99 protein-coding genes (1 of these 99 running past the window's edge) are annotated in these 115,343 nt (G+C 63.7%); 42 read left to right on the top strand and 57 right to left on the bottom strand.

All coding sequences use genetic code 11. From position 1 onward, the window contains the following. Window positions 1–71, bottom strand: partial view of a DNA helicase II gene (gene uvrD, locus ISO4_RS04625; protein WP_142947702.1) — the 5' end (the start) only. The gene continues 2,089 nt to the left of window position 1, outside the view; the window shows 71 of its 2,160 coding nt (coding positions 1–71); its start codon is at window positions 69–71; its stop codon lies beyond the left edge, outside the window. Between the two features lie 290 nt (window positions 72–361). Here uvrD and ISO4_RS04620 point away from each other — a divergent pair, with 290 nt between their 5' ends. Beyond that, window positions 362–3,142: a GGDEF domain-containing phosphodiesterase gene (locus ISO4_RS04620; protein WP_142947703.1), complete on the top strand. Its 2,781-nt coding sequence runs from the start codon at window positions 362–364 to the stop codon at window positions 3,140–3,142. A 15-nt stretch (window positions 3,143–3,157) separates the two neighbouring features. Here ISO4_RS04620 and ISO4_RS04615 read toward each other — a convergent pair whose 3' ends face one another. Beyond that, entirely contained in the window at window positions 3,158–4,144 is a 987-nt protein-coding gene (locus tag ISO4_RS04615) for a hypothetical protein (protein ID WP_194855314.1), read from the bottom strand. A gap of 89 nt (window positions 4,145–4,233) precedes the next feature. Here ISO4_RS04615 and ISO4_RS04610 point away from each other — a divergent pair, with 89 nt between their 5' ends. Then, window positions 4,234–5,076: a metal-dependent hydrolase gene (locus ISO4_RS04610; protein WP_194855313.1), complete on the top strand. Its 843-nt coding sequence runs from the start codon at window positions 4,234–4,236 to the stop codon at window positions 5,074–5,076. Between the two features lie 405 nt (window positions 5,077–5,481). Here the strand turns inward: ISO4_RS04610 and ISO4_RS04605 are convergent, their stop codons facing one another. Beyond that, window positions 5,482–7,788: a mechanosensitive ion channel domain-containing protein gene (locus ISO4_RS04605; protein WP_323745335.1), complete on the bottom strand. Its 2,307-nt coding sequence runs from the start codon at window positions 7,786–7,788 to the stop codon at window positions 5,482–5,484. Between the two features lie 244 nt (window positions 7,789–8,032). Between ISO4_RS04605 and ISO4_RS04600 the strand changes: the two genes are divergently transcribed. Then, complete coding sequence (locus ISO4_RS04600) at window positions 8,033–9,769, top strand: SDR family oxidoreductase (protein ID WP_194855312.1); 1,737 nt, start codon at window positions 8,033–8,035, stop codon at window positions 9,767–9,769. 55 nt (window positions 9,770–9,824) lie between these two features. After that, window positions 9,825–10,667: a MerR family transcriptional regulator gene (locus ISO4_RS04595; RefSeq protein ID WP_194855311.1), complete on the top strand. Its 843-nt coding sequence runs from the start codon at window positions 9,825–9,827 to the stop codon at window positions 10,665–10,667. A gap of 160 nt (window positions 10,668–10,827) precedes the next feature. Here the strand turns inward: ISO4_RS04595 and ISO4_RS04590 are convergent, their stop codons facing one another. Further along, a complete protein-coding gene (locus ISO4_RS04590; protein ID WP_194855310.1) occupies window positions 10,828–11,970 on the bottom strand; it encodes an alkane 1-monooxygenase in 1,143 nt (380 codons plus the stop codon). Window positions 11,971–12,169: 199 nt separating this feature from the next. Here ISO4_RS04590 and ISO4_RS04585 point away from each other — a divergent pair, with 199 nt between their 5' ends. From ISO4_RS04585 to ISO4_RS04575, 3 genes are all read left to right on the top strand, one after another. Further along, entirely contained in the window at window positions 12,170–15,304 is a 3,135-nt protein-coding gene (locus ISO4_RS04585; protein WP_194855309.1) for a penicillin acylase family protein, read from the top strand. A 248-nt stretch (window positions 15,305–15,552) separates the two neighbouring features. Then, window positions 15,553–16,608 (top strand): saccharopine dehydrogenase family protein, encoded by a 1,056-nt coding sequence (locus tag ISO4_RS04580; protein ID WP_142948000.1) that lies wholly within the window; start codon window positions 15,553–15,555, stop codon window positions 16,606–16,608. Window positions 16,609–16,740: 132 nt separating this feature from the next. Beyond that, window positions 16,741–17,718 carry an NADPH:quinone oxidoreductase family protein gene (locus ISO4_RS04575; protein ID WP_194855308.1) on the top strand — a complete coding sequence of 326 codons (978 nt, stop codon included), beginning with the start codon at window positions 16,741–16,743 and terminating at the stop codon, window positions 17,716–17,718. Here ISO4_RS04575 and ISO4_RS04570 read toward each other — a convergent pair. Further along, window positions 17,715–18,170, bottom strand: coding sequence for an acyl-CoA thioesterase (locus ISO4_RS04570; RefSeq protein WP_194855307.1), 456 nt, complete (start codon window positions 18,168–18,170; stop codon window positions 17,715–17,717). The two genes, ISO4_RS04575 and ISO4_RS04570, sit on opposite strands and share 4 nt — an antisense overlap. 8 nt (window positions 18,171–18,178) lie before the next feature. After that, a complete protein-coding gene (locus tag ISO4_RS04565) occupies window positions 18,179–19,429 on the bottom strand; it encodes an ABC transporter substrate-binding protein (protein WP_194855306.1) in 1,251 nt (416 codons plus the stop codon). A gap of 238 nt (window positions 19,430–19,667) precedes the next feature. Here ISO4_RS04565 and ISO4_RS04560 point away from each other — a divergent pair, with 238 nt between their 5' ends. Further along, the gene (locus tag ISO4_RS04560) at window positions 19,668–21,278 is read left to right on the top strand and encodes a class I adenylate-forming enzyme family protein (protein ID WP_194855305.1); all 1,611 of its coding nucleotides are present in this window, start codon (window positions 19,668–19,670) and stop codon (window positions 21,276–21,278) included. Between the two features lie 21 nt (window positions 21,279–21,299). Here ISO4_RS04560 and ISO4_RS04555 read toward each other — a convergent pair whose 3' ends face one another. Both ISO4_RS04555 and mscL read right to left on the bottom strand, forming a co-directional pair. Beyond that, window positions 21,300–22,724 carry a phospholipase D family protein gene (locus tag ISO4_RS04555; protein ID WP_142947995.1) on the bottom strand — a complete coding sequence of 475 codons (1,425 nt, stop codon included), beginning with the start codon at window positions 22,722–22,724 and terminating at the stop codon, window positions 21,300–21,302. Continuing rightward, the gene (gene mscL / locus ISO4_RS04550; RefSeq protein ID WP_142947994.1) at window positions 22,724–23,158 is read right to left on the bottom strand and encodes a large conductance mechanosensitive channel protein MscL; all 435 of its coding nucleotides are present in this window, start codon (window positions 23,156–23,158) and stop codon (window positions 22,724–22,726) included. Before mscL ends, ISO4_RS04555 begins: the two co-directional genes overlap by 1 nt. A gap of 204 nt (window positions 23,159–23,362) precedes the next feature. On the opposite strand from mscL, the gene msrA reads away from it, so the two are divergent. Further along, the gene (msrA, locus tag ISO4_RS04545; RefSeq protein WP_194855304.1) at window positions 23,363–24,469 is read left to right on the top strand and encodes a peptide-methionine (S)-S-oxide reductase MsrA; all 1,107 of its coding nucleotides are present in this window, start codon (window positions 23,363–23,365) and stop codon (window positions 24,467–24,469) included. A 6-nt stretch (window positions 24,470–24,475) separates the two neighbouring features. On the opposite strand, the gene glmS is transcribed toward msrA, so the two are convergent. The 15 genes from glmS to mnmG all read right to left on the bottom strand — a co-directional run bounded on the left by glmS (window position 24,476) and on the right by mnmG (window position 39,463). Then, entirely contained in the window at window positions 24,476–26,305 is a 1,830-nt protein-coding gene (gene glmS, locus ISO4_RS04540) for a glutamine--fructose-6-phosphate transaminase (isomerizing) (RefSeq protein WP_142947993.1), read from the bottom strand. A gap of 28 nt (window positions 26,306–26,333) precedes the next feature. Beyond that, entirely contained in the window at window positions 26,334–27,692 is a 1,359-nt protein-coding gene (gene glmU / locus ISO4_RS04535; protein WP_142947992.1) for a bifunctional UDP-N-acetylglucosamine diphosphorylase/glucosamine-1-phosphate N-acetyltransferase GlmU, read from the bottom strand. 184 nt (window positions 27,693–27,876) lie between these two features. Beyond that, a complete protein-coding gene (locus ISO4_RS04530; protein WP_142947991.1) occupies window positions 27,877–28,302 on the bottom strand; it encodes a F0F1 ATP synthase subunit epsilon in 426 nt (141 codons plus the stop codon). 20 nt (window positions 28,303–28,322) lie between these two features. Further along, window positions 28,323–29,708, bottom strand: coding sequence for a F0F1 ATP synthase subunit beta (gene atpD, locus ISO4_RS04525; protein WP_142947990.1), 1,386 nt, complete (start codon window positions 29,706–29,708; stop codon window positions 28,323–28,325). A 51-nt stretch (window positions 29,709–29,759) separates the two neighbouring features. Next, a complete protein-coding gene (atpG, locus tag ISO4_RS04520) occupies window positions 29,760–30,620 on the bottom strand; it encodes a F0F1 ATP synthase subunit gamma (RefSeq protein WP_194855303.1) in 861 nt (286 codons plus the stop codon). 23 nt (window positions 30,621–30,643) lie between these two features. Then, complete coding sequence (atpA, locus tag ISO4_RS04515) at window positions 30,644–32,188, bottom strand: F0F1 ATP synthase subunit alpha (protein ID WP_142947988.1); 1,545 nt, start codon at window positions 32,186–32,188, stop codon at window positions 30,644–30,646. Window positions 32,189–32,204: 16 nt separating this feature from the next. Continuing rightward, complete coding sequence (locus ISO4_RS04510) at window positions 32,205–32,741, bottom strand: F0F1 ATP synthase subunit delta (RefSeq protein WP_142947987.1); 537 nt, start codon at window positions 32,739–32,741, stop codon at window positions 32,205–32,207. A gap of 19 nt (window positions 32,742–32,760) precedes the next feature. Beyond that, entirely contained in the window at window positions 32,761–33,231 is a 471-nt protein-coding gene (locus ISO4_RS04505) for a F0F1 ATP synthase subunit B (RefSeq protein ID WP_142947986.1), read from the bottom strand. Window positions 33,232–33,295: 64 nt separating this feature from the next. After that, window positions 33,296–33,517: a F0F1 ATP synthase subunit C gene (gene atpE, locus ISO4_RS04500; protein ID WP_007151035.1), complete on the bottom strand. Its 222-nt coding sequence runs from the start codon at window positions 33,515–33,517 to the stop codon at window positions 33,296–33,298. A gap of 43 nt (window positions 33,518–33,560) precedes the next feature. Then, entirely contained in the window at window positions 33,561–34,475 is a 915-nt protein-coding gene (gene atpB / locus ISO4_RS04495) for a F0F1 ATP synthase subunit A (RefSeq protein ID WP_142947985.1), read from the bottom strand. A 15-nt stretch (window positions 34,476–34,490) separates the two neighbouring features. Beyond that, window positions 34,491–34,919 carry an ATP synthase subunit I gene (locus ISO4_RS04490; protein ID WP_255442257.1) on the bottom strand — a complete coding sequence of 143 codons (429 nt, stop codon included), beginning with the start codon at window positions 34,917–34,919 and terminating at the stop codon, window positions 34,491–34,493. A gap of 273 nt (window positions 34,920–35,192) precedes the next feature. Continuing rightward, the gene (locus ISO4_RS04485) at window positions 35,193–36,110 is read right to left on the bottom strand and encodes a ParB/RepB/Spo0J family partition protein (protein WP_194855302.1); all 918 of its coding nucleotides are present in this window, start codon (window positions 36,108–36,110) and stop codon (window positions 35,193–35,195) included. A gap of 11 nt (window positions 36,111–36,121) precedes the next feature. Beyond that, window positions 36,122–36,937, bottom strand: coding sequence for a ParA family protein (locus ISO4_RS04480; RefSeq protein ID WP_194855301.1), 816 nt, complete (start codon window positions 36,935–36,937; stop codon window positions 36,122–36,124). A 10-nt stretch (window positions 36,938–36,947) separates the two neighbouring features. Beyond that, window positions 36,948–37,580 (bottom strand): 16S rRNA (guanine(527)-N(7))-methyltransferase RsmG, encoded by a 633-nt coding sequence (rsmG, locus tag ISO4_RS04475; protein ID WP_194855300.1) that lies wholly within the window; start codon window positions 37,578–37,580, stop codon window positions 36,948–36,950. Continuing rightward, the gene (mnmG, locus tag ISO4_RS04470; RefSeq protein WP_142947981.1) at window positions 37,577–39,463 is read right to left on the bottom strand and encodes a tRNA uridine-5-carboxymethylaminomethyl(34) synthesis enzyme MnmG; all 1,887 of its coding nucleotides are present in this window, start codon (window positions 39,461–39,463) and stop codon (window positions 37,577–37,579) included. Before mnmG ends, rsmG begins: the two co-directional genes overlap by 4 nt. A 204-nt stretch (window positions 39,464–39,667) precedes the next feature. Between mnmG and ISO4_RS04465 the strand changes: the two genes are divergently transcribed. The 3 genes from ISO4_RS04465 (at window position 39,668) to ISO4_RS04455 (ending at window position 44,215) form a co-directional block, all read left to right on the top strand. Next, window positions 39,668–41,371: a potassium/proton antiporter gene (locus tag ISO4_RS04465; protein ID WP_142947980.1), complete on the top strand. Its 1,704-nt coding sequence runs from the start codon at window positions 39,668–39,670 to the stop codon at window positions 41,369–41,371. Between the two features lie 26 nt (window positions 41,372–41,397). Further along, window positions 41,398–42,213: an SDR family NAD(P)-dependent oxidoreductase gene (locus ISO4_RS04460; RefSeq protein ID WP_142947979.1), complete on the top strand. Its 816-nt coding sequence runs from the start codon at window positions 41,398–41,400 to the stop codon at window positions 42,211–42,213. Window positions 42,214–42,400: 187 nt separating this feature from the next. After that, window positions 42,401–44,215, top strand: coding sequence for an acyl-CoA dehydrogenase C-terminal domain-containing protein (locus ISO4_RS04455; RefSeq protein WP_142947978.1), 1,815 nt, complete (start codon window positions 42,401–42,403; stop codon window positions 44,213–44,215). On the opposite strand, the gene ISO4_RS04450 is transcribed toward ISO4_RS04455, so the two are convergent. The 3 genes from ISO4_RS04450 to ISO4_RS04440 all read right to left on the bottom strand — a co-directional run bounded on the left by ISO4_RS04450 (window position 44,206) and on the right by ISO4_RS04440 (window position 47,702). Then, the gene (locus ISO4_RS04450) at window positions 44,206–44,811 is read right to left on the bottom strand and encodes an HAD family hydrolase (RefSeq protein WP_194855299.1); all 606 of its coding nucleotides are present in this window, start codon (window positions 44,809–44,811) and stop codon (window positions 44,206–44,208) included. The two genes, ISO4_RS04455 and ISO4_RS04450, sit on opposite strands and share 10 nt — an antisense overlap. Before the next feature lie 35 nt (window positions 44,812–44,846). Then, entirely contained in the window at window positions 44,847–45,224 is a 378-nt protein-coding gene (locus tag ISO4_RS04445; RefSeq protein ID WP_228547914.1) for a MarR family transcriptional regulator, read from the bottom strand. A gap of 66 nt (window positions 45,225–45,290) precedes the next feature. After that, entirely contained in the window at window positions 45,291–47,702 is a 2,412-nt protein-coding gene (locus ISO4_RS04440) for an ExeM/NucH family extracellular endonuclease (protein WP_194855298.1), read from the bottom strand. A 216-nt stretch (window positions 47,703–47,918) separates the two neighbouring features. Here ISO4_RS04440 and ISO4_RS04435 point away from each other — a divergent pair, with 216 nt between their 5' ends. From ISO4_RS04435 to ISO4_RS04425, 3 genes are all read left to right on the top strand, one after another. Beyond that, window positions 47,919–49,292, top strand: a complete 1,374-nt coding sequence (locus tag ISO4_RS04435; RefSeq protein WP_142947975.1) for a WS/DGAT/MGAT family O-acyltransferase — start codon at window positions 47,919–47,921, stop codon at window positions 49,290–49,292. A 202-nt stretch (window positions 49,293–49,494) separates the two neighbouring features. Beyond that, on the top strand, window positions 49,495–49,698 hold the full coding sequence (cspE, locus tag ISO4_RS04430; protein ID WP_142947974.1) for a transcription antiterminator/RNA stability regulator CspE: 204 nt from the start codon (window positions 49,495–49,497) through the stop codon (window positions 49,696–49,698). Window positions 49,699–49,779: 81 nt separating this feature from the next. Further along, complete coding sequence (locus tag ISO4_RS04425; protein WP_194855297.1) at window positions 49,780–50,871, top strand: glutathione S-transferase; 1,092 nt, start codon at window positions 49,780–49,782, stop codon at window positions 50,869–50,871. 7 nt (window positions 50,872–50,878) lie between these two features. Here the strand turns inward: ISO4_RS04425 and ISO4_RS04420 are convergent, their stop codons facing one another. The 11 genes from ISO4_RS04420 to rpmH form a co-directional block, all read right to left on the bottom strand. Then, window positions 50,879–51,697: a dehydrogenase family protein gene (locus tag ISO4_RS04420; protein ID WP_323745333.1), complete on the bottom strand. Its 819-nt coding sequence runs from the start codon at window positions 51,695–51,697 to the stop codon at window positions 50,879–50,881. 12 nt (window positions 51,698–51,709) lie between these two features. Next, entirely contained in the window at window positions 51,710–52,384 is a 675-nt protein-coding gene (locus ISO4_RS04415) for a M48 family metallopeptidase (RefSeq protein ID WP_142947971.1), read from the bottom strand. Further along, window positions 52,356–55,460 (bottom strand): efflux RND transporter permease subunit, encoded by a 3,105-nt coding sequence (locus tag ISO4_RS04410; RefSeq protein ID WP_194855296.1) that lies wholly within the window; start codon window positions 55,458–55,460, stop codon window positions 52,356–52,358. The genes ISO4_RS04415 and ISO4_RS04410 overlap by 29 nt, the downstream gene beginning before the upstream one ends. After that, window positions 55,460–56,548, bottom strand: a complete 1,089-nt coding sequence (locus ISO4_RS04405; RefSeq protein ID WP_194855295.1) for an efflux RND transporter periplasmic adaptor subunit — start codon at window positions 56,546–56,548, stop codon at window positions 55,460–55,462. Before ISO4_RS04405 ends, ISO4_RS04410 begins: the two co-directional genes overlap by 1 nt. Window positions 56,549–56,804: 256 nt before the next feature. Then, window positions 56,805–58,439, bottom strand: coding sequence for a fatty acid--CoA ligase (locus ISO4_RS04400; protein ID WP_067606278.1), 1,635 nt, complete (start codon window positions 58,437–58,439; stop codon window positions 56,805–56,807). A gap of 57 nt (window positions 58,440–58,496) precedes the next feature. After that, a complete protein-coding gene (locus ISO4_RS04395) occupies window positions 58,497–59,861 on the bottom strand; it encodes a class II fumarate hydratase (RefSeq protein WP_194855294.1) in 1,365 nt (454 codons plus the stop codon). A gap of 95 nt (window positions 59,862–59,956) precedes the next feature. Continuing rightward, on the bottom strand, window positions 59,957–60,997 hold the full coding sequence (locus ISO4_RS04390; protein ID WP_194855293.1) for a GGDEF domain-containing protein: 1,041 nt from the start codon (window positions 60,995–60,997) through the stop codon (window positions 59,957–59,959). 110 nt (window positions 60,998–61,107) lie between these two features. After that, complete coding sequence (gene mnmE / locus ISO4_RS04385; protein ID WP_194855292.1) at window positions 61,108–62,484, bottom strand: tRNA uridine-5-carboxymethylaminomethyl(34) synthesis GTPase MnmE; 1,377 nt, start codon at window positions 62,482–62,484, stop codon at window positions 61,108–61,110. A 105-nt stretch (window positions 62,485–62,589) separates the two neighbouring features. Continuing rightward, window positions 62,590–64,326 carry a membrane protein insertase YidC gene (yidC, locus tag ISO4_RS04380; RefSeq protein WP_194855291.1) on the bottom strand — a complete coding sequence of 579 codons (1,737 nt, stop codon included), beginning with the start codon at window positions 64,324–64,326 and terminating at the stop codon, window positions 62,590–62,592. Between the two features lie 42 nt (window positions 64,327–64,368). Next, the gene (gene rnpA / locus ISO4_RS04375) at window positions 64,369–64,755 is read right to left on the bottom strand and encodes a ribonuclease P protein component (protein WP_194855290.1); all 387 of its coding nucleotides are present in this window, start codon (window positions 64,753–64,755) and stop codon (window positions 64,369–64,371) included. Between the two features lie 39 nt (window positions 64,756–64,794). Further along, entirely contained in the window at window positions 64,795–64,929 is a 135-nt protein-coding gene (gene rpmH, locus ISO4_RS04370; RefSeq protein WP_083209650.1) for a 50S ribosomal protein L34, read from the bottom strand. Between the two features lie 457 nt (window positions 64,930–65,386). Between rpmH and dnaA the strand changes: the two genes are divergently transcribed. The 4 genes from dnaA (at window position 65,387) to gyrB (ending at window position 71,514) form a co-directional block, all read left to right on the top strand. Continuing rightward, window positions 65,387–66,790 (top strand): chromosomal replication initiator protein DnaA, encoded by a 1,404-nt coding sequence (gene dnaA, locus ISO4_RS04365; protein WP_142947962.1) that lies wholly within the window; start codon window positions 65,387–65,389, stop codon window positions 66,788–66,790. Window positions 66,791–66,816: 26 nt separating this feature from the next. Continuing rightward, a complete protein-coding gene (gene dnaN, locus ISO4_RS04360; protein WP_142947961.1) occupies window positions 66,817–67,917 on the top strand; it encodes a DNA polymerase III subunit beta in 1,101 nt (366 codons plus the stop codon). A 72-nt stretch (window positions 67,918–67,989) separates the two neighbouring features. Beyond that, a complete protein-coding gene (gene recF / locus ISO4_RS04355; protein ID WP_194855289.1) occupies window positions 67,990–69,090 on the top strand; it encodes a DNA replication/repair protein RecF in 1,101 nt (366 codons plus the stop codon). A 9-nt stretch (window positions 69,091–69,099) separates the two neighbouring features. Further along, the gene (gene gyrB, locus ISO4_RS04350) at window positions 69,100–71,514 is read left to right on the top strand and encodes a DNA topoisomerase (ATP-hydrolyzing) subunit B (RefSeq protein WP_142947959.1); all 2,415 of its coding nucleotides are present in this window, start codon (window positions 69,100–69,102) and stop codon (window positions 71,512–71,514) included. A gap of 60 nt (window positions 71,515–71,574) precedes the next feature. Here gyrB and ISO4_RS04345 read toward each other — a convergent pair whose 3' ends face one another. The 6 genes from ISO4_RS04345 to glyQ all read right to left on the bottom strand — a co-directional run bounded on the left by ISO4_RS04345 (window position 71,575) and on the right by glyQ (window position 77,481). Further along, window positions 71,575–71,937: an H-NS histone family protein gene (locus ISO4_RS04345; protein WP_142947958.1), complete on the bottom strand. Its 363-nt coding sequence runs from the start codon at window positions 71,935–71,937 to the stop codon at window positions 71,575–71,577. A 71-nt stretch (window positions 71,938–72,008) separates the two neighbouring features. After that, window positions 72,009–72,767 (bottom strand): lysophospholipid acyltransferase family protein, encoded by a 759-nt coding sequence (locus tag ISO4_RS04340; protein WP_142947957.1) that lies wholly within the window; start codon window positions 72,765–72,767, stop codon window positions 72,009–72,011. After that, a complete protein-coding gene (gene gmhB, locus ISO4_RS04335) occupies window positions 72,764–73,318 on the bottom strand; it encodes a D-glycero-beta-D-manno-heptose 1,7-bisphosphate 7-phosphatase (RefSeq protein ID WP_142947956.1) in 555 nt (184 codons plus the stop codon). The genes ISO4_RS04340 and gmhB overlap by 4 nt, the downstream gene beginning before the upstream one ends. A 31-nt stretch (window positions 73,319–73,349) precedes the next feature. After that, window positions 73,350–74,144: an SDR family NAD(P)-dependent oxidoreductase gene (locus ISO4_RS04330; RefSeq protein ID WP_194855288.1), complete on the bottom strand. Its 795-nt coding sequence runs from the start codon at window positions 74,142–74,144 to the stop codon at window positions 73,350–73,352. 263 nt (window positions 74,145–74,407) lie between these two features. After that, a complete protein-coding gene (gene glyS / locus ISO4_RS04325; protein ID WP_228547912.1) occupies window positions 74,408–76,495 on the bottom strand; it encodes a glycine--tRNA ligase subunit beta in 2,088 nt (695 codons plus the stop codon). 2 nt (window positions 76,496–76,497) lie between these two features. Continuing rightward, window positions 76,498–77,481, bottom strand: coding sequence for a glycine--tRNA ligase subunit alpha (gene glyQ, locus ISO4_RS04320; RefSeq protein ID WP_142947954.1), 984 nt, complete (start codon window positions 77,479–77,481; stop codon window positions 76,498–76,500). A 114-nt stretch (window positions 77,482–77,595) separates the two neighbouring features. On the opposite strand from glyQ, the gene ISO4_RS04315 reads away from it, so the two are divergent. After that, a complete protein-coding gene (locus tag ISO4_RS04315; protein ID WP_194855287.1) occupies window positions 77,596–78,156 on the top strand; it encodes a DNA-3-methyladenine glycosylase I in 561 nt (186 codons plus the stop codon). Between the two features lie 95 nt (window positions 78,157–78,251). Further along, window positions 78,252–78,974, top strand: coding sequence for a glutamine amidotransferase (locus ISO4_RS04310; RefSeq protein WP_194855286.1), 723 nt, complete (start codon window positions 78,252–78,254; stop codon window positions 78,972–78,974). A gap of 15 nt (window positions 78,975–78,989) precedes the next feature. Here ISO4_RS04310 and ISO4_RS04305 read toward each other — a convergent pair whose 3' ends face one another. After that, window positions 78,990–79,697, bottom strand: coding sequence for a DUF4197 domain-containing protein (locus ISO4_RS04305; protein ID WP_194855285.1), 708 nt, complete (start codon window positions 79,695–79,697; stop codon window positions 78,990–78,992). A 72-nt stretch (window positions 79,698–79,769) separates the two neighbouring features. Between ISO4_RS04305 and ISO4_RS04300 the strand changes: the two genes are divergently transcribed. From ISO4_RS04300 to ISO4_RS16950, 4 genes are all read left to right on the top strand, one after another. Continuing rightward, complete coding sequence (locus ISO4_RS04300; RefSeq protein ID WP_194855284.1) at window positions 79,770–80,420, top strand: acyltransferase; 651 nt, start codon at window positions 79,770–79,772, stop codon at window positions 80,418–80,420. Continuing rightward, a complete protein-coding gene (locus ISO4_RS04295) occupies window positions 80,417–82,288 on the top strand; it encodes an MFS transporter (RefSeq protein WP_194855283.1) in 1,872 nt (623 codons plus the stop codon). The genes ISO4_RS04300 and ISO4_RS04295 overlap by 4 nt, the downstream gene beginning before the upstream one ends. Window positions 82,289–82,338: 50 nt before the next feature. Next, window positions 82,339–82,896 carry a retropepsin-like aspartic peptidase RloA3 gene (gene rloA3, locus ISO4_RS04290; protein WP_067606964.1) on the top strand — a complete coding sequence of 186 codons (558 nt, stop codon included), beginning with the start codon at window positions 82,339–82,341 and terminating at the stop codon, window positions 82,894–82,896. Between the two features lie 425 nt (window positions 82,897–83,321). Then, a complete protein-coding gene (locus ISO4_RS16950; RefSeq protein WP_255442263.1) occupies window positions 83,322–84,539 on the top strand; it encodes a tyrosine-type recombinase/integrase in 1,218 nt (405 codons plus the stop codon). Window positions 84,540–84,701: 162 nt separating this feature from the next. Here ISO4_RS16950 and ISO4_RS04280 read toward each other — a convergent pair whose 3' ends face one another. Both ISO4_RS04280 and ISO4_RS04275 read right to left on the bottom strand, forming a co-directional pair. After that, entirely contained in the window at window positions 84,702–86,036 is a 1,335-nt protein-coding gene (locus ISO4_RS04280) for an ATP-binding protein (protein ID WP_194855282.1), read from the bottom strand. Then, the gene (locus ISO4_RS04275; RefSeq protein ID WP_022990681.1) at window positions 86,023–86,688 is read right to left on the bottom strand and encodes a response regulator transcription factor; all 666 of its coding nucleotides are present in this window, start codon (window positions 86,686–86,688) and stop codon (window positions 86,023–86,025) included. The genes ISO4_RS04280 and ISO4_RS04275 overlap by 14 nt, the downstream gene beginning before the upstream one ends. Before the next feature lie 199 nt (window positions 86,689–86,887). On the opposite strand from ISO4_RS04275, the gene ISO4_RS04270 reads away from it, so the two are divergent. The 9 genes from ISO4_RS04270 to ISO4_RS04230 all read left to right on the top strand — a co-directional run bounded on the left by ISO4_RS04270 (window position 86,888) and on the right by ISO4_RS04230 (window position 95,496). Beyond that, the gene (locus tag ISO4_RS04270) at window positions 86,888–87,421 is read left to right on the top strand and encodes a cupredoxin domain-containing protein (protein ID WP_194855281.1); all 534 of its coding nucleotides are present in this window, start codon (window positions 86,888–86,890) and stop codon (window positions 87,419–87,421) included. Between the two features lie 84 nt (window positions 87,422–87,505). After that, window positions 87,506–89,215, top strand: coding sequence for a copper resistance system multicopper oxidase (locus tag ISO4_RS04265; RefSeq protein WP_194855280.1), 1,710 nt, complete (start codon window positions 87,506–87,508; stop codon window positions 89,213–89,215). After that, window positions 89,212–89,961 carry a copper resistance protein B gene (locus ISO4_RS04260; RefSeq protein WP_058340741.1) on the top strand — a complete coding sequence of 250 codons (750 nt, stop codon included), beginning with the start codon at window positions 89,212–89,214 and terminating at the stop codon, window positions 89,959–89,961. Before ISO4_RS04265 ends, ISO4_RS04260 begins: the two co-directional genes overlap by 4 nt. Before the next feature lie 152 nt (window positions 89,962–90,113). Then, window positions 90,114–90,467 (top strand): hypothetical protein, encoded by a 354-nt coding sequence (locus ISO4_RS04255; RefSeq protein WP_094625993.1) that lies wholly within the window; start codon window positions 90,114–90,116, stop codon window positions 90,465–90,467. Window positions 90,468–90,478: 11 nt separating this feature from the next. Further along, window positions 90,479–91,834 carry an APC family permease gene (locus ISO4_RS04250; protein WP_142947945.1) on the top strand — a complete coding sequence of 452 codons (1,356 nt, stop codon included), beginning with the start codon at window positions 90,479–90,481 and terminating at the stop codon, window positions 91,832–91,834. 81 nt (window positions 91,835–91,915) lie between these two features. Further along, window positions 91,916–92,089: a hypothetical protein gene (locus ISO4_RS04245; RefSeq protein WP_228547911.1), complete on the top strand. Its 174-nt coding sequence runs from the start codon at window positions 91,916–91,918 to the stop codon at window positions 92,087–92,089. Further along, window positions 92,082–94,442 (top strand): heavy metal translocating P-type ATPase, encoded by a 2,361-nt coding sequence (locus tag ISO4_RS04240; protein WP_022990674.1) that lies wholly within the window; start codon window positions 92,082–92,084, stop codon window positions 94,440–94,442. Before ISO4_RS04245 ends, ISO4_RS04240 begins: the two co-directional genes overlap by 8 nt. A 24-nt stretch (window positions 94,443–94,466) precedes the next feature. Continuing rightward, the gene (locus tag ISO4_RS04235; RefSeq protein ID WP_194855279.1) at window positions 94,467–94,853 is read left to right on the top strand and encodes a DUF302 domain-containing protein; all 387 of its coding nucleotides are present in this window, start codon (window positions 94,467–94,469) and stop codon (window positions 94,851–94,853) included. A gap of 184 nt (window positions 94,854–95,037) precedes the next feature. After that, window positions 95,038–95,496, top strand: coding sequence for a hypothetical protein (locus tag ISO4_RS04230; protein WP_022990672.1), 459 nt, complete (start codon window positions 95,038–95,040; stop codon window positions 95,494–95,496). 60 nt (window positions 95,497–95,556) lie between these two features. Here the strand turns inward: ISO4_RS04230 and ISO4_RS04225 are convergent, their stop codons facing one another. Further along, entirely contained in the window at window positions 95,557–96,849 is a 1,293-nt protein-coding gene (locus ISO4_RS04225; RefSeq protein ID WP_142947944.1) for an ATP-grasp domain-containing protein, read from the bottom strand. A gap of 188 nt (window positions 96,850–97,037) precedes the next feature. Between ISO4_RS04225 and ISO4_RS04220 the strand changes: the two genes are divergently transcribed. Continuing rightward, a complete protein-coding gene (locus ISO4_RS04220) occupies window positions 97,038–97,634 on the top strand; it encodes a YncE family protein (protein ID WP_214012821.1) in 597 nt (198 codons plus the stop codon). Window positions 97,635–97,661: 27 nt separating this feature from the next. On the opposite strand, the gene ISO4_RS04215 is transcribed toward ISO4_RS04220, so the two are convergent. Next, a complete protein-coding gene (locus tag ISO4_RS04215) occupies window positions 97,662–98,363 on the bottom strand; it encodes a fumarylacetoacetate hydrolase family protein (protein ID WP_194855278.1) in 702 nt (233 codons plus the stop codon). Further along, a complete protein-coding gene (locus tag ISO4_RS04210) occupies window positions 98,356–99,750 on the bottom strand; it encodes an FAD-binding oxidoreductase (protein ID WP_194855277.1) in 1,395 nt (464 codons plus the stop codon). The genes ISO4_RS04215 and ISO4_RS04210 overlap by 8 nt, the downstream gene beginning before the upstream one ends. 127 nt (window positions 99,751–99,877) lie before the next feature. Between ISO4_RS04210 and serA the strand changes: the two genes are divergently transcribed. From serA to ISO4_RS04180, 6 genes are all read left to right on the top strand, one after another. After that, window positions 99,878–101,107, top strand: a complete 1,230-nt coding sequence (gene serA / locus ISO4_RS04205; protein WP_194855276.1) for a phosphoglycerate dehydrogenase — start codon at window positions 99,878–99,880, stop codon at window positions 101,105–101,107. Window positions 101,108–101,197: 90 nt separating this feature from the next. Continuing rightward, window positions 101,198–102,547 (top strand): COG3014 family protein, encoded by a 1,350-nt coding sequence (locus ISO4_RS04200; RefSeq protein ID WP_323745332.1) that lies wholly within the window; start codon window positions 101,198–101,200, stop codon window positions 102,545–102,547. After that, on the top strand, window positions 102,544–102,933 hold the full coding sequence (locus ISO4_RS04195) for a YcfL family protein (RefSeq protein ID WP_142947940.1): 390 nt from the start codon (window positions 102,544–102,546) through the stop codon (window positions 102,931–102,933). The genes ISO4_RS04200 and ISO4_RS04195 overlap by 4 nt, the downstream gene beginning before the upstream one ends. 38 nt (window positions 102,934–102,971) lie before the next feature. Further along, on the top strand, window positions 102,972–103,565 hold the full coding sequence (lpoB, locus tag ISO4_RS04190) for a penicillin-binding protein activator LpoB (RefSeq protein WP_194855275.1): 594 nt from the start codon (window positions 102,972–102,974) through the stop codon (window positions 103,563–103,565). A gap of 26 nt (window positions 103,566–103,591) precedes the next feature. Further along, complete coding sequence (locus ISO4_RS04185) at window positions 103,592–104,890, top strand: CsgG/HfaB family protein (RefSeq protein WP_194855274.1); 1,299 nt, start codon at window positions 103,592–103,594, stop codon at window positions 104,888–104,890. A gap of 42 nt (window positions 104,891–104,932) precedes the next feature. Then, window positions 104,933–106,714 carry a monovalent cation:proton antiporter-2 (CPA2) family protein gene (locus tag ISO4_RS04180; RefSeq protein ID WP_194855273.1) on the top strand — a complete coding sequence of 594 codons (1,782 nt, stop codon included), beginning with the start codon at window positions 104,933–104,935 and terminating at the stop codon, window positions 106,712–106,714. Here ISO4_RS04180 and ISO4_RS04175 read toward each other — a convergent pair. From ISO4_RS04175 to ISO4_RS04140, 8 genes are all read right to left on the bottom strand, one after another. Beyond that, complete coding sequence (locus ISO4_RS04175) at window positions 106,711–107,133, bottom strand: SRPBCC family protein (protein WP_142947936.1); 423 nt, start codon at window positions 107,131–107,133, stop codon at window positions 106,711–106,713. The genes ISO4_RS04180 and ISO4_RS04175 overlap by 4 nt on opposite strands. Before the next feature lie 98 nt (window positions 107,134–107,231). Beyond that, a complete protein-coding gene (locus tag ISO4_RS04170) occupies window positions 107,232–107,597 on the bottom strand; it encodes a VOC family protein (protein WP_142947935.1) in 366 nt (121 codons plus the stop codon). A gap of 35 nt (window positions 107,598–107,632) precedes the next feature. Continuing rightward, window positions 107,633–108,430: a helix-turn-helix domain-containing protein gene (locus ISO4_RS04165; RefSeq protein ID WP_194855272.1), complete on the bottom strand. Its 798-nt coding sequence runs from the start codon at window positions 108,428–108,430 to the stop codon at window positions 107,633–107,635. A gap of 34 nt (window positions 108,431–108,464) precedes the next feature. Beyond that, complete coding sequence (gene ggt, locus ISO4_RS04160) at window positions 108,465–110,132, bottom strand: gamma-glutamyltransferase (RefSeq protein ID WP_194855271.1); 1,668 nt, start codon at window positions 110,130–110,132, stop codon at window positions 108,465–108,467. A 44-nt stretch (window positions 110,133–110,176) separates the two neighbouring features. Continuing rightward, window positions 110,177–110,668, bottom strand: coding sequence for a pantetheine-phosphate adenylyltransferase (gene coaD / locus ISO4_RS04155; RefSeq protein WP_067610341.1), 492 nt, complete (start codon window positions 110,666–110,668; stop codon window positions 110,177–110,179). A 58-nt stretch (window positions 110,669–110,726) separates the two neighbouring features. Continuing rightward, the gene (locus ISO4_RS04150) at window positions 110,727–112,337 is read right to left on the bottom strand and encodes a GMC family oxidoreductase (RefSeq protein ID WP_142947932.1); all 1,611 of its coding nucleotides are present in this window, start codon (window positions 112,335–112,337) and stop codon (window positions 110,727–110,729) included. 37 nt (window positions 112,338–112,374) lie between these two features. Further along, a complete protein-coding gene (locus ISO4_RS04145) occupies window positions 112,375–112,938 on the bottom strand; it encodes a twin-arginine translocation signal domain-containing protein (RefSeq protein ID WP_142947931.1) in 564 nt (187 codons plus the stop codon). A gap of 86 nt (window positions 112,939–113,024) precedes the next feature. Continuing rightward, window positions 113,025–114,467 carry a coniferyl aldehyde dehydrogenase gene (locus ISO4_RS04140; RefSeq protein ID WP_194855270.1) on the bottom strand — a complete coding sequence of 481 codons (1,443 nt, stop codon included), beginning with the start codon at window positions 114,465–114,467 and terminating at the stop codon, window positions 113,025–113,027. Window positions 114,468–114,581: 114 nt separating this feature from the next. Between ISO4_RS04140 and ISO4_RS04135 the strand changes: the two genes are divergently transcribed. Beyond that, window positions 114,582–115,280 carry a TetR/AcrR family transcriptional regulator gene (locus ISO4_RS04135; protein ID WP_142947929.1) on the top strand — a complete coding sequence of 233 codons (699 nt, stop codon included), beginning with the start codon at window positions 114,582–114,584 and terminating at the stop codon, window positions 115,278–115,280. Window positions 115,281–115,343 lie beyond the last annotated feature (63 nt).

Here is a 115,343-nt window from a genome sequence, read left to right as displayed (position 1 = left end):
CGGTCTTCGGCGGTCACCGCGTCGCGCTGAGCCGGGTTAAGGCCTTCAATAAGGGAAGTCACATCATCCATGGCGGCGGAGTTTACCAGAACCGCCGCTTTGGCGCGGCAGGTTGTGACGCAGCCCCGGTGATCCGGTTTCCCTTCGCGGTGGGGCTGGGTAAACTGCCAAAGAAAAAGCCGGGCGTCACTTATGCCTACGGGTTCCCGAGCCATACGCGGGAGCGACTTACTCACCGGCGCCCAAGGCTCCGAGCCTGGAATCTTTATCCGTGTCGACAGCATTCGAGTCACAACCAAGCAAGCAGCAGCAGGCCGTGACCCGCGCTCAATGCCAGCATCTCCTTTCCGGGATCAAAGGCATGAACGTGCTGGAAGGCCTGGCGGTGATCGCGGCGACCTGGGCTTACTGGGACTCGCCGGTGCCGCGCGCCACCTTGCTGGTGTGGGCACTGGCGGTCACCACGCTGATTCTTGCCCGGGTGAGCTGGCTGCTGTTGAGCCGGCCGCTGCGCAACGGCGACCGCGCCGATCTGCGCAAGGTGTCGGTGAGCGTGCTGGCCACCGCGGTGGCGATGGGCATCGGCGGCTTTCTGTTCAACCCCACGGACACCCTGCTCTCCGAGTCGATGCTCTACGCGCAGCTGACCATGAGCAGCCTGGGCACCGGCCTGAGCATCCTGGCGCTGTCGGCGTACAGCAGCCATTTGCCCACCGTGCTCATGTATCAGATTTGCCTGCTGGCGCCGTCGTGCGTGCAGCTGCTGCTGGCCAACGACAACGAGCCGGCCCTGGCGGCCATGCTGGTGGCCACCGGCGCCTTTCTGTTCGTCGCCGCCCGCCGCATCAATATGACCACGCACCAGGCCCTGGATCTGCAGATCAGCAACACCGCGCTGATTGACTACCTGGACCGGGCGCGGGCCAACGCCGAAGCGCTCAATGAAAAACTGGCCGACGAAATCATGGAACGCAAGGAGGCGCGCCGGCGCCTGCAGGAAGCCAACGACCGGCTGGAGTCCATGGTCAGCGACCGCACACGTGCCCTGGAGCAGGCCAACCGGGAATTAAGCGCCACCGGCGAGCGCCTGCAACTGGCGCTGGACGCCAGCAACATCGGGCTGTGGGACTGGAATCTGGTCACCGGCACCAATTACCACACCAACTTCGACCGGCTGCTGGGCTACGAAAGCGAGTATTTCAGAAACTTCTTCGGCGACCTGCAGCAACTGGTCCACCCGGACGATTTCCCCGCCATCCGCCGCGCCATGATCGCCCACTTCAAGGGCGAGACCGACCGTTACCACGCCATCTACCGGCTGCGCCACGCCGAGGGCCCCTGGTGCTGGATCGAGGACGAAGGCCGGGTGGTGGACTGGAACGACAAGGGCCGCGCCCTGCGCATGATCGGCACCCGCCGGGACATCACCGCCACCCGCGAAGCCCAGGAACAGCAGCGGCTGGCGGCGACGGTGTTCGAGAACGCCCCGGAAGGCATCTTCATTCTGAACCGCAACTTCCAGTTCCTGGCGGTGAACGCCCGCTTCGAGCAGATCACCGGCTACCCGGAGCAGGACGTGCTCGGCCGCACCATCGCCGACACCGACCACATCGACCGCAACCGCAGCACTTACCGCGCGATCACCCTGGCGCTGCGCCGCACCGGGTTCTGGGAAGGCGAGATCAACGAACGGCGGCGCAACGGCGAGCCCTTCCCGGAATGGCTGCAGATCAGCAGCGTGCTGGACGAGAAACAACGGGTGATCCGCTATGTGGGGATGCTGTCCGATCTTACCTCTCGCAAGGAAGCCGAGGAGCGGGTGCAGTTTCTCTCCAACTACGACCGCCTCACCGGCCTGCCCAACCGGGCGCTGTTCCGCGAACGCCTGCAGCGGGCGCTGACCCTGGCGCGGCTGAACCGGGAAAAAGCCGCGCTGCTGATGATCGACCTGGACCGCTTCAAGCCGATCAACGAAAGCCTCGGCCATGAGATCGGCGACCGCCTGCTGAAGCTGGCCGCGGAGCGCATCTGCCGGTGCGGCGTCAACGACGAAAACCTGGCCCGGGTGGGCGGCGACGAATTCACCCTGGTGCTGGAAAACTGCGGCGCCGAGGCGCAGATCGGCGTGCTCTGCCAGAAACTGATCAACATGATGAAAAAGCCGTTCCTGATCGACGGCCATGAACTGCTGCTGGGCGCCAGCATCGGCATCAGCGTGTTCCCCAACCCGGGCCAGGAAGCCCAGTCGATGATCAACCAGGCGGAAATGGCGGTGCACCAGGCGAAACGCAGCGGCGGCAATAATTTCCAGTTCTACCGTACCGGCATGCAGATGGCGTCGGTGGAACAGCTGGCGCTGGAGACCAGCCTGCGCAAGGCGATCTTCAAGAACGAATTCGTGGTCCACTACCAGCCCAAGATGGACCTGGCGGACAGCCGCATCTCATCGGTGGAAGCGCTGGTGCGCTGGCAGCACCCGACCATGGGCCTGCTGGCGCCGTCCGAGTTCATTCCCCTGGCGGAAGAATCCGGCCTGATTTCCGCGATCGGCGAGCTGGTGCTGGAGCGCGCCTGCCGTCAGGCGCGGCAGTGGCTGGATCGGGGGCTGGGCGATATCCGCGTGTCGGTGAACCTGTCCGCCCATCAGTTCCGCAAAGGCAACCTGGCGGACGTGGTGGACCGCATCCTGGCGCTCACCGGCCTGCCGGCGGAACTGCTGGAACTGGAGCTCACAGAGAGCCTGATCATGGAAGACATGGACCAGAACATCGCCCTGCTGGAGCGGCTGCGCGCCCGCGGCGTGGGCCTGTCCCTGGACGACTTCGGCACCGGCTATTCATCGCTTAACTACCTGAAGCGGTTCCCGGTGGATACGCTCAAGATCGACCGCACCTTCATCACCGACCTGGCGGACAACCCGGACGACGCGGCCATCACCCGGGCCATCATCGAGATGGCGCACAGCCTGACCATGAGCGTGGTGGCGGAAGGGGTGGAAACCGATCAGCACCTGAACATCCTGCGCGAAATGGGCTGCGACAGCATTCAGGGTTACCTGATCAGCCGGCCGGTGCCGGAGGATCAACTGCACGACATCCTGGCGCTGCAGCAACAGGGCCAGGCCGGGGACGGCCCCGCCTGACCCTCCGCTTGCCGGCTATTGGTCGAGAATCGCCAGGGTCTCCGGCTTCTCGAAAAACGGCGCCAGATGACGGCGCAGCCAGGCGTCCAGCAGGCCACGCTCGCGCAGCAGCCGCAGCACCGGCGGCGCGAAACGGCGGGCGTCATCGAGCAGGTCGTCGCGGGCGATGCCCACTTCGTCGATCAGGTCGCGCAGGGTGGTGTCGCCGTACTTTTCGAAGAAGGCATTGATGCCGGTGTCCAGCATGGTGGCGAAGTAATCGCTGTGCCGGAACTCCCGCCAGAAGTCATAGCCGATCACGAACAGTTCCTGGATGTCCTCGCTGCTGAGCAGCTCGCGCAACTCGGTCACCGGGCGCTCGGCGAAGTCCTGCCAGGCCACCAGCACCAGTTCGCGCAGCTCGCCCAGGTTATCGTCGCTGTACAGCCAGGGGTCGGACAGCAGCGCCTCGGTGCGCTCCAGCAGCCACTCCTGCAGACGCATTTCCAGGCTGGCCCGCCAGCGCGGCGGCAACCGCCGCCCCACCAGGCCCCGCAGGCTTTCCGGGATGCCCTGGTGCAGCCAGGTCTTGAGGCCCAGATGGGCGCCGCCGGCCAGCAGCGCCAGCAACACCGGGTTGCTGCTCAGCCAGCCCACGCCCCGCCGGGACAGCGGGATCTCCAGCACCTTGTCGACCAGCGCCGCCACGGTGCTCTCGTCCACCAGCTCGCCGACCCGGCGCTCTCCCTGGATACCGTGGTTATAGAGACGGTCCACCATCTCGCCCACCAGCTCCGGAATGCCGCCGCCCAGCTCCATCTGCACCGCGTATTTGCGCACCGTGACGCCGATCTGCTCGGCGGTCACCGCTTCATTCAGGCGCACCGTGTCGGCCTGAGCCAGCAGAGCGTCCAGCTCCTGTTCCAGCCAGTCGTCCAGGCGGTCCGGGTCGAGGGACTCGCTGAGATGGGCGATCAGCGCCTCAAGTAAACGATTTGCCTTTTCTTGTTTATTTGCCGTCACGACATGCCTTCCTTAACCAAGGGCCACTTGCCCACTGCGCGGGCGAATGTATCATCGTTCAATGTAACAATCATCAGAGGTACTTAACCATGGCGATCAACATACTGCCCACCCGCCGGAACCTGCGCTTCAAGCTGAACCCCAGCAAAGCGCTGACCTGGCACCAGGACGGGCGCAACGTGAGCCAGTTTCTCAATACCCTGAGCCTGTTTTTCCCGGTTGGCGAACGCTTCTTTATCGACAGCGTGCGCCACTATCGCGATGTCGTCCAGGACCCGGAACTGAAGAAGGCGGTGACCGCCTTTATTGGCCAGGAAGCCATGCACGGCCGCGAGCACGAAGAGTACAACGGCTTCGTCAATGAGGCCGGCGTGCCCATCGAAGCCCAGGAGCAGCTGGTCGACAATCTGCTCAAGGCGGTGCAGAAATACACCCCGGCGTCCTTCCAGCTGGCCGGCACCGTGGCCCTGGAGCACCTCACCGCGATCCTCGCCGACGGCCTGCTCAGCCTGCCGGAGATCATGGAAGGTTCCGACGAGGGCTACCGCGCCCTGTGGAACTGGCACGCCCTGGAAGAGACCGAGCATAAAGCGGTGGCGTTCGATGTCTACCGGCTGGCGGTGGGCGGTGACGACCAGGTCGGCGCCTACGCCATGCGCAGCTTCGCGCTGGTGTTCTCCACCAGTGTGTTCTTCGCCCTGTTCCTGCCGTTCTACCTGCACAACGTGCGCGTCAGCGGCGGCCTGTTCGACGGCAAGGGCTGGCGCGCGGTCGCGCGGCACACCCTGGGCAAGAAAGGCATCTTCCGCTACACCGCCAGGGCCTGGCTGGACTGGTTCAAGCCCGGCTTCCATCCGTGGGACCACGACAACCGTGAGTTCCTGGAGCAGTTCGACGAGCTGGTGGCCCACGCTCTGGAAGAGGCGGCCTGACCGCCTCACCCCCCTCTGACTTCCCGGATCGCGACGCGATCATTCCTCAAGCCGGCTCCCCGCCGGCTTTTTTTTGCGCCGTTCTCCAGGGGTGGGCTCTTTGGATGTTCGGTGCTCCGAATCCGGGACGCGGTGCAATGGTGGTGCCTTCCGGGACCGCTCAAGCCATCCATGGCCGCTGTTAGTTTGGCCCTCCCTGGCCAAACAGCTCCCTCCAGGCACCACCATTGCCCCGCTCACTTGGCAGCGTCACCGCCACGGGTCAGATCCACCCTCTCAGAGAAAGAGCCAGGCCTTTGAATTTTCCAAGGAGCGCCGGGATCTCTGGAGAAAAAGGTCTCTGGTATCCCGCCGGGTGGCTAGCGCCACCCTTTCGCGGGCAGGGCCCGCTCGCACAAGAGCGGGTTACTCGGAGCGGTCGGAGGACGTGCCGTCCTTTTGGGTGTCCACCACACGCTCGTCGCCGAGCATGCGCACGTTGGCCGGCGGCGCGTTGCCGTCCCGGTCCTCGCCGAAGTACAGCGTGGTGTGCGGGAACGGAATCTCGATGCCGGCCTTGTCGAAGTAGATCTTCACCAGACGGTTGTAGGCGCGGCCCACCGCCCACTGGTTGCCCGGGGTGGTCTTGATCACCACGCGGATGTTCACCGAGCTGTCGGCCAGCGCGGTGACGCCGGCCACCGTCATCGGCGCCAGGATGTTGTCCTTGTGCGGCCCCTCCTTGAGCTCCTCGAAGGCGGCCTCCAGCTGGACGATGGCATCGTCGATGCTCTCGCGGTAGCCGATGCCGTATTCGCCCACGTGGTTGCCGTATTCGCGGGTGAAGTTGGACACCGCGTCCACCGAGGAGAACGGCACGATGTGGTAGGTGCCGTACAGATCGCGCAGCGCCACGGAACGAATGCCGACGCGCTCCACGGTGCCGGAGTTGCTGCCGGCGGTGACGAAGTCGCCGGTGTTCATGGCGTTTTCGAGCTGAATGAAGACCCCGGTGATGACATCCTGGACCAGCTTCTGGGCACCGAAACCGATGGCCAGGCCGAGCACACCGGCGCCGGCGATCAGCGGGCCGATATTGATGCCGATTTCCGCCAGCACGATCATCAGCGTCATGATGATGATGGCGATGGCCAGCGTGGTGTGGAACAGGCCCATCAGGGTGTTGGCGCGGGCCACGGTGGCCGGGTCGGCGCCCTCGGCCGGGGTCAGCTTGTGCTCCAGCAGGCTGGCGATGCCGATCCAGATCGCCGCGGCGACGGCCAGGATCACCAGGATATGGATCACCACGCCGACGGTCTGGGCGCCCGCCGCGGTGGCGTACCAGGCGGCCAGATCGTACACCTCCCAGGCGTCCAGGGAGAGAATCACCACCAGCGCCAGAATCAGAGCGCGGATCACCTTGAGGCCGGTGGGCACATAGGTGTTCACCCGCGCCTGCAGACGCGGCAGCTTTTCGTTAACGCGGTCGGAAAGCTGGATTTCCTTACCGATCAGCTGCGTCAGCACCACCGACACCAGCAGGCCGACGCCGACGTAGATCAGCGTTTCCAGGGTCGCCATGGCGACGTAGGGCAGCGCCGTTTCCGGGTTGATCACGGTGACCGCGAACACCATCAGCGCGTAGGCCAGCGCGGCCAGGTGCCAGAGGCGGGCGCTGACGCCCAGGGCGAGCCGGCCGGGGCCGGTGGTCGCCTCGGCTTTGTCGAGCAGCCGGTCACGGATCACGGTGCGCTTCTTGAGGATCACCGCCACCGCATAGAGCAGAGCCAGCAGCATCACCAGGGTGCCCACGGCGGTGCCCAGTACCGGGGACATGTGGAAATTCAGAATCGGCACCAGCACCAGCATGCCGTAGCCGATAAAGCCGGTCAGATTGGCCAGGAAACGGTTGGCGTAGCGGGCCTGGCCGGCGCCCACCGGGATCAGCCGCAGGCCTTCATAGCCGGAGGAGAACATCATCCGCAGGGCGGCCTTGACCAGTTCCACCACCAGGAAGGCGTTCAGGAACAGGGCCAGGCGGGTGGCGTCGGCATTGACTTCGTTCACCAGCAGGGAGGACACAAAGCCGCCGGCCACGTAGGCCAGCGCCACCACGATCACGTCCACCAGGGCGGCCACCGCCACGGCGACGATAGTGCGCAGCATGGCGAACTTTTCCGAGCCGCGCTGGGCCCAGGCGCTGAACGACCGGAAAGCCGGCGAGGCGATGGCGCGCAATACGAAGAACACCACGAAGGTGGCGATCACCAGAATCGCCAGATTGACCGCCGCGGCGCCCACTTCCTGCAGGTTCACCTCAGCGGCCACCGCCTCGTCGGCCTGCGCCTGACCGGCGCCCACCAGACCACCCAGGGCGGCCCCGAGAGCGGCGAACTGGTCACCCATATTGGCGGCCAGATTCCCGGTGGTGGCGGCCATGCGGCGGGCGAACGACACCTCTTCGGGCTGTTGGTCGCTGGGCGACTCCGCGGCAATCCGTTCCGCGGGGACCGCGCTGTCCTCCTCGACGTTGGCGCGGGCGGCCTGCAGGGCCCGCAGCTCCTCGATCAGAGCGTTGCGCGAGGATTCGTCCTCGATCAGATCCGCCAGGGTACCGTAGGCGGGATCGCTCTCCGCGCCCGCCTCCTGGGCGAAAGACGGTGCCGCCACCAGCAGCATCACCAGGGACAACAGGCCGGCAAGGGCCGTGGACGTGAGACGGTGTAAAGGCACGCTCTCCTCCTTTTCAATCAGTGCGCAGGGCCACCGTACGCTAAAGGGTCGCACGGCATTAATGCGTGAAGACTACGACAAGACGGCGCTCGATTCGACGGCGCCGGCGGGGTTATAACAAGAAATCAACGAGATTGACCCAAACTACGCGGCAAACCGGTCAGGCGGCCAACGGCGTGGTTTGACTGTTACATCAAACGGTGTAAACGTTCTTCCCAAAGCGGATTCGACGAGAGACAGACGCATGGAACAGTGGCATCACCGTACCGTGATTCGGGACGGCATCAACCTGGCGACCCGGCGGCGGGGCAACCCGGACGGCCCGGCGGTGCTGTTCGTCCACGGCTACCCGGATAACGGCGACGTCTGGGACGCGGTGGCGGAAGCCCTCGGCGACGACTACCACCTGATCACCTATGACGTACGCGGCGCCGGCGCCTCGTCCTCGCCGCGCGGCCGCCAGGCCTACCGCCTGGAAGAACTGCGCGACGATCTGTTCGCGGTGATCGATGCCCTGAGCCCGGGCCGGCCGGTGCACCTGGTGGGCCACGACTGGGGCTCGATCCAGGCCTGGGAAGCGGTCACCGAGCCGGGGGCGGAAAAGCGCATCGCCTCCTACACCAGCCTGTCCGGGCCCTGCCTGGATCATATCGGCCACAACCTGCGCGCCACCGGCGCCGGTGATCTGGCGGCAAGCCTGCGGCAGCTGGCGAAAAGCTGGTATATCGGTGCCTTCCATATTCCCGCCCTGGCGCCAATGGCCTGGAAACTGGGTCTCGGTGACGCCTGGCCCGACCTGTTGCGGCGCACCGAAGGCCTGAGCGCGCCGGTCAGCGCCACCCAGACCCGTGACGGCGCCCAGGGCGTGGCGCTCTACCGCGCCAACATGCTGCCGCGCCTGCTGAATCCCCGGGAGCGACGCACCACGGTGCCGGTGCAGCTGCTGGTGGCGCGCCGCGACCGCTATGTGGGGCCGGCGCTGCTGGACAGCGTGCCGCCCTGGACCGGCCAGTTGTGGCGCCGGGAACTGAACACCGGCCACTGGGGCCCGTTGCTGGGCCACGCACCGCTGACCGCCCGCTATCTGAAAGCCTTTATCGAGCATATTGAAGGGGCGCCGGCGGACGCGGCCCTGCAGCGGGCCCGGGTGACCGCCGCCGACGGACCGGACAGCGGCAAGCTGGTGGTGATCACCGGCGCCGGTTCCGGCATCGGCGAGCAAACGGCGCTGGCGTTCGGCGCCCGGGGCGCCACCGTGCTGTGCACCGACATTGATCCGGATTCCGCCGCGCGCACCGCGCGCAAAATCCAGGACGCCGGCGGCCAGGCCCTGAGCCGCAAGACCGACGTCGGCAACAGCCGCTCCATGGAGGCGCTGGCGCGCTACGTGGACAAGGAGCTGGGCGCCCCGGACGTGGTCGTCAATAACGCCGGCATCGGCCTGGCCGGCCCGCTGCTGGACACCACCGTGCAGGACTGGAAGCAGGTGCTGGACGTGAACCTGTGGGGCGTGATCCACGGCTGCCGGCTGTTCGCCCGGCAGATGGTGGACCAGGCCAAGAGCGGCCATATCGTCAACGTCTCTTCGGCGTCCGCCTATCTGCCGTCCCGGGCGCTGCCGGCCTACGCCACCAGCAAATCCGCAGTGCTGATGCTCACCGAGTGCCTGCGCGCGGAACTGGCGGACCAGGGCATCGGTGTGTCGGCGATCTGCCCCGGCATCATTGATACACCGATCACCGGCCGGGCCCGCTTCGTCGGTGTCGACGACGACGAGCAGAGCCGCCGCCGCGACGCCGCCCAACGGCTTTATCATAAGCGCGGCTTCACCGCCGACCGGGTGGCCCGTGCCATCGTCGACGCGGTGCAGGGCAACCGCGCCGAGGTGCCGGTGAGCGTGGAGGCCAGCGGCATGCGTCTGATCGGTCGCTGGGCGCCGGGCCTGGCGCGCCGGCTGGCCCGTCTGGACGTGGCGCCGTGATCCGCTTCGCCGCCATCCGTGGCACCGGGGCACCAACCGGTCTATCATCGCGCTCATGAGTTCTTCACGGAAATCCCCGGCGGCGATTCTGCGCCGCCTCAAGCAAAGCGCGCCCGACGGTAAAGGCGAACTCCCGGAGCTGGAAAAGCGCCAGGAGTTCACCATCGACCAGCTGGCCCGCGAAGCCGGCTCCACGGTGCGCAACGTGCGCGCCTACCAGGACCGGGGTTTGCTGCCTCCGCCGGAAAAGCGCGGCCGTACCGGCATCTATACCGATGTGCATCTGGCCCGCCTGAAGATCATCGGCGCGCTGCTGGAGCGCGGCTACACGCTCAACAATATCCGCGATCTGCTCAACGCCTGGGAACAGGGCCGCGACCTGAACGATATTCTCGGGCTGGAAGTGGCGGTGACCTCCTGGCAGAACCCGGAGGTGCCCTCCTACAAGGACTATCAGGACCTGATCGATGATTTCGGCGAGGACATCACCCCCGAGGTGATGACCAAGGCGGTATCACTGGGCTACATGATCCCCGAGGGCATGCGCCTGCGCGTGCCCTACCCGCGCATCTACAACGCCGGCAAGGAGCTGGTGGAAAACGGCGTGCCCCTGGACGCGGTGCTCACCCATGTGCGGCTGGTGCGCCAGGAAGTGGACAAGCTCGCCGAGCGCTTTATCGACATGATCGTCGAGCACCTGGTGGACGAGAAGTACGGCCCCAACAGCCTGCCCGAAGGCGAGGACGTGGCGCGCCTGGCGGAGTTCATCACCCGGATCCGCCCGCTCGCCGAGGCGGTGGTCAACGACGAGCTGGGCCGGGTGCTGGAGAAAAGCATCAACAAGGTGCTGGTGGACCGGCTGGAGAATGTGCTGGCCCACCTGGAAAAGCACCACTGAGATTGGTTCGAGCGGGCCTTGTGGGAGCGGGCCACGCCCGCGAAAGGGCGCTTCGCGCCCGGCAGGATTCCAGAGAGGTTTGGGATTCCGTTTAGAGAGACCTCTGGTATCCCGCCGGCAAGCTTTGCTTGCCTTTCGCGGGCGTGGCCCGCTCCCACCATTATTGAGCGATCACTTGATCACGGATCGAGGGCTTGATGTTGGCCCGGCTCATGTCGCCGTCGTAGTGCGCCACCACGCGGTGGTCCATCACCCGGAACCACAGTGGCGGTATCCAGGCCAGCACAATCATCGAGGCGTAGCCGCCGGGCAGCTGCGGTGATTCGTCGAAGTGCCGCAGGGCCTGGTAGCTGCGCGTCGGGTAGGCGTGGTGGTCGGAGTGGCGCTGCAGCTGATACAGAAAGATGTTGGTGACCCGGCGGTTGGAGTTCCAGGAGTGCTCCGGCCGGCACCGTTCGTAGCGTCCGTTTTCCTTCTTCTGCCGCAGCAGGCCGTAGTGCTCCAGGTAGTTCACCACCTCCAGCAACTGGAAACCGAACAGGCTCTGGATAATCAGGAACGGCAGCACCGCCCAGCCCAGCCAGACGATCAGCGCGCCCCATAACAGCACCGACAGGCCCCAGGCCTGCAGGTTGTCGTTGCGCCAGTGCCACACCGATTTGCCCTGGCGCTCCAGGCGCTGCTTTTCCAGGTGCCAGGCGGATTTCAGGCTGCCCAGCACGGTGCGCGGCAGAAACTCCCAGAAGGTTTCCCCGAAGCGGGACGAGGCCGGGTCCTCCGGCGTGGACACCCGCACATGATGGCCGCGGTTGTGCTCGACGAAGAAGTGCCCGTAGAACACCGGCGCCAGCGCCAGTTTGGCCAGCCACTTCTCCAGGCGGTCGTTCTTGTGGCCGAGCTCGTGGCCGGTATTGATGGCGATGCCGGTGGCGCAGCCGGTGGAGATCGCCAGCCCCAGGTAGCTGTACCAGGGCAGGGCCCAGGTGCCGGCCACCCAGGCGGCGTAGACGAAAGCGCCGTACAGCATCGGCACCGAGATATAGACCGCATAGCGGTAATAGCGGTCGTTCTCCAGCTCGCTGACCCGGTCTTCCGGCGGGTTGGCGGTTTCCTCGCCAAGGATCACGTCGAACAGGGGAATCACCCCGAACACGAACAGAAACCCGAACCACCACATCACCGGCCAACCGGTGAGCTGGACCATCTGCACCGCGCCCACCGGCAACAGCATGGTGAGGGTGCTCAGTAACCACCAATAACGGCGGGTGTCCCGCCATTCCGTATTCATCGCCGCCGTATTCATGTTGTTATCCTCCTGGCCGGCCTCTGGTTATTTCATCATCAAACCCGCCATTGAACACTGTCAATATGAAAGCCGTTGCTTTTTAACCGGCGGGTAGCATTTCGCTGGCTTTTTGTAGCTTCGCCTCCCGCGACTTGAACCATCGTGCCAATCTGGCGATGAACCCCTACACCCCATAAAACAATAACCGGGAGGCGGTATGATTCATCGACTGATGCTCAGCGTGTTGCTGGCCCTTTTTCTCAGTGCCTGCGGAGGCGGCGGCGGCAGCAACGGCGGCGGCGCCCCCAGCCCCAATAACCCGGCGCCACCGCCGGAGCCGGAACCCGAAGAACCCGCCGAGCCCACCCTGCCCGAGCAGCGCCCTTCCCAGGTCAGCGCGCCGTTCGCCGACTACGGCCGGGTGCTCAATGTGCTGCCGCCCGGCCAGGACGACAACGGCGGCCTGAGCAACCTGACCGCCGACATTCCCGGCCTCTCCGACCTGATCAGCACGCTGCTCGATGACCTGGTGGCGGAAACCGGCCTGGTGCCGGCGCTCAGTAAAGAGCCGCACTTCGACGACCAGCTGGACCTGTACGACGCGCTGGTGCGCAGCCCCGAAAACCTCACCGACGGCGAGCTCGGCGACTACTTCAAGGACGCGCCGCTGCTGGCACCGGACGCCGGCGACTGGGAAAGCGAGATCACGGTGGCGGCGGGCAACCGCAGCGTGGCGATCAAGCGCGATCGCTTCGGCGTGCCGCATATCTTCGGCGACAGCCGCCCCGACGCCCTGTTCGGCACCGGCTACGTGACCGCCGCCGACCGCCTGTTCCTGCTCGACGTGCTGCGCCGCGCCGGACGCGGCGAACTGTCGAAGTTCCTCGGCCCGGCGGACTTCTCCTTCGACCGGGACATCGCCGTGGACGCGCCCTACCGGGAGGAAGACCGCACCGAACAGATCGCCAACGCCATCGCCCGCTTCGGCGACGACGGCGCGCAGATCTACCAGGACGCCGTCCACTATGTGGCCGGCCTCAACAAGTACGTGGAAGACGTGCAAAGCGGCCTGCTCAAGGCACCCATCGAATACGTGGGCCTGGGCGTGCAACTGGAGCCCTTCGTGATCGAGGACGTGGTGGCCATCGCCACCCTGATCCAGGGCATCTTCGCCGGCGGCGGCGGCGGCGAGCACGACAACGTGCTGCTGCTTCAGGCGCTGCGCGAGCAGACCGGCTCCGACCAGGCCGCCTGTGAACTGTGGCGCGACCTGCGCCACGCCACCGAAGGTGAATCCTCGGTGACCACCGAGCGGCGCTTCGCCACCCAGTCGCCGCCGGAGATCGACGAGACGCTGTGTCCGCTGTCCGGCGAACTGGCCGGCCGCTTCCCGGGCGCGGTGCTGTTCGACGCCGGCTCCTTCCAGAGCTACCAGCCGCTGACCACCGAGCCCTGCGGCCGCCCGGGCCAGCCCACCTGCCCCACGGCGGTGGGTAATGTGCCGGCCCTGCCGGGCACCGGCGCCGTGGGCGGCTTGCTGGACGCGGTCGGTGAGTTGCTCGGCGGCCTGCTGTCACTGGCGTCGTCCGACCTGCCGGACGGCGAACCGACCCTGGCGGCCCGCTGGGCGCGGGTCACCATCGAGTTCGATGAACTGTGGCGCGACACCCCCGAGCCCACCGCCCTGCCCGGCACGCTGAGCGACGCCCAGCGGCTCGCGGTGCGCGAGCGGGTGGGCCAGCTGGCCAAAGGCGTGGCGGGCCTGCGCGACGGCTTCCCCAACGCCATCTCCAACGCCCTGCTGCTCAACGGCGAACACAGCGCCAGCGGCCGGCCGCTGGCGGTATTCGGCCCGCAAACCAGCTACTTCGTGCCCCAGTTGCTGCTGGAAATGTCGGTGCACGGCGGCGACATCAACAGCCGCGGCATGACCTTCACCGGCCTGCCCTATGTGGTGATCGGGCGCGGCCCGGATTTCGCCTGGAGCGCCACCTCCGGCAGCTCGGACCTCACCGACGTGCGCGTGGTGCGCCTGTGCCAGCCCGCCGAGGCGCCGGCCCACGGCGAAGGCGGCTACCAGGTGGGCGGCCAGTGCCGGCCCTTCGATGTGATCGACGAGACCTGGGCGGCGCGCTGGAACCTGGCGGTGCCCACCGACGACCCGGCCACCATCGGCCAGAACGTGGCGGTGCAGCGCCGCGTGATCCGCACCGCCGAGTACGGCCCGGTGATCGGCTTCGCCGCCGTGGGCGGCCAGCCGGTGGCGCTGACCCGCCAGCGCAGCACCTATTTCGCCGAGCTGGATACCGCGCTGCCGTTCCTGCAGGCGACCCGCAACGACGTCCACGACGTGCGCAGCTTCCAGGAGGTGTTCAACAACACCACCGGCAGTTTCAACTGGTTCTACATCGACGACCGCGACATCGCCTTTTTCCATTCCGGCCTCTATCCGCGCCGTGCCGCCGGGGTACACCCGGAGCTGCCCAGCTGGGGCAACGGCCAGTTCGACTGGCAGGGCTTCATCGACCTGGAGGCGCACCCCAACGACGCCAACCCGGAGCGCGGCTACCTGGCCAGCTGGAACAACCGCCCGGCCCGCGACTGGTGGGCCGCCGACGCCAACGCCACCTACAGCTCCGCCCACCGCAACGACATGCTAGACGTGCGCCTGCGGGATCTGGTGCAACAGGGCAACGTGACCCGCGCCAACATGGTCGAGGCCATGGGCGACGCGGCGGTGGTCGATCTGCGCGGCCAGGAGGTGCTGCCCAAGGCCCTGGCGCTGCTGCAAAGCACGCCGGTCACCGGCGACGAGGCCTCGGTGGTGGAGATGATGCAGGCCTGGGTGGACGGCGGCGCCTACCGGCGCGACCGGGACGGCGACGGCGAATACGACGCCCAGGCGGAAGTGGCGCTGATGGACGCCTGGTACACCCGCATGATCGAGACGCTGCTGCCGCAGGTCACCGCTCTGGAAGACACGACGGCCGGCAATGTGTCGCTGGTGGGCCGCGACAATGCGCCCGGCGCCGGCGGCTCGGCCTACCAGAACGGCTACTACGGCTACCTGGAGCGGGTGCTGGAACAGGCCCTGGGCGACAGCGCACGGCCCTACCAGCGGCTGCGCTGCGCGGACAGCGACCGCGCCGAGGTCTGCCGCGCCGCCCTGGCGGAAAGCCTGACGCTGGCCCTGGACGATCTCGGCGGCCTGGCGAACAGGGACAACTGGGACGTGGACGAAAGCCTGGACGCCATCCAGCACCGCGCCATCGGGCTCTCCTCGGTGCCGGCGATCCACTGGCAGAACCGCCCCACCTTCCAGCAGGTAGTGGAGTTCACCAACCACCGCTAAGCCCCGAGAAACAAAGGATGGTGGGAGCGGGCCTTGCCCGCGAAAGGGAGCGAAGCTCCCGGCAGGATTCCAGAGACGCTGTTGGTACGCGTTAGAAAAGTCTCTGGGATCCTACCGGCCGGCTTCGCCGGCCTTTCGCGGGCTAGGCCCGCTCCTACAAAGACCGCTTCGTAGAAAGGTTGGGACGGTGTTATGTCTCGTGGCGGGAGAGTACTCTTTCACCATTAATAACCCGTGGAGCGATGGCTATGCGTTGGATGATCTACGGTGCCAATGGCTACACCGGCGAGCTGATCGCCCGCAATGCCCGTGGCCAGGGACTGAAGCCGATCCTGGCCGGCCGCCGGGAGGCCAAGGTGGCGCCGCTCGCCGAGCAGGAGGGGCTGGAGTACCGGGTGTTTTCCCTGGACGACCCGGACACCCTGGCGGACGAGCTGGCCGACGTGGATCTGGTGCTGCACTGCGCCGGCCCGTTTTCGCGCACCAGCCGGGCGATGCTGGAAGGTTGTCTCAAGGCGCGCACCCACTATCTGGATATCACCGGCGAAGTGGCGGTGTTCGAGCATGTGTTCGCCCAGGCGGCGCGCGTCGAGCAGGCCGGCATCATCGCCTGCCCGGGGGTCGGTTTCGATGTGATTCCCACCGATTGCGTGGCCGCCCGCCTCAAGGAAGCCCTGCCCGATGCCCGCGAGCTGTCGCTGGGCTTCTCCACTCGCTCGGGCCTGTCCCCCGGCACCGCCAAAACCCTGGTGGAAGGCCTCGCCGACGGCGGCCGCGCCCGTATCAAGGGGCAACTCGCCGAGGTGCCGCTGGGCTGGAAGGTACGGCGCATTGATTTCGGCGCCGGCCCGCAGTGGGCCATGACCATCCCCTGGGGCGACGTGACCACCGCCTGGCAGAGCACCGGGATTGAAAACATTCAGGTGTTCGTGCCGGCGCCGCGCTGGCTGATCTGGGCCGCCAAGGCCGGCAACGTGACCCGACCGCTGATGTCGCTGCCGGTGATTCAGGGCTATTTGAAGTCGCTGGTGGACCGTCGCGTGAAAGGGCCGGACGAGCAAACCCGCGCCCGCCTGACCACCCACGTCTGGGGCGAGGCGCGTAACGGCGCCGGCGAACAGCGGGTGATCCGGCTGCGCACCGCCAACGGCTACGCGCTGACCGTGGACGGCGCCCTGGCGGTGCGGCGCTTTATCGAGGAACAGGCACCCGCCCCCGGCTGCTATACGCCCTCGAAACTCTGCGGCGCTCAACTGGTGGAGGAGCTGCCGGGATCCGGGCACTTCGAAGTAAGTGAGTGCTGACACTCGCCGGCCATGATGCACACCGCTTATGCCGTTCGATGATTCTTATGCATTTGTTTAATTGACGGGCCGGCGTTAGCGTGTCCGTTTCACTGAGCTATTTTTATAACAGGCACTATTCGGGAGATAAGCATGCGCGCCATTCTCTGCAAGGAACTGGGGCCGGCGGACAAGCTGGTGATCGAGGACGTACCGTCACCCCAGGTGAGCGGTGACGGGGTCAAAGTGAAAGTGAAGGCGGCCGGCCTGAACTTTCCCGACACCCTGATTATTGAAGGCAAGTACCAGATCAAACCGGAGCTGCCGTTCTCACCGGGCGGCGAAATGGCCGGCGAGATCATCGAGGTGGGTCCGGACGTGAAAAACCTGAAGCCCGGCATGCGGGTGATGGGCCTGACCGGCTACGGCTCCTTCGCCGAGGAGATGGTGATCGGCGAAAGCCGCGTGATCCCGGTGCCCGACGGCATGAAGGACGAAACCGCCGCCGCCTTCAGCATGGTCTACGGCACCAGCTATCACGCCCTCAAGCAGCGCGCCAACATTCAGCCCGGCGAGACCCTGCTGGTGCTGGGCGCCAGCGGCGGCGTGGGCCTGGCCGCGGTGGAGCTGGGCAAGGCCATGGGCGCCAAGGTGATCGCCGCCGCCAGCAGCGACGACAAGCTGCAGGTGGCCAAGGAAGCCGGCGCCGACGACCTGATCAACTACACCGACGAAGACCTCAAGGAAGCGCTCAAGAGCCGCTACCCGCAGGGCATCGACGTGATCTACGACCCGGTGGGCGACCGCTTCACCGAGCCGGCGTTGCGCAACATGGCCTGGAACGGCCGCTTCCTGATCGTCGGCTTCGCCGCCGGCGAGATTCCCAAGATCCCCGCCAACCTGACCCTGCTCAAGGGCTGCAGCGTGGTGGGCGTGTTCTGGGGCGCCTTCACCGCCAAGGAGCCGAAAGCGCACATCCAGAACGTGAAGGAACTGATGCAGCTGTTCGCCGAAGGCAAGATCAACCCGCGCGTCAGCGAGGTGTTCCCCTTCGAGCAGTACGAAGACGCCCTGGCGGCGCTGAGCTCGCGCCGCGCCAAGGGCAAGGTGGTTCTCAAGGTCAGCGACTAAGTCGCTGCCGGAGCCCCGCCACTCTGGTCGCTGATCTTGCCGGGCGCGCCCTCCAGCAGGGCCGCCCGCAGATCATCGGGCACCGTGGTTTTCTGGAACGGTTCGGTGGTCATCAGCACATAGACCACTTCCGCCCGGCACAGTGTGGTGCCGTCTTCCGCCTTCACCAGTTCGTGTTCCAGCGTGAACGAGCTGTTGCCTACCTTGAGCGTGCGCACGTGCACGTCGATGACGTCGTCGAAGCGCGCCGGCGCCTGCCATTCCAGGGTCATTTTCACCACCTGGTTGTCCAGCCCCCGGGCCAGCAACGCCTTGTAGTCCCGCCCCAGGGAGCGCATGAACTCGGTCATCGCCAGGTCCACGTAGTCCGCGTAGCGGGCATTGAACACCACCAGTTGGGCATCGCATTCGTTGTAGCGGACCCGGAAACGGAAGCGGAAGCGCTCGCTCATGAAAACTCCTATTCAAGTTGTTCGGGCATGCCCGCGCGGCGCCGTTCCGCGAGCCACTGGCTGCGCGTGATGGCGGCGTCCTCGCCGGACATGCGGCTGATGATCTCAAAGAAATTCTGCCGGTACTCGTCTTTCATGACCTGGTCACGGGCCTTGATGCGCACGGCGTAGACACTTTGCACGTTCTGGTGATCAAAGGCACGCCACTGCTGTTGGTCCTTGAGCAGCGTGTAGCTGTGGCCCTCCAGGGCACGCCGCACGTTGTCGGAGGCGAAGCTGCCGGCCCGTTCCACCGCCTCTTTCCACTGGTAGACGATGCTGTAGGCCGATGCCGCCGAAGTGGAGGGACGGGTACGGTAGCGCTGGGAGAATTCTTCCACGAATTGCTGGCCGCGCTCAAAGCCGTATTCGTAGGGTACGTTCCAGGTCCAGGGCGCGGCGCCGATCACGCCGGCCATGATGAAGGGCCCGGTCTGCTCGACCATGCTGAGGGTGAGATTGGGCACCACGATCTGCATCCGTTCGGGCAGCTTTTTCTGCTGGGCGATGGTCATGCCGCGCACCATCTGCTCGCCGAACAACACCATCACCAGGACGTCCGCGTCGCTGTCCGCCGCCGCCTGCATGGCTTCTTCGATTTCGTGGTAGCGGCCGCCGGGGAACGGCACCAGCACCGAGCCGTGGCGCTCGCCGTCCTTGGTGTCGGTGAATTCGCGCATGGAGGCTTCGGTGGTGTGGCCCCAGGTGTAGTCGGCGGTGACGTAGAAGTACTTCTTGTCCTGGTACTCGCGCTTGAGGTAGTCGCCCAGCACCCGCGCCGCCATCCAGGCGTTGTAGCACTCGCGGAACATGCCCAGGTGGCCGTCCTTGCCGGTGGTATCGTTGGAATAGGTGAGCGTGCCGAAGTAGAGCAGGTCGTGCTTGCGCGCCTGCTTGCTGGCGGCGATGGCGACGCCGCTGGACGAGCCGCCGAACAGCATGGCCGCGCCTTCGGCGGCGAGCTCGTCCACGTTGCGCCGGGAGCGCTCCGCCTGGGAGGCGGAATCGCGCTCGATCAGTTCCAGCGGCCGGCCGCGCACGCCGCCGGCGGCGTTGATTTCATCAGTGGCCATCAGGGCGCCGCGCTTTTGCATCAGCCCCTCTTCACTGTATTCACCGGTGTGCGGGTAGTTAAGGCCCAGCTTCACCGGCGTGGCCGCGTGCGCGGCGCTCGCCAGCAAGCAGGCGGCAACGATACCCAAGCTTTTTTTGAGTCCCATGGCGGTTCCCCAGAATTGTTGTTATGTGCTTGTGGCCGCGGTGACAGCGGACCCGCAGGCCTCTTACGAGACAACTAGCACGCCCCCTGAAAACGGTGTTATTAGCCTTTGGTCGAGCGGACGCCGGCGGAGCGTGACCGGTCAGTATTGAGCCCGGGCATACCGGAGAGTATGCTTCCTGGCCAAATTTAAAACAAAATTCCACTTTAACGGAATTCCAGCTAATCGGGAGAGACCCATGACCGCGGTAAGTGAAGCGATGCCCGTCTACGCACCAGAAATGGACGCGGAGGCCTTTGTATCCGTGCCCGAACGCCTGCAGCAGCTGGCGGCGGCCCAGCCGGACAAACCGGCGGTGTACGACGAAACCGGCATGCTCACCTGGCGTCAGTTCGTGGATAACGTGAACCGGGTCGCCAACCGCCTGCGCGCCGCCGGTCTGCAGCGCGGCGAGACCGTGGCCGGCCTGTCCGAGAACAGCGCCCGCTACCTGACCCTGTTCATGGGCACCCTCACCGCCGGCGGCTGCATGGTGCCGCTGTCCGGCATGGCCGCCGGCGAGACCCTGGCGCTGATGGTCAACGACTGCGACGCGCGTTTTCTGTTCGTGTCCGCCAAGCACCGCGACCTGATCGAGCCGCTGCTCGACGGGCTCGACAATATCGATGAGAGCACCCGTATCAGCCTGGATTTCCAGGCCGACGGCTGGCTGGCCTTCGAGGACTGGCTGGGCGACCCGGCCACGGACGCGCCGGACCACACGCCGTCGCTGGACGACCCGTTCAACATCATCTACAGCTCCGGCACCACCGGGGTGCCCAAGGGCATTCTCCACGATCACCGCCTGCGCGCCCGTCAGCTGGAGCGCGTGGCGGCCCTGGGCTACGACGACACGGCGGTGAACCTGGTGTCCACGCCGTTGTACTCCAACACCACCCTGGTGTCGGTGCTGCCCACCCTGTTTGGTGGCGGTACCATCGTCAGCATGGCCAAGTTCGACGCCCACCGGTTCCTGGAGCTGGCCGAGCAGCACCGCGTCACCCACGCCATGCTGGTGCCGGTGCAGTACCAGCGCATTCTCGCCGAACCGGATTTCGACCGCTTCGACCTGAGCAGCTTCAAGGTGAAGTTCTCCACCAGCGCGCCGCTGCGCGCCCACGTGATCGCCGACGCCATGGCGCGCTGGCCGGGCAACATTCTGGAGTTCTACGGCCTCACCGAGGGCGGCGTGACCACCACCCTGAACTGCGCCGAGAACCCCACCAAATGGGCCACCGTGGGCAAGGCCAGCCCGGGCTGCGAGCTGCGCATTATCGGCGAGGACCTGAAAGAGCTGCCCGCCGGCGAGATCGGCGAGATCGTGGGCCGCAGCGGCGCCATGATGCGCGGCTACTACAAGCGTGAAGACAAGACCAGCGAGCTGCTGTGGACCAGCCCCGAGGGCGAGGTGTTCTACCGCACCGGCGACATGGGACGCCTGGACGAGGACGGCTTCCTGTCGGTGCTCGACCGCCGCAAGGACATGATCATTTCCGGCGGCTTCAACGTCTACGCGGAGGACCTGGAGAAGGTGCTGCTCAAGGACGATGACGTGGTGGACGCGGCGGTGATCGCGGTGCCCAGCGAGCAGTGGGGGGAAACGCCCCTGGGCCTGGTGGTGCTGCGCGAGGGCGCCGAGGGCGACCTGGAGGCGATCCGCGAGCGGGCCAACCAGCAACTGGGCAAGGGGCAGCGTTTGTCCGGCCTGGAGCGCCGCGACGAGCTGCCGCGCAGTACCATCGGCAAGATCCTCAAGCGCGAGCTGCGCGACCCGTACTGGAAGGATTTGGAGCAGAGCAAGCGGGACTGAGCGCGCCCGCGCTCACCCGCGCTACAGCAGGTTCTCGATCGGCAGCAGCGCGCACAGTTGCGACGCCAGCCGCCGCAACGGACTGACCCGGGGTTCGCTTCGGTACTGAACCGGGCCCCGCTCGTCGCCGGCGCCCCATAGCAGCCCCTGGTCGTCACTCGTGACCCGGTAGCTGTTCTGGGGCGCCATCCCTTCCTCCACGAACGCCGCCACCTCGCCGGCCAGCGCTTCGCTGTCCACGTAGTAGCCCATCTCCGTGTTCACGTTCACCGAGCGCGGGTCCAGGTTGAACGAGCCCACGAACAGCTCCTTGCGGTCGAGCACCATGGCTTTGGTGTGCAGGCTGGACTTGGAGCGGCCCCGGCCGCGCAACAGCCGGGCGTGGTGGCGGCGGGCGCGGGCGTTGGCCTGCAGCTCGTGGACCTCGACGCCGCCGCGCAGCAGCGCCGGGCGGTAGCGGGCGTAGGCGGCGTGGGCGGCGATCACGTCGTTGGTGGCCAGGCTGTTGGTGAGCAGCGCCACCCGGCAGCCGTTGCGGTGCATGTCGGCCAGGGCGGCGGTGAATTCGTCCCCGGGGATAAAGTAGCTGGCCTCGATCAGGATCTCGTTCAGGGAGCGCTGCCCGAGCAGCCGGCCGAGCTGGTCGCCCATCAGGCGCTGGGTGGCGCCCTTGGCCTTGTCCGGCGGATCGAACAGCAGCGCGGCCGGCGCCTGAATCTGTCGTCGGTCGGCGGCGCCGAGAACGTCTTCGAAATGGGCGACATCCTGTTCGTAACGGTAGGGAAAACCGTCCAGGCTTTTACGCCACGCCACCAGCCGCTGCCACAACCGGTCGGCGTGGACCCGCGAGCGGCGGCGCAGGGAGCGCAGGCGCACGCAGACGTCGCTGTCCCAGTAGGCGTCGAAGGCGGCGCGGGTTTCCGCCACGATCGGCCCCCGGGCGTAGATGTCCAGGTCGCGGAAGTTGGCCTCCGGGTGGACACCGAAGTAGTGCTCGGACAGGTTGCGGCCGCCGACGATGGCCCGCTCGCCGTCCACGATCCAGGCCTTGTTGTGCATCCGGTGGTTCAGCCTGGGGGCGTGATAGAGCCACTGAATAAAGTGCTTGTAGCGGCCCCGGAACGGGTTGAACAGCCGGATTTCCACGTTCGGGTGCGCGTTCAGCGCCGCCCATTTCACATCCCGGCCGAGCTGGTTGGCGTGGTCGAGCAGCAGCCGCACCTTGACGCCCCGGCGGGCCGCTTCCAGGGCCCGGTAGACCAGCAGCTTGCCGATCCGGTCGTCCTCCCAGACGTAGTACTGCAGGTCCAGGGTGCGCTGGGCCAGCCGCGCGGTGGCGGCGCGCAGCACGAAGGCTTCCTCGCTGTCCGCGACCAGACAAAAGTGAGAGTTCTCGACATTCTGGCGGGGGGCACCGTGCCCGTGCCCCTGGGCTTGCTCACTCATCAACGCTTGAGGTTATCGCGGATTTCGCGCAGCAGCAGAATGTCTTCCGGCACCTCGGGGGTGGGCGGCGGCTCCACCGGGGCGGCCTGTTCTTCCTTGCGCTTGACCCGGTTGAGCCCGCGCACCAGGAAGAACACCGCCCAGGCGACGATCAGGAAGCTGATCACGTTGTTGATAAATACGCCGTAGTTGAGCGTCACCGCGCCCGCCGCCTGGGCGTCGGCCAGGGTGGCGAAGGGCCCGTCGCCCTTGAGCACCAGGAACAAATCGACGAAATCCACGTCCGCCAGGAGCAGCCCCACCGGCGGCATGATCACGTCGGACACCAGGCTCTTGGCGATGGTGCCGAAGGCGCCGCCGATAATGATCCCCACGGCCATATCGACCACATTGCCGCGCACGGCGAATTCACGGAATTCCTTGATCATGCTCATCGTCATCGCTCCCTTTATGACCGGACCGGTCCCGGCTGGAAGTATGGTAGCCCGGATGCGCGCCGCGGCGAAACGGTTAGCGGCGTTGTCGCCATCCACACGGTGGGCGGCGCACAATCACGGGAGTGGCGGGCCGTGCCGACCGGGAGGCTGATGTAACATTCTCTCTCCGGATGCATCCAAGGTTCGCTAAAGGAGGCAACTATGATGCGCGTATTGGTTTTCCTAATGGTGTTGGTGGCCGGGCCGGCCGTGGCCGCCCAGGCCAGCGCCGTGTTCGCCGGCGGCTGCTTCTGGTGTACCGAAGCGGATTTCGAAAAGCTGGACGGGGTGTCCGAAGCGATCAGCGGCTACGCCGGCGGCGAAGAGGTGGACCCCACCTACCAGCAGGTGGCCGGTGGGCAAACCGGCCACACCGAGGTCGTGAAAGTGCTCTACGACCCGGAGGTGGTGAGCTACGAGAACCTGCTCGCCTGGTTCTGGAAGCACATCGACCCGACCGACCCGGACGGCCAGTTTATTGACCAGGGCTCGCAGTACCGCAGCGCGATCTTCTACCAGAACGACGAGGAGCGTGCGCTGGCGGAAGCGTCCAAAAAGGCCCTCAATGAGAGCGGCCGTTTCGATAAGGACGTGGTCACCGAGATCGTGCCGTTGAAAGCGTTTTACGAAGCCGAGGACTACCACCAGGACTATTACAAGAAGAGTGCCCTGCGCTATAAGTTCTATCGCTACAACTCAGGCCGTGATCAGTTTCTGGAGAAACACTGGGAAGACCCGGACGCACGCCCCTGGCTTAACGCCTCGGTGGAGGAAGAAGAGGAACAGGAAGAGCTGGATCTGGGTGCGCCCTGGGAAGGCCCGGAGAAGTTCAAGCGCCCCTCCGATGAGGTGCTCAAGAAGGCGCTGCCGGAGATCGCCTTTCAGGTGACGCGTGACGACGCCACCGAGCGGGCGTTCAAGAACCCGTATCACGACCTGAAGAAAGAAGGCATCTATGTGGACGTGATCAGCGGCGAGCCGTTGTTCTCCTCCACGGACAAGTACGATTCCGGCACCGGCTGGCCGAGCTTCACCCGGCCCATCGACGACCGCTTCGTGACCACCCGCGAAGACAACAGTCTGTGGTGGGCCACCCGCACCGAGGTGCGCAGCCGCTACGCGGATTCGCACCTGGGCCATGTGTTCGACGACGGGCCGGCGCCCACCGGCCAGCGCTGGTGCATGAACTCCGCCGCCATGGAGTTCATCCCCCGCGAGAAGATGGAAGAGCTCGGCTACGGGGAGTATCTGTCCCTGTTCGAAGACTAGGGCCGGTTACTCCACGGTGACCGATTTGGCGAGGTTGCGCGGCTGATCCACATCGGTGCCGCGCAGCACCGCCACATGGTAGCTGAGCAGTTGCAGCGGCACAGTGTAGACGATCGGCGCGATGCTTTCCGGCACCGCGGGCATGTTCAGCACATGGATGCCCTCGCCCTCTTTAACGTGGGCGTTCTTGTCGGCGAACACATAGAGTTCGCCGCCCCGGGCGCGCACTTCCTGCAGGTTCGACTTCAGCTTTTCCAGCAGCTGGTCGTTGGGCGCCACCGCCACCACCGGCATTTCCTTATCCACCAGGGCCAGCGGGCCGTGTTTGAGCTCCCCGGCCGGGTAGGCCTCGGCGTGGATATAGGAGATTTCCTTGAGCTTGAGCGCCCCTTCCATGGCCACCGGGAAGTGCACGCCGCGGCCCAGGAACAGGGTGTGGTGCTTTTCCACGAAGGCGCGGGACAGGGTTTCGATGGGCTTGTCCAGGGCCGCCGCCTGCTCCAGGAGATTGGGCAGCTGGCGCAGTTCGGACAGGATCGTTTCGATCTGATCGTCGCCCAGGCCCTTACGGCGGCCCAGGGCCAGCACCAGCATCATCAGCCCGGTGAGCTGGGTGGTGAACGCCTTGGTGGACGCCACGCCGATTTCCGGCCCGGCCTTGGTGAGAAACACCAGCTCGGACTCGCGCACCAGCGAGGAACCGTCCACGTTGCAGATCGCCAGGCGACCGACGTAATCCTTGCCGCCGGTGTCGCGCAGCGCGGCCAGGGTATCGGCGGTTTCACCACTCTGTGAAATGGTGACGAACAGGGTGCCTTCCGGCACCACGTGCCGGCGGTAGCGGAATTCACTGGCCACTTCCACCTGGCAGGGAATGCCCGCCATGGCTTCCAGCCAGTAACGGGCCACCATGCCGGCGTGGTAGCTGGTGCCGCAGGCGACAATTTGCACCGTGCGTACCCGGTCGAAGATGGCAGCGGCGCTGTCGCCGAAGGCGGCGCTCACCGCGTCGGGCGAATCGATACGTCCTTCCAGGGTGCGCTGGATGGCGGCGGGCTGCTCGAAGATTTCCTTCTGCATGTAGTGCCGGTACGGCCCTTTGTCGGCGTCCTCGTGGGTGCCGTCCAGTTCGTGGACGGTACGCTCCGCCGGCTCACCGTCGGCGTCGGTGATGGTGACGGCGTCCACGGTGACGTCCACCAGATCGCCCTCTTCAAGAAAGATGAAGCGGTTGGTCACCGGCAACAGGGCCAGCTGATCGGAGGCCACGTAGTTTTCGTCGATGCCCAGGCCCACCACCAGCGGCGAACCGGAGCGCACCGCCACCAGCCGGTCGGGTTCATTCTGGTCGATCACGCCCAACGCATAGGCGCCGTGCAGACGCGCGACGCTGGCGCGTACCGCGGCCACCAGATTGCCGGTGTCCTTGAGGGCGCGGTGGATCAGGTGGGCGATCACCTCGGTGTCGGTCTGCGAGGTGAAGGCGTAACCGTCGGCTTCCAGTTCGTCCTTGAGTTCCTGGAAGTTCTCGATGATGCCGTTATGCACCACCGCCAGCCCGTTACCGGACATATGCGGGTGGGCGTTGTCCTCGGACGGACGGCCATGGGTGGCCCAGCGCGTGTGTGCGATACCCAGGAAGCCGGCGCTGTTCTGCTCGCGCACCGCCGCTTCCAGCGCCGCCACCTTGCCCTGGCGGCGCACGCGGAGCAGGCCCTGGTCGTTGAGCAGGGCCACGCCCGCGCTGTCGTAGCCCCGATATTCCAGGCGCTTCAGGCCGGTGATCAGGATGTTGCTGACATTACGATGGGCAATGGCGCCGACGATTCCACACATGTGCTTTTCCTTTTTGTCCGTTCCGTGCCTATTTCTTTTCCGGCCGCGACCAGTTCTGAATGTTGCGCTGCTGGCCACGGGCCACCGCCAGGCCCTGGTCGGGCACGTCCTTGGTCACCACGCTGCCGGCGCCCACGGTGGCATTCTCGCCGATGGTGACCGGCGCCACCAGCGACGAATTGGAACCGATAAAGGCACCGTCCTTCATCACCGTCTGGAACTTGTTCACGCCATCGTAGTTGCAGGTAATGGTGCCGGCGCCCACGTTGACGCCCTTGCCGATACGGCTGTCGCCAATGTAGGTGAGGTGGTTCACTTTCGAGCCCTCGCCCACATAGGCTTTCTTGGTCTCCACGAAGTTGCCGACCTTGGCCCGGGCGGCGAGCTCGGTGCCTGGACGCAGACGGGCGAACGGGCCCACCTGACACTCTTCACCGACCACCGCGCCGTCCACCACCGAGTTCGCCTCGATGTGGGTGCCGCTGCCGATGCGGGCGTTGCGGATCAAACAGTTCGGGCCCACGGTGACGCGGTCGCCGATCACCACGTCGCCCACCAGCACGGTGTTGATGTCGAGGGTGACGTCCTGGCCGCACTGCAGATTTCCACGGATATCCAGGCGGGCGGGATCGAGCAGGGTGACGCCGGCGCGCATCAGCGATTCCGCGCGGACCCGCTGATAGACCCGTTCCAGGCGCGCCAGCTGCACCCGGTCGTTGACGCCGTCCACTTCCCAGGCGTGGCCGGGCTGCTCGGTGACCACCTCCATGCCCGCGTCCACGGCCATGGCGATCAGGTCGGTGAGGTAGTATTCGCCCTGGGCGTTGCTGTTGGAGAGTCGCGGCAGGCTGTCGTTCAGGAAGCGGCGGGTGCAGGCGAGAATGCCGGTATTGATTTCGCGGACCGCTTTTTCGTCGTCGCTGGCGTCTTTCTGCTCCACCACCCGCCGTACCTTGCCGTCGCCGTCGCGAATCACACGGCCGTAGCCGGAGGGGTCATCCAGAGTCAGGGTCATCAGCGCCAGGCTCTGGTCGTCCACGCGGGCGACGAAGTCACGCAGGGTCTGCGGCTGGATCAGAGGCACGTCGCCGTACAGCACCAGCACCACGTCTTCTTCCAGGTGCGGCAGGGCCTGCGCCACGGCGTGGCCGGTGCCGAGCTGTTCGGCCTGCTCCGCCCATTGCAGCCGCGACCCGGTCACCGCCTGGCGGACGGCGTCGCCGCCGTGTCCGTAAATCAGCACGGTGTTGTCCGGGTCGAGGGCGCCGGCGGCGTCCACCACGTGCTGCACCATGGGACGCCCGGCAATCGGGTGGAGTACCTTGGGGAGATCCGATTTCATGCGGGTTCCCTTGCCCGCCGCGAGAATCACTACCGCCAGATTCATGCTCCGCTTCCTTGAGTCCTGTGATGATCGTTACATCGTTCGTCGCCATATAAAAAATCGCCGGGAGCGATTTTTGACGTCGCGCCAGCGACGGCCCGAAGGGTGATCGCCATGGACGGCGATCACAAAAAAGGGCAGCTCAGAGCCACCCTTTTTTAATTCAGCTTGTACCGAAAGCCGGGCGTTACCGCTTGGCCATCTTCTTGATTTGCTCGATGGTACGCAAGCGCGCGGACGCTTCGGCCAGGGTGATGGCGGCGCGCGAGTAGTCCATGTCGGCGTTCTTGCCTTCCAGGGCTTCCTTGGCACGCTGCTTGGCTTCTTCCGCCTGGGCGCCGTCCATATCCTGGGCGCGCTCGGCGGTGTCCGCCAGCACGGTGACCAGTTTCGGCTGGACTTCCAGGAAGCCGCCGGAGACGTAGAACACTTCTTCGTCCCCGTTCTGCTTCTTCACGCGAACCGGGCCGGGCTTGAGCCGGGTGAGCAAGGGCGCGTGACCGGGCATGACACCCAGGTCCCCTTCCACACCGGCGGCCACTACCAGCTCGACCAGTCCGGAGAACAGCTGCTTTTCGGCACTAACGATATCGCAATGCACGGTCATCGCCATCTGTGTTCCTCCCCGGGCGGTTACTTGTCACCGCGTTTGTTGTAGGCCTCTACAACCTCGTCGATGGAGCCCTTCATGTAGAAGTCCTGCTCGGGGATGTGGTCATAATCACCGTTCAGGATACCCTGGAAGGAACGGATGGTGTCCTTCAGGGAGACGTATTTGCCCGGTGCGCCGGTGAATACTTCCGCCACGAAGAACGGCTGTGACAGGAAGCGTTCGATCTTACGCGCGCGGGATACGGTCAGCTTATCCTCTTCGGACAGCTCGTCCATACCCAGAATCGCGATGATGTCCTTGAGTTCCTTGTAGCCCTGCAGAACGGTCTGCACGCCACGGGCCGCCTCGTAGTGCTCCTGGCCGATCACCAGCGGATCCAGCTGGCGGGAGGTGGAGTCGAGCGGGTCGATCGCCGGGTAGATACCCTTGGAGGCGATGTCACGGCTCAGTACCACGGTGGCGTCCAGGTGGGCGAAGGTGGTCGCCGGGGACGGGTCGGTCAAGTCATCCGCGGGCACGTATACCGCCTGCACGGAGGTAATGGAACCGGTCTTGGTGGAGGTGATCCGTTCCTGCAGAACGCCCATCTCTTCCGCCAGGGTCGGCTGGTAACCCACCGCGGAGGGCATCCGGCCCAGCAGTGCCGATACCTCGGTACCCGCCAGGGTGTAACGGTAGATGTTATCCACGAAGAACAGAACGTCACGGCCTTCGTCACGGAACTTCTCGGCCATGGTCAGACCGGTCAGCGCCACGCGCAGACGGTTGCCCGGCGGCTCGTTCATCTGGCCGTAGACCAGCGACACCTTGTCGAGAACGTTGGAGTCCTTCATCTCGTGGTAGAAGTCGTTACCCTCACGAGTACGCTCACCCACACCGGCGAACACGGAGAAACCGGAGTGCTCGATCGCGATGTTCCGGATCAGCTCCATCATGTTCACGGTTTTACCCACGCCGGCGCCGCCGAACAGGCCAACCTTACCGCCCTTGGCGAACGGGCAGACCAGGTCGATCACCTTGATGCCGGTTTCAAGCAGTTCGTTGGTGGCTGCCTGATCCGCGTAAGAGGGTGCCTCACGGTGAATGGACATGCGCTCTTCTTCACCGATCGGACCCGCTTCGTCGATCGGGCGACCGAGCACGTCCATGATCCGGCCCAGGGTCTTGGTGCCCACCGGCACCTGAATCGGTTCGCCGGTGTCGGTGACACCCAGGCCACGCTTCAGACCTTCAGTGGAGCCCATCGCGATGGTGCGCACCACGCCGTCACCCAACTGCTGCTGAACTTCCAGCGTGGTTTCGGTACCGTCCACGGTGAGAGCGTCATACACCTTTGGCACGTTTTCGCGCGGGAATTCGACGTCGATCACAGCACCGATGATCTGAACAATACGACCGCTACTCATGCTTGCATCCTCTTAACTTGCGTTTTCGCCGCGTGCTGTCTGAAACAGACACTAGACCGCGGCGGCACCACCAACGATTTCAGAAATTTCCTGGGTAATGGCCGCCTGGCGCGCCTTGTTGTACACCAGCTGGAGGTCATTAATGATCTCGCCGGCGTTATCACTGGCCGCCTTCATGGCGACCATGCGCGCTGCCTGTTCACAGGCATTGTTCTCGACCACGCCCTGGTACACCTGGGATTCAATGAACCGGACCAGCAGTTCATCCAGGATTTCCTTGGGCTCAGGCTCGTAGATATAGTCCCAATGACGCTGAAACTCTTCGTCTTGCGAGGCTTCAAGCGGCAGCAACTGAATGCTTTTGGGTGACTGCGTCATGGTGTTCACGAACTCGTTGTACACCAGGTACAGACGGTCGATCTCACCATTTTCAAAGGCGTCGAGCATCACCTTGATGGAGCCGATCAGATCGCTCAGGTGCGGGGTGTCGCCCAGACCGTTGACGGTGGCCTGAACGTCACCGCCGACGCTCTTGAAGAAGGCGATGCCCTTGCTGCCCACCACGCAGTACTGCGCCTTGGCGCCTTCCTGCTCCCACTGACGGGCGCTTTTCACGACCTTCTTCAGCAGGTTGGCGTTCAAGCCGCCACTCAGGCCCCGGTCGGAGGTCACCACGATGTAACCGACGTTCTTCACTTCCCGCTCGTGCAGGTAAATGTGCCGGTACTCCAGATCAGCGTTGGCAAGATGGGCAACCACCTGACGCATACGGCTCGCGTAGGGCTTGCTGGCAGCCATACGGTCCTGCGCTTTGCGCATTTTGCTGGCTGCCACCATCTCCATCGCACGAGTGATCTTCTTCGTGCTCTGGACACTAGAGATCTTGCCTTTGATCTCTTTACCGCTAGCCATAGGACTAATCCTTTCTTAGCGAATTACCAGGTTTGGGTGGACTTGAATTGATCGATGGCGTCTTTGATACCGGCCTCGATCTCATCGTTGTAGTCACCCTTTTCGTTGATCTTGTCCATCAACGCTTTCTGTTCGCTGTTCATATAATCCAGCAGCGCGGCTTCGAAGGCGCCGATCTTGCTGATCTCGATGCCTTTCAGGTAGCCGTTGTTCGCCGCGTACAGCACCACGCCCATTTCGGCAACGGACATCGGGCTGTATTGCTTCTGCTTCATCAGCTCGGTGACGGCCTGGCCGTGCTCGAGCTGCTCACGGGTGGCCTCGTCCAGGTCGGAAGCGAACTGAGCGAACGCCGCCAGTTCCCGGTACTGGGCCAGTGCCAGACGGATACCACCGCCGAGCTTCTTGACGATCTTGGTCTGCGCGGAACCGCCCACACGGGAAACCGAGATGCCGGCGTTCATGGCCGGGCGGATGCCGGCGTTGAACAGGCTGGTTTCCAGGAAGATCTGACCATCGGTAATGGAGATCACGTTGGTGGGTACGAACGCGGACACGTCACCGCCCTGGGTCTCAATGATCGGCAGCGCGGTCAGGGAACCGGTCTTGCCTTTCACTTTACCGTCGGTGAACTTCTCGACGAATTCCTCGTTTACCTTGGCGGCGCGTTCCAGCAGACGGGAGTGCAGGTAGAACACGTCACCCGGGTAGGCTTCACGGCCCGGCGGGCGGCGCAGCAGCAGGGAAATCTGACGGTAGGCCCAGGCTTGCTTGGTGAGATCGTCATAAACGATCAGGGCGTCTTCGCCGCGGTCACGGAAGTACTCGCCCATGGCGCAGCCGGCGAACGGGGCCAGGAACTGCATGGAAGCCGGATCGGAAGCGGAGGCCGCCACGATCACGGTGTTTTCCATGGCGCCGTGCTCTTCCAGCTTGCTCACCACGTTGGCGATGGTGGACTGCTTCTGACCGATGGCCACGTAGACACACTTAATGCCGGAGTCTTTCTGGTTAATGATGGTGTCCACCGCCACGGCGGTCTTACCGATCTGGCGGTCGCCGATGATCAGCTCACGCTGGCCACGGCCGATCGGGGTCATGGCGTCGATGGATTTGAAACCGGTCTGTACCGGCTCGTTCACCTCTTTACGCCAGATCACGCCGGGCGCCACTTTCTCGACGGCGTCGGTTTCGGCGGCGTCCACCGGACCTTTGCCGTCCACCGGGTTACCCAGGGCGTCGACCACGCGGCCGAGCAGTTCCGGGCCCACCGGCACTTCCAGAATGCGGCCGGTGCAGCGGACCTTCTGGCCCTCCGCCAGACCCAGGTAATCACCCAGCACCACGGCGCCCACGGAGTCCTGCTCCAGGTTGAGGGCCATGCCGAAGATGCCGCCCTCAAACTCGATCATTTCGCCGAACATCACGTCGGCCAGACCATGAATGCGCACGATGCCGTCAAATACGGATACCACCGTACCTTCGTTCCGTGCCTCGGTGGAGGTATCAAGTTTCGCGATGCGCGACTTGATAATCTCGCTGATTTCGGACGGGTTGAGTTGCTGCATCTCTAATCCCTCAAACTCAAGAGTTCAGTTGCTCTGCCAGGCGGTTAAGCCGGCCGCGCACACTGCCATCAATTACGGTATCGCCGGCTCTCACCAGCACGCCACCAATGAGTGACTCGTCAACGGAGGTGGACACCTGCACATTCCGGCCCAGACGCGTCTTCAGCGCTGTCACCAGTTTGTCGGTCTCGGCGTCTTCCAGTTCGAACGGCGCGATCAACTCCACATCAATGGTGCGTTGATCTTCCGCCGCCAGTTCGTGGAACAACATTGCGATGGTCGGCAACAGGGCCAGACGCTTGTTGTCCGCGAGCTGGGCGATAAAATTGCGAGCGCTCTCATTGAGCTCATCGCCACAAACGTCGCCTATCGCTTTCGCCTGTGTCTCGCTGTCCAGCTCCGGCTGGTCCAGGTAGGCACGCATGGTGGCTTCCTGCGCCACTGCCGCCGCCAGGCCCAGCATCTGCTCCCATTCCGCCAGCGCGTTCTGTTCCTTGGCGAACATGAACGCGGCCTTGGCGTATGGGCGTGCGATGGTGGTCAATTCAGCCATGGGGTGCCATCCGTATCACTCAGAGTTGAGCCGCCAAGTCGTCCAGCAGCTGCTTGTGTGCGTCGCGGTTCACTTCGCGGCCCAGCACTTGCTCGGCGCCACTCAATGCCAGAGCGGACACCTCTTTGCGCAGCTCTTCACGGGCGCGGTTGATCTCCTGATCGATCTCGGACTGGGCCTTCTCGATCAGACGCTCACCTTCGGTGCGTGCCTGGTCTTTGGCTTCCTCGACGATCTGATTCGCCCGTTTGTTGGCCTGCTCGATAATCTCGGACGCCTTTTCTTTGGCTTCCTTAAGGTTCGAGGAGGCTTTTTCCTGCGCCAGCACCAGATCGCGCTCAGCCCGATCCGCGGCGCTCAGGCCCTCTGCGATTTTCTGCTTCCGTTCTTCCAGCGCCTTGGAAATAGGCGGCCAGACGAACTTCATGCAGAAGATCACGAACAGGGCGAACCAGATGGCCTGGCCAATTAGTGTCGCATTAATATTCATGCCAACACCTCAATCCGCGTTGCATAGATTTCCCAAAATCGGGGCTTATTTCGAAAAGCGCGATTTACTGGAAAATCAGCAGGAACGCGATAGCGATACAGATAATCGGCACGGCGTCCAGCAGGCCCGCGATGATGAACATGCGGGTTTGCAGCATCGGTGCCAGTTCCGGCTGCCGTGCGACGGATTCCAGAAAACGACCACCCATCATGCCGAAGCCGAGACCGGCGCCGATGGCCGCCAGGCCAGCAACGATTGCAGCAGCAAGAAATTGAATGCCTTCCATTGTTACACTCCCGTAAGTGCTCAGTTGGTTTGGAAAATGAAACTTAGTGCTCTTCCACCGCCATACTCAGGTAGACGATGGTCAGGACCATGAAGATGAACGCCTGGAGGGTGATGACCAGGATGTGGAAAACCGCCCACGGCCACGCGCCGATAAACTGCCAGGTCCCCATCATGGCCGCCACCAGGATGAATACGAATTCACCGGCGTACATGTTGCCGAAAAGCCGCAGACCCAGAGACACCGGCTTGGACAGCAGGCTGATGGTTTCCAGGACCAGGTTGACCGGCAGAAGAAGGAATTTGAGAACGATGTTATCCGTCTCGAAAGGCTTGAACGCCAGCTCACCGACAAAGCCGCCAAAGCCCTTGGCTTTGACCGTGAAGCCGATGATCAGCAGCATCACCGAGAAGGACATGGCCAGGGTGATGTTGGGGTCGGTGGTGGGCACGATCTTGAAGTAGGCCTGGTGCGCGTCCCAGCCGAAGAAGGTGACCATGGTCCACTCGAAAAGCTTGGGGAACAGGTCGACGGGGATCAGATCCATCAGGTTCATCAGGAACACCCAACAGAAGATCACCAGAGACAGCGGCGCAATCAGCTTGCTTTTGCCGTGGAAGGTGTCACGCACCTGGTTGTCGACGAATTCGATGATGGATTCCATGAAATTCATGAAACCGGAGGGCACGCCGGCGGTGGCCTTGCGCGCCACCAGCCAGAACATCAGACACATGATGATGCCGAGACCGCCGGCCCACGCCAGGGAGTCCACATGGAACGCCATGAAGCCCATGTCGACGGCTTCCTGACCGTTGTGCGCGAACGTCCAGGTGCTGGTCTCCAGCGTCTCAACCACATCCCCGTGGTGGTCTAAACGCTCGTAGCCCTCGGGCAAACGGCCATAGGTGAGATTCCCTAGATGGTGCTTGATATATTCGCTGGCGGAGCTCGCTGCCATATCGTTACCTACAGTCTAGTCTTCTTGCCCGTAATGTTCCGTTCCAAGGCGGGCATCCAGGCGCGCGACCTGAACCCAGCCGGCGATTTGCGCCGACATGAAGGCGAGGAACAAAACCATTGCTGTCATTGATTCGCGCATTTGCGGTACTTCGGCGAACGTCAGCCAGAACAGCACCAGCATGATGGCGATTTTGCCGAGCTCCGCTCTTACCGCGGCGCCGGCCATGCGCTTGGCCGCACGGTTTCCCGGGTGCAGCCACACTTGGAAGCCACCCCAAGCATAGGCGATCAGGCTGATGGTCCCGCCCCAGAGCGCCGCCAGACCGATAGTGCTTCCGGCGATCACGGCGGCCAGCGCGGCGATGATGACCACGCTGGTGGTCTGGGCGCGCATCAAGCCCCAGAACAAGGTCCTGCGGGCTGATTCGTCTAAATTGGCCACCTTGCTCCCGGGTTTCGTCGCTGGCTACGCCTGGGTGTTATCAGGTGAAGGTCGCGGGTACCCCCTGATCTTTGGCGCGGGAAGTATATGAGGAAGGCATAGCGGTATCAACCGGCACGGGCAATTGTTTGCCTTGAAAGTGCCGGGCGAAAGGAGAAAAAGTCTGTTGACGCCCTACAAAACGGAGCAATTTGTATCAGCGTGTGTGGGAAGCTAACGCCTCGAACGGATTTCAGTCAAGTTATTTGATGTAGATGGGCCAAGAGGCGCCGCCTATTTGATGTGCGCCAGAATGCCGTCCAGCTCATCCAGGTTGTTGTAGCTGATTACCAGCTTGCCCTTGCCGGCGTTGCCCTGCTGAATCTGCACCGGGGCACCGAGGCGGTCGGACAGGTCGTTGATCAGGTGCCGCACATTGGGATCTTCCTTGGCCGGCGCCGGCTTGACGGGCTTTTCCTTTTCGAATTCGCGCACCAGGGTTTCGGTCTGGCGCACCGACAACCCCTTGGCGACCACGGTGCGCGCGGCCTCAACCTGCTTGGCGCCGGTCAGCGACAACAGGGCACGGGCGTGGCCCATTTCCAGGTCGCCGTGTTCGAGCAGCTTTTTGACGTCCGCTTCCAGGCTCATCAGCCGCAGCAGGTTGGTGACCATGGCGCGGGACTTGCCCACCGCGTCGGCGACCTGCTGGTGGGTGAGGCCGAATTCTTCCTTGAGCCGGGACAGCGCCAGCGCCTCTTCCATGGGGTTGAGGTTTTCGCGCTGAATGTTCTCGATCAGCGACATGGCGATGGCGGCTTCGTCCGGCACCTCCCGGATCACCGCCGGAATCGCGTCCAGCTCCGCCATCTGCGCGGCCCGCCAGCGGCGCTCGCCGGCGATGATTTCGTAGCGGTTGTCGCCCAGCGGGCGCACCACGATGGGTTGCATCACGCCCTGCGCGCGGATCGACTCCGCCAGCTCCTCGAGCGCATCGGCGGACATGTCCTTGCGCGGCTGGTAGCGGCCGCGCTGCATCAGTTCCACCGGCAGGTGGCGCAGGTCGCCGTCGCGGGGCGGGCGCTGGGCCTGCTGCGACGGGTCGTCCTCGTCCTCCAGGCTCACTTCCTCGATATGCTGCCGATGGGCCGCGTTGGAACTGATCAGGGCGTCCAGGCCCCGGTCGAGACCGCGTTTACGCTTTGCCGCCATAGTGTGCTACCTCACGCCGGGGGTTGCGGGGTTTGGGAGGAGGCCTTGGCATTTTGCATGGCCTGTTCGCGCCGCAGGATTTCGCCCGCCAGCGCCAGGTAGCTGACCGCGCCCCGGGACTTGGGGTCGTAGGTGATCACCGGCGCGCCGTGGCTGGGCGCTTCCGCCAAGCGCACGTTGCGGGGAATAATGGTGCGGTACACCTTGTCGCCGAAGTGGCTGATCAGCTGGTTGGAAACGTCGTTGGACAGACTGTTGCGCGGGTCGTACATGGTGCGCAGCAGGCCGCCGATATGCAGCTTGGGGTTGAGCACGGTGCGGATCTTCTCGATGGTGTTCATCAGCGAGGTGAGACCCTCCAGCGCGTAGTACTCGCACTGAATCGGCACGATCACCGAGTCCGCCGCGGTGAGCGCGTTGACGGTGAGCATGTTCAGCGACGGCGGGCAGTCGACGATGATGTAATCGTAGTTGCCGCGAATCCGCGCCAGCGCGTTGCGCAGGCGGAATTCCCGCATCTTCATGTCCAGCAGCTGCACTTCGGCGGCGGTCAGGTCGCCGTTGGCGGCGATCAGGTCGAAGCCGGAATCCTTGGGGGTGTCGACCACCGCGTCTTCCACGTTCACTTCGCCCATCAGCACGTCGTGGATGGTGTATTCCGGCTCGTACTTGTCCACACCGGCGCCGCTGGTGGCGTTCCCCTGCGGATCAATGTCCACCAGCAACACCTTCTTGCGCGTCGCCGCCAGGGAAGCGGCCAGATTGACGCTGCTGGTGGTCTTGCCCACTCCACCTTTCTGGTTGGCAATGGCAAAAACGGTGGTCACTGCGGTCTCCTTATTCCGGCACGTGCGATCCGGCCCGGCTGGCGATCACCAGCACGCGGGCCTCCGCCAGTCCGGGGACCGACAGAGGCGCCACCCGGGCCCGCCAGCCGGCGGGCAGGCCGGCCAGTTCCTGGTCGGCGGCGGCCGCTTTCATGGCGAGAACGCGGCTGCCGTCGGTGATCAGGGGGGCCAGGGCCTGCAGCATGTCCGGCAGGGCGGCGAACGCCCGGCTGATGATCTGCGATGGAGCATTACGGTACTGTTCCACGCGGGTGTTCACAACCTCCACGTTGGAAAGCCCCAATTCCCGGCGGGCGTGGCGCACGAAGCGGGTTTTCTTGCCGTTGCTGTCGAGCAGCACGAAACGCAGATCCGGCCGGGCGATGGCCAGCGGAATACCGGGCAGGCCGGCGCCGGTGCCCACGTCCAGGGTATCGCGGTCGTCCAGATGCGCCAGCACCGACAGCGAATCCAGCAGATGGCGCTGGATCATCTCGCCCGGGTCGCGCACCGCGGTGAGGTTATAGGCGCGGTTCCATTTCACCAGCAGGTCGCGGTAATCGAGCAGCGCCTGCTGCTGGGCGTCGTTCAGCGACACACCCAGTGCCTGGAGCCCGCCGGCCAGGCGGTCCCGGTCGGTCATGCCTGCCGGGCCGCCTGGTGACGATGCTTCTTAAGGAAGATCAGCAGCAGCGAGATCGCCGCCGGGGTGACCCCGGGAATGCGGCCGGCCTGGCCGATGGTCTCCGGGCGCACGTCCTCGAGTTTCTGCTTCACCTCGTTGGACAGCCCCTGCACCGCCCGGTAGTCGAAGTCCAGCGGCAGGGCCTGGTCCTCGGCGGCGCGCAGCTTGGCGATTTCCGCTTCCTGGCGGTCGATGTAGCCGGCGTACTTGGCGACGATCTCCACCTGCTCGATCACCGCCGGCGCGGCCGGCGCCAGGCCCGCCGCCTCGGCCAGCGGCCGGTAGCTCAGCTCCGGACGCTTGAGCAGATCCATCAGGGTGTACTCGTGGGGCAGCGGCTTGTCGAGCAGCGCGTTGACGCGCTCCGCTTCCGCGGTGCCGGGGCGCACGAAGGTGGCCTTGAGCCGCGCCTGCTCGCGCTCCATGCCTTCGCGCTTGGCCTCGAAGGCCGCCCAGCGCTCATCATCCACCAGGCCCAGCTCGCGGCCTTTCTCGGTGAGGCGCAGGTCGGCGTTGTCCTCGCGCAGCAGCAGCCGGTATTCGGCGCGGCTGGTGAACATGCGGTAGGGCTCCTGGGTGCCCATGGTGATCAGGTCGTCCACCAGCACGCCCACGTAGGCTTCGTCGCGGCGCGGCGTCCAGGCCTCTTTTTCCTGGCTCAGCAGGGCCGCGTTCAGGCCCGCCAGCAACCCCTGGGCGCCGGCTTCCTCGTAGCCGGTGGTGCCGTTGATCTGGCCGGCGAAGAACAGCCCGGGCATGTGCTTGGTCTCCAGGCTGTGCTTGAGGTCCTGGGGATTGAAGTAGTCGTACTCGATGGCGTAGCCGGGCCGCGTGATGCTGGCGTTCTCGAAACCACGGATGGAACGCACCGCCTCCAGCTGGATATCGAACGGCAGGCTGGTGGAAATGCCGTTGGGGTACAGCTCGAAGGTATCCAGGCCTTCCGGTTCGACGAAGATCTGGTGGCTGTTCTTGTCCGGGTAACGACTCACCTTGTCCTCGATGGACGGGCAGTACCGCGGCCCGGTGCCTTCGATCACGCCGGTGAACATGGGGCTGCGGTCGAACCCGGAGCGGATGATGTCGTGGGTGCGCTCGTTGGTGTGGGTAATAAAGCAGCAGGTCTGGCGCGGGTGCTCTTCCACCTTGCCCAGATAGCTCATCACCGGCAGCGGCTGGTCGCCCCACTGCTCTTCCATCACCGAGAAGTCCACGGTCTTGCCGTCGATGCGCGGCGGCGTGCCGGTCTTCAGACGGTCGACGCGGAACGGCAGCTCGCGCAGCCGGCGCGCCAGGGCGTTGGAGGGCTGGTCGCCGGCGCGGCCGCCCTGGTGGTGGTCCAGGCCCACATGGATGACACCGCCCAGGAAGGTCCCGGCGGTCAGCACCACGGCGTCGGCGTGGAAGCGCAGGCCCATGTTGGTCACCGCCCCCACGCAGCGGCCGTTCTCGACGATCAGGTCGTCCACGCTTTGCTGGAACAGGGTCAGGTGGGGCTGGCTCTCCAGGGTGGCGCGGATCGCCGCCTTGTAGCGCACCCGGTCGGCCTGGGCACGGGTGGCGCGCACCGCCGGGCCCTTGCGGGCGTTGAGCACGCGGAACTGGATACCGCCCTTATCGGTGGCGCGGGCCATGGCCCCGCCCAGGGCGTCGATTTCCCGCACCAGGTGGCTCTTGCCGATGCCGCCGATGGCCGGGTTGCAGCTCATCTGGCCCAGAGTCTCGATATTGTGCGTCAGCAGCACGGTGTCCACGCCCATGCGGGCGGACGCCAGAGCCGCTTCGGTGCCGGCGTGGCCGCCACCAATCACCAAAACGCCGAATCGCTGGGGGTAATCCATAGTCAAGCTCGCTCGCGACACGCCCCGGAAGGCCCGCCGCTTAAAATATGATCAGATCGGGCGCGCTAGTATAGTCCGAACCCAAACAAAATAAAGGGCGGGTAAAAAGCGCGTCGGCGGCGCCGGTCCGGCAGTGAGTCGACACCGGCCTTTCTATATACTTGATGCTCTGTTCGTTTTACCCCTGATATTCCCGGAGCGCATTTGGAATCACTGAACGTTTTCCTGCTGATCGGCACCGGCCTGATGTTCGTGGGGCTGCTGCTGGGCACCCTGAGTGCGCGCATCGGCGTGCCCTCCCTGCTGGTGTTCCTGGTGGTGGGCATGGTGGCCGGCGAAGACGGTATCGGCGGCATTCAGTTCGATGATTTCTCGCTGGCCTATGTGGTCAGCAACATCGCCCTGGCGATTATTCTGCTCGACGGCGGCCTGCGCACCCGGCTGACCACCTTCCGCCTGGCGTTGAAGCCGGCGCTCAGCCTGGCCACCGTGGGCGTAATGCTGTCCGCCTCGCTGGTGGGCGCCTTCGCCACCTGGTTGATGGACGTGGACTGGCGCCTGGGCCTGCTGCTGGGCGGCATCATCGGCTCCACCGACGCCGCCGCGGTCTTCAATGTGGTCAAGGGCGCCGGCGTGACCATCAACGAGCGGGTGGCCAGCACCCTGGAGATCGAATCCGGCCTCAACGACCCCATGGCGATCTTTATCACCCTGATGCTGGTGGGGGTGATGATGAACCCGGAGGTCAGCTTCGGCTGGGAAATGCTGATTACCCTGATCCAGCAGTTCGGCCTGGGCATGCTGCTGGGCCTGGGTCTGGGCGCGCTGCTCAGCGAGATTCTGCTGCGCGCGCGCAGCAACGAAGGCCTGCATGCCCTGCTGCTGTGCAGCGGCGGCGCCATGGTGTTCGCCACCACCAACCTGGCCGGCGGCAGCGGTTTCCTAGCGGTGTACCTGGCCGGCCTGGTGGCGGGCAACCGGCGCGGCGGCACCGGCGACAACGTGCTGCGCTCGATGGATTCCCTGGCCTGGCTGGCCCAGTCCGGCATGTTCCTGATGCTGGGGCTGCTGGTGACGCCCTCGGAGCTGATCGGCGACGGCCTGATCAATGCCCTGCTGGTGGCGCTGTTCCTGATGGTGGTGGCGCGCCCGCTGTCGGTGTGGGTCAGCCTGCTGCCGTTCCGTTTCAAGTGGCGCGAGAAGCTGTTTATTTCCTGGACCGGTCTGCGCGGCGCCGTGCCCATTGTGCTGGCGGTGTTCCCGTTGCTGGCCGGCGTCGGCCAGACCCGGCTGCTGTTCGACATCACCCTGGTGGTGGTGCTGATTTCGTTGCTCGCCCAGGGCGCCAGCCTGCGCTACATGGCGCGCTGGTTGAAGGTATCGGTGCCGGCCACCACACCGCCCAAACAGATGGTGCCGCTGGCGGCCACCGGCGACCGCTATGTCATGCAGTTCGAGGTGGACGCCTCCGCCAAGGCGGAAGGCCAGCGGCTGGGGGCGATCACCACGCCGCGCATCACGCCGCTGCTGATTATCCGCAATAAGGAGTTCCGCAACCTGGCCGAGGACCCGGTGATCGAGGCCGGTGATCTGGTCACCTGGCTGGCGCCGGTGGGCGAGCGCGACTATTTATCGGATCTGTGCCACCGTCTCTCCAAGGACGAGAAGCGCTTCTACGGCGATTTCTTCGTGCGCGGCGGCGTGCCGGTGGAGCAGCTGGTGGCGGTGTACGGCATCGAGCAGATCGACCCTCTGCTGCACGGCCTGACCGTGGAGGCGGTGTTCGAGCGGCAGTTCGGCCAGCAGGCCGTGGTGGGCGACACGGTACGGTTGGGCGGCCTCAAGCTGCGCGCCCGCACCGTGGAGCAGGGCCGCGTGCTGCTGATCGGCATCAAACTGCCCAAATAATCTTCGCAACCTTCACTGGAGCGCCCATGACCCGATTCGATAACCACCGTGTTGTGATCACCGGCGCCGGCGCCGGCATCGGCCGCCTGATGGCGGAGAAGCTGGCCGCCCGGGGCGCCGAAGTGATCGTCACCGCGCGGCGCATCGCCGCCGCCCGCGAGGTGGTGGAGTGCATCCGTAACGCCGGCGGCAACGCCCACGCCTACACCCTGGACGTGAGCAAGATCGCCACCATCGCCCGTTTCCGCGACAAGCTGCACGAAGAGCGCGGCCCGATCAGCATGCTGATCAACAACGCCGGGGTGGTGTTCGGCGGCGAATTCGAACAGGTCGACCTGCAGCGCCACCTGGACACCTTCAAGGTCAACAGCGAAGGGCTGATGGCCTGCACCCACGCCTTCATGGACGATCTGATCGCCGCGCCGCGTGCCCATCTGGTCAATATCGCCAGCGCCTCGGCGTTTATCGGCCTGCCCTACGGCAGCACCTACGCGGCCAGCAAATGGGCGGTGGTGGGCTTTTCCGAATCCCTGCGCCTGGAGATGCTGGAGCGCGGCCTGAAACAGGTGAAGGTGACCACCGTGTGTCCCAGCTACATCGCCACGGGCATGTTCAAGGGCGTTAAAACGCCGCTGTTCTCGCCCATGCTGACGCCCAACCGGGTGGCCGACAGCATTCTCAACGGGGTGGCCAAGGGGGAAGCGTTCGTGATCGAGCCGCCCATGGCCCGCTCCGTGGAGCTGCTCAAGGGGGTGCTGCCGCGCAAGCTCTGGGATCAGGTGGCCCGGCGCACCGGCGTTTCCACCTCCATGTACAGCTGGAAGGGCAAGGACAAGGGCTGAGCCCGCCGCCGGCCGTTCAACTCTGTGTATAGCCGTTCTCAAGGCGCTTACAAAGCGCCGATTCACCCTGTAGCCGCGACACACCGCTGCTCCGTCAATGTCAGTCAACGCTTGTTCGCTAAGAATGCCGGGCTGTTGTGAAGCGAACCCTCCGGTTCGCGTCCGGAATTGCTGACGAGGGTGTGTTATGCCGACCTACAAGGCCCCCCTGCGCGATATGCGCTTTCTGATCAATGAAGTGTTCGACTTCGAGAGCCACTACAAGACGCTGCCCAACGGCGAGGAAGCCACGCCGGACATGGTGGAAGCGATCCTTGGCGAGCTGGCCAAGTTGTGCGAGAACACCATCGGTCCTCTCTACCACAGTGGCGATCACGAGAGCTGCAAGCTGGAAGACGGCCAGGTCACCACGCCCAAGGGCTATAAAGAAGCCTACCAGGAGTACGTGGCCGGCGGCTGGCAGGGCTTGTCCCACCCGGCGGAGTACGGCGGCCAGGGCCTGCCCATGTCGCTGGGCCTGTTCAAGCAGGAAATGATGGGCACCGCCAACTGGCCCTTCGCCATGTACCCGGGCCTGTCGCTGGGCGCCATGAACACCATTCAGCTGCACGGTGACGAGGATCAGAAAGCCACCTATCTGACGCCCCTCACCGAAGGCACCTGGGCGGGCACCATGTGCCTGACCGAGCCGCAGTGCGGCACCGACCTGGGTCAGGTGAAGACCAAGGCGGAGCCCCAGGCGGACGGCTCCTACAAGATCACCGGCACCAAGATCTTCATTTCCTCCGGCGACCACGATCTCACCGAGAACATCGTTCACATCGTGCTGGCCCGTCTGCCGGATGCGCCCAAGGGCACCAAGGGCATTTCCCTGTTCATCGTGCCCAAGTACCTGCCCGGCAAGATCGGCGAGAGCAACGGCGTGGTGTGCGGTTCCCTGGAAAAGAAGATGGGCATCAAGGCGTCCGCCACCTGCGTGATGAACTTCGACGAGGCCACCGGCTTTATGATCGGCGAAGAGAACAAGGGCCTGGAGTGCATGTTCACCTTCATGAACTCGGCGCGCATCGGCACCGCCTGCCAGGGCATCGCCCACGCCGAGCTGGCCTACCAGGGTTCACTGCCCTACGCCAAGGAACGCCGTTCCATGCGCGCCCTGTCCGGCAAGAAAGACCCGGACGCGGTGGCCGACGCCCTGATCCACCACGGTGACGTGCGCCGCATGCTGCTCAAGCAGAAAGCGATCGCCGAGGGCGGCCGGGCGATGATCTACTTCGCCGCCCAGTACGCGGACAACATGATCTCCGGGATGCTGGAAGACGATCAGGAAAAATACGATCGCTGGGACAGCGAGCTGGGCTTCCTGACGCCGATCCTGAAGGGCTTCCTCACCGAGAAGGGCCTGGAAGTGGCCAACGACGCCATGCAGATTTTCGGCGGCCACGGCTACATCAAGGAACACGGCATGGAGCAGATCGTGCGCGACGCGCGCATCGCCACGCTCTATGAGGGCACCACCGGCATTCAGGCCCTCGACCTGCTGGGCCGCAAGGTGCTGCTCTCCAGCCGCGGCAAGTGCGTCCGCGATTTCTCCAAGAAGCTGGTGGATTTCGGCACCAAGAACCTGCGCGACGGCCAGCTGCGTCCCTACGCCTGGAAGCTGCTGAAGATCGCCGCCGAGTGGAACTACCTGACCACCCGCATCATGCTCAACGCCGCCAAGGACCGGGAGATGGTCGGCACCGCCAGCCACGATTTCCTGATGTACTCAGGCTACGCGATGATGGCGTACTTCTGGGCGCTGCAGGCGAAAGTGGCGGCGGACAAGCTGGAGCACGGCGGCGCCGAGCCGAAGGAGTTCTACCAGGCCAAGCTGGCCACCGCGGAGTTCTTCTTCGAGCGCATGCTGCCCACCGCCAAGGGCCACGCGGAAGCGGCACTGAAACCCACCAAGAGCACCATGCAGCTGGCGCCGGAGCACTTCTCGTTCGACTACGAGTGATCCAGCCCGGCCAGCGGCAGCAGTTCGTCGAGACGGTCGATCACCAGATCGGCCTGATCGACGAACCGCTGGTTGCCGGGGTTGCGCAATAGACACGCGGCCATGCCCGCGTTGCGCGCGGCCTGCAGGTCGTAGACGAAATCCCCCACGTACACGCACGCCTCGGGCGGCACGCTCAATCGCCGGCTGAGCATCAACAGCCCCTCCGGATCCGGTTTCGGGGCACAATCCTCCCGCGTGAGAATGCAGTCCACCGCCAGATCCAGAATCTCGCCGGTGCGGGCCACCGCGGCCCGGCTGTTGCGGGTGAGGATGCCGGTGGGCACCCGCGCCCGCGCCAACCGTTGCAGCAGGGACTCGGCGCCGTCGATCCATTCGGCGGCGTCGGCGCCGCGCATCTCGAACTCGTGCAGGCGTTGGCGGCCCTGCTCGGCGCGGGCGGCGTCCTCCAGCCGGTCCAGGTACTCGAGCACGCCGATGCCCTCGGGCACGCCGACCTCGGCGCGGATGGCGGTGAAATCAAGCCGGGTGTCCGCCAGGGTGCCGTCCAGATCGAACAGCACGGCGGCGAACCGTTGGGGGGTCGCAGTCGTCATTCCGGCAGTCTGCGGCCGGCGCCCGCAAGGCGTCGTCAAGAAAAGACCCGGCGCTTCTCGAAGGTCTGCAGGGAGGCGTCGAGGAAATCCTCGATCACTTTCAGCAGCTGCGGCGACATGGTGATGCGCCGCCGGCGGCGGTCCTGGTCGTCCACGGTCTCGTCCAGCAGGCCCTTCTCGATGGCGGTCTGCACGTACTTCACCGCGGTGCGGTGGCTGACCTTGGGCATGAAACGGTAGAGCTCGGTTTTGGTGAACGCCCGGTCCCGGGCCAGCCACATGCGGGTGAAAAGATCGGAATAGTTCAGATCGTAGAACACCTCATCACCGAACAGGGCGCCCCAGTGGGCGTCGGATTCCTGCAAGGCGATCACAAAGGCGCGGCGACGACGGTCGGCGTATTTTTTTGGCATTAGGGCCCTTCCCGTTCCGTTGAATCGCCGATGATAACGGAAAGCGGGAAGGGTCTCGACGCCGGATCAGGCGCGGCGGCGGCGCCCGGCGGCCAACACCAGGGCCAGCCACAGCCAGCCCAGGCCGCCGCCCCCGCCGCTGTCGTCGTCGGCCGGTGGGGCCGCCTCGCCGTCGTCGGCGGTGAGGTTCAGGTCGACGTGCAGCGGGTCGTGGTCGGACGACCGGTAGGCATCGGCGGCGAAGAAGTCGTCGATCTGCTGATCGCTTTTGAAGTCCTGGTTGTAATCCAGCGCCCGGGGTTCGTCCGCGTTGATGTGCCAGGCGCCGGCGTCGACCACCCGGGCATCCAGGGACGGGCTGGCCAGGGCGTGATCCAGATGTCCGGTTTCGCCGTCGAAGATGTAGCTGTAGGCCTGGTCGCCCTGGAAGCGGGTGAGCAGATCCACGAAGCCCTGGTCCTGGAAGGCCCGCACCGGGTCTTCCAGGGCATAGGCGTTCAGGTCGCCGAGCACCAGAACATCCTCGTCCGCCACCCCGGTGGGCTGCCCGGCCAGCCAGGCGAGCTGGTCCTCGGCGGCCTGGGTGCGCTCCGCGTTCCAGCAGCTCTGGCCATCGTCCTGGGCCGCGTTGACGCCGTCGTCCGGACAACTGCCCTTGGACTTGAAGTGGTTCACCACCAGCGTCAGCACTTGGTCGTTGTTGAGCAGGCGGAAGCTCTGCGCCAGCGGCTGGCGGTTGGTCTCGTTGCCGAAGGCACCGGTGTCCAGGGTCGCCGCCTCGCCGGCCTCGGCCACCACATCATCGCGGTAGAGCAGCCCCACGGCGATGGCGTCGCTGCCCAGCCCGGCCTCGCCGTGGGCCACGAAGCGCCACGCCGGCCCCAGGGCCTCGGCCAGTTCGGCGATCGCCGAATCCGGTCCGTAGCCGTCGTTCTCGATTTCCATCAGACCGATGATGTCCGCGTCCAGGGCGGTGAGCGCCGCCACCAGCTTGGCTTTCTGGCGCGCCAGCTCCTCGGCGTTGTCGGCGCCGCGGGCGGTGGGGAAGCCGCCGCCCTGGCCGTCGCCGTTAAAGAAGTTAAGCACGTTGAAGGCGGCCACCCGCAGGTTGCTGCCCGGCGCCCGGGGCGGCGCCGCCGGGCGCGGGTTGGCGGCGCGGAAGGTGATTTCGTCCACCGGCTGCAGCCGCCACTCTTCAAAGCTGTAGCTGACAACGGCGTGGAAGTCCGGGTCGACCCGGTCACCCACCCTCAAGGTATTGGTGGCGGCAAGACCGCCCTCGGGATAGCGCACCGGCTCCGGGTTCTGGATGTTGAGGCCGTCATCAAGAACGATACTGCCCAGGGCGTTGCGGTCCGCCACCGCCTTCGCCGGGGCGCCCGGTTCCGCCACCTGGGTGGGGATCCACTGGCGCTCTTCGGCGAGCACCACGCTGCCGAAACGCGCCAGATCATAGACCTCGGTGACGGTGAGCGTCTGGCTGACATTCACCAGCATGCCTTCCAGGGCTTCCGGGGCGCTCCAATCGGCGAACGGCAGCGTGAAGGCGACCGGCTCCAGGGTTTGCTCCACCGCGCAGACCAGCGGCTCCCCCTGCAGACTCACCTGGGTCTGCTCGAAGTATTCGCCGGCGGTGCCCGCCAGCCGGACCCGCTCACCGGGGTTCACCGCCGCGTCGGGGGCGTACACGAACAGGCCTTCCGAGGTGGCCGGGTTGTCGTCCCGGTCGGCGACCGGTTCCATCAGGAAGAAGCCGTCCAGGTCCGGGTAGACGGCGCTGACCACGGATTCCACCACCACGGTTTCGCCGTCCAGGGGGGTGCTGGCGCCACTGCCCTGCACCACCGACAGCGGTGTGTCGGCGTCGCCGCAGGCGCCCAGCGCCGGGGGCGGATCGCCGCCGTCGTCGCCACCGTCACCGGCCCCTTCGCCATACACGCCCAGGCCGTCCAGGGTATCCTCGGGAAAGGCCCGCCACTGGTCGGCGGGGTCGAAGGCGTCATCGATCACGGTATCGCCGGTGGTGACGGTTTCCAGCCGGCGCAGGGTCTGGTTGACGGTGGTGGTGTCGCCGCTGCCCCAGGCGCTGCCCGGGTCCTCGCCGACACGGCCGAAGCTGTCGACCACGCCGTCGGCGTCGCGCAGCACATAGGCGTCATCGCCGTTGTGGCTGATCACGCCGCTGCTGATATCGCCAAGCCCGTTCAGCGGCGCGCCGGCCTGGCTGCTGACGATCACCAATACCGCCCCGGCCGCCAGGCTCTCGCCGTCCAGCTCGAGCACGCCGGAGGCGTCGGTGCCGCCGTTGGAGTAGCGTTCCAGGCGGTAGCCGTCCAGGCTGACGGTGTCGGCGCCGCCGTTATACAGCTCCAGGGCCTTGTTAAAGCCGCTGCCTTCCACATACTCACTGATCAGAACGTCCGCGTGAACGCCACCGGCCACCAAGGTGCCGGCGATTACCCAGGATAACGCCTTCATGTCTGGCTCCGCCTTTGGATGTCGGTCTCAGACTGGGGAACGGGTATGACCGGCGGGTGGCGAGACCATGGCAGATATCTTGCAACCCATGATTTTACGAGCATTACCCGAACCTCCAAGGTACCTTGGAACTCTTACAAGGAAGGCACAGTCAGGCCGGAAAGGCTCTGCTAATATGAAAGCAATCACCACTTTCCATAATAAAAAGGGGATGGCATGAAAACGTTGAGTCCCGTGGATCAACTGTTTCTGTATTTGGAGAAACGCCAGCAGCCGATGCATGTGGCGGGACTGCAGTTGTTTTCATTTCCGGAGGGCGCCGGCCCCAAGTACGTCAGCGAGCTGGCGCGCTCGATCCGCGAGTATTCCTCGCCGGAACCGCCCTTCAACCAGCGCCTGACCCGCCGCTTCGGCCAGTACCAGTGGATGGAAGACCAGCAGTTCGACATGGATCACCATTTCCGCCATGAAGCGCTGCCCAAACCCGGTCGCATCCGTGAGCTGCTGTCGCTGGTGTCCGCGGAGCACTCCAACCTGCTGGACCGGGAGCGGCCACTATGGGAAGCCCATCTGATCGAGGGCATCCGCGGCCGTCAGTTCGCGCTGTATACCAAGGTGCACCACTCGGTGGTGGACGGTATCTCCGCCATGCGCATGGGCATGCGCGCGCTGTCGCCGGACCCGGAAGAGCGGGATCTGCCGCCGGTGTGGGCCTACAAGCCGAAGAAGCGCGGCCGGGGCCTGCCCAGCAACCCGGTGGACGCGGTCAGCAGCCTGGCCCGTCTGACCACTGGCGCCAGCCGCCAGATCGCCACGGTGCCGGCGCTCGCCCGGGAGATCTACAGCGTTACCCAGAAGGCCAAGGACGACCCCAATTTCGTTTCCATCTTCCAGGCCCCGGACACCATTCTGAACCAGTGCATCACCGGGTCCCGGCGGTTCGCGGCGCAGAGTTATTCGCTGGATCGCCTCAAGCGTTTGTCCGGCGCCTTTAACTGCACCCTCAACGATGTGGTGCTGAGCATGTGCGGGCACGCGCTGCGGGAATACCTGATCAGCCAGAACGCCCTGCCCGACCGCCCGCTGATCGCCATGGTGCCGATGTCCCTGCGCAAGGACGACAGCGCCGGCGGCAACCAGATCGCGATGATCCTCGCCAACCTGGGCACGCACATCTGCGACCCGGCCAACCGTCTGCGTGTGGTGCAGGCGTCGGTGCGCGAGGCGAAGAAGCGTTTCTCGCAAATGAGCCCGGAAGAAATTCTTAATTTCACCGCGCTCAGCATGGCGCCCACCGGCTTGAATCTGCTCACCGGCCTGGCGCCGAAATGGCGTGCCTTCAACGTGATTATTTCCAACGTGCCGGGGCCGCGCGAGCCGCTGTACTGGAACGGTGCGCGGCTGGAGGGCATGTACCCGGTGTCCATCGTGCTGGACCGCATCGCCTTGAACATGACGCTGACCAGTTACCGGGGTCAGATCGAATTCGGGCTGATTGCCTGCCGCCGGACACTGCCGTCCATGCAGCGTCTGCTGGATTATCTGGAGCAATCGATACGCGAACTGGAGATCGCCGCCGGGTTCAAATAAGCCCGGCGCGACGCCGGCCGCGTTTAACAAAAAAAGGCTTGGAACGGCGCAAAAAAGGGTAGTAAAGTCAAATTGCTGCAGATTTGGCAGTGGTTGGTTTTGGTAGTTGCCTTCCTTCGCGTGAAGCCCAAGAAGTCTCCGAACACCCCCTCCTGGTTTGCAAGCAACACCCTATGTTCAGTTTTTTCGAGGTATTGATTCAATGGCTACTGGTACCGTGAAATGGTTCAACGAATCCAAGGGTTTCGGCTTTATTTCCCAGGATGACGGTGGCGCGGATGTGTTCGTGCATTTCAGCGCGATCAACGGCTCGGGCTTCCGCACTCTGGCGGAAGGTCAGAAAGTCACTTTCGACATTCAGCAAGGTCCCAAGGGACCGCAGGCCGCGAACGTCGTCGGCGAATAAGACGACCTCAACGTCCGGGAAGAACCCCGCTTCATGCGGGGTTTTTTCTTGCCCGCCAAAAACGGAACCAGGAACCAGACCATGACCACCACGCTGTACGGGGCCGAAGTCAGTTACTTCACCGGAAAAGTCCGCGCCTACCTGCGCTGGGCCGCGATACCGTTCGAGGAGGTACTCTCCACCGCCGACGTCTACCGCCAGGTGATCGTGCCGGCGGTGGGCGCGCCGGTGATCCCGGTGCTGCGCGATGGGAACGGTCGCATCCTCCAGGACAGCACGGTGATCATCGAAACCCTGGAACCGGCGCGAACCGACGACGGCCCGACGCTGCACCCGGCCACGCCGTTGCGCAAGCTGGTGGCGCTGATGCTGGAAGCCTACGGGGACGAGTGGCTGGTGATTCCGGCCATGCATTACCGGTGGTTCTACGACCGCGACTGGGCGATGGCGGAATTCGGCGCCATGAACGCCCCCGACGAGTCCGCGGAAAACCAGCTGGCCATCGGCCAGAAACTGGCGGTGCCGTTCTCCAAGGCGGCCACCCTGCTGGGCGCCACCGAGGACATGGTGCCCGCGGTGGAGACCGCCTACGAGAACCTGCTCGCCGAGCTGGACGCCCATTTCGCCGAGCACCCGGCCCTGCTGGGCAGCCAGGCGACGATCGCGGATTTCGGCCTGATCGGGCCGCTCTACGCCCACCTGTACCGCGACCCCACGGCCGGCAAACTGATGCGCGAACGGGCGCCGAACGTGGCACGCTGGGTGGAGCAATTGCATTTCGAGCCCGGCGGCCTGCGCGCCCCGCTGGACGACAACGACCGCATCCCGGAAACCCTGCTGCCGGTGCTCAAGCGCCTGGCCAGGGAAATGTTGCCGGCGATGGTGGACGTGGCCCATCACGTGCGCGCCTGGATGGCGGAACACCCCGGCGAGACCCTGCCCCGGGCGCTGGGCAGTCACGCCTTTACCCTGGAGGGCCGCGAAGGCAGCCGTATCATCCGCCCCTACAGCCTGTGGATGATCCAGCGGGTGCGCGACCACCTGAACGGCCTGGACGCGGACAGCCGCCGCCGGGCGGATACGTTCCTGCGCGATATCGGCGCCGAGGCGCTGATCGACTTCCCGGACCCGCCGCGCCTGGCCCAGCACAAGCTCACCGTGCGCCCGGCCTGACGCCGGGCTAGATAATGCCCTGTCCCAGCATCGCCCGCGCCACGCGCTGGAAGCCGGCGACACTGGCGCCGGTGAGATAGTCCGGACGGGTGTCATCGCCGCCATGTTCCAGACATTGGCGGTGGATGCGCTCCATGATGTCGCGCAACCGCCGGTCCACCTCGCCGGCGGACCAGGATTCCCGGCGGCTGTTCTGGCTCATTTCCAGGCCGCTCACCGCCACGCCGCCCGCGTTGGCCGCCTTACCCGGCGCGTAGAACACCTCGCTGTCCTGGAACACCGCCACCGCCGCCGCGGTGCACGGCATATTGGCACCTTCCGCCAGCCACCGGCAGCCGTTGTCCAGCAGTCGCCGGGCGTCGTCTTCATCCAGTTCGTTCTCGGTGGCGCAGGGCAGCGCCACCTCACAGTCGAACCGCCAGGGGCGCTCACCCTGATAATGATCGACGTCGTCAAAGTCGTCGGCGAGCCGGTCCAGGCCGCCGCCGTCCGCCTTGATGCGGGCGACCGCCTCGAGATGTTTTTCATCCAGGCCCTTACCGGCGTGCACGGTGCCACGGGAATCGGACAGGGTGACCACGGTGGCGCCTTCCTCGAGCGCCTTGGCGGCGGCGTGCCGGGCCACGTTGCCGGCGCCGGACACCGCCACGGTCTTGTCGCTCAGGCTTTCGTTCTGGTGCGTCAGCATGCTCTGCAGGAAGTAGATCAAACCGTAGCCGGTGGCTTCCGGCCGCAGGACACTGCCGCCGAAATCCAGGCTTTTGCCGGTAAACGCGCCGCCGAAGGAACGAGAAAGTTTGCGGTACATGCCGAACAGATAGCCCACAAGGGTAAAACCTCAGCCGTCCAGGCGCCGCTTGCGGGCCGGCCAGTCCGGCATCCGGCGGTCCATCAAGGCGTGGAAGGCGGGGCCGTGGTGCATGTATTCCAGATGGCAAAGCTCGTGCATCACCACATAGTCGATCACCGCCGGCGGGTACTGCATCAGTGCCAGGCTCAGGTTGATGTAGCCGCGCCGGGACAACGAGCCCCAGCGGCTGCGCATCTTTTTCACCCGCAGCACCGGCAGCCGGTGGCCCCGTTCCGCGAACCAGGGAAACTGCCGTTCGATGCTCTCCTGGAAGCGGGTCCGCGCCAGCCCGCGCCACCACTCGTGCACGGCGTGGCTGACGGCGGCTTCGTCGTGGGGGTCGGGCACGCCCACGTGGAGTTCGTCGCCGTGGCGTGCCACCCGCGCCCTGGCGGCGGCGGCGACGCGCAGGGTGAGCGGCTCACCCAGGTACTGGCAGGGGTCGCCGTCGCGCCAGCGCACCCGGGGCCGGGCCGCCATGCGTTGCTGCTGATCACGGATCCAGTCCCGGCGTGAGTCCACGAAGGCTTCCACCCGGTAGGCAGCCAGTTTTAGTGGAGCGCGCACCTGCACACTGCCGTCCACGCGCACCCGCACTTCCAGAGAGCGCCGCCGGCTGCGCACCAGTTCGTATTCAAGAGGCGGGGGACTGTCGCGGTGCACCGGGCAGCTCCTGTTCCAATTGATGTTTCACGGCGTCGGCGGATTTGGCGTAGGGCGCCAGCCAGGCGTACAGCACCGGAATAATAAACAGGGTGAGCACGGTGGCGAACAACAGACCACCGAGAATCACCACGCCGATGGTGATGCGGCTTTCCGCGCCGGCGCCGGTGGCCAGCACCAAAGGCACGGCGCCGAAGATGGTCGACACCCCGGTCATCAACACCGGCCGGAAGCGGATGATGGCGCCCTGGTAGGCCGCCTCGGCCACGCTGTAACCCTGATCCCGAAGCTGGTTGGCGAACTCGACGATCAGAATGCCGTTCTTCGCCATCAGGCCGAGCAGCATGATCATACCGATCTGGCTGTAGATGTTCAGGCTGTTGCCGGTGACCCGCAGCGCCAGAATCGCGCCGGCGATGGCCAGCGGCACCGTGAGCATGATGATCAGCGGGTGGATCCAGCTTTCGAATTGCGCCGCCAGCACCAGGAAGACGATCAGCAGGGCCAGCCCGAAGGTGATGAAGATCGCCGACGACGCCTCGGTGAATTCCTCCGCCATGCCCTTGTAGCTGAGGCGCGCTTCCAGCGGCAGAGTGTCGTTGACGGTCTGCTCCACGAAGTCGATGGCGCGGCCCAGGTCGTAGCCTTCGGCCATGTTGGCGGACAGGGTGATCGCCGGCAGCCGGTCCACCCGGCGCAGTTCCGGCGAGGCGCCCACGGTTTTCAGATCCACCACGCTGGACAGCGGCACCAGCTCGCCGGCGTCGGTGCGCACGTAAATCGGATTAACGTCGTCGGGCACCCGCGCTTCGCTTTCGTTAGCTTCCAGCAGCACATCGTACTCGCGGCCCCGATCCACATAGGTGGAGGCCTGCAGGGTGGCGAACATGGCCTGCAGGGTCTGGCCCACGTCCTCGGCGGACAGGCCGAAGTCCGCCGCCCGCTCCCGGTTCAGTTCCACGTTCAGTTGCGGCTGGGTTTCCTCGTAGTTGGTATCCACGCTGAGCAGGTTGGGGTTGTCCTCCATGGAGGCCATCACCGATTCGCTCCAGCGCTGCACCGATTCGTAGTCCGGCCCGCCGATCACCACTTCAAGCTGCTGGTTGAAGGCGCTCTGCCCCAGGCCCGGCGGGTTCACCGCGAACGCGCGCAGGCCCGCCACCTGGCCCAGCTCGCCGCGCAGTTGCTGGACGATCTCCTGCTGGCTGCGCTGGCGCTCGCCCCAGGGTTTGAGCCGGGTGATCATAAAGGCGTTTTCCGGCTGCCCCCGGAAGCCGACGATGGACAGCACCCGCTCGGCCTCGCCGTTGTCCACCAACGGCTGCATCAGGGCTTCCACCTCCTTGATGTGGTGGGTGGTGTAGTCCGCGGTGGCGCCCTGGGGCGCGGTGGCCGGCACGATGAACACGCCCCGGTCCTCGGTGGGCGCCAGCTCCCGGGGCACACCGGTGTACGCCAGGCCGGCCAGCACACAGATCAGCGCCGCCACGCCCAGCACCGGCCAGGGGTTGGCCAGGCAACGCTTCAGGCCCCTGGCGTAGCCACCGTTAAGACGGGCCAGACCCCGCTCGAGCAGGTGTTTGTTTTCATCTTCCTTGCGGTGGCGGTGCAGCCAGCGCGAGCACAGCATCGGCGCCAGGCTGAGCGCCACCACGCTGGAAATCACCACCGCCGCCGCCAGGGTGAAGCCGAACTCGCCGAACAGCCGCCCCACGTCGCCGCCCATGAACGAAATCGGCACGAACACCGCCACCAGGGTGAGGGTGGTGGCTACCACCGCGAACGCCACCTGGCGTGCCCCCAGGTAGGCGGCCACCAGTCGGGATTCGCCTTCGTCGATACGGCGTTGAATGTTCTCCAGCATGACGATGGCGTCGTCGACCACCAGGCCGATGGCGAGGATCAGCGCCAGCAGGGTGAGCACGTTGATGGAGAAGTCCAACGCCCCCAGGCCCATGAAGGCGCCGATCACCGACACCGGAATAGTGACGGCCGGGATCAGGGTGGCGCGCAGGTTGCCCAGGAACGCGAAGATCACCAGGATCACCAGGGTCATGGACAGGCCCAGGGTGATCAGCACTTCCCGGATGGAGGCGCGGATAAACAGGGATTCGTCGTAATTGACGTCCAGCGCGATGTCGGCGGGCAGGTTCTCGCGGATCCGCTCGATCTCGGCGCGCACGTTGTCCGAGACCGACACGGTGTTGGCCTTGGATTGGCGGATAATGCCCAGGCCCACGGCGGTCTCGCCGTTGGCGCGCAGCTCGGTGTCGTCGTTCTCGACCCCCAGCTCCACCCGCGCCACGTCGCCCACCCGCAACTGGTAGCTGCCCTGCTGACGCAGCACCAGATCGCGGAATTCCTCCACGGTGGCGAGCCGGTTGTCGGCGCGTACCGTGAAGCTGCGGCTGTCGGACTCCAGGCGTCCGGCGGGCAGCTCCACGTTATTGGCGCGCAGCGCCGTGGCGATGTCGTTGACCGCGATGCCGTTGGCGGCCATGCGCTGGCGGTCCAGCCAGACCCGCATGGCGTAGCGGCGCTCGCCGCCGATGTTCACCTCGGACACGCCGTCGAGCACCGCGAAGCGGTCCACCAGGCTGCGTTCGGCGAAGTCGGTGAGTTCCTGGGTGGCCAGGGTATCGCTGCTGAGCGTCACCCAGATGATCGGCCGGGCGTCGGAGTCGCTCTTCGCGATCACCGGCGCTTCGGCTTCTTCAGGGAGCTGATTGATGATGCGGGAAACGGCGTCGCGCACGTCGTTGGCGGCGATATCCAGGTCCCGGTCCAGATCGAACTCCACCGAGGTGCGCGCCGAGCCCAGCCGCGAGCGGGACTCTATACGGCTGACGCCCTCGACGCCGGCGATGGCCCCTTCCACCACCTGGATGATCTGGGTATCCAGCACCTCCGGGGCGGCGCCTTCGTAGGTGACTTCCACGGACACCTGGGGCGGGTCGATATCGGGATATTCGCGGATCGGCAGCTTCATCAGCGCGCTGATGCCGAAAACCACGATCAACAGGCTGACCACGGTGGCGAAGACCGGCCGTTTGACCGACACATCGCTGAGTACCATCAGGCCGGCTCCTCCAGGAGCGCGCGCTGGGAGGGCATCAGAGCCCCCTCATCCTCGACCACCTTGACCGGGGCGCCGCTGCCGAGGCGGCTGTGGCCGTTGACGATCACCGGTTGCCCCTGGTCCAGGCCGGCGGTGATTTCCACCCAGCCGTCCCGACGCCCGCCCAGACTCACCGGCAGCCGCTCGGCGACGTCGTCGTTGCTCACGGTGAACACGTAGCTCTGCGCGCCCTGGGAGATCACCGCCTGTTCGGGCACCAGCAGCGCCGGATGCTCCGCCAGCAACACCGACACCTGCAGGAACTGGCCCGGACGCAACAGGGAGTCGGCGTTATCCAGCAGGGCCTTCACCGTGAGGCTGCGGCTGGCGGCCTCCACCCGGCTGTCGAGCAGGGCGATCTTGCCGCGAAATACCTTGTCCGGGTAGGCGTCGCTGGTGACTTCCACGGTCAGATCGGGGCGGATCCGGGACAGGTAACGTTCCGGCACCTGAAAGTTCACCTCCAGGTTGCGCACGCTGTCCAGGGTGGTGACCGGCGCCCCCACTTGCAAAAAGGCCCCTTCGTCCACCTGGCGCAGCCCCACCACGCCGTCGAACGGCGCGCGCAGTGAGTGGTCCTCGAGCGCCACGCGGCTGGCTTCCATGATGGCCCGGGCGGACTCCATGGTGGTTTTCAGGTTGGCGACTTCCGCTTCGGAAATGGCGCTGCCGCCGACCAGCCTTGATGCACGCTGGTAATCGGAGAGCGCGCGCTGGTAGTCGGCGCGGGTGCGGTCGGTCTCGGCGCGGGCGGCGCGGGCATCCAGGGTCACCAGCAGGTCGCCGGCCTCCACGTCCTGGCTCTCCTGGAAATGGATCTTGTCGACGCGGCCGTCCACCTGGGTGACCAGAACAATGGCACGGGTGGCGCGGGCGGTGCCGACCACTTCCAGGTTATCGCTCAGCGGCCGGCTGATGGCGGGGACCACGTTCACCGTCGTGGGAGGACGCTGCGGCGCGGCGGCGCTTTCCCCATCACTCAGCCACCACCAACCCACGGCGGCCATCACGGCGATCACCGCCAGGCCCGCGATCACTCGCAACATTATTCTACTCCAGGCTCACAGGCACCCCGGTGCCTGTTGAGGCCGGCCCGGCTTAAGGTGCGCTCGGTTTATCATTAGGATATCGGCCCGTCCCTGGCCGGGCCCACGCGCGAACGCCCCGGGCCTGCCAGGTAACAGACCCGGTCCGGTGAGCGTGGTTCCCGCAGCCTACACGGTTTCCGCTTCTGGCAGGGTGAAAATTCGGATCAACGGGAAGGAAAAACGGGCCGGCGGACGCCGGCCCGGGCAGGGGGTGTCACACCATTTCGGCGCGCATCTTCTTCTTGTCCAGTTTGCCCACCGAGGTGCGGGGCAGCTCGTCCACGAACACCACCCGGTCGGGGATGCCGTAGCGGCTGATCACGCCCTTGTCGGCGTACTGGCTGACCAGTTCCTTGATCGCGTCTTCGTCCACTTCACCGCCCTTGACCACCAGGGCCACCGGGCGCTCGCCCCATTTCTGGTCCTCCACGCCGACCACCGCGCATTCGGCCACGCCGTCGTGCTGCAGAATCAGCCCTTCCAGATCCAGGGAAGAGATCCACTCGCCGCCGGTCTTGATCACGTCCTTGATACGGTCGGTGATCTTGAGCCAGCCGTCGGCGTCGATCACGCCGATGTCCCCGGTGTGCATCCAGCCGCCGTGCCACAGCTTCTTGGAGTTGTCCTCGTCCTTCAGGTAACCCTGGGTCAGCCAGGGCGCGCGCAGCACCAGCTCGCCCTGGGTTTTACCGTCGCGGGGTACTTCGTTCATGTTGTCGTCGACGATCCGCATCTGCGCCATGGGCACCGGGCGGCCGGTGCGGGTGCGGTAGTCCACCTGGGTTTCCAGGTCCGCGTCTTCCAGCTCCGGGGGCAGCAACGCCAGGGAAATCAGCGGGCAGGTTTCGCTCATGCCGTAACCGGTGTAGATGTCGATGCCGCGCTCCAGCGCGCCCTTGGCCAGGGACTTGGGCAGCGCCGAGCCGCCGATGATCACCTTCCAGCCTTTCAGGTCCACGTTCTTGGCGGCCTCGGCCTGCAGCAGCATCTGGATGATGGTGGGCACGCAGTGGGAGAAGGTGACTTTCTCGGTGACCAGCAGCTTGAGCAGGGTCTCCGGCAGGTAGCGGCCCGGGTACACCTGCTTGACGCCCAGCAGCGTCGCCACATAGGGCACGCCCCAGGCGTGCACGTGGAACATGGGCGTGATCGGCATGTAGACGTCGTCCTGGTTGAAGCGTCCATGCCCGGAACCGGACAGCGCGGCGCGGCCGGCGAAGGTGTGCAGCACCAGCTGCCGGTGGGAGAAGTACACGCCCTTGGGCAGGCCGGTGGTGCCGGTGGTGTAGAAGGTGGTGGCGCGGGTGTTTTCGTCCAGCTCCGGGAAATCGAATTCAGCCGGGGCCTGTTGCAGCAGGGCTTCGTACTCGCCGGCGATGTCCAGTTGGGAATCCAGGTTGCCGCCTTCGTCGTCCAGCAGCACGTAGCGTTTGACGGTTTCGATGCGGTCTTTCAGCTCCTCGAGAACCGGCAGAAACTCCCGGTTCACCAGAATCACGTCGTCCTCGGCGTGGTTCAGGGTGTAGAGAATCTGTTCCGGGCTCAGGCGCACGTTCACCGTGTGCAGCACCGCGCCCATCATCGGGATGGCGAAGAACGCTTCCAGGTAACGGTGGGTGTCCCAGTCCATCACCGCCACGGTGTCGCCGGGCTTGACCCCGCACTCCGCCAGCGCGCCGGCGAGCCGGTTGACCCGCTCTTCCAGATCCCGGTAGCTCATGCGACGCTGGTCCGCGTAGACAATCTCCTGCTCGGGAGCGTTACGCACGCCGGATTCCAGAATGCTGTTGATCACCAGCGGCGATTCCACCGCTTCGGCGGTGCGCTGAATGGTCAGGTCGTTACTCATTGCTCTCTCCATCACCAAACAAAAATTAAAAAGTGAAACAGGGTCACGGTCCCGGGTTCAGCCCGGGCCGGTCAGTTTAAGGGGATCCAGCAGCGCTTCCAGACGCTGGCGATCCAGATCGGTGTGCGCAAGCGCCACCTCAATCACCGGCTGACCGGTGGAAAACGCTTCCTTGGCGATGGCGGCGGCCTTTTCGTAGCCGATCACCGGATTCAGGGCGGTGACCAGAATCGGGTTGCGGCCCACGCCTTCCGCCAGGTGCTCCTGGTTCCAGGTCAGCCCTTCGATGGCCTGGTCGGCCAGATTACGGCAGCTGTTGGCCAGCCAGCGGGTCATATCCAGCAGATTGGTGGCCACCAGCGGCAGCATCACGTTGAGCTGGAAGTTGCCGCTCTGGGCCGCCACGGTGTTGGCCTGGTCCAGCCCCATGACCTGGGCCGCCACCATGGTGGCGGACTCGCAGATTACCGGGTTTACCTTGCCGGGCATGATCGACGACCCGGGCTGGGTGGCCGGCAGCTGCAGCTCCGACAACCCGTGAATCGGCCCGGAATTCATCCAGCGCAGGTCGTTGCTGATTTTCATCAGCACCACCGCCAGGCCGCGCAGGGCGGCGGACAGGTGCAAGGGCGCGTCCACCGCGCTTTGCGCCACCGAAGGATACGGCAAGGCGGTGAAGGGTTCACCGGTGTCGTCCGCCAGGGCGGCGGCGAAGCGGTCGCCGAATTCCGCGTGAGCATTAATGCCGGTGCCCACCGCGGTGCCGCCCTGGGGCAGCGCGTGCAGCTCGTTGCGGGCGCGCGCCAGACGCTCGCTGGCGGCCTGCAGCTGCAGCACCCAGGTGCGCAGTTCCTGCTCCACGGTCACCGGCATGGCGTCCATCAGATGGGTGCGGCCGGTTTTCACCAGGTCTTTCCCCTCCCGGGCGCGCAGGCCCAGGGTGGCGATCAGGTGTTCCAGGTCGGGCAGCAGCTGTTCGCTGACCGCCATCACCGAGGACAGGTGCATGGCGGTGGGAATGGTGTCGTTGCTGCTCTGCCCCAGGTTGACGTGGTCGTTGGGGTGCACGCCGGCGTCGCCGCACAGCCGGGCGATCACCTCGTTGACGTTCATATTGGTGCTGGTGCCGGAACCGGTTTGAAACACGTCCACCGGAAACTGGTCGGTGTGGGCGCCGCCCAGCAGTTCGTCGCAGGCGGCGACGATGGCCCGGCGGCGCTGGTCGTCAAGCAACTCCAGGTCGGCGTTGACGTTGGCGGCGCAGCGCTTCACACGCACCACCGCCTGGATAAAGCGGTCCGGCAGGTGCCGGCCGCTGATCGGAAAGTTGTCCACCGCCCTCTGCGTCTGGGCGCCCCAGAGTGCTTCGGCGGGAACCTCGATCTCTCCCAGGGAATCCTTCTCCAAACGGGTATCGCTCATGACTTCTCCTTGCGGCCCGGTGTCGGCCGGCGACGGGTCTTGGTCGGCACTCAGTATCGGCAACCGGGTGCGACGGGTCCACCTTCGCCGCGGCTTCAGCCCGCCACCGGGCCGCTTTCCACACGATCCCGCCCGGCCTGCTTGGCCTGGTAGAGACGTTTGTCGCCGGTCTCCATAAGCTGTTCCAGGGTGTCGCCGTCGCGGCCCCACAGGGCCACGCCGATGCTGCAGGACAGCGAGACCGTCACCGCCTGATCCCGGTAGGGGGTGTCGCGGATCAAGCGGCGCAGGCTGTCCGCCACCTTGATCGCTTCCTCGAGCCCGGTGTCCGGCAGTAACACGGTGAATTCCTCGCCGCCGACCCGGCACACCAGGTCGGAAGCGCGCAGCCGCCGGCGCAGGATATTGGCCACGTGAATCAGCACCTGGTCACCGACCGCGTGGCCGTGGGTGTCGTTGACCTTCTTGAAGTAATCCAGATCCAGTACCAGCAGGGTCAGGTCGGCGTCGTAGCGCTGCGCCCGGTGCCGCTCCTGCTGGAAGGATTCACGGAAGCGGTACAGATTGGCCAGCCGCGTGAGCGGATCGGTGGAAGCGATCACCATCAGGCCGGCGCGGGCCTTTTCGCTGCCCCGCTCGTAGACGTAGGCGAAGGCCAGCGCCACCGCGCAGGAAATCAGAATATTGGCGAGGCTGGCGAAGTGAAATTCGTACAGCAAACGCGGATGCTTGATCACGAAAATGGCGAAGGCGGTGAGCATGAAGAACACCGCCACCGCGAAACCCAGCCGCAGCCCCAACAACAGATGGGAGATCACCGGAATAATGTAGACCCACAGGAACACCGTCGGTGAGGTGCCGGGCAGGTACATCGCCACCATCATGATGGTCAGAAAGGGAATCAGATAAACCAGCGTCCAGACCCGCAGATTGCGGGTACGGCTGACCACCACATACAGCATCATCGACGCCGCGCCGGTGACCAGCTCGATGGTGGCCAGCAGGTGCAGCCCCCGTTGCGTGTTAATCACGAAGAATAGAGCACCGGACACACCGGTGATGATCAGCAGTGCTTTGAGCAGCGCCCGGCGTTGCCCCTGGGCGCCCTGCACTTCAAGCGTTTCGTTTGTCCCCATTGCGTCATTCGCCCCCCACGAGCATGCGCATCCTGCCTGATCCCCCGACCGGAACCGGGCCGGTGCTGGCATTTAGCCAGTACGCAAGATACCTAAAATACCGTCCGGGTTCATTTACCGATGCAGAAGGAGGAAAAAATACGTCCCAGCAGGTCGTCGGCGGTGAAGGCGCCGGTGATCTCTTCCAGCGCCTGCTGGGCCGCCCGCAGGTCCTCGGCGAGCAGCTCGCCGGCGGCGTGCCGGTGCAGCTGGTCGGCGCCCTTGGCCAGGGCGGCGAGGGCGTCCTGGAGAGCGGTGATATGACGGCGGCGGGCGGAGAAACGGCTTTGCGCCTCGCCTTGGTAGCCGGCGGCGGCTTTGAGATGCCGGCGCAGCGCGTCCATGCCGTCGCCGCTGGCGGCGGACAGAATGAAGGTATCCGGCCGCTCCGGGTGGGGGCCCGGCGGGTCGCCGCTCAGGTCGGCCTTGTTGAGCACCAGGGTCACCGGCAGATCCAGATCGTCCAGCTGCTGCTGGCTCTGCGGCAGCAGCGTGGCCAGATCATCCAGGTTGTCCGGGGTTTCCTGGGCGTCCACCACCACCAGCAAGCGGTCCGCCTTCTTGATTTCGGCGAACGCCCGGCGGATGCCCTCCTGCTCGATCTGGTCGCCGCTTTCCCGCAGGCCGGCGGTGTCGATCAGATTGAGCGGCATGCCGTCCAGCTGGATCGCTTCGCGCAGCACGTCCCGGGTGGTGCCGGCCACCTCGGTGACGATGGCGGCGTCGAAGCCGGCCAGGGCGTTCATCAGCGAGGATTTCCCCGCGTTGGGCCGGCCGGCGATCACCAGGGTCAGGCCCTCCCGGACCAGGCGCCCCTGGCGGGCGCTGGCCAGCACCTCCTCCGCCTGACGGATCAGCCCGCGCAGGTCGTCGGCCACCCCGCCTTCGGAGAGGAAATCGATCTCCTCCTCGGGGAAGTCGATGGCCGCTTCCACATAGATGCGCAACTGAATGAGCTGCTCGACCAGGGTGTTCACTTCCCGGGAGAACGCGCCCTGCAGGGAGTTCAGGGCGGCGCGGGCGGATTCCCGGGTGCCGGCGTCGATCAGATCGGCGATCGCCTCCGCCTGGGTGAGGTCCATCTTGTCGTTGAGGAAGGCCCGCTGGGAGAACTCCCCGGCGCGGGCCTGGCGGGCACCGTGGTGCACGCAGGCGGCCACCAGCATATCCAGGATCACCGGGCCGCCGTGGCCCTGCAGTTCCACCACTTCCTCGCCGGTGAACGAGCCGGGTGCCGGGAACCAGAGCACCAGCCCCTCGTCGATCACCTGGCCTTCCGGATCCTTGAAGGTGCTGAAATGCGCCTTTCTGGGCGAAAGTGAGCGCTCACCAATGAGCAATCTGGCAATGTCGAGCGCGCGATCACCGGACAGACGCAGCACGCCCACGCCTCCCCGGCCCGGGGCGGTGGCGATAGCGACGATGGTGTCGGAGCTGGCTGCGGACATGGCGGGATTATAGGGAGCCCTGGCGGCGGGACGCCAGACAGGGGCAGTGAAAAGAAAAAGCCGGCCTTGCCGGGCCGGCTTGGGTTTCTTCGCCGCGGTGGGTGATCACCCGCCGCGTTCGATCTTGCGGGTGATCAGATACTGCTGGGCGATCGACAACAGGTTGTTGGTCAGCCAGTACAGCACCAGACCCGCCGGGAACCACAGCATGAACACCGAGAAGATCACCGGCATCCATTTCATCACCTGGGCCTGGGTGGGATCCGCCGGTGTCGGGTTGAGGCGGGTCTGCAGGAACATGGACGCGCCCATCAGAATCGGCAGGACAAAGTACGGGTCCATCACCGACAGGTCGTTGATCCACAGGAAGAACGGCGCCTGGCGCAGTTCCACCGATTCCAGCAGCACATAGTAGAGCGAGATGAACACCGGCATCTGCACCAGAATCGGCAGACAGCCGCCCAGGGGGTTGATCTTCTCCCGCTGGAACAGCTTCATAGTTTCCTGCTGCTGCTTCTGCCGGTCGCCCTTGTTCTCTTCCTTGATGCGCTGCATCTCGGGGGCCACTTTGCGCATCTTGGCCATGGACCGGTAGCTGGTGGCGCTGAGCTTGAAGAACAGGGACTTGATCACCAGCGTCAGCAGGATGATCGCCACGCCCCAGTTGCCGACCCCGAAGCCGAGATCCATCTGCAGGCCGAAGATATCCAGCTCGCCGCTCTGCAGGAACACCAACAGGTGGAAGATCGGCTGGGCCAGGAACCACAGCCAGCCGTAGTCCACGGTCATGTTAAAGCCGGGGCTGATCGCTTCCAGGCGATCCTGGATCTTGGGACCGGTGTAGAACTCCGCGTAGAACACCTTTTCCTCGCCGGGCTGAACTTCCGCCGAGGCGGACACGAAGCGCAGCAGGTATTCGTTGCGGTTCTCGCGGTACAGGGTGGAGTAGGTGTAGCGCCCCTGGGCATCGGGAATCCAGGCGGACACGAAATAGTGCTGGAGCATGGCGATCCAGCCGCCCTCCTGGGTGAGCCGCAGCGGCTCGTCCTGCATGTCGTCGAACGGCAACTTGTTGTAGGGCTTGTCCTGGCTCCAGTACGCCGCGCCCAGGTAGGTGGGCATGGGAATGAAGCCCTGGGTGCTTTTGCCCGGGTCTTCGCTGCCGTCCCGTTTGATCTGGCCGTAGAGCGCGCCCTGCCAGGCCTCGCCGCTGTTGTTGCGGACAATATGGCTGACCCGGACCAGGTAGCTGCCGCGCTCAAAGGTATAGCGTTTGATGATCTCCACCCCGCCGCTTTGGCTCAGGGTGAGATCCACGTTGAGTTCTTTCTCGCCGTCCTGCAGGCGGTAGCGGTCCTGCCCGGCCTGCCAGGTGGGGCGGCCTTCGGCGGTGTCGGTGCCGTTCTTGCCGACCAGCCCGCTTTGCGCCACATAGGTCCGGCCGGCGTCGTTCTGCAGCAGAACGAACGGCTGATCCGGGGTGTCCGCGTGGCGCGGGTATTCCGGCAGGGCCACGCGAACGATGTCGCCGCCCAGGGGGTCGATCTCCAGGGCCAGCACATCGGTATTCACTTCAATGCGCTGCTCGGAATCACCGCTCTGGGAGTCCGGGGCCAGCGCCTCGGCCTGCTGCTCGCCGGCGGGTTCCGGCACGGTGCCCTCGGCGCTGTCCGGCTGCGGCAGCGGGTCGCTGTCATTGGCGGGGGCGGTGTCGTCGGCCAGGGTTTGTTCCTGGGCCACCGGCGTGGTCTGCGGGGACATATAGTCCCGTTGCCACGCCTGGATCATCAGGTAGGAAACAACGGCAATACCAGTGATCACTAACGCGCGAGGGATATCCATAATTCGATTGGGTTCTGGCGAGAAAAAGCGGACGGCAGTTTCTCAGTCTTGCCCACGCTTGGCAAGCAGCTTGTCCAGCAGCTCGGACAGGGCCGGTGTCAACGAACGCCCCCCTTCCTTGGGACAAGGGCCCCGCAGGAGCACGATCAGATCCAGGCCGGCCAGCTCATGCTGGCGCAAACGGAACTGTTCGCGGGCACGGCGCTTGATCGCGGCGCGGTCCACGGCGTGGCGTGCTTTACGACGGCCGATCACCAGACCCAGTCGTGCCTGGGGCAGGTCGTTACGGCGGGCAAGAATGAGAAAATAACGGTCGGAGACCCGCCAGTCCGCGGCGTTGAACACGGCCTGGAACTGGGCGCCGTCAAGCAGGCGCTGTTCTCGGGTGAAGCGGAAGGACGGGGTATCGGGCGCTGACACTGGCACCATGGCGAAAACGGAAGACAGCGGTCAGCGCCGGAGGCTGACTCAGGCTGTCAGCCGTTTACGACCTTTGGCGCGACGTGCCGCGACGATTTTGCGGCCATTTTTGGTGGCCATGCGGGCACGGAAACCGTGGTTACGCTTACGCTTGATGTTGCTCGGCTGGAATGTCCGTTTCATGGCGTCATCCCCAAATAGGAAGTCATGGGCTTAAGAGGTCGCGGATAATAGTCGTGCGGGGGCTGGCTGTCAACCGGCCTTTCCGGAGCGGGTCGGGGTGTTACTAAAAGAATTAAATATTTATATGTTTTTAGTAGCAGTGGTAATAGTAAGGGAAGGCCGATTCTGTGGATAAGCGGAAAAAAGCCATATAAAGCAATGGTTTAGCCTGTTGGCAACTGACGTATAACTGTGTGTAAGTCACGGGGACGAACGGGGGACAGTCGGTGGTCAATTGGGGACGGAATTGATCCACCTGGTTATCCCCAGAGTTGTGAGCCCGGGTACGCACAGGGTTACCGCCGTAGTTATCCACAGGAAAAGTGAAAAGAAAAAGGTCCCGGGAGCTGTGGATAATTGGCCGGACGGGGGTATAGAATGCAACGTCTTATTCACCATCGACGGTAAAGGCGGGGATGTGTCCGAGGAGCTTTGGAATCGCTGTTTGACTCGGCTGGAAGACGAACTGCCGTCCCAGCAATTCAACATGTGGATCCGGCCGTTACAGGTGACGGCTTCCGAGGATGGCGGAGAATTGACGCTTTTCGCGCCTAATCGCTTCGTGGTCGACTGGGTTCGCGACAAATACGTGGAACGTATCAGCGAGGTGCTGGGCGAGCTGAAGAGCGGCCCCCTGCCCCAGTTACGGTTGGAAGTGGGCAGCTCCCGGGCCGCCCCGGCACCCCGGCAACCGGAGGCCGGTGCCGCCCGTGGCCGCCCCGCCGACAGCCGCGCGGCGCCGGTGATCGAGCCCCGCGCCAAGGCGGTGTCGCCGGAGCTGGGCGGTGCCGCCAAACACCGCAGCAATCTGAATTCGGGCTTCACCTTTCTGACTTTCGTGGAAGGCAAGTCCAACCGCATGGCCTGCGCGGCGGCTCAGCAGGTGGCGGAGAACCCGGCCAGCCACGGCTATAATCCGCTGCTGCTGTATGGCGGTGTGGGGCTCGGTAAGACCCACCTGATGCATGCGGTGGGCAACGAGCTGATGCGCCGCAACCCCAACGCCAAGGTGGTCTATCTGCACAGTGAGCGGTTCGTGGCGGACATGATCTCGGCGTTGCGGAATAAGACCATCAACGAGTTCAAGCGCTTCTACCGTTCGGTGGACGCCCTGCTGATTGATGATATTCAGTTTTTTGCAGGTAAGGAGCAGTCCCAGGAGGAGTTTTTCCACACCTTTAATGCGTTGTTGGAAAACGGGCAGCAAATCATCCTGACATGCGATAAATTCCCTAAGGAAGTGGACGGCCTTGAGGAACGGCTGAAAAGCCGGTTCGGGTGGGGGCTGTCGCAACCGCTGGAGCCGCCGGAGCTGGAGACGCGGGTCGCGATCCTGAAAAAGAAGGCGGAGGAGGCGCGCGTCGAGCTGCCCAATGACGCGGCGTTCTTTATAGCCCAGCGCATTCGCTCCAACGTGCGCGAGCTGGAAGGCGCGCTGCGCCGCGTGATCGCCCATGTGCGTTTCACCGGGGCGCAGATCGATATCGGCCTGATCAAGGAAGCGCTCAAGGATCTGATCGCCCTGCAGGCCCGTCAGATCAGCATCGACAATATCCAGCGCACGGTGGCGGAGTACTACAAGATCAAGGTGCCGGACCTGCACTCACCGCGGCGGACCCGCTCGGTGGCCAGGCCGCGCCAGGTGGCGATGGCGTTGTCCAAGGAGCTGACCAGCCATAGCCTGCCCGAGATCGGGGAAAGCTTCGGCGGCCGGGACCACACCACGGTATTGCATGCCTGCCGGAAGGTGCTGGAGCTGCGCGAATCCAATCCGGAAATAGAAGAAGATTATCAAAACCTCCTGAGGACCCTGACGTCCTGACGGATCAACTGAAACGGGAAAGCGACATGAAATTCTCCATCAACCGTGAACAACTGCTCAAACCGCTACAGCAAGTTGCCGCGGTGGTCGAAAAACGCCAAACGCTGCCGGTTTTGTCCAATGTGCTCATGGAAGTGGGGGACGGCCAACTTTCCTTGACCGGCACCGACCTGGAACTGGAGCTGGTGGCGCGGTTGCCGCTGGAAGGCGAACACCAGGCCGGTGAAACCACGGTGCCGGCCCGCAAGCTGGTGGACATCGCCAAGAGCCTGCCGGCGGAAGCGGACATCCGCTTCGAGGTGGACGGCGAGAGAATGCTGGTGCGCTCCGGCCGCAGCCGTTTCTCCCTGGCCACTCTGCCCGCGTCCGAGTTTCCCAATCAGGAAGAGGACAACAGCGGTTCGGTGCTGGAGATCGCGCCCCATACCCTGCGTCAGTTGATCGACCATACCGCTTTCTCCATGGCCCAGCAGGACGTCCGCTACTACCTTAACGGCATGCTGTTCGAGTTGCGCTCCGGCATGCTGCGGGCGGTGTCCACCGACGGCCACCGCCTGGCGCTGTGCGACGCGGCCCTGGAAGGCCAGAGCGAGGAAGCCGGCGTGATCCTGCCCCGGAAGGGTGTCATGGAGCTGGCGCGGATCCTGTCCGACGCCGCGGAGAACGCACGCCTCACCCTGGGTCGTAACCACATTCGCATTGTAGCCGGATCGATTACCTTTACCTCCAAACTGGTGGACGGCAAGTTCCCGGAGTACGAACGGGTTATTCCCAAGGACGGCAGCCGGGTGGTGATGGCCGATCGGGAAACGCTGCGCCAGGCGCTGAGCCGGGTGGCGATTCTTTCCAACGAGAAGTATCGCGGTGTGCGGGTGCAGCTTTCCGAAGGCAGCCTGCGTATCGTCGCCAACAACCCGGAGCAGGAAGAAGCGGAAGAGGAAGTGTCCGTGGACTACCAGGGTGGCCCCCTGGAAATCGGCTTCAATGTCAGCTACCTGCTCGACGTCCTCAACACCATGGACGGCACCCAGGCCCGCCTGGAACTGGGCGACAGCAACAGCAGTGCTCTGATCACCGATCCGGAGCACGAGGCGGCCATTTATGTGGTTATGCCGATGCGCCTCTAGGGCGCGCCCCCTGCCAAGCACCGGCGCCTGCTTTCAGCGGGCGCCCACTCTTCCCCGCCTTCTTGCCCTTTCATGCTAGCTGATCTGCGACTCACGGATTTCCGTAACTATCAGCAGGCGGAGCTTTCGCCGGCGCCGGGACTGAATCTGATTGTCGGCGCCAACGGCAGCGGCAAAACCAGTCTGCTGGAAGCCATCTACTTTATCGGCAGTGGCGGTCGCTCCTTTCGCGGCGGCCGGTTGTCCCGGCTGGTCCGCGACGGCGCCGACGCCGCCACCCTGTTCGCCCGCGTGGAGATTGGTGAAAACCATCACCGGCTCGGCATTCGCCGCGCCCCCGGCGGCATCCAGTCGCTGAAGCTCAATGGCGCCACGCCAGGTGCCCTGAGCGATGTGGCCGCCCTGCTTCCTGTGCTGGCGTTGCACCCCCAGTCGGTGGAGTTGATCTTCGGGCCCTCCGCTCTGCGCCGGCGGTTTCTGGACTGGGGAATGTTCCACGTGGAACATTCCTTCCTGCCGGTGTGGAAGGAAGCCAGCGCCGCCCTGAAGCAGCGCAATGCCCTGCTGCGCAGCGGCCGGGTAACCCCCCGGGAGTTGGGCTATTGGGACCAGAAACTGGCGGCCAGTTCTGATAGTATTGAACGGTTACGTGATGGGTATCTGCAGCGGCTGAAAAGCCGCTGGCTGGAAGCGATGGCGTTGCTCGCTCCGGAGATCAAAGGCGGGCTGGTTTTGCAGACCGGGCGCCGGGAGGGCGAATCCTATCTGGACGCCCTGGCCCGCTCCCGCGATGAAGATTTGCGTCGCGGGTTTACCCACACCGGCTTTCACCGTGCCGAGCTCAAGATCACGGCGGGTGGCAGCCTTGCCCGGGACCGGGTGTCCCGAGGCCAGGCCAAGATCATGGCCTACGGCCTGGTGCTGGCCCAGCTTCCCCTGATCCAGGAGGCCGGGAAGGTCTGCACGCTGCTGGTGGATGATCTGGGTTCTGAACTGGATCAGACCCACCGGGCCACGTTGCTGGGGTTTCTGGCGGCGGGATCACACCAAACATTGATAACGGCGGTGGACAGGGAGCACCTGGACCCCGCTATTGATGAGCATAAGGGCGCTGCGGCCCGAATGTTCCACGTGGAACATGGCCGTGTTCAGCGGATATCGGACGATCCATAAGGTAAAGACATGGCGGAACAAAACTACGATTCATCCAGCATTAAGGTGCTGAAGGGTCTGGACGCCGTTCGCAAACGTCCCGGCATGTACATCGGTGATACGGATGACGGCACCGGTTTGCATCACATGGTTTTCGAGGTGGTCGATAACTCCATCGACGAATCCCTGGCCGGGCACTGTTCCGAGATCCGGGTGGTCATCCATCCGGATGAATCCATCTCCGTATCGGACAACGGCCGCGGCATCCCCGTGGACATGCACACCGAAGAGGGTGTCAGCGCCGCTCAGGTGATCATGACGGTGCTGCACGCCGGCGGTAAGTTCGACGACAACTCCTACAAGGTCTCCGGGGGGCTGCACGGCGTGGGCGTTTCCGTGGTCAACGCCCTGTCCGAATCCCTGAAGCTGACCATCCGTCGCCACGGCAACGTGTATGAGCAGAGTTACCGCCACGGCGTGCCGGAAAAGCCGCTGGATACGGTGGGCACCACGGACAGCACCGGCACCGCGATTCACTTCCGGCCGTCGTCCGAGACCTTTACCAATATCGAATTCCACTACGACATCCTGGCGAAGCGACTGCGCGAGCTGAGCTTCCTGAACTCCGGCGTGCGTATCCACCTGAAGGACGAGCGCACCGGCGACGAGGACATCTTTGAGTACGAAGGCGGTCTCAGTGCCTTCGTCACCTACCTCAACCGGAGCAAGACCGCGCTCAATGAGGTATTCCACTTCCAGTTCGACCGGGAAGACGGCATCGCCGTGGAAGTGGCCATGCAGTGGAATGACTCCTACCAGGAGAATATTTTCTGCTTCACCAACAACATTCCCCAGCGCGACGGCGGTGCCCACCTGGCGGGCTTCCGTGCCGCGCTGACCCGTTCGCTGAATAACTACATGGACCGGGAAGGCTTCCTCAAGCGGGAAAAAGCCAACCCCACCGGCGACGACGCCCGCGAAGGCCTGACGGCGGTGATTTCGGTGAAGGTGCCGGATCCCAAGTTCTCCAGCCAGACCAAGGACAAGCTGGTCTCCTCCGAGGTGAAGACCGCCGTTGAGCAGACCATGTCCGAGAAATTTCAGGATTACCTGCTGGAGCATCCCCAGGAAGCCAAGCAGATCGTGCAGAAAATCATCGACGCGGCCCGGGCCCGGGACGCCGCCCGCAAGGCCCGCGACATGACCCGCCGCAAGGGCGCCCTGGATATCGCCGGCCTGCCCGGCAAGCTGGCGGACTGCCAGGAAAAAGACCCGGCGCTCTCCGAGCTCTACATCGTGGAGGGTGATTCCGCGGGCGGCTCCGCCAAGCAGGGCCGCGACCGGAAGTACCAGGCGATCCTGCCGTTGAAGGGTAAGATTCTCAACGTGGAGAAAGCCCGCTTCGACAAGATGCTTTCCTCGCAAGAGGTAGGCACTTTGATTACCGCACTGGGCTGCGGGATCGGCCGTGATGAATACAACGTGGAAAAACTGCGCTACCACCGCATCATCATCATGACCGACGCGGACGTGGACGGCTCCCACATCCGCACCCTGCTGCTCACCTTCTTTTTCCGGCAGATGCCGGAGCTGATCGCCCGCGGCCATGTGTATATCGCCCAGCCGCCGCTCTACAAGGTCAAGAAGGGCAAGCAGGAAACCTACATCAAGGATGACCCGGCTCTGGAGGACTACCTCACCAACCTGGCGCTGGAGAAGGCCGCCCTCTACCCGGGCAACGACGCCCCGCCGGTGAGCGGTGAGCCCCTGGGCAACCTGATCGGCGAATACCGCCAGGTGATGCGCATCGTCGACCGTCAGTCCCGGGTGTTCCCGGCGCTGGTGCTCGAGCAGATGATCTACATGCCGTCCGTGGACGAGAGCAAGCTCACCGACGAAGCCTTCATGAAGCAGTGGTGCGCCGATCTGGGCGCCCGCGTGGACGCCCTCACCGACGGTAGCCAGACGTTCACGGTGAGCCCGGAGCTGGACACCGAGAGAGGCCTCTATTTGCCCCATGTGAAGGTGATCGCCCACGGGGTGCCCCGGGAGTACCGGGTGTCACTGGACTTCCTGCAATCGCCGGATTACGGGCGCATCAAGCACCTGGGCGAGACGCTCGAGGGGCTGCTGGCCAGTGACGCGGCCGTGGAGCGCGGTGAAACCCGCAAACCGATCCGCCACTTCGCCGAGGCCCTGGCCTGGTTGATGCAACAGGCCCGCCGCGGCACCAGTGTGCAGCGCTATAAGGGTCTGGGGGAGATGAACGCCGACCAGCTGTGGGAAACCACCATGGATCCGGAGTCCCGTCGGATGCTGCAGGTAACGGTGGAGGACGCGATTGCCGCGGATCAGATCTTCACCACCCTGATGGGCGACGACGTGGACCCGCGCCGCAAGTTCATTGAGTCCAATGCGCTGCAGGTGTCCAATCTGGATATCTAGAAAAAACAGAAGGGAGCAACCGGGCGGGCGCCCGGTTGCCTGGCTCTCAAACCGGCGGGGTTAAACCGCGAAATCTTCCAGCTTGGCGCCGTTTTCCAGGGCTTCGCGCAGCCACACCGGGCGCTTGCCACGGCCGGTCCAGGTTTGCGAGCTGTCGTTCGGGTTGCGGTATTTCACCTTGGCGGGCTTGCGAACGCCTGCTTTCTTCTTGCGGGCGGTGGTTTTGCGAGCCGCCTTCTTCTGCCGGCTGGCTTTTTCCTGCAGCAGGTCATCCACGGAAACGCCGAGATCCTTGGCGATCTTGGAAATTTCCGCCTGGGCGCTTTTCACCGCGTCGAGACGTTTCTTCTCGAGCTTTTTCTCAGCCTGCTTGATCAGTTTTTCCAGTTCCGCGACAGAAAGATCGTCAAGATTGATAGTCATTTTCGGTGGTCCTTAATAGATAGGGTCGGCCTTGTGCGGGAAACTGTAGTTATTATTAGAAAAAAACGCAATTACGCTTTCGGGGTTTTGGCCGGTTCACCGGGATAATGTTCAAAAATCCATTGTTCCGCCAGCCGGGTAACGGTTTTTGCGTCTTTATCCTCGGTATTAATGGGCGGGCTGATACGCAAAATAATTTCACCGGGCAAGCGCAGCCAGGAACGGGCCGGCCAGCAATCGCCGCTGTTATGACTGATCGCCACCACCGGCACCTTGTTACGGCAGGCGAGTAACGAACCGCCGTGATTAAAATGGCCCAAAGTACCGGGTTTCTGTCGGGAGCCTTCCGGATAAATCACCACCGGAATGCCGTCCTTAAGACGCTCGGCGCCCTGCTCCAAAACCGCTTTCAGTGCCGCCCTGCCCTTGCCGCGATCAATGCGAATCGGATTAAGCAGCGCCAGGCCCCAGCCGAAAAACGGCAGCCACAGCAGTTCCCGTTTCAGCACCGTGGCCTGGGGCGAGATCAATAATTGCAGATAAAAGGTTTCCCAACTGCTCTGGTGGTTGGCGATTATCACCATCGGCCCGTCCTGCAAATGCTCGCGGCCCTCCACCCGGATACGCACGCCGTTGAGACGGCCGAGCAGCCACATGGCGAAGCGGGTCCAGATATTCACAAAACGGTAACGTTGATCGCGGGGGAGAAACCAGCCAATCAGCAGGCAGTTGAGACCATGGACAATGCCCACCGCGTTGTAGATAACGAAAAACAGCACACTGCGAATGCGGATGCCCCAACTGGGCGGGCCACCGGCGGGTTCTTTCATGAAGGGTCCTTGAGAAACTGATCGACGAACCCGGCCAGGGAATCGTAAACATCCACCGGGCCCAGGGTTTCCGGCAAGCCTTTGTCGAGGGTGCGCCGGCCCTTGCCGGTCAGCACCAGCACCGGGCGGCAGCCGCGCGCGACGCCGGCTTCCAGGTCCCTCAGACTATCACCAACCATGGGGACACCGGTGACATCGCCATACTCGGCAACAATTTGGTCGATCAGTCCCGGCAACGGTTTGCGGCAGGCGCAGCCGTCGTCCGGGCCGTGGGGACAGAAAAACACGCCGGAAAGCCGGGCCCCGGCGCCCTCCAGGTGGGCCGCCATGGTGCGGTGAATGGCGTCCAGGCCGGCCTGATCGAAATAGCCCCGTGCCAGCCCGGACTGGTTGGTGGCCACCACCACGCGGTAACCGGCGTGATTAAGCCGGGCGATGGCGGCCGCGCTGCCGGGCAGCGGGCGCCACTCCTCGGGGGTTTTGATGTAGGCGTCGGAGTCTTCGTTAATCACCCCGTCGCGGTCGAGAATAACCAGTTTGGATGCGTTCATGGGCGGCAGTATATCAGGCCCGGGCACCGTATCAGGCCATGGTATCGACGATTCCGCCTTCCACCCGCAAGGCCGCCCCGGTGGTGGCGGACGCCTGGGGCGAGGCCGCGTACACCGACATATTGGCCACCTCTTCCACTTCGGCCACGCGCTGGATGATCGAGCTGGGGCGCGCTTCCTGGATAAACTGCTTCTCCATCTCCTGCTCGGACAGGCCGCGCTGCTCCGCCATGCTCTTCAGCATCTTGCGCACGCCCTCGGAGCGGGTCGGCCCGGGCAGGATGGCGTTCACCGTGACACCGGTACCGGCCAGCACCTTGGCCAGGCCCCGGGAAATGGACTGCACGGCGGTTTTGGTCATGCCGTAGTGGACCATTTCGGTGGGAATATTCAGCGCCGATTCGCTGGACAGGAACTGAATGCGGCCCCAACCCCGGTCGCGCATGCCCCGGGCATAGTGGCGGGACAGCCGCACCGCGCTCATCACGTTGATCTGGAAGAACCGCTCCCAGTCGTCGTCGTCGATATCGAAGAAGGCCTTTGGCTCGAAGATGCCCACGTTATTGACCAGGATATCCGCGTCCGGATGGGCGTCGATCAGTGCCTGGCAGCCGTCGGCTCGCCCCAGATCGGCGGCGATGCCGGCGATGCCGTCGCTCTTGGTGTCCTGCTTGAGAGCGTCGATCGCCTGGTCCACCCGTTCCTGGGTGCGGCCGGTGATCACCACGTCCGCGCCGGCCAGGGCCAGGCCCCGGGCGATACCGAAACCAATACCGGCGGTGGAGCCGGAAACGATCGCTTTCTTGCCTGAGAGGTCAATGCGCATGGGGACTCCTTCGAGTTAAGCGGAATTACCCTATGCAGTGGCGCCGAGGTGAGAACTTCTCAAGGGCCAAGCCCCACAAATCTTGCTTCGTAGACGCCCATTGCGGTGTGCTCCCAATGGAGGTTCGATCTCGGTGCCGGTGTCCAGGACTGTGTGAGGCAGGGAGCCGAACACAAGCCTCCAGGGATGGATTCACGGCGGGTCCTGGACACCGGCACCGAGAGCGAACCGCGCTACGAAGCCGCTAAATGGGTAGAACGCTCCTATTCCTGCAGCAGACTGATGTCGGCCACGTCGAGGAACAGGTCACGCAGGAAGGTGAGCAGCGCCAGGCGGTTGTCGCGCACCGCCGGGTCCTCGGCCATCACCATCACCTGGTCGAAGAAGGCGTCCACCGGCTCGCGCAGTTCGGCGAGCAGTGCCAGCACCGCTTCGTAGTTGCCCTCTTCCAGCAACGGCTCGGAGCGGGCGTAGGCGTCCACCACCATGTCGGTGAGGGTCTGCTCCGCCTCTTCCTCCAGCAGGGCACCGTCGATCTCTTCCGGCGGCGCCTTGTCGAGCTTGGCGAGGATGTTGGAGACGCGCTTGTTGGCGGCCGCCAGGGCCTGGGCTTCGTCGCGGTTCTGGAACGCCGCCACCGCCCGCACCCGGCGGTCGAAATCCAGCGGCCGGCGGCAGGCTTCGTCGAGGGCCAGCACCGACAGGATCACCGGCGTGGCGAAGCCCTGCTCCTGGTACATGGCGCGGTAGCGGCCTTTGACGAAGTCGAAGGCCTCGTCCACCAGGTCGGCGTCGATACGCTGGCCGAGGGCCACCGCCGCCTGGTCGAGCAGGTCGCGCAGGTCCAGCGGCAGCTGGTTGTCGATGATGATGCGCAGGATGCCCAGGGTGGCGCGGCGCAGTGCGTAGGGGTCCTTGGTGCCGGAGGGCTTCTGGCCGATGCCGAAGATGCCCACCAGGGTGTCGATCTTGTCCGCCAGGGACACCGCCTGGCCGGTTTTGGTACGCGGCAGTCCGTCGCCGGCGAAGCGCGGCAAATACTGCTCGTGCAGCGCCTGGGCCAGCTCTTCGGGCAGGCCCTCGTTGCGGGCCAGGTAATAGCCCATCACGCCCTGCATGGTGTCAAACTCGTACACCATCTCGCTGTTCAGATCCGCCTTGCTGAGCGCGCCGGCGCGCCGCGCCAGGTTGGCGTCACCGCCGATGCGGTCGGCGATCTCGCCGGCCAGCCAGCCGATGCGGTCGCACTTGTCCGCCAGGGTGCCCAGCTTCTGCTGGAACACCACCTGGGCGAGGCCCTGGGCATGCTGTTCCAGGGGTTTGCGGCAGTCGTTGTCGTAGAAGAAGGCGGCGTCGGCCAGGCGCGGGCGGATCACCTTCTCGTTGCCGGCGATCACCTTCTGCGGATCGCGGGATTCGATATTACTGATGGTGATGAAATGCGGGGTCAGCTTGCCGTTGGCGTCGAGCACCGGGAAATACTTCTGGTGCTCTTCCATGGCGGTGATCAAGGCTTCCTGGGGCACGCGCAGGAAGTCGTCGTCGAACCGGCCGGCCAGGGCCACCGGCCACTCCACCAGGGCGGTGACCTCGTCGAGCAGATCCTCATCCAGATGGGCCCGGCCACCGGCGTCGCGGCCGGCCTGCTCGGCCTGCTGGCGAATCATTTCCCGACGGCGCGGGAAGTCGGCGATCACCTTGCCGTCCTGCTCCAGGCGGGTGGCGTAGTCGCCCGCTTCGCTCAACTCGATGGCGTCCGGCGCGTGGAAGCGGTGGCCCCGGGAGGTGCGTCCGGCGCGCTGATCGAGCAGCTCGAAATCAATCACGTCGCTACCGTACAGCGCCACCAGCCAGTGCACCGGGCGCACGAACTGCACCTTGCGGCGCCCCCAGCGCATGCGTTTGGGAATCGGCAGCTTGTTGACCGCCTGGGCGAGAAAGTCCGGCACCAGCTCCACGGTGGGTCGGCCGGCTTCGGTGAGCTGGGCGAACAGCCGCTCGCCCTTGTCGGTGTCGCGGCGGTCCAACTGGTCCACGCTCAGGCCCACGGAGGCGGCGAAGCCTTCGGCGGCCTTGGTGGGTTTGCCGTCGGCGTCGTAGGCGGCCTGCAGGGCCGGGCCCAGGCGTTCCACCTGGCGATCCGCCTGCTTGTCGGCCAGATCGCGCACCAGCACCGCCAGACGGCGCGGCGCGGCGAAGCTTTCCACCGCCCCGTGCGCCAGGCCGGCGTCGTCCAGCTGGCGCACCAGTTCCTCGGTGAGGGCGGCGCTCAGATCCGGCAGAGCCTTGGGGGGCAGCTCTTCGGTACCCAGTTCAATCAACAAATCCCGCTTGGCCATATCGTTCGCCATGATTACTTGCCCCCTTTCTGTTTCTTGGCGGCTTTATCGTCCTGTTGCTGCAGCTGCGCCTCCACTTCCTGGCGGATGTCGTCGGCGGCCATCGGAAAGCCCAGCGCGCGGCGGGCGTCGAAATAGGCCTGGGCCACGGCCCGGGCCAGGGTGCGCACGCGCAGAATGAAGCGCTGCCGCTCGGTGACCGAAATCGCCTTGCGGGCGTCCAGCAGATTGAAAGTGTGGGAGGCCTTGAGCACGTACTCGTAGGCGGGCAGCGGCAGCCCGGCCTCGATCAGCTTGCCGGATTCCGCCTCGAACAGGTCGAACTGGTTGAACAGCGCTTCCACGTTGGCGTGTTCGAAGTTGAAGGTGGACATCTCCACCTCGTTCTGCAGGAAGACGTCGCCGTAGGTGACCTTGCCGAAGGGGCCGTCGGACCACACCAGGTCGTACACCGAGTCCACGTTCTGCAGGTACATGGCGAGCCGTTCCAGGCCGTAGGTGATCTCGCCGGTGACCGGGTAGCAGTCGATGCCGCCGACCTGCTGGAAGTAGGTGAACTGGGTCACCTCCATGCCGTCCAGCCAGATTTCCCAGCCCAGGCCCCAGGCGCCCAGGGTGGGCGATTCCCAGTTGTCTTCCACGAAGCGGATGTCATGGGTGAGCGGATCGAAACCGAGGCGGCGCAGGGAATCCAGATACAGCTCCTGGATGTTGTCCGGCGACGGCTTGAGCACCACCTGGAACTGGTAGTAATGCTGCAGCCGGTTGGGGTTCTCGCCGTAGCGGCCGTCGGTGGGCCGCCGGGACGGCTGCACGTAGGCGCTGTTCCAGTTTTCCGGGCCGATCGCGCGCAGGAAGGTGCTGGGGTGGAAGGTGCCGGCCCCCACTTCCATATCCAGGGGCTGGACGATCACGCAGCCCTGCTCCGCCCAGTACTGTTGCAGGGCCAGAATCAGGCCCTGGAAGGTGCTTGTATCCGCTTGCGGTTGATCCGCCATGGTGGTTCCCGTTCTTCCAAGCTCTGTGAAAATAAAGGGGCAAGTATAGCGTCCCCCAGGGGCCGGTGATACCGTGCTACCCACCGATACGCCTGGAAACACGGGGGTTTGACCATGGAGCGTTGTCCCTGGTGCGGCACGGATCCGCTCTACGTGGCCTACCACGACCAAGAGTGGGGCGTGCCCGAGCACGACGACCGCCGTCTGTTTGAGTTCCTGATTCTCGAGGGCGCCCAGGCGGGTCTGAGCTGGATCACCGTGTTGCGAAAGCGGGAAAACTACCGCAAGGCGATGGACGGCTTCGACCCGGAGAAAATCGCCCGCTACGACGACGCCAAAATCGCCGCCCTGCTCCAGGACAGCGGCCTGATCCGCAACCGCCTGAAAATGGGCGCCGCGGTGGGCAACGCCCGCGCCTATCTCGACCTGCGCGACGCCGGCACCAGCCTGGACAGTTTCGTCTGGGATTTCGTCGACGGCGAGCCGCGCATCAACCGCTTCCGCTCCCTCTCCGAGGTGCCGGCGGTGACCCCCGAAGCCGAGGCGCTCAGCAAGGCGCTCAAGAAACAGGGCTTCCGTTTCGTCGGCCCGACCATCATGTACGCCTTCATGCAGGCCGCCGGCCTGGTCAACGATCATCTGGTCAGCTGCCCCCGGCACCGCCAGCTGGCTTGACCCCGGTCACAGCCTCAACCCACTTTTACAAACGGCGCCCGAAGCTGGTACGGCACTTGCTTTGTCATAGAGGGCAGCGGAGGAACGGAGGCCCCATGAAACCACTATTGATTCTGCAAACCGGTAGCACCTACCCCGCCCTGCAACGGCATTACGGCGATTTCCCCGACTGGATCCGGCAGGGTCTCGGTGACCAGGCACCGGTGACCGTGGTGGACGCCCGTGACGGCCAGCCCCTGCCGGGCGCGGCGGGCTTCAGCGGCGTGGTGATCACCGGTTCCCATCACATGGTCACGGACGAAGCCGGCTGGATGCGACACCTGATGCACTGGCTGGAAGCCACCCTGCAACTGGCCGAGGCACCGCCGCTGCTGGGCATCTGCTTCGGGCACCAGCTTCTCGCCCACACCCTGGGCGGCGAAGTGGGTGATCACCCCCAGGGCATGGAAGTGGGGACCGTGGCGTTGCGCACCACCAGCGCGGCCCGCGGCGACCCCTTGCTGGCGGCGTTCTGCGATCAGCCCTGGGCGCAGATGATGCACCGCCAATCGGTGCTCACCGCGCCCGCCGGCGTCGAGGTGCTGGCCAGCAACGGGCACGGGAGCTGCCAGGCGTTCCGCTACGGTCACGGCGCCTGGGGCTGCCAGTTCCATCCGGAATTCAGCGCCGATGTGACGCGGGCCTATCTGCAGGCGATGCGCGGGCAGCAGCTCAGCGACCAACAGGTGGACGACCTGCTGCCCAGCGTCCGCGAGTGCCCCCAGGCCGGTGCGGTGCTGGCGCATTTCGCCAACCAGGCGGTGCCGGCGGCGGCGTAGCGGTTCAGAGGCGCCTTAGTCCTGGCCGCCGAACACCGCGCCGATCAGCGCGCTGCCCCGGCTCACCGGATCCTGCCGGATCAGGGCTTCCTGGGTGCCGATCTCCGTGTACAGCCGCTCCAGGCTGGTGTCGATCACGTAGTTTTCCAGATTCAGGTCCGGTTTGTCGGCCATCGGCAGGCGGTTATAGGCGTTCAGCAACGTCCGGTACTGGTCGTAGAAGCCGGTTTCCCGAAGGCTGCTTTCGATGATCGGCCGGTACCGCTCGGTGAGGCTGGCTTCGGTGCGGCCGCGAAAGTAATCGGTGGCGGCGGTGTCGCCGCCGCGCACGATGCCCAGGGCGTCGGTCACCGTCATCCCCTGGATCGCGTTCTTGAACACCGGCGCGGCTTCCGCGGCGGCGTTTTCGGCGCCCCGGTTCATGGCGTCGCGGACCTGGTCCACGTAGCGCCCCAGGCCGATACGCTCGAGATTGCCGGCCACCGATTCCACCCTGGCGGGCAGGGGCAGGTCGAAGGCGCCGCTGCTGGACAGTTTGCTGGTGGCCCGGTCCGAGCTGATCGACAGCGTCTCCTTGATCGCCCCGGCCAGGCGGCTGTCGGTGTCGTAGCCGGCGGCTTTGGCGGCCTGGTTGCCCTGCTCGATCCACGGCGCCAGGGCGTCCATGTTCTGGCAGGCGGTGAGTGTGAACAGCGCCGCGCCGGCGAGTAGAACCCGTTTCATAGCTTTCCTTCCCTTTCGATGAATTGGTGTAGCATGCCCGCTGGACCGCGCCGCTAGAAGAACGAGCCCGTAATGAGCGATTTTTACCGTGAGCAGCACAAACTGCGGCTCGCTTACATGCCCTGGCTGTACCCGCGTCTCAAGCCCCGCCACCGCGATTGGGCCGCGCCCTGGCAGGCCGAGCTGCAGCGGCAATGGTCCGTTCTGGAGACCGTGCACTTCGGCGTGCACTGTTTTGTGGCGCCCCAGGCCCGGCTGTTCGCGGAACCCGGCCGGGATATCCACGTCGGCGACGGCAGCCACATCGCCGCGGACTGTGTGTTGCACGGCCCGCTGCGTCTGGGCGCGTCGGTCAGCCTCAACCATCATGTGACCCTGGAGGGGGGCGCCGCCGGGATTGAGATCGGTGACCATACCCGCGTCGCCGCCTACTGTACCTTATACGCCTTCGACCACGGTATGGACGCGGCCGCGCTGGTGCGTGAACAGCCGGTCCGTTCCCGGGGCATCCGCATCGGCCGCGATGTCTGGCTGGGCGCCCGGGTGGGCGTGGTCGACGGCGTCACCATCGGCGACCACGCGGTGGTGGGCATGGGGGCGGTGGTCACCCGCGACGTGCCCGCCTGGACCATCGTCGCCGGCAATCCCGCCCGTGTGATCGGCCACCGGCCGGGGGCACCCATTCACCGGGGCGGTGCCCCGCGACACGGAGAGACGCCATGAGTACCAGTGTTTTTTCACTGCTGGTAAAACGCCGCTTCGGGCCTTTTTTCTTTACCCAGTTTCTGGGCGCCTTCAACGACAACGTGTTCCGCCAGGCGCTGATTCTGCTGATCGCCTCCGGGGTGGTCGCCGGCACCGAGGTGAACACCCTGAACAACGTGGCCCTGGCGTTGTTCATCCTGCCGTTCTTCCTGTTCTCGGCGCTGGCCGGGCAGCTCGCCGACAAGTACGACCGGGCCATGCTGGTGCGGCGCATCAAGCTGGTGGAAATCTTCATCATGACGTTCGCGGCGGTGGGCTTTTTCTTCAACGCCGTCTATTTCCTTCTGGCGGTGCTGTTCTGCATGGGTCTGCAGTCCACCTTTTTCGGCCCCATTAAGTACTCGATCATTCCCCAGCATTTGCCGTCCCGGGAACTGGTGTCCGGCAACGCCCTGGTGGAAATGGGCACCTTTCTGGCGATTCTGCTCGGCTCGATTTCCGGGGTGCTGCTGAAAATGGACGCCGCCGACCCGCTGATCGTGTCCGCGGTGGTGGTGGGCCTGGCGGCGCTGGGGTATCTGGCCGCCCGTGGCATTCCCAAGGCGCCGGCCGCCGACCCGGGAATGAAGATCAACTGGAATCTGTGGCGGGAAACCTGGCATATCGTCGGCTACGCACGGGAGGTGAAATCGGTGTGGATGTGCGTGCTCGGCATTTGCTGGTTCTGGTTTCTCGGCGCCGCCTACACCACCCAGCTCAAGGTCTACGTGGACGACTATCTGCTCGGCACCGACGGCCTCTATGCCTTGCTGCTGGGCACCTTTTCCGTGGGCATCGGGCTGGGCTCCTACCTGTGCGAGAAAATGTCCGGCCACCGCGTGGAGCTGGGCCTGGTGCCGCTGGGTTCAATCGGGTTGAGCGCCTTCGGCATCGACCTGTTCTTCTCCTACGCCGGCCTGCCCAAGGATGTGTCGGTGGACATCGCCGCCTTCCTGCAACAGCCGGCCGGCTGGCGGGTGATGGTGGATCTGCTTGGCATCGGGGTGTTCGGCGGCTTCTATATCGTGCCGCTGTTCGCGCTGATCCAGCAGCGTTCCAACCCCAGCCATCTGGCGCGCATCATCGCCGCCAACAATATTCTCAATTCCCTGTTCATGGTGGGTTCGGCGGTGGCGGGTATCGTGCTGGTCGGCGTGCTCGATCTCACCGTACCGGAGTTCTTCCTGGTGCTGTCGCTGGCCAATGTGCTGGTGGCCGCCTACATCTACACCCGGGTGCCGGAGTTCCTGATCCGCCTGCTGGTGTGGATGCTCACCAATGTGCTGTACCGCATCAAGGAACAGGGCATGGAGAACATTCCGGACGAAGGCCCCTGCCTGCTGGTGTGCAACCACGTCAGCTATGTGGATGCGTTGCTGCTGGGCGGCGCCGTGCGCCGGCCGGTGCGGTTCGTGATGGCCAAGCCGATCTACGATTTGCCGTTGATGAACTATATCTTCCGGACCGGAAAGGCGATTCCGATCGATTCCAAGGAGCGTAATCCGGAGATTTACCAGCAGGCGTTCGAGCGCATCAACGAGGAACTGGCGGACGGCCAGGTGGTGTGCATCTTCCCGGAAGGCAAGCTGACCCGGGACGGTGAGCTGGCGGAATTCAAAACCGGGATGGAAAAAATTGTAAATGAAAATCGGGTTCCGGTAATTCCCATGGCACTCTCCGGTCTATGGGGTAGCTTCTTCAGCCACAAGGGCGGCCCGGCGTTGACCCGGCTGCCGAAGCGTTTCTGGTCCCGCGTGAAGCTCAACGTGGGCGAAGCGGTAACCGCCGACCAGGTGGCGTCGCAGGATATGCGGCGTCGGGTGCTCGGGTTACGGGAACGCCCGTGATCCGCCCGGGTCTCAGGATCCAAGAACCGATACGATTAAAGAGGATAACCATGCGACGTATTCTGATAGCTCTGAGTCTGCTTTTCACCTTCACGGCCAGCCACGCGAGCAATGTGGAAATTCAGCATGTGTTCGGTTGGATCGAAAACGCCACGCTGGAACCCTGGGGCGTGAAAGTGAAAAGCAAACTCGACACCGGTGCCCTCACCTCTTCCCTGCACGCCCGCAACATTGAACGTTTTGAAAAAGACGGCGAGGAGTGGGTGCGCTTTGAAGTGAACGTGGAAGACCAGGACGAAGACGAAAAAGTGTCGCGCAAATTTGAGCGCCCGCTCTATCGCGATGTGATTATTCGCGGTGCCGGTGGTGAAGAGCGCCGCCCGGTGGTGCTGATGGAAATCTGCTTCGGCGATACCGTGCACGAAGAGCAGTTCAGCCTGGAAAACCGCAGCGACATGATCTATCCGGTGCTGATCGGCCGCCGCACCATCCAGCATCTGGGCGTGGTGGACGTGACCAACACCTTCATGCACGAACCGCAGTGCGATGAAGACAGCCCGGTGGAAAAATTCGACAAGGACAACACCGACGAAGACGTGGGTGTGTGAAGTTTTGAGATCGTCTGTGCTCACTGGTAGCTCGCCTGTAGGATAGCTTCAAACCGCCTTTTGACAGGGGGTTTTCTGGTAAATTTGTCTGTGTAGCATCTGAAGGAGTCTGATGAAATCTGCTGTAATCCAGTTCAAGAGTATAGGTTTTGGTATAGCTTTTGGTGTAGGGTTGTGGGCGCCTTAACAAAAAAGGCTGTTGATGATGAAAAGCTATACTTATGGCCAGAGCTTCATCAATGCCATCGATGGCTATCGTTCCAATCAGTTAATGGATCAAAGCATGCAGAATAACAAACACGGCAACAAGCCACTATCGGCGAGAGCCATCGAGACGATGCGGCCTGGCGATAAAGTCAAAGTGGACACTGGAGAGAATGCCGGTCTGCGTGTGACTTGCGGGGCTAGCCGGTGGCAGGTCGTTCATCTATCGCTATCGGAGCCCCGAAACGGGCAAGCTAACTCAAGTCAAGATAGGGAATTACCCCTCGATGAGTCTGGCTGAGGCTCGCCTAGAGCTTGCTCGGATGAAGGCTTTACGACGAGATGGCGTATGCATTCGTGCCGAAATTCAGCGGGAGAAAGTACGTCAAAGTGCAAAAATTGAACAGGAAAAGGAAGCGGCAGAGGTGGCCGCGTTTACTGTTCGTGACTTGGTTGATCTGTACTTAACTGAAGTGATTGAGGATCGACTGGTTGTAAATCGTCGAACTGGGGCTCAGAAACGAGTTCCTGGTGCACGGAAACCTAAGGGGCAGGCCGAGACTAGGCGCACCCTGTACGGTGATGCTGTACGCACTCTGGGGGATCGATCTGCTGCAGAAGTTCGGCGTAAACATGTGGTAGAGATGGTGAAGGACATTCTTGACCGGGGAGCAAACGTTCAGGCTGGGAATGTGCTGCGTGAGCTCAGTGCCGCCTACGACTATGCGATTGGCCTTGGCAAGTTTGATGATGATTTTGCGAACCCGGCTTTGTTGGCAAAGTCGAGCCTGAAGCAGGCTAGAGTCCGACTTACGTCTGTTCGGGGCAAACGCGTATTGTCCGATGCGGAGTTGAAGGAAGTGTTAGCGTGGTTGCCAGGCTCTGGTTTCTCGGTAACACAAAAGAACGTCATTCGTTTGACTCTGTGGACAGGAGCTCGCACGGGTGAGGTTTGTAAGGCGCGTTGGTCTGATGTAGATCTCGATCGAGCAGTTTGGCATATGCGAGACTCCAAGAACGGAGCCGAGCGGTATGTGCAGTTGCCGAGCCAAGCTGTGGCTTTTCTCCGTCAGCTTCGTTTAACCACCAATACCTATCTGTTTCCTTCGAGTCGGACGGGATTGCCGATCCAGCAGAAATCGCTTACCGAAACAAAATGGTATTTGAGAAATTCTGCCAAGGCTCGAAGTGGCACCTACTTTAAGCCAGGCCAAGCTTGGCTGGATAGCATTCCTGACTGGTCTCCACATGATCTGCGTCGTACGGTTCGCACGGGGTTGTCTCGTTTAGGCTGTCGCAATGAAGTGGCTGAGGCAGTGATAGGGCATTCAAGAAAGGGTATTGAAGGGACTTATGATCTGCACGATTATGAACCCGAATGTCGCGAGTGGCTGCAAAAGTGGGCTGATCATCTGGAAACCCTTGACGGCGTGTGTTAGTTGGCATAACCCATCTTAATTTCACAAATTGCAGCAACCGGACAGAGAGAAATCTATTTCTCTCTGTCTCTCTTAGGCTCGCCAGTCCCTGACCTTGCTGGCCTACGGCCTCCACCGGACGCCTCGATCGGTCCGCTGCTAAACAAAAGCGAACATTCGATTTTATCTTAATAATTCGATAGAAACGCGTAAACCGCTACAGGACTTAGTCGAAAAGCTGATTTTACCTTCATAGCGAGTCACTATATCTCGAACGATAGCAAGGCCGAGACCGTGCCCAGGTGTTTGCTCATCTAGCCGCAGACCCCTTTGGCCCAAACTGGCTAAATCCTTGTGATTAACCCCTGGGCCATCATCAGCAACAACTATTCGCTTGAAGCCGCTGCCTTGTTCCACAGAGAGCTCTACGCATCTCGAAGACCATTTGCCAGCATTGTCGAGTAAGTTGCCCAATACTTCATTTAGATCATGTTCTTCTATCGGCCATCGGCTGTCTTCAGGCAGAGAACTCGATAGTTCAAACGACTTTTCCGGATATAAACGACCGAGCATCCACAAAAGATCCCGTGCCTGTTTTATGGGGTAGGCGCTTTTTCCAATCTGGGGCCCTGCAAAACGGCTTCGACGCATTTCAGCTTCTAATTGCCTGTCGATATCGCTTAGTCGCTCCACCATCTGGCGCCTTAGATTGGTGTCGAGAGGACGTGTGTCGTCTTCCAGTATCTGCCGGACGGCTGCGATGGGGGTTTTGACGCTATGAGACAGGTTTGCGAGAGCGTCCCTGGAGCGCTCCAGTCGCTGATCTAAGGAGTCCAGCAACTGATTTAGTTGAAGAACCAGCGGGTGGAACTCCTCTGGCGACTGAACGTTGATTCGGGAGATCTCTCCGTCCTGGAGTCTTTTTAATGCGGCTTTGAGTGTGACAACCGGTCGCATGGACATCGTGATTCCGAACCAGAGCACGGCGACCAAGAGCATAATCAACAGAACTGATACTACGGCGGTCCAGGCATGAAGTGCAGCTTGGCTGCGTTTCAGCGCACCCAGATCTTCAGAAACGATTACGACGATGGGTGTTTCACCGACCTGAAAAGACTTTCGGTAGGCGAGGATGTCTAAGGGAGTATCAGTGGTTTCGGCATCTTCTACGCGAACGGTTCCGTCTTCTTCGTTTTCAATCAGAGGCGTTAACAAGGGCTCCCAAGTATCGGGTGAAATGATGGTCTGTTCGGGTGTATGTATGGCAAAGGCATGATGAAAAACATCCTGGAAATAATCGCCCGTCTGGAGAGTGTCAACTTCACCATTCGCGTCGCGAATCTGGTGCTCAAGGAAAACGACTTCATCTTTCAGTCGGCTTTCAACGAATTCCCGAGACATTCGGTCGAGCAGCAAGCCATGGACCAACCACGCCACCCCCATTAGACCAATTCCGGCGGGCAGTAACAGCGCAAGCAAGGTTCCTTTTACGGACGCAGGCTTTTTAAGGAATCGCATTAAAAATGTACCCCTGGCCGCGTCGTGTTGAGATGGTTTCGCTGCCCACTAGCTTCCTTAACCTCCGAATATACGCCTCAATGACGTTTTCGCTCGGGCTATCATTCAAGTTGTAAAGCTGTTCCATTAGTTGTTCTTTGGAAAAGACGTGGCCAGGGCGGCTCATCAAACAACGTAGCAGCCGGAATTCGGTGCCGGTAAGTGTATGTTCCACGCCGTCGTCCATCTTGAGACTCTGGCGGTTTTCGTCCAGTTCAAAGCGGCCGGCTTTAACCTGAGCATGGACCCTTCCTTCACTTCGACGCACGAGTGCGTTGAGGCGTGCGATTAGCTCTTCTGTCTGAAAAGGTTTTGCCAGGTAATCGTCTGCCCCGGCTTTTAAGCCGTTAACCTTATCCTGCCAATCGCCTCTCGCGGTCAGAATCAAGACCGGACAGCTGACGTGATTCGTTCGCCACTTTCTCAATACGTCCAGCCCGTTGCCATCAGGTAGACCCAGGTCCAGAACAACAGCACGGTAATCCTCTTGCTCACCCAGAACGACGGCTTCTCGGGCACTGGGAGTTGTATCAACGCTGAAACCTGCTTTTCCCAACTGCCTGACCAGACCCTCAGCAAGCAAGCGGTCATCTTCGACGAGCAGTAAACGCATGAGTTTTTCCTTCTATGTATGGTCCGCGGTCGAAAGTGTGACTGATTAACCTGAATTCAGCCTGAACGGAAAATAGTTCGAGTTTTTCAGAAAGAATTCAGGTTAGTGAGAGAAGGTAACAACCGATTCTGGACATTGCTCAAGATTGGGGCTCAATCCTGCAGTGTTTTTCGAGCAATATTTTACAGAGGATAAAAAGATGAATGCATCAAAACTATTCGTAGCGGGTATGGCGCTTTCAATGTCGGCAACAGCGTTTGCGGCTGGCACCCATGATGGTGGCCACGGGCACGGCGCTACAAGCGGTGAACCTGGCAAAGCGTCGGAGGCCAGCCGAACCGTAACTGTCGAGATGTACGACAACTACTACGAACCCGAAGAAATCAGTGTAAAGCCGGGTGAAACCGTTCGCTTCGTGGTGGAGAACAAGGGAAACCTCGTCCATGAGTTCAATGTTGGCACTCCCGACATGCACGAAGCTCATCAAGAGGAAATGATGATGATGGTTGAGCATGGCGTCATCCAGGGCGGCAAGCTGAACCACGACATGATGAATATGGATATGGGGAATGGCCATTCCATGAAGCATGACGACCCGAACAGCGTGTTGCTGGAACCGGGCCAAAGTAAAGAAGTGGTATGGAAGTTCTCTGATAAAGGCAATATCGAATTTGCCTGCAACGTGCCGGGCCACTATCAGGCCGGGATGTACGGTGAGGTCAATTTCGAGTAACTCGCTTAACTGAGGTCCGCGAGCGCGGGGCTGAGACACGTTTCTCGGCCCGGCTTCAATGACGTGTAGTTCGGAGCAACACAGATGAAACCACGCTTTTTGACAGGGCTTTTGAGCCTGCTGATGCCAGCCATGGTTCTGGCCGGCGAATACGACCTTACGGTCGACCGGGTAAAAATTGATACCGGCGATTTTGTGAAGGAAGGCATCGGATACAACGGCGCATCCCCGGGACCGGTGATGCGCTTCAAGGAAGGCGAAAACGTCAAGATCAACGTGACCAATAACCTGGATGAGATGACGTCCATTCACTGGCATGGGTTGATCCTTCCTTTTGATCAGGACGGTGTACCCGGCATAAGTTTCCCAGGCATCAAGCCGGGTGAAACCTTTACTTATGAATTTCCTATCCAGCAGGCAGGCACTTACTGGTTCCACAGCCACTCTGGTTTTCAGGAGCCGGATGGCGCCTATGGTGCCATTGTGATCGAACCGGAAAAACGTGAGCCGTTTCGTTATGACCGCGAGTACGTGGTGCAGTTGACTGACAAGCACCCCCATTCCGGTGACCGCATCATGCGCAACCTGAAAATGATACCGGATTACTACAACCGTGAGCAGCAAACCGTGGGGGAGTTTTTTTCGGACGCGTCCAAAAACGGTCTGATGAACACCATTCGGGACCGCATGGCCTGGGGTGACATGCGGATGATGAAAGCGGACGTTGAGGACTTGCAGGGCTTTACGGGCCTGATCAACGGCAAAGGTCCCGAGCAGAACTGGACTGGCCTTTTTGAGCCCGGAGAACGCATCCGGCTGCGGTTCATCAACTCCTCGGCCATGACCTACTTCGACATACGGATTACCGGTCTGGACATGACGGTTGTACAGGCCGATGGCAACAACGTTCAGCCCGTTAACGTGGACGAGTTCCGGATCGGTGTGGCGGAAACCTATGATGTGATCGTCCACCCGAAAGATGAGCAGGCCTACACCATTTTCGCTGAATCCATGGGGCGTTCCGGCTATGCCAGGGCAACGTTGGCCCCCGAAGAAGGTATGGAAGCGGCTGTTCCGCAACTGCGTGATCCGGCGCGCCTGACTATGGCAGACATGAGCGGTATGCCCGGCATGGACCATGGCAACATGGCCGGTATGGATCATGGCGACATGGATATGAATAGCTCAGAAGGGATGTCCGGAATGGATCATTCCAACATGGAAGGCATGGATCATGGTTCCATGGCGATGGGAAAAGGCGGCCAAAGCGACCCCTTTTACGCCAAGGGAAGTGGCCTTGTACCCACGGCAGCCAATGGCGGCAAGTTCCTGTCCTATGCTGACCTGAAGGCCCAAGATCCACTGTATGAAGACCGCGAACCGACCCGGGAAATTGAGCTTCGTTTGACCGGCAATATGGAGCGTTATACCTGGAGCATTAATGGCGTCAAGTACGAAGACGCAGACCCAATTCGTCTCAAATACGGTGAGCGAGTTCGCTTCAAATTCGTGAACGAGACCATGATGACTCACCCTATGCACCTGCACGGTATGTGGTCCATTCTCGATGTTGGTGCAGACCAATGGAACCCGATCAAGCACACGGTCAGTGTGCAGCCAGGCACCACGGTTTACATGGAAACCGAGGTCGACGAGCCCGGTCAGTGGGCGTTCCACTGTCACCTGTCCTATCACGCGGCCGCTGGTATGTTCCGCAAGGTCATTGTTGAAGGTGGGCCAGAGTCGACGCAGGCCAAAACAGACGTGATTGCCAAAGATGGAGGTGAGGTATGAGCTGTATTCGATCAATTGTCGCAGTCAGCTTCCTTGCCTCTATTGGTGTCTCAACGGCGGTGACAGCTCAGGAAATGATCTCCGACACGACCGCTCGAAAACAGCCGCTCACAACCTGGGGCGTTCAATTCGAGGAATTTGAGTACCGCTACAGCGACGATGACGAGGAGTTGGGCGTCTGGAATGCGGATGCCTTCTATGGCACCGACGACTTTAAAGTCCGGCTGCTCACAACCGGGGAGTACGAGATAGAGGAGCAGGCCTACGAAACGCTGGAAAACCAGCTGGTCGGCCAGATCCCTATCTCCAAGTTCTTCGACGCCAAAGCGGGCGTGCGTTTCGATACGCCCGAGGGGCCGGACCGTACGTATGCGGTTCTCGGTGTGGCCGGGCTGGCGCCCCAATGGTTTGAGATCGATGCAAATCTGTATGTCAGCAAGGATGGCGATACGTCAGCTGAACTGGACGCTGAGTACGAATTGCTGTTCACTAACTACTGGATTCTGGCGGCAACGCTGGATGCCTCAGTAGCGTTCAGTGAGGATGAAGAGATCGGCGTCGGCAAGGGATTGGTTTCCACCGAAACCGGCCTCCGGCTCAGCTACGACCTGATCGACCGTGCGTTCTCACCCTACGTGGGTGTGGTGCACGAGCGTAAGTATGGCGATAGCGCCGACCTGGCCGAGGCGGACGGCGGTGGCACAGAAGACTGGTTTGCCGTGATCGGCGCTCGAATCGCATTCTGATGCTGATGGGCCATGGGGAAACCCACGGCCCTTTTTCGTCTATGATTTGATGTAACTCAAATCCACCGAAAGTCTGTGTCCATTTTCAGCCGCAGTTCAGATTGAAGTGTTTTGATACAGGGAGAAGTCATCAGGAAGAGAGGTGTCACCCCATGACCAAAGCACACAAAGCAACCAATCAGGAGCAGTTTTTGTTGCGCCGAAAAATGGCCGTCGAGGGGCTTGGAGAGGATCAGTGGGATGGGCTCATCCACGATCTTAATCGCCACCCCTGCGTTGATTTCGCCGAGCGTAAGCCAAATGGCACATTGCAGGTGACGTACGACGGAACCCACTGGTCCGTCGATGAATTACTGGAACTGATCAAGGCTTACGGTGGCCAATTGAAAACCGGATGGTGGACCCGGCGCAAATTGGCTTGGTACCGGGTTACCGACGACAACGTCCGGGCAAATGCCAAGCATGAGCCGTTCTGCTGTTCCAAGATTCCACCCATGAAAAAATAACAGGAGGTTGAATGAACAGGGAGGAAGATCGAACTACCCGCTACCAGGAGGGCAGTCTCACTTTACCAGGGACAGTCATGCTGGGTACCGGCGTCATGATTGGCGCCGGTATTTTTGCACTTACCGGGCAGATGGCCCAGATGACCGGTGTCCTTTTCCCGCTGGCCTTTCTCGCGGCGGCGGTGATTGTCAGCTTCAGCGCCTATTCCTACATCAAGATCTCCAATGCCTACCCGTCCGCCGGCGGTATCGGCATGTACCTGCACAAGGCTTACGGAAACCGGCTGCCAACGGCTTTCAACGCCCTGTTGATGTACTTTTCCATGGTGATCGCCCAGAGCTTCCTGGCCCGCACCTTTGGCTCTTACACCATGCAACTATTCGGAGGGGACGAAAGCGGCCGTATGGTGCCCATTCTGGGGGTGGCATTAATCCTCGTGGCTTTCGTGATCAACCTGCTCGGCAATCGGATGATTCAGGGGGTGGCTTCCTTTATCGGGATCCTGAAAATCGGCGGCATACTGATTTTCGGTCTGGTCGGGATCTGGATTGCCGACTCAGTCTCGGTTGATTTTTCGGAGCCCGGTGAAGCCGGAGCGCTGGGCAACTTCCTGGGCGCAACCGCACTGGGGATTCTGGCGTTCAAAGGCTTTACGACCATCACCAACAGTGGTTCGGAAGTAATAGACCCAAAGCGAAACGTCGGGCGCGCCATCGTGATTTCCATTGCCGCCTGCGTGGTGATCTACACGCTGGTGGGCTTCGCGGTCGCCAGCAACCTGTCACTGGCTGAAATTATCGAAACGCAGGATTACTCCCTCGCTGCTGCTGCGCGTCCCGCTCTCGGCGATTACGGTGTCTGGTTTACTGTCGCTATTGCCATGATGGCCACGGCGGGCGGTATTCTCGCCAGCGTCTTCGCGGTATCCCGCATGCTGGCGATGCTGACGGAGATGAAGCTCGTACCACATCGGCATTTTGGCATGCCCGGCAGCATCCAGAAACACACACTGGTGTATACCGTTGTCCTGGGGCTGATCCTCACCGCCTTCTTTGATCTGTCACGAATTGCCGCGCTGGGTATCGTGTTTTACCTGATTATGGACATTGCCATTCACTGGGGTGTACTGCGCTATCTTCGCAAAGACATCAAGGCCAACACCTGGGTGCCAACTACAGCCATCTTGTTGGATCTTTTGGCTCTGGGCGGCTTTGTCTGGGTAAAACTGAATACGGACCCGTTCGTCATCGGCGTGGCAGTGGTCACCATGATTGTGCTTGCAGTCTCCGAGCAGATTTTCCTGAAAAGATCGCCGGAATCCGCGCAAGCGAAACAGGAAGAGAGTCACGCGCATCGTCACCATTAACCAGAATCAGGAAGAGAGGCTATTGCCATGATGGGAGATAACATGTTCGGGAACACCATGTGGGCAGGCCACTGACTGTGGATGCTGGTGATTGCCATTGTGGTCGTCATTCCGGCCTGGCGTATTTGCCAGCGCACGGGGTATCCGGGGTGGATGGGTGTACTGATACTGATCCCTATCGTCAATCTGGTTCTGCTGTATTTCATTGCATTTGCAGACTGGCCCGCCGATAAAACAGGAGATCAGAATGGCTGAGCACCATCACGCCCATGACCACGATCACCACGCCGATAAAGAACCTGGCGGGCACACCGCCAAGGATCCGGTTTGCGGCATGGCAGTCGATCCGCATACCGCGGAACACCGCAGCCAGCATGGCGGTAAAACCTGGTACTTCTGCTCGTCGCGTTGCCAGTCCAAATTCGACGAGGACCCTGAGCAGTACCTCGATTGGGAAAAGAAACAGCAAGAGCCGGTAGCGCCGGGCACTATGTATACCTGTCCCATGCACCCCGAGATTCGGCAGCAAGGGCCAGGGGACTGCCCAATCTGCGGCATGGCCCTAGAGCCCGAGCAGGTAAGCCTGGACGACGGGCCTTCGGAAGAACTCAAAGACATGACCCGCCGATTCTGGATCGGCCTGGTGCTGGCCCTGCCTGTACTGGTACTGGAGATGGGTGGGCACCTCACCGGACTCGATCACATTATAGCCCCGCAGATGTCCAACTGGATTCAACTGGTGCTGGCAACGCCTGTGGTGCTCTGGTGCGGTTGGCCCTTCTTCGTCCGGGGTTGGAAATCCGTGGTTAGCCGTAACTTGAACATGTTTACGCTCATTGCCATTGGTACCGGCGTCGCGCTGATCTACAGCCTGGTGGCGACCCTGGCGCCGCAGATCTTCCCAGGCGCCTTCCGGCAGGAAGACGGGTCGGTCGCCGTCTACTTCGAGGCGGCTGCTGTCATCGTGGTGCTGGTGCTGCTGGGGCAGGTGCTGGAATTGCGCGCCAGAGAGAAAACCTCTGGTGCCATCAAGGCCCTGCTGGATCTGGCACCGGCGACGGCCAGAAAACTGGACGACGATGGCAGCGAATCCGATGTGTCGCTTGATCAGGTCAAGGTCGGTGACCGCTTGCGGGTACGTCCGGGAGACAAGGTGCCGTTGGACGGCGAGGTGCTTGAAGGCAGCTCCAACGTGGATGAATCCATGGTGACCGGTGAGCCTTTGGCAGTCAGCAAAAAATCCGGCGACCAGGTGATCGGCGGCAGTATCAACCAGCAGGGCAGCTTTATCATGCGGGCCGACAAGGTTGGCCGTGACACCATGCTGTCCCAGATTGTGCAGATGGTGGCGAGCGCCCAGCGCAGCCGCGCGCCCATTCAGGGCCTGGCCGACAAGGTGGCGGGTTATTTTGTGCCTGCGGTGATCGTGATCGCCATTATCGCCTTTATAGCCTGGTCATTCTTCGGGCCCACGCCGCCTATGGCGTTCGGGCTGATTGCAGCGGTCAGTGTTCTGATCATTGCCTGCCCTTGCGCACTTGGCTTGGCGACGCCCATGTCCATCATGGTGGGTGTCGGACGCGGTGCTCAAAGTGGCGTTCTGATTCGCGATGCGGAAGCCTTGGAGCGTATGGAGAAGGTGGACACCGTGGTGGTGGATAAAACCGGCACGCTGACAGAGGGCAAGCCGCAAGTCACCCGGCTTGTCGCGGCCAACGGGTTCGATGACAGTAGTCTCATGCGTTATGCAGGCGGCCTGGAGAAAGGCAGTGAGCACCCACTGGCTCACGCCATACTCGATAAAGCCAAGGGCATGGACCTGAAGCTTCCGGATGCGGAAGACTTTGACTCTCCGAATGGTAAAGGGGTTACCGGTCGAATAGACGGCAAGCGGGTGCTACTTGGTAACCGCCTTCTCATGGAGTCGGAAAATGTCGACACCACGCGATTTGACGGCGACGCCGACCAGCTCCGAAAAGATGGTGCTACCGTGATTTTTGCTGCTGTCGACGGAAACGTCGCAGGGTTGCTGGCGATTGCCGATCCGGTCAAGGAAACCACCGAAGCCGCTATTTCCGCGCTGCAAAAAGACGGCATCCGGGTGGTCATGCTGACCGGCGATAACCGCACTTCAGCTGAAGCAGTTGCCCGAAAACTGCATATCGACGAAGTGGAAGCGGAAGTCCTGCCGGAAGATAAGGGCAAGATCGTCCAGCGCCTGAAAGACGAAGGCCGTGTTGTCGTGATGGCGGGTGACGGCGTAAACGATGCGCCTGCACTGGCAACGGCGGATGTCGGTGTGGCCATGGGCACCGGGACCGATGTCGCCATCGAAAGCGCCGGCATTACGCTGCTACGCGGCGACCTGATGGGCATTGTCGAGGCGCGCCGTTTGTCTCTGGCGACCATGCGCAATATCCGTCAGAACCTGTTTTTCGCCTTCGTTTACAACTCCGCCGGTGTTCCGATAGCGGCAGGGGTTTTGTACCCGTTTTTCGGGATACTGCTGTCGCCCATTTTTGCAGCGGCCGCCATGTCGCTGTCCTCGGTCAGCGTGATCGTGAATGCGCTGCGTTTGAGGGTGGTGAAACTCGGGTCAAAGCAATGAACTTCTGAATCATTGGAGGTAGCTATGTCATACACGATCGATCGAGTTATCAAAGATGTCGATTTCGAGGACGTGGACAGAAGAGCGCGTCAGGCCCTCACTGATCACGGGTTCGGTGTGCTGACAGAAATTGATGTCAAAGCCACCATGAAGAAAAAGCTGGACAAGGATATGTTGGCCTATCGGATTCTCGGGGCCTGCAAGCCTGGCATGGCCTGGGAAGCCATCGGTGTGGAGCCTCGCGTGGGTGCCATGCTGCCTTGCAACGTTATTCTTCGTGAGGTTTCGGAGGGCATTGAGGTAAGTGCAGTGGATCCATTGGCTTCCATGAGCGCCATCGATAATGACGAGCTCAAGCAGGTTGCCGGGAAGGTCAGGGATATGCTCTCTGAGGTTGTGGAATCGATCTGAAGCCGGTAGAGGCGTCGATTTGCTGCAGTGCCTGCGGTTTGCAATGGATTAGCGAATTAGCCAGGCGAGCGCATAGCCCAACTGAACACTGGAAATGCAAATAGGACTCCTCATTTGACGACGGGATACCTATTTGATGTCAGTCATATTATGGAGAAGAAAAAAGGAAAAAAGGAAAAAAGATATGGATATAAAGACTTTTGGACAACTGATCGACTGGACGCGCGATCTGCACTCACATCTGGCGAGCTGTCTGTCCCATTGCGCAACAAAGCACGAGGAAGAACGGGCCCGTGCGCTTTTGGATTATCTGGCAGCTCATGAATCGGAAATAGAGCGGATCGTGAACGAGTTTGAGCACCAAGGGGATAAGAAGGCACTGGAAACTCGGGTGTACGACTACCTGTCCCATAATCCGATCAAAACTCATCGAACCTGCGACGAGCCTTACGCGAAGCTTGATTTTGATGGTATCTGCCGGGAAGTGTTCGACTTTCATGATCAGATTATTGATCTCTACAAAACGCTGATTGGAAAAGCCGAAATTCCAGAAGCAAAAGAGCTGTTCGAATCTCTTTTGGCGATGGAGGAAAATGAGTCGATGAGACTGGCTCGTCAGGTTGGCCGAATGCAGGATCTATGAGATCCGAGCACTTTTGCTGACGGCTTAATCCCTTTGAATGTTTCCAATTGAGGCTCACCTTCACACCTCAAAGACGGGCGCAAAGCCACCTCCCGGCGTTCGAAAGTTGGTGGCCTGGCCCTGGTACACACGGGCAGCGGCAAGCAGATGTTGCCCGGCATAGGTGTACAAACGGATATCGACCTTTCTGGTGGTGACCGTGCCATCCACTCTCAGGGTGCGTTCTCCGGCGGGAACGAAGTTCTGCGCGATGTAATCACCCTTCAGGATCTCTTCGAAAACGCGGCGGGTTAGTTTTTCGCCCCGATAGACGCCCTTGCTGCCATGGCCCGCTACCGGTTTGAAAAACAGTTTACGCCGGTTGCTCCACAACTCCGCCTCATCACTTGCTGAAACCAGCCGGGTCTTCGGTACAGCTCTATCCAGAAATCCTGCCTCGGTTTCACTCAGGCCCCAGTCGCGCAGGGTTTGGGCATCAGATAGCAGGATCAGGTTCCGTTTGTCGGCCATCAGCGCATGGGCGCGTGGATTGGGCGTGACGACCGCCGCGCCGTCGAGGTAGGCGCGCCTCAGCGCCCCAAGAGCCGGGGCCTCCAAGGCAAAATCCACCAGGCGGTTGTACACCATGTCAATAGGCTTGCCGTGGGCGCTCAGGGCACCATCAACATACTCAAGCTCCGATGGGTCGAGGATCAAGGTCTCTATGCCTCTGGCCTGGAATAACTGCTGGGCCAGTTGGAATTCCGGGAACATAAACTGGGATTCTGGGGCATCGTCCACAATGGCCAGCCAACCGGGCGTCGAGTCGCCACCTTGCCGTTCCCACTCCTGCTGGAACATGGCAAACACCGCGTCCTCGAACCCATCCAATGCACGGTTGGTGCCAGCGGTCTGCTGGGACGGGTCACAGCATCGGTGTTGAGCCCGGGCCAATACCGTGTTCAGAAATGCGCCGCCGGCGTTGGTGTTGATTTCGATCAGCTGAGGCCCGTTCTCGCCCAGGTGAAAGTCGTAGCCCATGAACGCCCCGATGGGGCCTGGATCAAAACCGGCGATGTCCGGCGCCCAGGACAGAGCTTTTTCCTTATAGGGCGGAAGCTCGGCTGCGGATTCGATCGCCTGAACAATCCGCTCCATCGTCGCGATGTCAGCCTGGGGAACAAAAACCGGCGTGTTTGAAAAGAGATGATGGATCTCGGGAGTGGCCGGCGCCTCGTTCCCAGTGTCTGAAAACTGCTTCTGGAGGCTGTCAGTGAGCGCTTTTCGGTCAAGGGTGATGCAGTAACACTGCCGGTTGAGCTGGTCGGCGTGGGTTTTGGTTGTTCGCTGGTTTTCCTGGGGCACGTCTTGCATTGGTCGTCCATGGTCATTGTGAATCGTTCCACCTTGATTCTGGTCAAACGAATGCATGTTTCGCAACTGTTTTCAGGCCTGTTTCAGCTTGGTGTGATGGACTGCCAAGTAATGACCATGCCTGTTCGGGATCTTGCTTACCGGGCGAGGAGATCTTACTGAAACCCTCTGACCAAAAAGGGCACGCTATGAACCATTCGTTGCGCAAGCAGTGTATTGCTGGTATTACGGCCAGTGTCGCTATGAGTTTTTCGCTGATGGTGGCCGCAGACACGAACCGGGCATTTGTTCCCATGGGCACAGCGGATGCCGTCGGCGTTATTGATCTGGAAAACCGCAAGGTGACGTCGTCCATTGGCGGCACCCTGAATACCCACGGTTCGGCACTGACCCCGGATGGCCGGTATCTGGTGGTGGGTAGTTTGTCGGCGCATGATCGTCAGAAGCCGGTTAGTCGCCCCGAAGGCATTTCAGAAGATGAACACGCCGCTCATCATGGGGGCGGGAAGTCTACTGAATTGGAAGCAGGGAGTACGGGGCTGCTCTATTTGGTGAACACGGCCACAAAGACGATTGACCGCAAACTGGAAGTGCCGGGGCCTGTGCACCATGTGCTGGTGACTTCCAACGGTCGCTATGCCGTTTCCACGCATCCTGCCAGTGGCAGTATCAGCGTTGTGGATCTGGATTCCGGTCAGTTGGTCAAAACTGTGGCGACGGGGCCGGCCCCCAACTATCTGGTGCAAACCGACGACGGCCAATCCCTTCTGGTCATCGGCGCCTGAGTAAACCAGGCGCCTCACGGGCCGGCGTCAGGCCACGCGGGTGAACACCTGCAGGATATTGCCCAGCCGGGCAGTGAGCTTGTCACCGGAGGCCAGCGGGCCGACCCCGGCCGGCGTGCCGGTAAAAATCAGGTCGCCGGGCTCCAGCGTGAACACCTGATTGATCTGCGCGATCAGTTCAAAGGTCGGGAACAGCATCTGCCCGGTATGGCCGTGTTGGCGACTTTCGCCGTTCACTTCCAGAGACACTTCCAGATTCTGCCGCACTGAAATGCCGCGGGCGTCGATAAACCCGGAAACCGGTGCGCCGCCGTCGAAACCCTTTGCCCGTTCCCAGGGATGGCCTTTTTCCTTTAGCCGGCTCTGCAGGTCACGCAGGGTCAGATCCAGGCCGACCCCGTAGGCGGCGATGGCGAAGCGAATGGTTTCCAGGTCGGTCTCGCCGCTCAGGCGCTCACCGATCATCACCACCATTTCCACCTCGTGGTGCACCGGGCCCTGTCCCTGGGGCAGCACCAGCGGTTCGTGCAGGCTGCACAGCGCGGTGGCCGGTTTCATGAACAGCAGAGGTTCCTCGGGCACGTCATTGCCCAGCTCGCGGGCGTGCTCGGCGTAGTTTCTTCCCACGCAGACGCACTTGCCCAGCGGCATTTCCATGGGCGAGCCGTCGATCCAGCGATGAACGTAGGCGGATTCCGGTCGCGCTTTCAGCGTGTGGGTATCAAACATCGAACAATTTTCCGGGGTTCATCACGTTGTTGGGATCGAAAACCGCTTTCACCGCTTTCATATAAGCGATTTCCTCTTCACTGCGGGAATACGACAGATAAGGCTTCTTGGTCATGCCCACGCCGTGCTCGGCGGAAATCGAGCCGTCGTACTTCTGCACGATCTCGAACACCCATTTGGACACATCGCCGCATTGGCGGAAAAAATCTTCCTTGGGCAGGTCCGCCGGCTTGAGAATATTCAGGTGCATGTTGCCGTCACCGATATGCCCGAACCAGACGATCTCGAAATCCGGGTAGGCGTCCTGCACCACCTTGTCCACGTCCTCGACGAAATCCGGCACCTTGGAAACGGTGACGGAAATATCGTTTTTATAGGGCGTGTGCGGCGCGATCGATTCGGAAATACGTTCGCGCAACTGCCACAGCTGCTCCAGCTGACCCAGCGACTGGCTCATTACCCCATCCAGCACCCAGCCCTGCTCCACGCAGTGCTCGAAAATCTCCATGGCCCGTTCGCCGGTGTGTTCGGAAAGCTGCTCGAATTCCAGCAGGCAGTAGAACGGACAATCGCTGTCGAAGGGTTTGGCCACCCCGTGCTCGAGCACATGGGCCATGGCCTTGTCGGAAAAGAACTCAAACGCGGTCAGATCAATGTCCTTCTGAAACGCGTGCAGCACTTTCATGACTTCGCGGAAACCGGGCGCGCCCAGCACCAGGGCGGTGAGGTCCTTGGGCCGGCGGGCCAGCTTCACGGCGGCTTCCACCACGAAGCCCAGGGTGCCTTCGGAGCCGATGAACAGGTGGCGGAAGTCGTAGCCGGTGGCGTTCTTGATCAGGCCCTTGTTGAGGTCCAGCAGTTCACCCCGGCCGGTGACCACCTTGAGGCCGGTGATCCAGTCCCGGGTCATGCCGTAGCGGATCACCTTGATGCCGCCGGCGTTGGTGTTGATGTTGCCGCCGATCTGGCTGGAGCCGGCGGAGGCGAAGTCCACCGGGTAGAACAGCTCCTTGCTGTCGGCGAATTCCTGCAGCTGCTGGGTGACCACCCCCGGCTGCACCGTGACCGACCGGTCGTACTCGTTGAAGTCGAGCACCCGGTTCATCCGGTCGAACGCCACCACCAGCTCGCCGTTGGCGGCCACCGCCCCGGCGGACAGGCCGGTGCGGCCCCCGGAGGGCACCAGGTGCAGGCCGTGTTCATTGGCGATCTCCACGATCTGCTGCACTTCTTCGGTGGTTTCCGGCAGCACCACGGCGCTGGGCGCCGGCGCCCAGACCTTGGTCCAGTCCACCCCGTAGCGCTGGGCGCTGTCCGGATCGGTGAGGCAGCGCTTGCCAAGAAGCGCGCTGAGCTGGTCCAGGGCGGCGTGGGCGAGGGAGGTCATCGGCAACTCCAAAGGTCTTCAAGTCAACTTGAGCATTCAACATGTGCACGGGGGCTCCGGAATGGGTCTCATCCGGGGCGGGCTATGATACCATACGCGCCCATTTAACCCGCTACAGAGACCACCCATGGCCAACACTTCTCTTGAGAAGGACAAGATCCGCATCCTCCTGCTCGAGGGCGTCCACCAGAACTCGGTGGATAATCTGAAGGCGCACGGCTACAGCAACGTGGAGCTTCTGCCCACCGCGCTCACCGGCGACGACCTCAAGGACGCCATCAAGGACGCCCATTTTGTCGGCATCCGCTCGCGCACCCAGCTCACCGAGGAGGTCTTCCAGGCCGCCGAAAAGTTGATCGGCGTGGGCTGTTTCTGTATCGGCACCAACCAGGTGGATTTGAAGGCCGCCCTCAAGCGCGGCATTCCGGTGTTCAACGCGCCCTACTCCAACACCCGCTCGGTGGCGGAGTTGGTGATCGCTCACACCGTCAACCTGATGCGCGGCATTCCCGAAAAGAACGCGGTGGCCCACCGCGGCGGCTGGCTGAAATCCGCCAAGGACAGCTACGAGATCCGCGGCAAGAAGCTGGGCATCGTCGGCTACGGCAACATCGGCGCCCAGGTGTCGGTGCTGGCGGAATCCATGGGCATGAAGGTGTACTTCTACGACGTGGTCTCCAAGCTGCCGATGGGCAACGCGGAACAGGTGGGCAGCCTCAATGACCTGCTCGGCCTGGCCGACGTGGTCAGCCTGCACGTGCCGGACACCGCCGCCACCCGCTGGATGATCCGCGAAGAGCAGATTCGCGCCATGAAGCCCAAGAGCTATCTGATCAACTACGCCCGGGGCAAGGTGGTGGACATCGAGGCGCTGGCCGCCGCGCTGCGCGACAAGCACCTGCTCGGCGCCGCCATCGACGTGTTCCCGGAAGAGCCCAAGGGCAACGACGACGAGTTCATCAGCCCGCTGCGCGAATTCGACAACGTGATCCTGACCCCGCACATCGGTGGTTCCACCCATGAGGCCCAGGAAAACATCGGCACCGAAGTGTCCGAGAAGCTGATCCGCTACTCCGACAACGGCTCCACCCTGAGCGCGGTGAACTTCCCGGAGGTGGCCCTGCCGTCGCACCCGGACATGCACCGTCTGCTGCATATCCACCGCAACATTCCCGGCATCCTCACCCAGATCAACACCGTGTTCTCCGAGAACGACATCAACATCTGCGGTCAGTACCTGCAGACCAATGAAGAGATCGGCTACGTGGTGATCGACGTGAACAAGGGCTACAGCCAACTGGCCCTGGAAAAGCTGCGCACCATCGACGGCACCATCCGCACCCGCGTGTTGTTCTAGCGCCTCGACAATAAGCCGGAGCCGGGCTACCTTGCCCGCTCCGGTTTTTTTATGGCGCCGCGGTCTATGAGAATAAGCCCGCCAGGATACGTGCTGGTCAGAAACGGCGTCGCGCTGTTGCTGGCCATGGTGCTATTGAGCGGCTGCGCCACCCGCTCCCTGTTCCAGCCCTACCCGTCCCAGGCGCGCGCCTGGACCGCCGACATGGCGGCGGACGGGCCCGCCCCGTTGCTGAGAAAAGGCGTCGACAGCCGTGACGGCGTGCTCTATCTGCAGGAACTGGGCCGGGTGCACCAGCTGAGCGGCGCCATCGAAGACAGCGAGAGCGCCTTTCGCCGCGCCTTCGGTCACTACGACGAAACGGACGCCGCCGCCCGGCTGCGCGCCTCCAGCCTGGTGAGCAATACCGGCGCCCTGCTGGTCAACGACAACGCCCGCCCCTATGTGGCGCCGGACTACGAGCGCATTTTCGCGCACGCCTACCAGGCCCTGAATTACTGGCGTGAGAACGACGTCACCGCCACCGCCGTGGAACTGCGTGCCGCCGCCAACGAGCAGCGGGTGGCCGCCAACCGGCGCGATGACGAGATCGCCGCCGCCGAAGAGGCGGCGCGGGAAGAGGGCGTGCAACCGGACGATTTCGACAGCCACTTCGCCGGCCTGGACGCCGCCGCCGGCGAGGTCAAGGCGAGCTTCCAGAACGCCTGGACTTTCTATCTCTCGGCCCTGTTCTGGGAGGCCCACGGCGAATACAACGACGCCCTGGTGGACTACAAGAAAGCCCTGGAGATCCACCCGGATTCCGCCATGCTGCAGGAGGATGTGGCGCGCCTGTCCCGCGCCCAGGACGGCCGGGTGGAACGCGACAAGGGCCTGGTGGCGGTGGTCTACGAGCAGGGCCTGGTGCCCGCCCGCCGCGAGCTGAGCCTGCCGATCCCCACGCCGCACGGCCTCTTCGCGGTGGCCTTCCCGACCTACAGCGCCGCCGACAAGCCGCGCCCGGCGCCGCTCACCGTGGCCGTCGGCGACACCACGGCGCGCACCGAAGTGCTCACCGACGTGGGCGGGCTGGCCGCGCGCCATTTGCGCGAACAACTGCCCGGCATGCTGGTGCGGCAGACGCTGCGTGCCACCACCAAGTACAATCTGCAGAAGAAAGCCAACGACGATTTCGGTCCGGTGGGCGCCATCCTCACGCAGATCTTCAATGTGGTCAGCGAACAGGCCGACCTGCGCAGCTGGTTGAGCCTGCCCGCCTACGCCCAGGCCACCCGCCTGATGTTGCCGCCCGGCGAGCACCGCCTTCAGTTGAGCACACCCGGTGGCGGTGCTAGTTTGACGGTTCCCGTGGTGGAACAGGGCGTGACCGTGATTCACGTGGTGGCCACCCCCGGCCGCCTTATAACCCGCGTGTTACCCGTTCAGGAGGGCCCGTTATGAAAGCTCCGTTTACCGCTCTGGCCGCCGTCGTGCTGGCGGTGGTCCTGGCGGGCTGTTCCGCCAGTAATATGGCCCGCCCCGGCGACGACGGCGAACCGCGCCTGTACTCCAACAACAGCACCCTGGCCAACCGCCTTTCGGTGGAAGCGCTGCAGGACAAAAAAGTCGGCGACCTGCTGTACGTGCAGGCGACGTTGGAAAACGGCTGGAAATTTGAACTGGATTTCCAATACAAGATCAAATGGTTCGATCGGGACGGGTTTGAAGTGGCTCCGGAATCCCAGCCCTGGCGGCAACTGGTGATGGCCGGTCGCAGCCAGAACAATGTCCAGGCGGTGGCCCCCAACCCCAGCGCCGTCCGTTATGAAATCTGGGTGCGCGAATAACGCCCCGGACGCCATTCAGGTTCCTTAAGGAGAAACACATGGTTCGCGTATTTTCACTGCTCGCCCTGGCTATGGCGCTGATGCTTTCCGGCTGTGCGTCCCGGGTGGATTACGGCGACGCCCAGGCCCGTGAAACGGTGACCGCCGATTTCGGCTCCACCGATCTGCAGATGATCGCCACCAAGATGGTGGACGACATGATGGTGTTCCCGCCGATCGTGGAAATGACCCGCGACCGCCGCCCGGTACTGTTCGTAGACCGCATCAAGAACAAGACCAGCGAGCACATCGACACCGAGTCCGTCACCGACACCATCCAGTCCAAGCTGATCAACTCCGGCAAGTTCCGCTTCGTGGATATGTCCGTGGTCGACCGGGTGCGCGAACAACTGGAGTACCAGCAGGATTCCGGCATGGTGGACCAGGCCAGCGCCGCCCAGATGGGCCGCCAGATCGGCGCCGAGTTCATGCTCTACGGCAACCTGTCCTCGATCGTGAAGCGCGACGACAGCACCAAGGACGTCTACTACAAGTTCACCCTGAAACTGCTGAACATCCAGAGCGGCATTATTGAGTGGTCCGGCGAGAAGGAAATCCGCAAGACCCGCAAACGCAGCCTGTTCGGCTTCTGAACACCCTGGCACCAGGGAGAGGAACCATGTTCAAGCGTTTTTGTTTGCTCGTGCTGATGGCGGCGCTGGCCGCCGGCACCGCCTCGGCGGCGCAGACCCGCGAGGTAAGCGCCCGCGGCTACGGCGACAACCCGGAACAGGCGGTCACCAATGCGCTGGTGGCGGCGGTGCGCCAGGCCGGCGGCGTGACGCTGTCGGTGAACCCGGATTTCCGCCGCCAGGTCAGCGAATGGGTGATCCAGCGCCAGGGTGACGTCACCACCTGGACCGGCAGCCGCACCTCGGTGGCGGAGCCGCGCCTGCCGACGCTGGGCAGCCTGGACAGCTACGAGGTGACCGCCGTCACCCAGGAAGACAACGCCCTGTGGCGCGCGGACGTGAAAGCGGTGCTGCTGCTCCAGCAGGCGCCGGGCCCGGACCGCTCCCATCTGCCGGCCATCGTGGTGGCGCCGTTCACCAGCGACGCCGATGAATACACCCTGGGTGAAACCACCCTGCCGGCGGCGGAGGTGCGCCGCCAGTTGCACGCCAATCTGATCGACGCCTTCGCCCAGTCCGGCCGTTTCCGCGTGCTGGACCGCGCCAACCTGGGTCTGCGCGAGGCCGAGCAGGCGCTGCTGCGCGACGGCGCCGGCGAGCCCCGCGAGCTGTTGCGCTTGGGCAAAACCAAAGGCGCCGACCTGCTGTTGGTGGGTCATATCGAGGCGTTCGACATCGGCGACGACGAGCGCACGTTCTACGGCGTCCGCTTCCAGGGCTACGAGCCCTATGTGCGTTTGCGCTACCGGTTGATCGACGCCGCCGGCGGCGAAGTGCTGGAAGCCGGCCTCTATGACTGGCAGCAGTCCGAAGCCAGCGTGCGGCAGCTGGCCCGCCAGCAGAAGCTGGACCACCGCAACCATCCGGAGCGGCTCGCCGATCTGGTCTACCCGCGCATCGCCCGGGCCCTGGCGGCGGCGGCCTCCGACAGCCTGTATCCGGTACAGGTGCTCAAGAGCGACGGTGACCGGGTTTACCTGAGCCACGGCCAGGGCCGCCTGGAAGCGGACACCATCCTCAATGTGTATCGGCCGGTGGAGTCCCTGGAAGACCCGCAGACCGGGCTCACCATTCGTATGGAAAGCGACGCCCTGGCCAGCCTGGAGGTGATCGAAGTACGTCCGGATTACGCGGTGGCCCGGATCACCCAGGGCGGCGGCGAACCGCGCCCCGGTGACCGCGTGCGCGCGCCGGGCAACCGTCAGGGCGACACCGGTGACGTGGAGCAGCCCGCCGGGCAACCGGAGAGCCCCGGCTCTTCACCCATGCCGCTGAACTGGGATTAGGACCGCGGGCGGCACCCGCCGCCCCGCCGTGGGGGATCGACAATGGGTGGTTACTTCAATCAGGCGCTGGTGTTGCTGGCGGCGGCGGTGTTGCTGCTGCCGCTGTTTCAGCGTCTCGGGCTGGGCAGCATTCTCGGCTATCTGGCCGCCGGCATCGTCATCGGGCCGCTGGGCCTGGGGCTGATCCCCGGCGCCGAGGCGGTGCTGCATTTCGCCGAGCTGGGCGTGGTGTTGATGCTGTTCCTGGTCGGCCTGGAACTGGCCCCGGAGCAGCTCTGGGCGCAGCGCCGGCGGCTGCTCGGGCTGGGCGCCAGCCAGATGCTGTTCAGCGCCGCCCTGCTCACCGGTTTCTTCTTCGCCCTGGGCCAGCCCGGCCCGGCCGCCCTGGCCATCGGCGCCACCCTGGCGCTGTCGTCCACCGCCTTCGCGGTACAGATGCTGGTGGAAACCAACCAGCTGGGTACGCCCCAGGGCCGTAACGCCTTCTCGATTCTGCTGTTCCAGGACCTGGCGGTGATTCCGCTACTGCTGCTGCTGCCGGTGCTGGCCGGCGGCGACGCCGGCGCCGCCCAGCCCAACCTGCTGGTGGGCGTGCTGGTGCTGGCGCTGATGTGGCTGGCCGGGCGCTACCTGCTCAACCCCTGGCTGGGCTGGCTGGCGCGGCTGCACAACCGGGAGCTGATGACCGCCACCGCCCTGCTGCTGGTCCTCGGCGCCGCCGAGCTGATGGAAACCCTGCATCTGTCCATGGGTCTGGGCGCCTTCGTGGCCGGCATGCTGCTCGCCAACTCCCCCTACCGGGAGCAGCTGGACACCGATATTCAACCGTTCAAGGGCATGCTGCTGGGGCTGTTCTTCATCGCCATCGGCATGACCATGGACCTGCGCCTGCTGGCGGCGTCCCCCTGGTCGATCCTGGCCATGGGCGCGGCCCTGCTGGGGATCAAAACCCTGGTGCTGTTCGGCATTGCCCGGGCGTTGAAGGTGGGCGGCCGCGACGCCCTGCGGTTCGGCCTGCTGCTCAGCCAGGGCGGCGAATTCGCCTTCGTGCTGTTCACCCAGGCCGGGGCCCTCAACCTGCTGCCGACGGAGATGATCGCCCGGCTCAACCTGGTGGTGGCCCTCTCCATGGCCGCCACGCCGCTGCTGCTGAAACTGGTCCAGCGGCTCTGGCCGGCGCCCGAGACCGGCCACCGCAGCACCGAGGACGAGCCCGCGCCGCACGGCCAGCCGGCGGTGATCGTGGCCGGCTTCGGCCGCTTCGGGCAGATCATCGGCCGGATCCTGGTCAGCCGCCGCATTCCGTTCACCGCGCTGGACTCCAACCCGGACCACATCGACACCGTGCGCCGGTTCGGCAACGAGGTCTACTTCGGCGACGTCACCCGGCTCGACCTGCTGCACACCGCCGGGCTGCAGCACGCCCGCATCATGGTGCTGGCGATCGACGACGTGCAGGCGTCGCTGCGCGCCGTGCGCCTGATCCGCGAGCACTTCCCGCACATCACCCTGATCGTGCGCGCCCGCGACCGCTACCACGCCTATTCACTGATGGCCGAAGGCGTCGAGCACGTCATCCGCGAAACGCTGGACTCCAGCCTGCGCGCCGCCCAGATCACCCTGGCCCAGCTGGGCATGCCGGAAACCACTGCCATCGACCTGGTGCGCACCTTCCGGGACGTGGACGAACGCCTGCTGCGTGAGCAGTTCGCCCACCGCGACAAGCTCGACAAACTGATCGAGCTCTCCGCCCGCGGCCGCGAGGAACTGGAATCCCTCCTCGAAGCCGGCAGTGACGACGGCCGCCGCGACGGGGGCCCTTAAAGCCGCAGGTCGTTGAGGCCCTTGCGGATGGCGCGGTCGAGCACCGGCTTGATCACGGCGGCGATCAGCGGCAGCTTGCCCTTGAAGACAATGGTGTAGTGCAGGCGGGAACCGCCGGCGGTCTCGGAAAACACCATCACCCCGTGGTGATCGCGCAGCGGGCTGCCCTTGGTGATGCGGTAGGCGATGCGGCGGTCGCGCTCGAACTCGGTGACGGTCTCTTCGAAGGCCGGCGTCAGAGGCAGCGACAGCCGGCGCACCGACCCCACGCCGTTGGGCTCCACGTCCCCCTCCTTGACGCGCCGGACCTTGGCCGGGGCGAACAGGGCGGACAGGTTCTCGTGCTCACTGAGGTGGTTGAACAGGTCGCTGACCGGGAACGGAAATTCCTTGTCGATTTCGATGCGTTGCTGGCCCATGGGCGCTCCGTGTCTGAAAAAAGAACGATTCTGAGCGGCCCCCGGCGTCTTGCACAGGTTCCAAAAGGCCAGACGCCGGTGATTGTGTTGTTTTATGGTTAGCCGTGCTGGACCACGTCCACGGCGATGCCGGCCGGGTCGAGGATGACGAAGTGCCGGTCGCCCCAGGCTTCATCGCGGATCGCCACCTCGATCGGCACCCCCAATGCCTGCAGCCGCCGGTATTCGGCGTCCGCGTCGTCCACGTCGATGGTGACCCACAGGCCCCGTCCGTCGCGCAACGGGCGTTGAAACGCCGCCGCCTGGGCCTCCTGTTGCGGGGCCAGGAAACCCAGCTCGCCGCCGCCCAGCTCCAGCAGAACGAACCAGTCGCTGTCGAACAGCACCCGGCACTGAAACAGGCGCACGTAGAAATCCCGGCACGCCTGCAAGTGCTCGGTGACCACACCGGACCAGAGTTTCATCGCGTTGCTCCTTTGGCTTGAGAAGAAGCCCCACTCTAGGTCGGCGCGCCGGCCTGTTCTTGAATAAAGGCGACATCGTGCATCGGCAGCCGGGGCGCCCCCGGGGTGACGCCCAGGTAGCGTTTCAGCTCCCGGGTCATATGGCTCTGATCGGTGTAGCCGGCGGCCAGCGCGATGTCGGCCAGCGGCGCGGCGGGTGACGGGCGGCTCAGCAACGCCAGGGCCTGCTGGCTGCGGCGGATGCCCATGAACACCTTGGGCGGCACGCCGACCCACTCCAGGAAGTCGCGCTCCAGTTGCCGGCGGCTCAGGTTCAGGCGCGCCGACAGGGCGGTCACGCTGACGCCGGGGGCGGCACGGGAAAGCAGCGCCAGGGCGCCGTCCAGGCGTCTTGGTTGGGGCGGCTGCCCGGCGAGCCACCGGGAAAGCAGCCGGTCCACGGCAAAGGCGGGGTCGGGGCGGGCGATCAATTCGGCGAGGCGCTCCGCCGACAAGTCGGCGGGCCGGGCCAGAGGCTGGGCGGTGTCGGTGAGAAAACGCCCGGGCAGGGGCAGGAAATGGCGGCTCTGGCCGGGCTGGAAGCGGATACCGAAATAGACACAGCCGGGCTCCACCGGCACGTCCGATGGCCGGGTGCTGGTGCCGAACGCCTGCCAGGCGCCATCGCCGTCGCGCAGGCGCAGCACCAGGTCCACGCAGCCGTCCGGCAGCACCCGGTGGCGGTCGCCGCCGCCGTCGCGGCTCAGCCAGTAATGGCTGACCAGCCCGCGCAGGGCCGGCGCCGGCGGGTAGCAGTGCAGAGTCTGGGCCGCGAAGGTGGTGTCCATGGGCATAGTGGAGCACACCCCGCGGCGGCCGTCACCGGGGTCAGTCCGCGTCGGCGCCGACCCGCGCCGCGCCGATGCCGCGCGGGTCGCTGGCGGCGGTGACGCTGTTGTCCTCGTGCCGCCAGAGAATCGCCTGCATGTTGCCGTACTCGCGGTCCACGGAGACCACGTCGTGGCCGCGCAGGCGCAGGCTTTTCGCCGCTTCGATGTCGAGGAAGGCGGGTTCCGCCTGAACCTGATCGGGCAGGAACTGGTGGTGAAAGCGTACCCGGCTCACCCAGTCGTCCACCGGGGCGTCATTGGCCGCCTCGAGCACACCCAGCATCACCATGGTGATGATACGGCTGCCGCCCGGCGTGCCGAGAATCGCCACCCGGTCGTCGAACTCCACGAAGGTAGGCGTCATCGAGGACAACGGCCGCTTGCCCGGCGCCACCGCGTTGGCCTTGCTGCCCACCAGGCCATAGGCGTTGGGGCTGCCCGGCTTGGCGGAGAAATCGTCCATCTCGTTATTGAGGATCACGCCGGTGCCGGCGGGCATGAAGCCGCTGCCGAACGGCAGGTTGATACTGAGCGTGGCGGCCACCCGGTTGCCGGCGCCGTCGAGCACCGAAAAGTGGGTGGTATGGAAGCCTTCGCCGGTGGCCACGGGTTCGCCCAGCTCGCTGCTGGGGGTGGCCTTATCCAGCTTTATGGAGGCGGCCCGCTGCTCGGCGTAGGATTTACTCAACAGGTTATCCACAGGTATGGAAACAAAATCCGGGTCGCCCATATAGCGGCCCCGGTCCTGATAGGCGCGCCGCCAGGCTTCCACGGTGAGGTGAGGAAGTAAGTCCTCACTAATCTCGCCGCCGTTGAATTCATTGAGAATGTTCAACGCTTCCAGCATCACCAGCCCGCCGGCGGACGGCGGTGGGGCCGTGACGATGCGGGCGCCTCGGTAGTGGCCGACCACCGGCGCCCGCTCCTTGACCCGATAGTTGTTCAGGTCCTGTTTTGTCCAGATGCCGCCGGCCTCGCGCACCCCGCGTACCAGTTTTTCCGCCACCGGGCCCTGGTAAAAACCGTCTCGCCCCTGCTCGGCCAGGGCCTCCAGAACCCGGGCCAGATCCGGCTGCCGGATCAGGGTGCCGTTGGCCGGTATTTCGCCGTCATCCAGGAACACCGAGGCGGCGGTGGGGTAGCGGTTGAGCACGTCCTTGCGGTAGCCGGCCAGCGCCCGGTAGTGGTCTTCCACCTCGAAACCCTGGCGCGCCAGCTTAATGGCCGGCGCCAGCGTGGTTTTCAGGGGCAGCTCGCCGTAGTGTTCGGCGAGGTAGGCGAAGGCCGCCGCCTGGCCGGGAATGCCCGCCGCCAGGGCGCCGTTGACGGCGCGGTCGCGCACCACCTGGCCGTCCTGGTCCTGGTACATGTCCTCGGTGGCCGCCGCCGGCGCCGTCTCGCGGGCGTCCAGCATGGTCTGCAGGTCGTCCTTTTCGCGGTGCAGCAGCCAGAAACCGCCGCCGCCCATGCCGGCGGAATAGGGCTCCACCACCGACAGCGCCGCCGCCACGGCCACCGCCGCGTCGTAGGCGTTACCGCCCTGCTCGAGCATCTGGAAGCCGGCGTCGGTGGCCAGCGGGTGGGCACTGGCGATCGCCGCCTTGCCCGGTCCGGCGGCCTGGGCGGTGACGGCGAACAGCAACAAAAGCGGGAAAAACCAGCGCATGGCGGCCTCCTTCTGGCGAACGGGGTATCGGGGGCGAGAAACGGTCAGCCGCCCCGCTGCTGCTTCTTCAGGTCCAGCGCTTCCACCACATGGGGCGGCACGAAATTGCGCACATCGCCGTCGAGCAGCGCGATCTCGCGGACCAGGGAGCTGGAGATAAAGGACAAATGCTCGGCCGGCGTCAGGAACACAGTTTCCAGTTCCGGGGCCAGCTGGCGGTTCATGTTGGCGAGCTGGAATTCGTATTCGAAGTCGCTCACCGCGCGCAGGCCGCGCAGCAGGATATTGGCTTCCTGGTCCCGGCAGAAATGGGCCAGCAGCTTGGAAAAGCCGGTCACCTTGACGTTGTCCAGATGGCCGATGCTGTCTTCGACCAGCTTGACCCGCTCGTTCAGGGAGAACAGCGGGCCCTTCTTCTCGCTGGCCGCGATGGCCACCACCACCTCGTCGAACATACTGGCGGCCCGTTCGATCAGGTCCTTATGGCCGTTGGTGATGGGGTCGAAGGTGCCCGGATAAACAACACGGTTGGTCATGCTCGGCTCGCTTTCTCCAGAGATCGGGCGCCAAGCATAACGCAACTCGGTTTACGATTCAGGCCCGCAGCCGCTCCGCCAGAGCGGTGGCGTTGCGGGCGCTCAACCCGTAGATGCTCAACTGAGGGTTCACCCCCAGGCTGGTGGGGAACACCGAGCCGTCGAACACATACAGATTCTCCAGATGGCGGTAGCGCCCCTGGGCGTCCACCAGACCGCGGTCCTTGTCGCCCATGGGGCAACCGCCCATCACATGGGCGCTGCCCAGCGGCACGTCCAGGGCCTGGTAGCTGAGGTCTGCCATGGCCTCGCGGGCCTGCGCCCAGCTGGTATAGAACGGCGCGCGGATGTGGCCGGGCCGCACCGCCCGGGCACCGGCGGCGAACTGCATTTCCACCTGGCTGTACAGGCTGCGGCGGGCGCCGTCGAGCAGATAGTCGGTGACCGGGTAATCGAGTACCGGCTCGCCGTTGTCGCGCAGTTCCACGGTGCCGCCGGGGCTCTCTTCGTGGAAGCCGTCGCGCATCAGGGCGATGGAGGCGGCGGTGTTGGGCAGCGCGGTGATGTGCTCGCGGGCCTGCTCGCCGAAGCCGCCCAGCAGCGCCCCGGTGAGGCCGGGGTGCAGCGGCATCATCTCCAGCTTGTAGCCGATCGGGCCGTCGACGCCGCCGGTGAAGGTGAACTGGTCCGAGTGCAGCGACTGGGGCGCGCCGTAGTAGGGGGCGATCTCCCGGTCGTAGCGGCCGAAGGCGAAGCTGGTGACGTGCAGGAAGGTGCGCTTGCCCACCCGGCCGTCCGGGTCCGGCACCTCCGAGCGCAGCAGCAGCGCCGGGGTCTGGATGCCGCCGCCGGCGGCGATGATGGTGGGCGCTTTCAGGGTCACGGTGGCGCCGGTGGGGTTGCGGTCGTGGTTCAGGGGCGTCACCTGCACGGCGCTCACCCGGGTGCCGTCGTGCACCAGCTTGTCGGCGCGGGCGCTGTGGATCAGGGTGGCGCCGGCCTCCATGGCGGCGGGCAGCGTGGTCACCAGCATCGACTGCTTGGCGTTGGTGGGGCAGCCCATGCCGCAGTAGCCGATATTCCAGCAGCCGCGCACGTTTCTCGGAATCACCGACCAGTCCCAGCCGAGTTTTTCGCAGCCGCGTTTGATCACGTCGTTGTTGGCGTTGGCGGGCATCGCCCAGGGCTCGATACCGAGCTGCTTTTCCATGCGCTGGAAATAGGGGTCCAGGTCCGCGCGGCTGGTGTTGTCGACGCCGAAGCGCTCGCGCCAGTGGTTGAGGGTTTCCTTGGGCGTGCGGAAGCTGGAGGTCCAGTTGACCACCGTGGTGCCGCCCACGGTGCGGCCCTGCAGAATGGTGATGGCGCCGTCCTTGGTGGCGCGCATGGCGCCCTCCTGGTACAGCTGCCGGTAGGCGTCGCCTTCATTGAGATTGAAATCCCGGGAGCTGGTGAGGCGCCCGGCCTCCACCAGGATCACCTTGAGGCCGGCGGCGCTGAGTATTTCCGCGCTCACCCCGCCGCCGGCGCCGGTGCCGATGATCACCACATCGGCCTCCAGGGTGCGGTCGTCGCTGACGGTGGCGCCGTCGATCAGGTTCCATTTTTCCCTGGCGTTGTCCCAGGGGTCGGCGATGTTCTGAATCTTAAGTGTGGACAGGTCCTGCATGACCCGGCTCCTTATTGTTTTGGGGTGGGTACAGGCGCTATGCGGCGTTGGATCCGGTCACCGGCGGGCCGGGGTATCCCGTGGTCAGCGCCGCTTCCGGAGTGACGTACCAGGCCATCATGATCGGCTGGGTCAGGCCCTTGAAGGCGAGCTTGGGGAAGCCGCTGTCATTGCTGGCCCAGTGGGCGAGCGTGTCGCGCAGTTGCGCGTCGCTCTGCTCCTCGAAGTGCGCCCAGGTGCCGGTGATCCACCAGCGCGCGGCGCCCAGTTGCATCAGATCCAGAAGCTGGAACAGCTGACCGCGCTGGCCGTCGGTGCCGCCCTGCAGCAGACGGTCGAAAGCCTGCAGCGCCTGGTCCGGTCCGGCGCCGTCCACCGCTTCCAGGCCGCCGCCGAGCAGCGGCGACATCAGCGGCCGCAGCAGGGTGACGTCCTTATCGCGAAGGTGTTTGAAGCCGGTGGCGGGACCCGGGTCCGAGCTGCACCCGGTAAGCAGTGTGCTGGCGCCGGCGCCGACGGCCAGTGCCGCCCCGCCCCAGGCGCTGAGTTTCAGAAAACCACGGCGGTCGACGCCGGAGCCTGGCATGTTGTCCTGGTCCATTTTAGGGATCCTCGGCTGGCCTGTTTCTTGTTGTTGGCTGGCGGACCCGCCCCGCCCAGGGGCGGGTCCGGTTATTTCAACATGGCTTACTTGAGCATGAATTTGTAGATGAACTTATGCATCCCGCGTCCGTAGGGCGGCAGAATGTGTTTGGTGGCGTTCATCTTGCCCTTCTTGTACACGCCCTTGGCCTTGGAGAAGGTGAGGAAGCCTTCCGGGCCGTGGTAGTGACCCATGCCGGAGGGACCCACCCCGCCGAACGGCATGTCGTCCACGCCCACCTGGGTGATGGTGTCGTTCAGGCACACACCGCCGGAGTGGGTGTGGTGCAGCACGTGCTCGCCGTTGCGGGCGTTCCAGTCGAAATAGTAAAGCGCCAGCGGGCGTGGCCGGTCGTTGACGTAATCAATGGCGTCGTCGAGGGTCTTGTAGGGCACCACCAGCATCAGCGGGCCGAAGATTTCGTCCTCGGCGATCTTCATGTCGTCGGTGACATTGAGCACCAGGGTGTGGGGAATCTTGCGGCTGCCGTCCAGGTTCTCCTCCGCCGGGTTGATGGTGATCACCTCGGCGCCTTTTTCCCGGGCGTCGTCCAGGTAGCTGTTGAGCCGGCGGTACTGGCGCTCGTTGATGATGCTGGTGAAGTCCGGGTTGTCGCGTAGCGTCGGGTAGAGTTCAGTGACCTGGGCTTTCCAGGCGTCGACGAATTCCCGCACGCGGTTTTCCGGCACCATGATGTAGTCCGGCGCCACGCAGGTCTGGCCGCTGTTGAGACACTTGCCGAAGGCGATGCGCTCCACCGCGTCCTTCATCGGGAAATCCTCGCCGATGATGCAGGGGCTCTTGCCGCCCAGCTCCAGGGTCACCGGGGTCAGGTTCTCCGCCGCGGCGCGCATGATGTGCTTGCCCACGGTGGTGGAGCCGGTGAACAGCAGGTGGTCGAACGGCAGGCTGGAGAACGCCGCCGCCACGTCCACTTCGCCGTTGACCACGGCCACGTGATCCTCGGCGAAGGTCTTGCCGATCAGTTCCTCGAGCAGTTCGCCGGTGCGCGGCGTGGATTCGCTCATCTTGATCATCACCCGGTTGCCGGCGGCCAGCGCCGCCAGCATCGGGCCGATGGCCAGGTACAGCGGGTAGTTCCAGGGCACGATAATGCCCACCACGCCCAGCGGCTGGTATTCCACCCACACCTTGCCGGGCCATTGGGCGGCGCCGACCTTGCGCTTGGAGGGTTTCATCCATTTGCGCAGATGCTTGGCGTGGTACTTGATGCCTTCCACGCTGGTGAGCATCTCCGCCAGCTTGGTCTCGTCGGCGGAGCGGTTGCCGAAGTCGGCGTTCAGCGCCTCCACCCAGGCGTCCATGTTGTCCAGCAGCATCGGCTTGAGCTGCTGAATATGCTCATGGCGCTGCTCGGCGGTGGGGTAGGGCTGGCGGCGGTACGCCGCTTTCTGGGCGGCGAAAATGCGCTTCATGCGCTCGATCTGCGCATGCTCGGTTTGGAGTTCTTTGATCTCGGCGACCATAATGCGCCTCCCTGGGCGTTTGTTTATTAGACTGTCCTCGATTTTTAGAGTAATTACTCTAGGAGTCAACAGACTGTTTCATCGTCCCCGCAGTACGCTTTGATTTGGCCCGTTATGACCGACACGAAAACGCGCATCCTGGATACCGCCCTGAACCTGTTCAACCGTGCCGGCGAGCGCAACGTCACCACCAACCACATCGCCGAGGGTCTGGGCATCAGCCCGGGCAACCTCTACTACCACTACCGCAACAAGGCGGCGATCGTGGCGGCGCTGTTCGAACGCTACCAGGAGCAGATCCGCGATCTGCTGACGGTGCCGGAAGGGCCGCTCACCTGGCAGGACAAGATGCGCTATTTCGAGGGCATCCTGGAGTCCATGTGGCAGGCCCGCTTCCTGCACCGGGACCTGGCCCACTTTCTCCACCAGGACGCGGAGCTGCGCCGGCGCTACAAGGTGTTCGTCCAGGACAGCCTGGAGCGCGGCCTGGTGATCTACCGCAGCCTGCGCGACAGCGGTCTGATCGAGGCCAGCGACGAAGAGCTGCGCGGCCTGCTGGTCAACACCTGGGTGCTGGCGGCGTCGTGGCCCGGTTTCACCCACGGCCTGAACCCGGACGCCACCGGCGACGAGGCGCTGGACCGCACCCTGCTGCGCCAGGGCATCTACCAGATTATCTGTCTGGAGGCGCCCTACCTGCGCGGCGAGGCGCTTGATCATCTGGACGCCATGAAGCAGGAGTTCCGCACCGGCGACACCACCATGGACCTGCTGTTCGCGGCGGCGGAGGCGCCACCGGCGCGGCGCGCATGACGGCGCCGGTCACCGCTCTGGCCCGGCCCCGCTCGGCGCTGGCCTGGCTGGCGCTGGCGGCGG

This window comes from Alloalcanivorax venustensis ISO4 (assembly GCF_015356855.1).
Lineage (GTDB): Bacteria > Pseudomonadota > Gammaproteobacteria > Pseudomonadales > Alcanivoracaceae > Alloalcanivorax > Alloalcanivorax venustensis.
Note: the sequence above shows the minus strand (reverse complement) of the source record. Positions and strands in the feature narration are given on the sequence as shown.

Bases quoted from the DNA above. Each gene is read 5' to 3' on its own strand.
- ISO4_RS04510 (WP_142947987.1), bottom strand. From the start codon at position 32,741: ATGGCTGAATTGACCACCATCGCACGCCCATACGCCAAGGCCGCGTTC.
- ISO4_RS04395 (WP_194855294.1), bottom strand. From the start codon at position 59,861: ATGAGCGATACCCGTTTGGAGAAGGATTCCCTGGGAGAGATCGAGGTT.
- ISO4_RS04570 (WP_194855307.1), bottom strand. From the start codon at position 18,170: ATGAGCGAGCGCTTCCGCTTCCGTTTCCGGGTCCGCTACAACGAATGC.
- ISO4_RS04400 (WP_067606278.1), bottom strand. From the start codon at position 58,439: ATGAGTAACGACCTGACCATTCAGCGCACCGCCGAAGCGGTGGAATCG.
- ISO4_RS04140 (WP_194855270.1), bottom strand. From the start codon at position 114,467: ATGGTCGCCGAGATCAAAGAACTCCAAACCGAGCATGCGCAGATCGAG.
- ISO4_RS04505 (WP_142947986.1), bottom strand. From the start codon at position 33,231: ATGAATATTAATGCGACACTAATTGGCCAGGCCATCTGGTTCGCCCTG.
- ISO4_RS04555 (WP_142947995.1), bottom strand. From the start codon at position 22,724: ATGAGTGAGCAAGCCCAGGGGCACGGGCACGGTGCCCCCCGCCAGAAT.
- ISO4_RS04300 (WP_194855284.1), top strand. From the start codon at position 79,770: ATGAGCGATTTTTACCGTGAGCAGCACAAACTGCGGCTCGCTTACATG.
- atpG (WP_194855303.1), bottom strand. From the start codon at position 30,620: ATGGCTAGCGGTAAAGAGATCAAAGGCAAGATCTCTAGTGTCCAGAGC.
- ISO4_RS04185 (WP_194855274.1), top strand. From the start codon at position 103,592: ATGTTCAAGCGTTTTTGTTTGCTCGTGCTGATGGCGGCGCTGGCCGCC.
- ISO4_RS04265 (WP_194855280.1), top strand. From the start codon at position 87,506: ATGAAACCACGCTTTTTGACAGGGCTTTTGAGCCTGCTGATGCCAGCC.
- ISO4_RS04250 (WP_142947945.1), top strand. From the start codon at position 90,479: ATGAACAGGGAGGAAGATCGAACTACCCGCTACCAGGAGGGCAGTCTC.
- ISO4_RS04410 (WP_194855296.1), bottom strand. From the start codon at position 55,460: ATGGTACTCAGCGATGTGTCGGTCAAACGGCCGGTCTTCGCCACCGTG.
- glyQ (WP_142947954.1), bottom strand. From the start codon at position 77,481: ATGGCGGATCAACCGCAAGCGGATACAAGCACCTTCCAGGGCCTGATT.
- serA (WP_194855276.1), top strand. From the start codon at position 99,878: ATGGCCAACACTTCTCTTGAGAAGGACAAGATCCGCATCCTCCTGCTC.
- ISO4_RS04580 (WP_142948000.1), top strand. From the start codon at position 15,553: ATGCGTTGGATGATCTACGGTGCCAATGGCTACACCGGCGAGCTGATC.
- ISO4_RS04255 (WP_094625993.1), top strand. From the start codon at position 90,114: ATGACCAAAGCACACAAAGCAACCAATCAGGAGCAGTTTTTGTTGCGC.
- ISO4_RS04270 (WP_194855281.1), top strand. From the start codon at position 86,888: ATGAATGCATCAAAACTATTCGTAGCGGGTATGGCGCTTTCAATGTCG.
- ISO4_RS04590 (WP_194855310.1), bottom strand. From the start codon at position 11,970: ATGAATACGGCGGCGATGAATACGGAATGGCGGGACACCCGCCGTTAT.
- coaD (WP_067610341.1), bottom strand. From the start codon at position 110,668: ATGACCAACCGTGTTGTTTATCCGGGCACCTTCGACCCCATCACCAAC.
- ISO4_RS04260 (WP_058340741.1), top strand. From the start codon at position 89,212: ATGAGCTGTATTCGATCAATTGTCGCAGTCAGCTTCCTTGCCTCTATT.
- rnpA (WP_194855290.1), bottom strand. From the start codon at position 64,755: ATGGTGCCAGTGTCAGCGCCCGATACCCCGTCCTTCCGCTTCACCCGA.
- rloA3 (WP_067606964.1), top strand. From the start codon at position 82,339: ATGCGACGTATTCTGATAGCTCTGAGTCTGCTTTTCACCTTCACGGCC.
- atpB (WP_142947985.1), bottom strand. From the start codon at position 34,475: ATGGCAGCGAGCTCCGCCAGCGAATATATCAAGCACCATCTAGGGAAT.
- ISO4_RS04610 (WP_194855313.1), top strand. From the start codon at position 4,234: ATGGCGATCAACATACTGCCCACCCGCCGGAACCTGCGCTTCAAGCTG.
- mnmG (WP_142947981.1), bottom strand. From the start codon at position 39,463: ATGGATTACCCCCAGCGATTCGGCGTTTTGGTGATTGGTGGCGGCCAC.
- ISO4_RS04345 (WP_142947958.1), bottom strand. From the start codon at position 71,937: ATGACTATCAATCTTGACGATCTTTCTGTCGCGGAACTGGAAAAACTG.
- gmhB (WP_142947956.1), bottom strand. From the start codon at position 73,318: ATGAACGCATCCAAACTGGTTATTCTCGACCGCGACGGGGTGATTAAC.
- ISO4_RS04425 (WP_194855297.1), top strand. From the start codon at position 49,780: ATGACCACCACGCTGTACGGGGCCGAAGTCAGTTACTTCACCGGAAAA.
- ISO4_RS04435 (WP_142947975.1), top strand. From the start codon at position 47,919: ATGAAAACGTTGAGTCCCGTGGATCAACTGTTTCTGTATTTGGAGAAA.
- ISO4_RS04235 (WP_194855279.1), top strand. From the start codon at position 94,467: ATGTCATACACGATCGATCGAGTTATCAAAGATGTCGATTTCGAGGAC.
- ISO4_RS04310 (WP_194855286.1), top strand. From the start codon at position 78,252: ATGAAACCACTATTGATTCTGCAAACCGGTAGCACCTACCCCGCCCTG.
- ISO4_RS04440 (WP_194855298.1), bottom strand. From the start codon at position 47,702: ATGAAGGCGTTATCCTGGGTAATCGCCGGCACCTTGGTGGCCGGTGGC.
- mscL (WP_142947994.1), bottom strand. From the start codon at position 23,158: ATGAGCATGATCAAGGAATTCCGTGAATTCGCCGTGCGCGGCAATGTG.
- ISO4_RS04445 (WP_228547914.1), bottom strand. From the start codon at position 45,224: ATGCCAAAAAAATACGCCGACCGTCGTCGCCGCGCCTTTGTGATCGCC.
- ISO4_RS04215 (WP_194855278.1), bottom strand. From the start codon at position 98,363: ATGTTTGATACCCACACGCTGAAAGCGCGACCGGAATCCGCCTACGTT.
- ISO4_RS04280 (WP_194855282.1), bottom strand. From the start codon at position 86,036: ATGCGATTCCTTAAAAAGCCTGCGTCCGTAAAAGGAACCTTGCTTGCG.
- ISO4_RS04210 (WP_194855277.1), bottom strand. From the start codon at position 99,750: ATGACCTCCCTCGCCCACGCCGCCCTGGACCAGCTCAGCGCGCTTCTT.
- ISO4_RS04620 (WP_142947703.1), top strand. From the start codon at position 362: ATGAACGTGCTGGAAGGCCTGGCGGTGATCGCGGCGACCTGGGCTTAC.
- gyrB (WP_142947959.1), top strand. From the start codon at position 69,100: ATGGCGGAACAAAACTACGATTCATCCAGCATTAAGGTGCTGAAGGGT.
- ISO4_RS04405 (WP_194855295.1), bottom strand. From the start codon at position 56,548: ATGTTGCGAGTGATCGCGGGCCTGGCGGTGATCGCCGTGATGGCCGCC.
- ISO4_RS04220 (WP_214012821.1), top strand. From the start codon at position 97,038: ATGAACCATTCGTTGCGCAAGCAGTGTATTGCTGGTATTACGGCCAGT.
- ggt (WP_194855271.1), bottom strand. From the start codon at position 110,132: ATGCGCTGGTTTTTCCCGCTTTTGTTGCTGTTCGCCGTCACCGCCCAG.
- glmS (WP_142947993.1), bottom strand. From the start codon at position 26,305: ATGTGTGGAATCGTCGGCGCCATTGCCCATCGTAATGTCAGCAACATC.
- atpA (WP_142947988.1), bottom strand. From the start codon at position 32,188: ATGCAGCAACTCAACCCGTCCGAAATCAGCGAGATTATCAAGTCGCGC.
- ISO4_RS04315 (WP_194855287.1), top strand. From the start codon at position 77,596: ATGGAGCGTTGTCCCTGGTGCGGCACGGATCCGCTCTACGTGGCCTAC.
- ISO4_RS04225 (WP_142947944.1), bottom strand. From the start codon at position 96,849: ATGCAAGACGTGCCCCAGGAAAACCAGCGAACAACCAAAACCCACGCC.
- ISO4_RS04230 (WP_022990672.1), top strand. From the start codon at position 95,038: ATGGATATAAAGACTTTTGGACAACTGATCGACTGGACGCGCGATCTG.
- yidC (WP_194855291.1), bottom strand. From the start codon at position 64,326: ATGGATATCCCTCGCGCGTTAGTGATCACTGGTATTGCCGTTGTTTCC.
- ISO4_RS04460 (WP_142947979.1), top strand. From the start codon at position 41,398: ATGACCCGATTCGATAACCACCGTGTTGTGATCACCGGCGCCGGCGCC.
- ISO4_RS04390 (WP_194855293.1), bottom strand. From the start codon at position 60,997: ATGGGGACAAACGAAACGCTTGAAGTGCAGGGCGCCCAGGGGCAACGC.
- ISO4_RS04295 (WP_194855283.1), top strand. From the start codon at position 80,417: ATGAGTACCAGTGTTTTTTCACTGCTGGTAAAACGCCGCTTCGGGCCT.
- atpE (WP_007151035.1), bottom strand. From the start codon at position 33,517: ATGGAAGGCATTCAATTTCTTGCTGCTGCAATCGTTGCTGGCCTGGCG.
- ISO4_RS04135 (WP_142947929.1), top strand. From the start codon at position 114,582: ATGACCGACACGAAAACGCGCATCCTGGATACCGCCCTGAACCTGTTC.
- ISO4_RS04175 (WP_142947936.1), bottom strand. From the start codon at position 107,133: ATGGGCCAGCAACGCATCGAAATCGACAAGGAATTTCCGTTCCCGGTC.
- ISO4_RS04530 (WP_142947991.1), bottom strand. From the start codon at position 28,302: ATGGCGATGACCGTGCATTGCGATATCGTTAGTGCCGAAAAGCAGCTG.
- ISO4_RS04240 (WP_022990674.1), top strand. From the start codon at position 92,082: ATGGCTGAGCACCATCACGCCCATGACCACGATCACCACGCCGATAAA.
- ISO4_RS04575 (WP_194855308.1), top strand. From the start codon at position 16,741: ATGCGCGCCATTCTCTGCAAGGAACTGGGGCCGGCGGACAAGCTGGTG.
- ISO4_RS04150 (WP_142947932.1), bottom strand. From the start codon at position 112,337: ATGCAGGACCTGTCCACACTTAAGATTCAGAACATCGCCGACCCCTGG.
- ISO4_RS04585 (WP_194855309.1), top strand. From the start codon at position 12,170: ATGATTCATCGACTGATGCTCAGCGTGTTGCTGGCCCTTTTTCTCAGT.
- mnmE (WP_194855292.1), bottom strand. From the start codon at position 62,484: ATGTCCGCAGCCAGCTCCGACACCATCGTCGCTATCGCCACCGCCCCG.
- ISO4_RS04330 (WP_194855288.1), bottom strand. From the start codon at position 74,144: ATGCGCATTGACCTCTCAGGCAAGAAAGCGATCGTTTCCGGCTCCACC.
- ISO4_RS04275 (WP_022990681.1), bottom strand. From the start codon at position 86,688: ATGCGTTTACTGCTCGTCGAAGATGACCGCTTGCTTGCTGAGGGTCTG.
- ISO4_RS04305 (WP_194855285.1), bottom strand. From the start codon at position 79,697: ATGAAACGGGTTCTACTCGCCGGCGCGGCGCTGTTCACACTCACCGCC.
- msrA (WP_194855304.1), top strand. From the start codon at position 23,363: ATGATGCGCGTATTGGTTTTCCTAATGGTGTTGGTGGCCGGGCCGGCC.
- ISO4_RS04195 (WP_142947940.1), top strand. From the start codon at position 102,544: ATGAAAGCTCCGTTTACCGCTCTGGCCGCCGTCGTGCTGGCGGTGGTC.
- rpmH (WP_083209650.1), bottom strand. From the start codon at position 64,929: ATGAAACGGACATTCCAGCCGAGCAACATCAAGCGTAAGCGTAACCAC.
- recF (WP_194855289.1), top strand. From the start codon at position 67,990: ATGCTAGCTGATCTGCGACTCACGGATTTCCGTAACTATCAGCAGGCG.
- dnaN (WP_142947961.1), top strand. From the start codon at position 66,817: ATGAAATTCTCCATCAACCGTGAACAACTGCTCAAACCGCTACAGCAA.
- glyS (WP_228547912.1), bottom strand. From the start codon at position 76,495: ATGGCGAACGATATGGCCAAGCGGGATTTGTTGATTGAACTGGGTACC.
- cspE (WP_142947974.1), top strand. From the start codon at position 49,495: ATGGCTACTGGTACCGTGAAATGGTTCAACGAATCCAAGGGTTTCGGC.
- ISO4_RS04245 (WP_228547911.1), top strand. From the start codon at position 91,916: ATGCTGGTGATTGCCATTGTGGTCGTCATTCCGGCCTGGCGTATTTGC.
- ISO4_RS04485 (WP_194855302.1), bottom strand. From the start codon at position 36,110: ATGGCGGCAAAGCGTAAACGCGGTCTCGACCGGGGCCTGGACGCCCTG.
- ISO4_RS04165 (WP_194855272.1), bottom strand. From the start codon at position 108,430: ATGCCCATGGACACCACCTTCGCGGCCCAGACTCTGCACTGCTACCCG.
- lpoB (WP_194855275.1), top strand. From the start codon at position 102,972: ATGGTTCGCGTATTTTCACTGCTCGCCCTGGCTATGGCGCTGATGCTT.
- ISO4_RS04170 (WP_142947935.1), bottom strand. From the start codon at position 107,597: ATGAAACTCTGGTCCGGTGTGGTCACCGAGCACTTGCAGGCGTGCCGG.
- ISO4_RS04560 (WP_194855305.1), top strand. From the start codon at position 19,668: ATGACCGCGGTAAGTGAAGCGATGCCCGTCTACGCACCAGAAATGGAC.
- ISO4_RS04180 (WP_194855273.1), top strand. From the start codon at position 104,933: ATGGGTGGTTACTTCAATCAGGCGCTGGTGTTGCTGGCGGCGGCGGTG.
- atpD (WP_142947990.1), bottom strand. From the start codon at position 29,708: ATGAGTAGCGGTCGTATTGTTCAGATCATCGGTGCTGTGATCGACGTC.
- ISO4_RS04595 (WP_194855311.1), top strand. From the start codon at position 9,825: ATGAGTTCTTCACGGAAATCCCCGGCGGCGATTCTGCGCCGCCTCAAG.
- ISO4_RS04145 (WP_142947931.1), bottom strand. From the start codon at position 112,938: ATGGACCAGGACAACATGCCAGGCTCCGGCGTCGACCGCCGTGGTTTT.
- ISO4_RS04565 (WP_194855306.1), bottom strand. From the start codon at position 19,429: ATGGGACTCAAAAAAAGCTTGGGTATCGTTGCCGCCTGCTTGCTGGCG.
- ISO4_RS04340 (WP_142947957.1), bottom strand. From the start codon at position 72,767: ATGAAAGAACCCGCCGGTGGCCCGCCCAGTTGGGGCATCCGCATTCGC.
- ISO4_RS04455 (WP_142947978.1), top strand. From the start codon at position 42,401: ATGCCGACCTACAAGGCCCCCCTGCGCGATATGCGCTTTCTGATCAAT.
- ISO4_RS04600 (WP_194855312.1), top strand. From the start codon at position 8,033: ATGGAACAGTGGCATCACCGTACCGTGATTCGGGACGGCATCAACCTG.
- rsmG (WP_194855300.1), bottom strand. From the start codon at position 37,580: ATGACCGACCGGGACCGCCTGGCCGGCGGGCTCCAGGCACTGGGTGTG.
- ISO4_RS04450 (WP_194855299.1), bottom strand. From the start codon at position 44,811: ATGACGACTGCGACCCCCCAACGGTTCGCCGCCGTGCTGTTCGATCTG.
- glmU (WP_142947992.1), bottom strand. From the start codon at position 27,692: ATGAATCTGGCGGTAGTGATTCTCGCGGCGGGCAAGGGAACCCGCATG.